A 114,428-nucleotide genomic window follows, 5' to 3' on the forward strand; every position below is an offset into this window, starting at 1 on the left:
ATTTTGACGGCGTAAGGGTACAGCGCCTTGCCGGCGTCGGTTAAGAGGATGCGGCCCCGCCTGGACTCGAAGAGGGCGATGCCCAGCTCTTCCTCTAAGCTTTTCATATGAAAGGTGACGGTCGGCTGTTTCATATCCAGCTCTTTGGCTACGTCAGTTACCTTCTTGTATTTTTCAATATAAACAAGGATTTGCAATTTTAACAAATTCAACGATGATTCCCCCTCGGTCACGTCCGGTTCCTCTTCATTATAGAATTAATCTATGGACTCATAAAGATTATATTCTGATATTTATCTTTCTTTTTACAAAACGCATCATTTTACAAAATGATAGAGAACTACAATGAACTTGTCGGTAAACTTCATAGAGTTACACGGCAAACCAAAATGGGGGGAAACATTAGATTATGAAATTCAAAAAACCGTTACTTATGTTTTGTACGTTGGTCCTGGTTCTTATGCTGGCTGCCTGCGGCAGCAAAAACGCGTCGGATAGCGGCAGCACTACGGGTTCGGGAACCGCAACTGAAGATAAACCGGCTGCAGAGGAAACGCTCAGCGGATCCGTTCTGGCTGTAGGCTCCACAGCACTCCAACCGCTCGTAGAGCAAGTCGCACAAAAGTTCATGGGTGAATCCCAATACTCTAAAATCCAAGTTCAAGTGCAAGGCGGCGGCAGCGGCACCGGCCTGACTCAAGTTTCCGGCGGCCAAGCCAACATCGGCAACTCCGACGTATTTGCTGAAGAAAAGCTGGATGCAGACAAAGCCAAAGAACTCGTTGACCATCAAGTCGCCGTTGTAGCCATGGCGGCTGTAACGAATCCTGACGCAGGCGTAGACAGCCTGACGAAGCAGCAGCTGGTTGATATTTTCACAGGTAAAGTGACGAACTGGAAAGACGTTGGCGGCAAGGATGAAAAGATCGTTATCGTCAACCGTCCTGCAAGCTCCGGTACCCGCGCAACGTTTGAAAAATATGCACTCGGAACGAAGACGGAAGACCTGCAAGGTTCGATCCAAGAGGATTCTTCCGGTACGGTGAAAAAGATCATTTCCGAAACGCCAGGTGCCATCGGATACCTCGCTCTGTCCTACCTGGACGACAAAGTGAAAACTCTGAAATATGACGGTGTGGAAGCAACGGAAGAGAACGTAGCCTCCGGTAAATACCCAGTATGGGCTTACGAGCACATGTACACCAAAGGTGAGCCTGCTCCGGAAGTGAAGGCGTTCCTGGACTACATGACTTCGGATGCTGTGCAAAACGGCGACGTGGTCGAGCTCGGATACATTCCGGCTTCCAAAATGGAAGTGAAACGCGACAAGGACGGCAACATCACGAAATAACATCCTTGAGCTCTCATGAAACACTGAATATGTACGACAAGAGGCGGAGAGACCAACTTCTGCCTCTATTTTCACTTTAGAAAGAAGGACAACGATGAAAGCTATAGATGAAAGGCCTGTAGGCATCGCTGACAACCCCCGTCCCGGACGGTTTAAAAAACATCATATGGAAGATTTTGCGGGACGCAGCTATACGACGATTTGCGCGATTCTGCTGATCGTCATTATTTTGTCCATCGTTTATTTTGTCGCCTCCAAAGGACTGGCGACTTTCTTCAAAGACGGCGTCAGCTTCAGCGAGTTTCTGTTCGGCTCCAAATGGGATCCGGACGGCAACCATGGCGAGCCGCAGTTCGGCGTCATGCCGTTTATTTTCGGCTCATTCGCGACGTCGATTCTGGCGGCGGTCATCGCCAGCCCGCTCAGCATTTGCGCATCGCTGTTCATGACGGAAATCGTACCGGGCTGGGGCAAAAAGCTGCTGCAGCCGGTCATTGAGCTGCTTGCCGGAATTCCGTCCGTCGTATACGGATTTGTCGGCCTGACGGTCATCGTTCCGGCCTTGCGCGACATGTTTCCCGGTCAGGGGATCGGGATCGCCGCGGGCTCGATCGTGCTGTCGGTCATGATCCTGCCGACGATTACAAGTATCGGTACCGACGCCTTGTCCTCGCTGCCGCGGGGCCTCAAGGAGTCTTCGTACGCACTCGGCGCAACGCGCTGGCAAACCATCTACAGAGTTATTCTGCCAACCGTGCTTCCTTCTATTCTGACCGGGGTGGTCCTCGGCATGGCCCGCGCCTTCGGGGAAGCGCTGGCGGTACAGATGGTCATCGGGAATGCGCCGCATATTCCGCGGTCGCTGTTCGAATCCGCCTCAACGCTGACCAGCGTCATTACGCTGGATATGGGCAACACCGTCATGGGCACCGCGCACAGTAACGCGCTGTGGAGCATGGCGCTCGCACTCATGTTCATGACCTTTATCTTCGTCGTTATCGTTCGCCTGCTCGAAAGGAGAAATCGGATTTGAAAGCTAAAGCCGCTGACAAAATTGCAACAGCCATTATTGTGGTGTTTTCCTTATTCATCGTGGCGGTTCTGCTCGGACTGCTCGGATTTATTCTTTACCGGGGCCTCAGCCACATCAGCTGGCACTTCCTGACTTCAGTGCCCCAAACGATCCGGGAGGGCGGCGGCATCGGTCCGCAGCTGTTTAACTCCTTGTTCCTGCTGGTACTGACGCTTATTATTACAATTCCGCTAGGCCTGGGTGCCGGCATCTATATGGCCGAGTACGCCAAGCCGGGTAAAATCACCGGAGCGATCCGCCTCGTCGTCGAGGTGCTGTCCTCGTTTCCGTCCATCGTCGTCGGCTTGTTCGGTCTGCTCTTGATCGTCAACACGTTCGGTTTTGGTTTTTCGCTCTTCTCAGGCGCGCTGGTGCTGACGATCTTTAATCTGCCGCTCATGGTCCGCATCACGGAGCAGGCGTTCCGCAGCGTACCGAAGGAGCAGAAGGAAGCGGGACTTGCGCTCGGATTATCGAAATGGAAAATCATCACGTCCGTGCTGTTTCCCGTCGCCCTGCCGAGCATCGTGACCGGCACGGTTCTGGCGGCAGGACGTGTATTCGGGGAAGCGGCGGCGCTCCTGTTTACCGCAGGGATGTCCACGCCGCGTCTTGATTTTACCAACTGGAACCCGCTGAGCCCGACGTCGCCGATCAATCCGTTCCGACCGGCGGAAACGCTGGCTGTGCATATCTGGAAAATCAACAGTGAGGGCATTGCGCCCGATGCCGCGGAAATTGCCGCCGGCGCTTCGGCGGTGCTCGTGATCCTCGTGCTTGTCTTCAACCTGTTTGCCCGCTGGTTCGGCAACCTGCTCTACAAGATCATGACGGCATCCAAACGAATGGGATAGGAGAAATGAGCATGCAACAATCATCGACTACATTCCGTACTGAAAACCTGAGCGTGTTTTACGGGGCGTACGAAGCCGTGAAGAACATCAGCCTGACCTTCCCGGACAAGAGCGTTACCGCGCTCATCGGCCCGTCGGGCTGCGGGAAATCGACGTTTCTGCGGTCCCTGAACCGAATGAACGACGAGATTTCCCAGGCCGTGATTAAGGGGAAGATCTGGATCGGCGGGGAGGACATCAACGATCCTTCCACCGACGTCATTCAGCTGCGGCAAAAAATCGGAATGGTATGGCAGAAGCCGAATCCATTTTATAAATCCATTTACGAAAATATCGCTTTTGGACCGAAGTACCATGGCGTGAAAAATAAAAAAGAGCTCGACCAGATCGTCGAGTCCAGCCTGCGCAAAGCGGCGCTGTGGGACGAAGTGAAGGACCGCCTGAAGCAGTCCGCCTTGTCGCTCTCGGGCGGCCAGCAGCAGCGCTTGTGCATTGCGCGCGCCTTGTCGGTTAACCCGGGGATTCTGCTCCTCGATGAGCCGGCGTCGGCCCTCGATCCGGTTTCGACCTCCAAGGTCGAGGAACTGATCGTCGAGCTCAAGAAAGAGCTGAGCATCGTCATCGTGACGCACAACATGCAGCAGGCCGCACGGATTTCCGATTATACGGCGTATTTCTACCTTGGCACGCTGATGGAGCATAACGATACCGAAGTTATTTTCACCAACCCGGCCAATGCCATGACCCAGGAGTATATCTCCGGACGGTTTGGATGAGCCGCCTTTTGTTTGCACAGCAAAAAGCCGTCTCCCCATCAAGAATGGGGGACGGCTTATTTAATTATATAAGTTATATTAAAGAATAGGATGAAAAGCAAGGGAGTAAAACGATTCCGAAGAAGCGAAGCGGTCGCATTTGGCTTTCGGATTTCTGCTTTAAGTAGGATCAATCAAGAAATCCGAAAACAAGAGCGATCGTAGGAACTTTTTACGTACTTGCCCCTATCATCGATTTCAATAGTTCAACTTATACAATAAAGAGGGCTCCCCGCAAAGGATTTGAATCCATGTTGGAGCAAAAACTCCACTTTGTTGGGAGGGTTAGCGGACGATCATCACCGGACAGTGCGCATGCTGGACGACGCTGTGGCTGACGCTGCCGATCAGCATTTCCGACACAAGGCCCATGCCCCGGCTGCCCATCACGATCAGGTCGGCCGACTCTTCCTTGGCCGTCTGGCAGATGACCTTGGCTGGATCGCCGGTTTTACTGACCGTGCGGAACGCGACTCCCGTGCGGCTTGCTTCTTCGGTGGCCGGGGCGAGGATTTTTTCGCCTTCCTGGCGGATGTGCTCCTCCAGATCTACGCCTACCGGCGGTTCATTAATAGAAACGGTCGGGTTGACGTGCAGGACCACGAGCTCGGGAGCGGTATTCAGGCTCTGCACAAGCGATACGGCGGAATCCAGCGCATGCCGGGCATGCTTGGATCCGTCGACGGGTACGAGAATACGTGAGTACATAGGTAAACCTCCTTAATGGCCTTCTGCCCGGTCAACATGGGCAAGCTTGCGGCGGGATACGAGCAGGGCGACGACGCCGAGGAAGACCATGACGGCACCAAAGTAGAACGGCGTCTCCGCATGGTACCACTCGGACAGCTTGCCGGCGAGCCATGGAGAAACGGCACCGCCGAGGAAGCGGACGAAGCTGTATGCCGCGGAAGCGACGGAACGCTCCACCGGAGCGGCCTGCATGACGGCCGTGGTGATCAGCGTGTTGTTGATGCCCAGGAAGATCCCGGCCACGATGACGCAGACAATAACGGTTTGTGGCGAGTGATTATACGTGCCGATGCCCATAATGAGCAGCACGATCGTAAACAGCGTAAGCACCGCTGCAATGGACGACACGACGCTGAAGCGCTTCTGCAGCTTCGGAGCGACGAATACCGACGTGAAGGCAAGCAGAATGCCCCACCCGAAGAAGACATAACCCAGGCCGTGCTCATCCAGGTCCATGACGTACGGCGAGTACGCCATCAGGGTGAAGAAGCCGAAGTTATACAGGAATGCTGTAATTCCAAGGATCAGCAGCGCCGGATAGGACAGCGCCTTGAACGGGTCGGCCAGCGTGCTGGCTTTTTTCGGCTTGGGCACGTTCGGAAGCATAAACGTAACGAAAATAAATCCGATGGCCATCAGCACGGCCACGCCGAAGAACGGTCCGCGCCAGGAGATGGAGCCCAGCTCGCCGCCCAGCAGCGGTCCGACGGAAATCCCGAGACCGAGCGCGGCTTCGTACAAAATGATCGCTCTGGCCGTCCCGGACGTGGACAGCCCGACGATCGCGGAGAGCGCAGTGGCGATGAAGAGGGCGTTGCCGAGTCCCCAGCCGCCGCGGAAACCGACGATGCCGCCGATGGAGTTCGACAGGCCGCCCAGCGCCGCGAAGATGACGATGAGCAGCATCCCGGTCAGCAGCGTCTTCTTGATGCCGATCCGGCTGGAAATGACGCCGGTAATCAGCATCGCTACGCCGGTTACCAGGTTGTAGCTCGTGAACAGGAGCGAAACCTGGCTCTTGGATGCGTGCAGCTGCTCGGCGATGGCCGGCAGAATCGGGTCAACCAGGCCGAGGCCCATAAAGGAGATGATACAGGCAAAAGCGATCGCCCATACCGCCTTCGGCTGGGACAACAGCCCTCCTTGGCGCTGTTCCAGCTCAAGGGGCTGCGAAGCATTGGTTTTCATAAGTAACATTACCTCCATTTTGATGAATCATGTATTTTCAAGTTTTCATGAATCTCCACAACAAAAAAACGTCTGTCGACGTACTTGCATAGACACGTGCAGCGGCTTCAGCTTCCCTGGGAATCGGTTTCCTCGTCGAATTTGCGGATGAAATCATCCAGCCGCGTCTGCGTCTGTTCCAGCTCCTGCTGCATAAGGCGCATTTTATCCACTTTGGTGCGCAGCATCTGAAGCTGTTCTTCCAGCATCTCGCTCATATGGGTCAATTGCGGCCTCCGATGAGCCCGGCTGGTCATGTCATGGTAGGTCTGGTGGTGCAGCTTGTAAGCGTCCGATACGGATAAGTACGAAACCAGCTCCTGCAGGCTGAATCCGAGAATTTCTTTGGCATTGACGATCTTCTTCAAGTACTCGATGTCCTCGCGGGTATAGAGGCGGGTGCCTCCTTCGCTCCGTTCAGGGGTCGGAAAAACGCCGATCTCTTCGTAGTAACGGATCGTTCGCTTCGTCAAGCCGCACTCTCGGGCGACATCGTCGATTTTATATTCATCCATTTCCTTCCTCCCTCAAAGATTCCCGGGTAACATTACCCATTGTAATCCTGACTAACGTTAACGTCAACGTTAAATTTATGAAACGGAAAATATATTTCTTGCGTCCTATTTATCGTGGAATGCGGTTGTCGGCTTAGTATGCCCGGCATCCTCTGTTTATGTGCGGAATACGGCCGTGATGGGGTGAAGGGCTTTTTTTATTGAACATTTCCTTATGTTTCACGGTCGAAAGGCATGGCTGTGCGTCGCGGAGTGCTCAGAGGGTGAGGGGGGAGAAGAGGGGCTGGTGCTTTATAGCGGGCATCTGGAACAGCGAAGGGAGAAGGGAGAGCTGGCCGTGTTGTGCGACGCCTGATTGTCTGTACACATAAAAAAGCTGTCCCATACCGCGTGGCGGTTAAGGGACAGCTTTCTAAATTAAGGCTGATAAGTTGGCTATTCGGCGGACGTTAAGCGCGAACGACGCGAACCTGGTCTGCTTCCAGCTCGACACGAATCTCCTTAACGTCTTCGTCGTCCAGCAGCAAATCGGTGATGCCGTCTTCCACATGCTGCGAAATAACGCGGCGGAGCGGACGGGCACCAAAGGCCGGATCGTAGCCCAGTTCGGCCAGCTTGCGTTTCGCTTCGCCGGTCACGTCGAGGGAGATGCCGCGCTCCGACAGGGTAGCCGATACTTCGCTGAGCATATTGTCGACGATCGTTACGAGGTCTTCTTCCTTCAGCGAAGCAAACGGTACGATGCCGTCGAAGCGGTTCAGGAATTCAGGCCGGAAATAGCTGCCGAGCGAATCAAGAATCGAGCGGGTCTGCTCGGATTTGGCGGTGAAACCAACCATGATTTTCTTATCGGCGGCCGTGCCGGCGTTAGAAGTCATAATGATCACCGTATCCTTGAAGCTTACCGTACGCCCTTGGCTGTCGGTCAGACGGCCGTCGTCCAGCACCTGCAGGAACATATGCTGCACGTCCGGATGCGCCTTCTCGATCTCGTCGAGCAGGATAATGCTGTACGGGTTGCGGCGTACGCGTTCCGTCAACTGGCCGGCTTCTTCATGGCCGACGTACCCTGGTGGCGAACCGATCAGCTTGGAGACGGAGTGCCGCTCCATGTATTCGCTCATGTCGAGGCGAATCATCGAATCGGTGCTGCCGAACAGTTCTTCGGCCAGCGCCTTGGACAATTCGGTCTTGCCGACACCGGTTGGACCGACGAACAGGAAGGACGCAATCGGCTTGGAGTCGCTGCGCAGTCCGGCGCGTCCGCGGCGAACGGCTTTGGCGACTTTGTCGACGGCTTCGCCCTGGCCGATGACGCGGCTTGCGAGGCGGGCGGCCAGATTTTTCATCTTGCCGCGCTCATCCGCCTGCAGCTTGCCGACCGGGATGCCGGTTTTACGCTCGATGATGTTCTGGATGTCCTCGACGGTTACTTCGAGGACCTCGCCGACAGCGGCATTGCCGTTCAGACGCTGCTGCAGGTCGGCTTCCTCGTCACGCAGCTTGGCGGCGAGCTCGTAGTTTTCATCGCAGGCGGCCGCGTCTTTCTCGATTGTGATCTGTTCCAGACGGGCACGGGTCTCGTCCGCACTGCCGACCGGAGCCCGCAGATTCAGCTTGGCGCCCGATTCGTCGAGCAGGTCGATCGCTTTATCGGGCAGGAAGCGGTCCTGGATATAGCGGCTGGACAGACGTACGCACGCCTCAAGCGTTTCGTCCGGATAGCGTACGCCGTGGAACTGCTCGTATTTCGGACGCAGCCCTTTCAAAATTTCGATCGTTTCCTCGGCGGTCGGCTCGTCGACGGTCACCGGCTGGAAGCGGCGCTCCAGCGCAGCGTCTTTCTCGATCTGACGGTATTCCTTAAGCGTCGTGGCGCCGATAACCTGCAGCTCGCCCCGTGCCAGCACCGGCTTCAGGATATTGCCGGCGTCCATGGAGCCCTCCGCAGAGCCCGCGCCGACCAGCAGATGGATCTCGTCGATGAACAGCAGGACATTTTTACGCTGCTCCAGCTCGGCGATCAGCTGCTTGACCTTTTCTTCGAATTGTCCGCGAATGCCGGTTCCCGCTACGAGGGAGGCGACGTCGAGTGAATAGACTTCCTTGCTCCGGAGCTTCGCCGGTACGCTGCCCTCCGTAATGCGCAGCGCCAGCCCTTCGGCGATGGCCGTCTTGCCGACGCCCGGTTCGCCGATCAGCACCGGATTGTTTTTGTTCCGGCGGTTCAAAATTTCGATGACGCGGTCGATCTCCTCGTCGCGGCCGATGACGTTGTCGATCTTGCCGCCGCGCGCCGCGTCGTTCAGATTGCGTCCGAGCTGATCCAGCAGACCGCCGCCGCGCCGTCCGCCCTCTTGAGCGGCTGCTCTCGGAGGCTGCTGCTCCGCGCCGGATACCGGCTGGCCGGATTGCATGAAGCCGCGGAACAAATCTTCCAGCGGAGAAGAATAGCTGCCGGAAGGACCAAAGCCGGCCGCAAACGGCACGCCGCCGTTTACTTTGGCATAGCAATCTTCGCAAAGAAACAATTTCTCGGATTTATGGTTGACAGTGAGGCTCAGACCTACGGTTGCCTGGTTATGATTACAATGTTGACAGCGCATGAAGGCATGCCCCTTTCATTAGTTAATGGAATAATCAATCTTTGGATACTTCATCTGGATGTCCTAATCAGGAAAACGGCTGCCCGCGCCTTACGGGAGCAGGCCGCCGGAATAAAGGGATAAAAGTCAGAACTTCCGTCAGGACAAAGACGGCTGCACCGAAAGTCAAACTCCTAAAGAGGTTGTTCAAGCAATACAAGTTTGATCTATTGCTCTGACTTTGACTTTCTTTGACCTTATTATACCTCACTTGGAACACATGTCAACAGGTTTTCAGTTATTTTTCGTAAGTATATAGAAAAAGGTTTGAGAGAATGAACGGTTCGGCGCTTTGGCTTGCTTGAGGCGAAAAAAGCGGCTGGAAGGCAGAAGAAAAACGTCTATCGATTACATTCGAAGAGTGTGGCACATTTAGCGGATACTTTTTTTGCGATATAACCGAGGCCCGGGTCTCCCGAAGCATGAAAAAAGCCCTGCCGTCCGGAATGTCTCCGTAACAGCAGGGCGTACCTTGTATGATCAATGCGGTGAATAAGCCAAAAGTGTCATGATTCCTCGTCCTGCAATATGCAGTCGGCAAACAAAATGAATTTCGGAATGCGGAAAAATTGTTCCGCCCGGTCCTGGAAGCTGGCTGACGGCAGCGTCCCTTGGTGCAGCCATTTCCGGAACGTTCCCGGATGGATGTCCATCCATTCGCTGACGTCGCTGACGGACAGGTCGTGAACCATGCACAGCCCCGTTAGTATTTTGTTGCTGACAGGCGACCGGGTCAGCGTCCGGCGCATGAAGCGCGAAGAGGATGGCTGACAGATGATCGGGCTTGTAGATGTGACGGTATGATTAAACAGAATGTGATGCGGATAGCCCAGGTATTGGCATACCTTGTCCAAATTCTTTTTTCCCGGGATCCGTCCTTCATATACCCAGGCGCTCACGCTCCGGGAAGAAACCGAAATGTCTTCAGCCAGCTGCGACAGCTTGATATCGTTGGCCATCAGGACAGCCAGCAGCACGCGGTTGCGGATTTGGCAGCGGGATGGCTTGCGAAAGCGTTTGACGCGGATTCCTTTTCCTAAGTATTTGCGATTGATCAGAGACCACGCCTGAATGGAATGCGGTTCTTGTTGTTTAGGCATATTTCCTCCGATGATTTTTCTTAAAATTCTACAATAGTTTCGGCTACGTTTTCAATAGTGCTATCGCCTGTTTCTGCAAGGTCCCGGTTTTCAGCCGAATGACCCGGGAATTTACGGTATCCCGTTGTCAAGTGAATAATAGGAACTATTTTTTCACTTCAACCCCAAAATGCTTCCAATTCAGTCATCAAACTGTTACCGAATTGAAATTGAACTCGCCAGCCGGGAAGGGTACAATGCAAGGGTGCTAGATTACTAGATTCGCGTATCTACGACATCTTAGCCAAATCCGAGAGAAAAAGGTTGGTAGATTATGTTGAAAAAGAAGTTGCACTACTCGAAATGGCTTTTATCATTCCTGCTTATTTTTGGCACCGTCCTTTCGGCAGAAGGAGGGCTGGCTACGGCCGCAGGCAGCACGGCGTCCTCTGTCAAGGCTTCTGTCTTTGTCGCTGTTAATGACAAACTGATCACTTACGACCAGCCCCAGCCGCTTATACATAACGGTACATTGTTTGTACCCGTCGCCTCTACGGTTTCCCAAATGAATGCGTCGGCGAAGTACGCCGCAGGCAAGCTGACCATTTCGCGCGGAAAGCAGGCACTTGTCCTGACGGTTCCCGGGAAGGACGCCATTCTGAGAAACGGAAGAACGCTCGTCTCCCTGCGGAAGCTGACCGACAAGTTCGGCTACCAAATTTCCTACAACGCTGCCCAGTCGCTGTACCGTGCGGTGAACAGTTCCGCCTCCTTGACGGACCATCAGCTGGCGCTGAAATACAGCACGTATATCAAGGAACATAAGAAGACGGCTGTCCAGAAGCCTTCCACGGGGAACGGTACGACGGCGCAGCAGGGCAGCAAAGTGATCTACATTACGTTCGACGACGGTCCGAATGCAGGTACGACCCGTCTGCTCGACGTGCTGGACCGCAATCAGGTGAAGGCGACCTTCTTTATGCTGGGAAATAACATCGCTTCCCATCCATCCGCGGTCCGCAGGATCGTGAAGGAAGGGCATGGGGCCGGCCTGCACGGCATGAGCCACCAGAAAAATACGTTCTACGCATCGCCTTCGTCCGCGCTTGGTGAGATGAACACGGATAACGACAAGCTGCACTCCGCCGCCGGCGTTTACACCAAAATGATCCGCCCGCCTTATGGAAGCAAGCCGTATTTTACTCAGAGCTACCGGGATTTGACGGCTTCGTACGGCTACCATCTGTGGGATTGGAACATCGATTCGGACGACTGGCGCTACAAGAGCAATCCGCAGACGATTTATAACAACGTGCTGAGAGATGTGAAGGCGATGAAGAAGAGAGGGGTTACCCCGATCGTGCTCTTCCATGACCAGACGGCGACCACGTCGATTCTGGACAAGCTGATCAAAGCGCTGAAAGCCGAAGGTTACACGTTCAAGCCGCTGACCAACAGCACGCCGCCGGTCAACTTCTGGAACGACAAACGGTAAGACCAATCGCCCTGCAAATCTATGAAATAGGCCCGTGATGGAAGATATCCGGCTGCGCAGATTCCTCTCTCCTTTCATACTCATATAAGAGATGGTAGGAAAGGAGGGGCTGTGAGATGAATTATCTGGCTGTTAACGGCATCAGTGCGGTCGCCGGCGGAATTCTTACCGTTGTATTGGGAGGATGGGATCAGCTGCTTACGGTGTTTCTGATCACCATACTCATCGACTATGCAACAGGGGTTCTGGCCTCCATCAAGGAAGGATCCGGCTTGGACAGCCAGGTTGGATTCTGGGGTCTTACCCGGAAAGCGCTGATGCTGCTCGTTATCGTCCTTGCGCACCAGATGGACGTGCTGATCGGCAGCGGGAGCGACGTCATCAAGACGGGGGCGATCTATTTTTACATGTCCAACGAACTCATATCGATTACCGAAAATTACGGACGGCTTGGCCTGCCCCTGCCGGATAAAATCCGCCAGCTCATCGCCGTTTTGCGAAATAAAGACAAAGGTGACGGTCCCGATCTGTGACGGTTCTTCATGTTTCCTTTCCCTGAGGGGGAGGATATGGTATATTTTTCTCAGTACACTTTTCGAATGGGACAAGGAGCATGATACCATGATTAAGCATATCGTCTTCTTTAAATTAAAGGACAGATCACCGGAAAGTATTGAACGCACCGCCGCGGTCCTCCGCAATATGGAGGGGAAGATTCCGCAGCTCGTGTCGATTGAGGTTGGACTCGACGTCATCCATTCGGAACGTTCTTTTGATATCGCGCTGGTGACGGAGCTTGCATCGCTGGAAGATTTGCAGGCTTACCAGGTTCATCCTGAGCACCAGATCGTGATCCGCCACATCAACGAAGTGAAAGACGTATCCGTGAGTGTGGACTACGAATTCTAAAGAATAGGAAGAATGGGACATGAGCGATTTAGAATATCCAATGGAGACCTTATTCCTGCTCATCGTATTTATTGCGGCCTTGTTTGTCATGTTATTCTGGCTGAAGCGCCGCGGAAAACGGGACAAGTAAATTTCCAACATCATGGAGGTAAGGCCGTGTATTACGTGAACCAGGAACAAATTCAGCGGCGTCTGGAAGCGATTCCGGACATCGTGGAAGCATTGAAGCAGGTTGCCGGGAATTGGGATGGCGGGATCGTGTCCGGTTTCGTTCAGGAACGGGCGCTGCATTTGGCCATCGAGGTTGTAACCGATGTCGGCAGCTACTTAATTGATGGATTTATTATGCGCGACGCAAGCAGCTACGAGGATATCGTAGAAATTACGCATGAGGAGCGCGTGTTTGACGATGAAGTGTTTGCCGTGCTGGCGGAGCTCGTCAGTCTCCGCAAACCGTTGGTGCAGGAATATTACGCATGGGACCGGAGAAGCCTGCACAAGCTGACGCCGGTTTTGCCGGACATTCTCGAACAGTTTTCCGTGCAGGTGCGTGATTATTTGAAGCAGGAGCTGGGTGCGTAATCCGGTTTTCCGCCGCAGCGGCATAGGTTGTTATTGGCCCGTCCATGGGAATGGACGGGTCTTTTTGTGTTTCGGCAGATTTTTTTAAAAAATAGCGCCCATTTTGTGTCAAGACAACCCCGCCCTGCTTATAATACACCATCAACTAGGCATTAGCCCGGCTGGGCGAAGGGAGTGAAACATCATGGCGGAATGGGGCTATATACTCATCGCTTGCGGATTTATCATGTTCGCTGTTGTGGCAATGATCCTTCTACATACGCTGAGGAGAGTACTGCTGCGGGCGGAATCCGTTCTGGGGAAGGCGGGAGCCGACATGACACAGCTGGCTGCAGAATCCAGGGAGCTGCTGACTCAGGCATCTTCAACACTGTCGCTTCTGCATGAGCGGGTGGAAGACATCGAACCGTTCAGTTCATCGCTGCGGCTGGCTGGCGAAACTTTAACCGGCACGCTGGAGCGGGTGGATTCGATTTCGAAGCTCGTCACCGATTCCGCCATGGAGCGCCTGGAGAAAGCCCACCGCGACAACGAGCTTCGGCTCGCGGAAGCGTTCCGGTGGCTGGATGTGGGGCTGTCGGTATGGCACTCCTGGAAGCAGGAGGCTTACCCGCCGGGAACGGTGCCATCAAGTGAAAAGGAGAGATGAGATATGAAGGAAAAGAATAAAAGCCTGCTGTGGGGCGCATTGGTCGGAAGTATTGTAGGGTCGGTAACCGCGCTGCTGCTTGCGCCGAAATCCGGGAAAGAACTGCGTCAGGATATTGCGGAGGGCGCACGCACGGTTGGCGGCAAAACCCAGGAATGGGCCGGCAAGGTGAAAGATACCGCAGGCAACGTCATCGCCGATATCCAGTCCTGGCGCAAGTCCAAGGCTGACGGGGAAGAAGCCGGTGAACTGGCCCAGATCTCCTCTTTCTCGGAAGAAACCGCTGGCGAGCCTGATGAGTTCGAAGATTTCGATTTGACCGACGCCGAAGCGAAGCGGGACTAATTTGGAAGCAGGTATGGATTCGGAAACGTAAAACGCAGGCCCACTCCTGGTGTCACCCGGGAGCAGGGCCTGTTTTTCCATATTTTCGGGTGCGATGCCGCGGTTGTCCGAAAAAACGAAATGGGTTAAGATATGAGGTACGTTTTGTTGACGGTTTTCATATGGTAGCTACAGAGAGAAGAAAACGAGAAGGAAGCGGTGTGTTCGTGCAGCAGGCAATCGCAATTTTAGACTCGGGTGTGGGCGGGCTCACCGTGGCCAAAGAGGTCATGAGACAGCTCCCACGGGAAAAAATCATATATTTTGGAGACACCGCCCGCACCCCTTACGGACCCCGTTCGTCCGATGAAGTGAGAAAATTTACGGAGCAGATCGTCGATTTTCTGATCCAATTCAGTCCCAAGACGATCGTGATCGCCTGCAATACGGCGACAGCTGCGGCACTGGACTATATTTCCGGGAAAGTGCCGATTCCGGTCATCGGGGTGATTCATCCCGGAGCCAGAGCCGCCATCAGCGCGACCAAAACCGGTCAGGTAGGTGTCATCGGGACCGTCGGCACGATTCGCAGCGGCGCCTATACCACCGCGCTGCAGCAGCTGTCGCCTTATGTCAAGGTGGTCAGCCAGGCTTGTCCGGATCTGGTTCCGCTCGTGGAGCAGGGCTTGTTCCGCTCGGAAGAAACGACGGCGATCGTGGAAAGGTCGCTCGCGGGAATCCGCCAATCCGACATCGATTGTCTGATTTTGGGATGCACGCATTATCCCTTTTTGAAGGATACAATCCAGGAAGTGATTGGCAGCAGCGTCAAGCTGATCAGCTCGGCGAACGAGACGGCCCGTGAAATCAGCACCATTCTGTATAATCAAGGGCAGCTCGCCAGCCGGGAGGAGAGCCCGGTCCATCAGTTTTTTTGCAGCGGCGACCCCGAAATGTTTAAACGGATCGCAAAGCTGTGGCTGGGGGAGCAAATCCGGCGGACGCCGGTCGTATGGCAGGTCTCCAAATTTGATGAATAAGGATTTTGGATGGTCTCAAATCCGTAAGCCGCCTTCAGGGTGACTTACGGATTTTTTGGATATCAGGAAGTCGCGGCATTCCTATCGTGTGACAACTCCGTTTAAATGAAGTCTGGCTTCCTTGAGGTTTGATAATTATTTTAGTTGAACTAAAGAATACGATGCCAGCATGGGAGTAAAATGATTCCGAAGAAGCGAAGCGGTCGTAAGAGCTTTCCAAAGGAAAGCTAACATCGGAAGCATATGCTTTGGCTTTCGGATTTCTACCTTATTGTAGGTTCAATAAAATCAAAAAATCCGAAAACAAGAGTGATCGTAGGAACATTTTACGTACATGCCCTTATCATCGATTCATGGGCCAAGCTCACTGGGGCATACAATGTTACGAATGGTGATGATGACTGCGGTCTAGTCCCGCGGAAAGGAACGATGCCATGCAGCAGTATACCGTGAAGAAAGGCGACACCCTGAGACGCATCGCCGCAAGCAAGGGGTTATCGGCGAGTCATATTATCAATGCCAACCCTTGGGCTTCCGACCAGCCCTATTTAATTCCTGGGCAGATTCTGTACCTTCCCTCTTCTCCACGTAGAAGGTATGAGGTTCAGGCCGGCGATAAGCTGGACCGCATCGCTGCGGCCTTTCAAACCCGGGAAGAGGCGATCATGGAGATGAATCCCGGCATCTCGCCGCATGTTCTTCCCGAAGGGCGCGTCCTGGTGCTTCCTCCGTCCGAACGGACGGGTATCGTCCAGCTTCTGGGAGAATACGGTTACCGTCAGATGAAGGATGATATCCGGCAGTTGGCGGCGTTCTATCCTAAGATCGAAACCGGATCGATTGGAGAGAGCGTGCTCGGAAAACCGCTTCCGTATGTAAAAATCGGGGAAGGCGGCAAACATATACATGTGAACGCTTCCATCCATGCAAACGAATGGATTACGACGCCGTCCGTCATGCGTTTCATCGAGGAATACGTCTGCAGTCTGCAATGCGGGCAGCGCTGGAACGGCTATGATCCCGAGCAGTGGTACCAGCAGTGCACGCTCTGGGTCGTACCGATGGTCAATCCGGACGGCGTGGAGCTGGTTCAGGAAGGGATTCATCCCGGCCATCCGTATTACAGGCAGCTGACGGAGTGGAACGGCTGCCGCCGCGACTTCCGGCATTGGAAGGCCAATATTCACGGCGTGGACCTGGGTGATCAGTTCCCGGCCCATTGGGAGGAAGAGGTGCAAAGGCGGGGCAAACGGTCTCCGTCCCCCCGGGATTACCCGGGTACCGCTCCGCTGACGGAGCCGGAAGCGGCGGCGCTGGCGGCCTTTACGCTGGAAACGTCGCCCGATGCGGCCGTATCTCTGCACAGCCAGGGGCAGGAGATTTACTGGAATTACCGCAACTATGAGCCTAAGGAGAGCCGGGAATGGTCCCGGCGCCTGGGCCAGGTCAGCGGCTATCGTCCCGTGAAGCTGGAAGGCAGCGACGCCGGCTATAAAGACTGGTTTATCCAGCATTTCCGCCGTCCCGGCTTTACTGTCGAGGTCGGGTTGGGCAAAAACCCGCTTCCGCTTGAGGATTACGATCAAATCAGCCTGGACGTCGGTTTGATTCTTGCTGAACTCATGTCATTGTGAAAAAAATATTGAAACATTTTCTGCAAGATTACGTATGATATGATTAAGGGAGCGGACGCTGTGTTAGGTTTAAGTAGAGACCGGCGATCGTTTCCTTTTTTCGCGCAAGAGCTCGTCCGGGTCCGGATGGATCCGTACTACACATATACATGAAGAGGAGGGAAAGGCATGAAATGGAGAAGACTGCTGTCGCTGCGGCGCTGGTCCCACATGTTCTCCCGGATTTGGCGCTACCTGATGTCACCTCAAGTGGCCATTATGGACAAGCTGCTGTTTCTCGTTCCGGTGGTGCTGTATTGGGTGCTGCCCGACGTTATGCCGTTTATCCCGATTGACGATATAGGAGTCACGATGCTGATGACGGGATGGTTTGTCTCCCGGATGGATAAAAAATACCCTGGTCTGCTGGACAACGGTACGATTCATCCGCCCAAGGGTCCGGTGCGCTGAGGCTTCTTGCCATCCTATATCCGATACTGTACAATCAATAGTTACAAATAGAATGAACTCAAGAAATTTATGTTGAAGAGCTTGGATAAGCTGTTACAACAGGGGTTCAATTCGGAACTTGAGTTCAATCTATACCGTATGTAAAACTGACCTTACCTATAGGAGATGTAGCCGATGAAATGCAAAATTACCCGCAATGCGGCCAAGGTGCTTAAAAAAGAACTCGAGAAGGAAGAAAACCGCGATCTGAAGCTTCGTGTGCTCGTGACCCACGCTCATGGCGACCATGCGCACTACGGCCTGGATATGGACAAGCCCAAGGATTCGGATGAAATCGTCAGCACCGATAAGGAAATTGATGTGCTTCTGGACAAGAATGAGCCGCTTCTCGACGGCGTCAAAATCGACTATTTGTATTTTCCGCAGGAAGGCTTTGTGATCACCAATCCATCCCAAGGCAATCACGGCGATCACTAAGGCGCTCTATTTCGAACCTGAGTGCAGGGATTTGCTGGAAAATGGTGGATTCCCGGATTGCTGCATAGTTCCGCTCCTTCCATACCATTCTAAGGACGGGTAGGAACTTTGTAGTGAAGGGAGAGCAACTGTTTATGACAACACGTTACGATTCCAGTCTGCAATCACAAAATTCGGTATCCCAGGCTCAAAACGCGGTGGAGAAGCTCCACAACGCGGTTTCCTCGGCTCTGTCCCATCCGACCGGGCAAATGATCGAGCAGGCGCACAACCGTCTGGCTCATACGGAACAAGCCGTACGTCAAGCTGGCCTGGCGGAGAACCGTCAAGCTGTCGAATTGGCAGAAGAAATGCTGGCCGAGGAGAAGAGCCGTTTGGCGTCACTGACGTCCGAAGAAGGGAAATCGAATTCGTAGGTTCCTGTCTGAACCCGTGAAGCGCACCGCGCTTTGCGGGTTTTTTGCATGTCATCATTCGGCATTCGGGTCAAATCCATACAGCGGGAGTGCCGACTATATTGAAAGGGCTTTTTTGGGGACCGTCCCTGATTATGCTATAATGAGGATTGTCTTCTTTAGTCTCCTCATTATTTCATAAGGAAGGTTGTGAGAGTATGAAGCACATTACCGATTGCACCATCCTGAATAACGGAGTTACATTGCCATGGCTTGGACTGGGCACATTCAAAGCCCAAGGGGACGATGTGTATAAGGCGGTAAAGCTGGCACTGGAAATCGGCTACCGAAGCATCGACACCGCAAAAGTTTATGGCAACGAGGAAGAAGTGGGCCGCGCGATTGCCGAGAGCGGCATTCCGAGAGGCGAGCTTTTCGTCACGACCAAAGTGTGGAACGATGACCAGGGTTATGATTCCACACTCCGGGCCTTCGAAGGCAGCCAGAAGCGGCTTGGCCTCGAGGTCATCGATTTGTACCTGATTCATTGGCCTGGCAAAGACAAATTCAAAGATACGTGGAAAGCGATGGAGCGCCTATATGAGGAAGGACAAATCCGCGCCATCGGCGTCAGCAACTTCCACGTTCACCATCTAAAGGATCTGATGCAGGACAGCAGGACGGTTCCTGCCGTGAATCAGGTGGAGCTGCACCCGCGGCTGATCCAGCAGGATCTGCAGGATTTCTGCGGTGCACAGGGAATCCAGCTCGAAGCGTGGAGCCCGCTGATGCAGGGCAAGCTTACCGACGATTCTACCCTGGCGGGCATCGCCCAGAAATACGGCAAAACACCTGCCCAGGTTATCCTGCGCTGGAACCTCCAGAACAAAATCGTCACGATTCCGAAGTCGGTTACACCTTCCCGGATACGCGAGAATGCGGACATCTTTGATTTCGAGCTGTCGTCCGACGAAATCAAGAAGATCGACAGCCTTAATCAGAACCGCCGCGTGGGCAGCGATCCGGACAAGCTTCTGTTCTAGCATTCTCTTCGATATAAGCAGCAAAAACCCGGACTCCTTAAGGAGTTCCGGGTTTTTCATTTTGATTGAGCTTAGGGATCAGGTCATACTGCAAGGTTTCATCGGAGGTGTACAGCTCCTTTTTCGCCCGGTCGTAGCCGGCACGGCAAGTGCTGACATCAACCGTTTTGCCGGACTCCAGACTATAGCAGCTGCCATCCTCGAACATGCCGCTTTGGGAGGGAATGTAAAACCGTTTACCGTCTGTATAAGCTCCGCTGCGCAGGACCACGAACCGGTCTTGGCCGTCAAACAGGTCATTTCCCATCATGTACTGGGACTTGGCGGAAATGCCCAGCAGGTGCAGGAGCGATGGCGCCATGTCCAGCTGTCCGGCGGGTTGGTCATACACCCCTGCGCCTTCCCCGTCCGGCAGATGCACGAGGAGCGGCACCTCGTTCATGATCTGCTCCATGTCCAAATCGGTCAGGCTTTTGCCCAGAAACTTCTCATAGACGGCTTTGTCCTTCACCGAATTGTCATGATCCCCGTAGATATACAGGATGGTATGATCCCAAAGGCCGTCCTGCTTCAGCCGTTCCACCAACTGACCGAGCGCTGCGTCCACATAGTGGATCGCCTGCAGGTAATCTCCGAAGACGGTTCCGTCGAACTCGCCGACATTCAGCTCCTGCACGTCGTCCGGCAGCGAGAACGGATGGTGGGAGGAGAGCGTAATCAGAAACGAGTAGAACGGCTGCGGAAGCTGCTCAATTTGATCCATGGACTGCTTGAAAAAGGATTTGTCCCCAAGCGACCAGCCGAGAGGCTCGTCGATTTCGTAATCCTTTTTGCTGAAAAACCGGTCGTAGCCCAAGGTTTCGTACATCGCATTCCGGTTCCAGAAGCTGCCGTCATAAGCATGGAACGCATTTGGCGTGTAGCCGTGCTCCTTCAGGATCGCAGGGAGCGAGTTGAACTGATGGTCAGCATAGCGGATGAATACCGAGCCGTACGGAACCGGATGCAGGGAAGTCTGGGACGAGAAATCCGCATCGGAGGTTCTGCCCTGGCCGGTTTGATGATAATAATGGCTGAAGTACATGCTTTCCTTCATGAGCCGATTGAAGTTCGGCGTGATTTCCTGTCCGCCGATCTGCTTGCCGATCATGAAATTCATGAACGCCTCGGTCTGGATGACCATGACGTTGCTGCCCTTGTACTTGCCGAACATGGCGTCGTTCTCCGAACGCGTTGTATCTTTATGATCAAACCATTCCTGCACATGGTCGACTTCGCCCGAAGCGAGCACGGGCTTTGGACCCAAATGCTCTTTACCGAAGCGGTATGCGTCGTATACATGAAAACCGAGCAGCCCGGTTACGTTATAAAGCGAAAGGTTCCACCAATTTCCGGTAAAAAGGCCGACAGCGTAGTAATCGATGTAGAACTTGAGCGGCGCAAACGTTACGACGCAGCCGATCACCAGGGCGGCGATCCCGGATGAGAAGCGGCGAGCGAATCCGGCCCTCCGTGATGGTGATTTGCCGACCGTAAAATTCAGTGCCCCCCGTGCCGGACTTCGCCATCCTGACGGCTTCCATATCGCGATGACGGCCAGCAGCAGCCAATCCGCGGCAAACCATAGATCGCTCCAATGAAGCAGTGTCATAATGCTGTCCCCGAGGGAGTCCACCTGACTTGCCTGCATCATCACCGTAAAGGTGACCAGATCCTGAAAATATCGGTAGTACACCAAGTCCGTGTACATCAGCGCCGTTAGCAATAGGTTAACGACGATAAGCGCGATCCGCTGTCCGCGCCGGGGAAGCCATAAGGTCCAGAACGATACGAGGATCAGGGATCCCAGGCCGATAAAAAAGTCCAGCGGGTTGAAATCGATTTTGCTGATATGAAGTTTAAAATGGAAAAGAAGCAGCTTATATATCATGAACAGCAAAAATAGGCTGTATGTGAAGTAACGGGAGCGGATGAACCGCCCGAAGCCGCCATTTGAAGCGTGACTGGACATGCTGTATGAGTAGTTCAAATTGGACAACCTCCTGCTATAGCGTTGTAAATAGGTCATGATAAGATATACCCCAAAACCATATAGGAGCTGTCCAAGTGGACAGCTCCTGACAAAGCGGCAGCGTTTGTTACGAACGGCGGGGCGGAAGAGGCCCCAGGAATTGATAATATTGGCATTCGATGCGGCCGTTGAACAGCTTCCGCCGCTTGTCGGCCTTCCGGCCGAAGTAATGCTCGAACTGTTTGGTCGGGCTTAAGGCAAAGAAGGACCACGTCGGCAGCTGATTGGCCGTATTCCCCAGCGTGCGGACAAGTTTCTCGACTTCGGTCTTCTCGCTGAGCCGCTCCCCGTACGGCGGATTGGTAATCAGGCAGCCGTATTCCCCTTGCGGATGGGCTTTGGAGGCAGGGAGCACCTGAAAATCGATCTCGCCAGCGAGGCCTGCGCTCTTGGCGGCTGCTTTGGCGACTTCGATCGCCTTCGGATCGATATCGCTGCCGGTCAGCTGGAGCGGCTGATCGTCCTGCACCGCATCGAACGCTTCCTCGCGCGCCTCGCTCCACAGCTCCTCGGGAATGGCCGGCCAGTGCTCCGAAGGGAAGGAACGGCGCAGACCCGGCGCAATGTTCCAGCCGAGGAGGGCCGCTTCGATCAGGATCGTGCCGGAGCCGCAGCAGGGATCATACAGCGGCCGCGACGGATTCCAGCGGCTTATCTGCAGCAAAGCGGCGGCCATTGTCTCCTTCAGCGGGGCTTCGGTAACCAGCTTGCGGTATCCCCGTTTGTGCAGGGCCGGCCCGGTCGTATCCAGCGTCAGCAGCGCCACGTCCTTGAGCAGATTGACTTCGATGACATAACGCGGACCGTTCTCCTGGAACCATTCGGTATGATAGCTCTGCTTCAGCTTCTCAACGATCGCTTTCTTGACGATGCCCTGACAAGCGGGCACGCTGCTGAGCTGGGAGTGGTGGGAGCGGCCTTCCACGGGAAACTCCCCGTTCGCCGGAATCCAATCCTGCCAGGGCAGCTCCTTGGTCCCTTCAAACAATTCGTCAAACGTCTTGGCAGGGAATTCCCCCATTTTGACGAGGATGCGGTCGGACGTCCGGAGCCACAGGTTGCAGCGGCAAATATCTTTGTAATCTCCGGTAAAATTGACCCTTCCGTTCTCGACTTGAACGTCGTTATAACCTAATTCCTTCAACTCGCGCGCGACGATGGCTTCAAGGCCCATCGGGGCGGTTGCAATCAACTGCAGCTCTGGCATGGTGCGTGTTCAACTCCATTATTCTTGTAGACTACCGTAAAAATTCATACAATGATGGTAGATCCTGCAGCAGCGTTCGGGTGCGGATCTTTGTTCATCCTCACATTATAGGATAATGTAAAGTCAATCACAAACATTTGTGTTCGTTACGTAAAAATTGCCGGGTTCGGTAGGAAAAAGGGGAAGTAGGAAAGTGAATCCAGAACAATATGCAGACCATTTTATCGAAAATGACGAGGTCCTGAATCGGGTCAAGCAGGTGACTGCCAAGAAAGGCATGCCCGAAATCGCCATCGCGCCGGGCTACGGACGGCTGCTGACGCTGCTGGTCAAGGCGACGGGAGCGGCCCGTGTCCTGGAGATCGGGGCGCTGGGCGGCTACAGCGGCATTTGTCTCGCCAGGGGGCTTGCGCCGGAAGGAACGCTTACGTCGCTGGAGCTGAAGCAGGAATTCGCGGACGTTGCGCGGGCCAATGTGACTGAAGCCGGGTTCGGCGGCCAGGTGGAATACCGGGTCGGACCGGCGCTGGACAGCCTGGCACAGCTGAAGGCGGAGGGGCGGAGGTTTGACTTCTTCTTTATCGATGCAGATAAGGAGAACTATCCGAATTACCTGGAGTACGCGATCGAACTGGCCAATCCGGGCGCACTGATTGCGGGCGACAACACCTTTCTGCGGGGGCGGACCCTCAACCCCGACAAAAACGGGCCTTCGGTGCATGCGATCCGCCGCTTCAACGAAGCGATGGCGACCGACGACCGTTTGATCGGAACCATTCTCCCTGCTTATGACGGGCTGGCGGTGGCCATGGTCAAGTAAAACAGCAAACGAAAGCCCGATCCGGATGCAGCGCGGATCGGGCTTTTTTTGATTGAAACGAATATGATGAGTGCAATGATTTCCTGAATGACAGCTTATTCGATTTCCGTGACCCCATAGGTCGTGAACCACGACTTGACCGTTTCAAAGTCGCTGCTGAAGGACAGGCAGAGCATCAGCAGGATGCGGGCCTGCTGCGGACTCAAGTTGTCCCCGGAAATGATGCCCTTTCCGCCGCCGTAGACGCTGCCGGAACCGGTCCGGGTCGTAGTGACGAAGACCACACCCTGCTCAACCGCCTTGCTGCGCGCCTTGCTCATCGCGGATGAAATGCCTCCGGCTCCGGTGCCTGCGGTAACGATGCCTTTGGCTCCGGCAGCGGTAAACCCTTCGATGGCTTCACCGCCCGCGTCTTGATAGGAATAGGCGATTTCGGTTTTTGCCAGATCGGACTTTTTGATTTTGGCGAGGTCGAAGACCGGCTTGCCTTTGCCCGGCCCAAGCAGTGCCCGCTCCGGAGCCCGGTAGATGCGGATCGTCGTTTCATCGATATATCCGACGGCCCCGAGCATCGGCGTCTCGAAAGTGTCGACGCGGTAATCGTTCGTTTTCGTGACCCCGCGGGCGAGGTTGATCGTGTCATTCAGCATGAGGACGGTGCCGAACGAGGCGGTCCGGCCGCTTGCCGACAGCTTGATGGCGTTATAGAGGTTCGCTTTGGCGTCGGAGCCGACGACCGTCCACGGCCGCATGGATCCCGTAATGACGACCGGCTTATCGCTTTGCACGGTCAGATCCAGGAAGTAGGCGATTTCCTCCATCGTGTCGGTGCCGGAAGTGACGACGACGCCGTCGTAGGATTTGAGCGCTTCGTCCACGGCTTTGGACAGGTCGTACAGATCGGCCATCGAATAGGCGGAAGAGCCCGAGTTGCCGAATTGGAGCGTTTCGACGTCGGCGATTTTTTGCTTGTCCGGGAGCTCGCTCACCATTTGCGCGATAGGAATGCTGCCCGCCTTGTAATTTTGGAAGCTGGTCTGGTCGACGGACTGCCCGGCGATGGTGCCGCCTGTGGCGATCACCAGCACGTTAGGCAGCTTGGAGGCCTTGTCGGCATCGGTCACCGGCGGGATGGCCGTGTTGCGAACCGGGGTGGTTGTGCCGGTTGTCGTTGTGGTTGCAGGTGAGGTTGCTGCTGCAGGGGTGGTAACTGCTGCTGTCATTCCATTGGCTGCTGCCGCGTCGGCGAATACGCTGCCTGCAGGTGCGGCGAAGAGGGACAGTGCCGTCAGCGCAGATGCATGAATCAGGGACCACTTGCCGAATTTTCTTTTCTCCATTAATCGATCAGCTCCTCATGTGCATGTAATGGTTATGTAATAAAATCTAAGATGATCATATACGGTGTTAGGTTATATGACAAATGAAAAGGATTGGCGTGTAAGCGTTTATTATCGAAGAAAATGGCAGATAATAACCCTTTTTGTTGGTGATTTGATACAATTCACAAAATAATCGGAGTTTGATTTACGTTGTGAAATGGAGTGGGAACAGTCCTGTGATATTATTTTATGTAAGAATATATTACATAACTTGAAATTGGGACTATAGTTAGGGGAAAGGAAATATATAAGAAGGAGTTTGTCATTTATCATGGGAGGTTACTTTCCGGATTGGGCCTTCAGAACATTTTTCGATGGGGGCTTGTTCCTTGCGGTCATACGGCAAGAAAAAAGACGGCCGCAGGGTCACTTGTGTGACTCTGCGGCCGTCCCTTTCCCGCCAACGGCGGCAGTTCAGCGGTACTGCGGCGTGTTGCTGCGCTTGTACAGCTTCAGCCGCACCCAGACCATATTCAGCAGCAGCAGGCTGCCGGAAATGATGAACAGCCCTTCGATGCCGATAAATCCCGACAGGAATCCGCCGACGAGCGCGCCCAGCATATTGCCGAGTGCGAGCGTGCTTGTGTTAAAGCCGAATGCACGGCTTTCCATGCCTCCAGGCGTGTAAGAGCGGATGAGGGCATTGACGCTGGGCAGCAGGCCGCCCATAAAGATGCCCATCAGGAAGCGGACGACGATCAGCTGCCATACACTCTGCACGAACGCCTGCGGGATCAGGCACAGTCCTGCGCCGATCAGAGCGTAGGTCAGAATGCGGTGGGCGCCGACCTTGTCGCTGAAGCGCCCAAGGATCGGGGAGGTGATCATATTGGACAATCCCGTCACGGCGCTGACCACGCCTGCCCAGAAGGCGATGTCAACCGAGGAGCGGTGCAGCTTCTCCACGTACAGCGGCAGGAGCGACATGGGGCTCATCATCGCAAACTGCAGCAGAAACGTTACCGCGAACAGCGCGGGAAGCTGCGGAATACGGGCCAGCTCCTTGAAGCCTTCAAGCACCGACACCTGGGGCGCATGAGCGGCTTTTTCCCGGTTGAAGTTTTCCTTGACCAGGAACAGCGCCAGCAGGGAAGCGGCGAAGATGAGCATGCCGATAATGTAAAAGATCGGGCGGAAGCCGATCAGGTCGGCCAAGCCGCCGCCGATCAGCGGTCCGAGGATCGTTCCGGCCACCGAGCCCGACTGCATGATCCCCATTGCAAACCCCATCCGTTCCTTCGGGGTCGTGCTCGATACGAGCGAGATGGATGCCGGGTTGAAGCCGGAGATCGTGCCGTTCAGCAGGCGCAGCAGCAGCAGCTCCCACGGATTCCGGGCAAAACCCATCAGCACGATGACGATGGCCATCCCGAAGCCGGAACGCAGCAGCATGATTTTCCGGCCGTACCGGTCCGACAGCTTGCCCCATAATGGCTGAAAAATAAATGAGGTCATGAAGTTGGCCGCAAAAATAAAGCCCGCCCAGAGGCCGATTTCATGCTCGCCCTGCACCCCCAGATCTTTAGCCAGATAGAGGGACAGGAACGGTGTGATCATCGTCATCCCGGAGTTGACCAGAAATTGGCCGAACCAAAGCACAATGAGGTTGACCTTCCACGGTTTCAATGTGCTTTCACTTCCTTTCTAAGTTGACTGAAATGAATGATTGAAAAAACACAGTTTTACCAGTATAGCACAATTTCTAAATGTCTTATGTTAAAGATGTCATACGATTGTCATCAGATGTCAGGGTGCGGCGGTTGTTACTTACTTTTAAAAAGGGCATAATAGAAAGCAGAGAATTTTATAGATATGGAGGCCTGTTCGTGACCTATAACGATACGTTGATCCGCGCCAGCTACAAGCAGGAAGTGAGCCATGTTCCTGTTTGGTATATGAGACAGGCGGGTCGCTATGATCCGGAATACCGCAAGATTAAAGAGAAATATTCGCTCCTGGAAATTTGCCGTCAGCCCGAGCTCGCTGCCGAAATAACGATGATGCCCGTGCGCAAGCTCGGCGTGGACGCGGCCATTCTGTATTCGGATATCATGAATCCGGTCGCATCGTTGGGAGTCGATTTTGATATCGTGAAAAATGTCGGGCCTGTGATCGACAATCCGATCCGGACCGCGGCCGACGTAGAGCGCCTGCGTCCGATCGACGTAGACAAGGATCTCAGCCACATCATAGAGACGATCCGCATCCTGGACAAAGAGCTGGACGTTCCGCTGATTACATTTGCCGGAGCTCCGTTTACGATTGCCAGCTATCTGATCGAAGGGCGTCCTTCGAAAAGCTATATTCTCACCAAGACGATGATGTACAGCCAGCCCGAGGTTTGGCATCAGCTGATGAACAAACTGGGCGACATGGTCATAACCTATGTGCGTGCGCATATCAAGAACGGCGGCAAGGCGTTCCAGCTGTTTGACAGCTGGGTGGGGGCGCTGGCGCCGCAAGATTTCGAGAAATTCGTACTACCTACCATTACCCGTATCTTTGCCGAACTTTCAGATTTACATGTACCGAAAATCTATTTCCCTGGCGTCAGCTCAGGCGAGCTGCTGCCGACGCTGCAGGAGCTGCAGACGAACGTGATCGGGCTCGACTGGAGAGTATCGATTGCCGAGGGACGGAAGCGGACCGGCGGGAAATTCGCCGTTCAGGGCAACCTGGACCCTTATGTGCTGACCGCGCCGATGGACGTCATCAAGCGGTACGCCAAAGAGATTATCGATCAAGGCGTTCAGGAGCCAGGGTATATTTTCAACCTGGGCCACGGCTTGTTCCCCGAAGCTTCGCTGGATAAGCTGAAGGAATTGACGGAATATATTCATGAATATTCGGCAACCCTTCTCCGCTAGGAGACCGTTTCTTCATGGAAGAACCGATATATAAAGAAGAGGTGAGCGTTTCGTGAAAAATAAAGTAGGCGTACTGGTGATGTCCTATGGCACACCGGAGAGCATGGAAGGCATTGAGGCGTATTACACGCATATCCGCAGAGGGCATGCCCCTTCGCCGGAGCAGCTCAAAGAGCTGGCCGACCGTTATGAGGCGATCGTGGGCGGCGTATTCCCGCTTCGTGAGAACACGAACCGGCAGGTGGCGAGCCTGCAGGAGGCCCTGAACCGGGACAGCCGCCACCCCGAGGTGGAATTCGTCTGCTATCAAGGCTTGAAGCATGCTTCCCCGTTCATCGAGGACGGCGTGGAGGCGATGGCCAAAGACGGTATCAGCAAAGCGGTCGGGATCGTACTGGCGCCGCACTACTCGACTATGAGCGTCGGAAGCTATATGAAGCGAGCCAAAGCGAAAGCTGACGAGGTCGGGGTTGAGATGACCTTTGTGCAGAGCTACCATATGCATCCGCAGCTGATCGAGGCTTTTACCCGCCGTTTGAACGAAAAGCTGGCTTTGTTCGAGGAAGCCGGTGCGGACCGCAGCAAAGTGCGCGTCCTCTTCAGTGCGCACAGCCTGCCTGAGAAAATTTTGGAGCTGGGTGATCCGTATCCGGAGCAGCTTTTGGAAACATCCCGCGCGGTGGCGGAAAAGGCCGATGTCACTTCCTGGCAGTTTGCCTGGCAGAGTGCGGGCCGTACCGCCGAGCCATGGCTCGGACCGGACATTCTGGACACGCTCCGCAACTTGAGCAAAGAAGAAGTCGAGGACGTGCTGGTTGCTCCGATCGGTTTCGTGTCCGACCATCTCGAAGTGCTGTACGATCTGGACATCGAAGCCCAGCAGGTAGCGAAGGAGCTGGATCTGCGCCTGATGCGCATCGATTCTCTGAACAGCGATCCGCTCTACATGCAGACGCTGTCCGACGCGGTGATCGGGCAGTGGGAAATGGCCCAGGCGGAGTAAAACTCTCGAATACGACTGCATCTCTATATACGAAGACGAACCCCCGTGTCACGGACCGGGGGTTCTATTTGTTCCCGGGAACCTGATATAATGGAGTGGGCTTTCAGGGGAGGGCCGCAGTATTTTAGAAAAAATCGTAATGAGGGGTGAATCATGTACCCGCCAAGATCACAGAAACACCAGGCTGGAAAAAAAGCCAGGCGAAAAAGGCAGGGGCGGAAGTGGGGATACGTGAATCTCTGCCTGCTTGCCGTCATTGCACTACTTATTGGATATTATTTGTTGACGCAAAAGGCGCATACGGGCGGCTCTGCGCAGGAGTCCCACAAGCCTGCACAGCAGACCGCAGAGCAGCCGCCTGCTGACCCGAAAGGAACGGTGCCGGGAAGCGGAGAAGTAGCGGGAGATTCCGGCCAGGAGACATCCTCGGAACAAGCGGCTGAGGAAGCTGTGGACCCGCCTCCACCGGATCAAGCGGGAACTCCGCCGGATCAGAAGACTGTGGGCAAGACTGTGGGCGTGCAGCAGGACCAGCCTGCTGGAAGCGGGAAGGAGCAGGCCGCGCAAGAAGGAAAGCAGGAGACGGGAAAGGATCCCGATTCCGGCAAAGCCGAGCCGAAGCAGGATCAAATCCCGGAGAAAATAGCATCCGGGGGGACGTCGGATACGCCATCCGGCCAAACGATTCGCATTCATTTTGTGGGCGACATGATTTTTTCGGGCAAAGTGGAAACGCTGCTTGAAAGCAAGGGCTATTCATACCCCTTTACATATTTGGGGGATCTGTTCAAGAAGGACGACCTGACGCTGGGAAATCTGGAGACACCGGTCACCACCCGCGGCGTCGGGGCCAAAAACAAAACGTTTGTATTTAAATCATCCCCTAAGGCGCTCGATGCGCTGCGAGCCGCAGGCATGGACGCCGTCACGCTCGCCAACAACCACATCCTCGACCAGGGGGAAGAAGGGCTGCTGGATACGATCACTCACCTGGGTGCCAGCGGCATTAAGTATGTCGGTGCAGGGAAGAACGCAGCCCGTGCCTACGCGCCGGAATACTTCTCTATCAAAGGCATGAAGGTGGCGCTGGTCGGTGCCAGCCGCGTGTACCCGGAATCAAGCTGGGCCGCGGGTACCAATAAACCCGGTGTGGCCAGTGCTTACGGGCAGGCTCCCGAGGTGCTGAAATCCATTGCCGAAGCCCGCAACAACGCCGATCTGGTCATCGTCATGGCGCACTGGGGTGTCGAGCGGCAGAGCACGCCGGATGCCAACCAGAAGGCGCTGGCCCACGCCTTTATTGATGCGGGAGCCGATCTGATCATCGGAGCGCATCCGCATGTGCTGCAGGGGCTGGAGCAGTACAAGGGCAAATGGATTGCTTACAGTACGGGCAACTTCATTTTCACCAAATCGACCGTTCCGGCGACCTGGAAAACCGCGGTATTTGAGGCGTCATGCGGTCCGAAGAGCGGATGCGGCATGAAGCTGATCCCGTACAAGACGGAGCTGGGACAGCCGGTTCCGATGAACGCCGAAGAAGGGAAGAAGCTGCTACAGGAAGTGCAGCAGCTGTCCATTGGGGGCGTTCGAGTATCCGGCGACGGAACCGTAACGTCCGGCTCGGCACGTTGACCATAACTTAGGAGAGTGAGGGAGAGGGAATGAACAACCTGTGTGTGGCCCATCGGGGATTTTCCGGCAAGGCGCCGGAAAACACGATGGCGGCTTTTCGGATGGCGATGGCGGAGCCTTACGTCCAGTGGATGGAAATCGACACGCAGCTGACCGCCGACGGCATTCCCGTCGTCATTCACGATTTCAGCCTGGACCGGACGACCAGCGGGAGCGGCAAGGTCAAGGCCCATACGTGGCAGCAGCTGCAGCGGCTGGACGCCGGGAGCTGGAAAGGGCGCGCTTTTCAAGGAGAGCGCATTCCCTCGCTGGACGAAGTGCTGCGCCTAAGCTGCGGCAGGGTCCGTTTGAACATCGAGCTGAAAACATCCGGCAATATGTACCCGGGACTGGAGCAGGCGGTGCTCGAACGTGTATCGCGCTATCACATGGAGCAGGACGTAGTGATCACTTCGTTTGATACCGGTGCGCTGCAGCGGGTCAAGGAGATCAACCCGGCGTTCAAGACGGGGCTGATTCTCGACGGCAGACCGAAGGATCTGCCATCGCGCCTCAAAGCGCTGCAGTGCTCGTTCCTGTCGATCGGTCACCCTAATCTCGATACGGGCCTCGCGTCGCTGCTGATCTCCGAAGGCATTACGGTCATGGCCTGGACGATCGATGACGCCAGAGGCATGAAAAGGATCGCGGCAATGTCGCCCGAAATATTGATCTGTACCAACCGGCCGGACGTTTGGCGGAATACCTTTCCCGGCTGAACCCTGCCGGAAACGGCAATGTTCGAACTCGGCAACCATTGTCGCCTTGCTCGATGCAACACCCAATCCATCTTAGCAAAGGATGATCGAGATGATTCGCAACGTATACTGTGTTGGCCGAAATTACAAACTGCATGCCGCCGAGCTCGGCAACGAGGTTCCGACCGAGCCGATGATCTTTATGAAGCCGTCTCATGCAGTCGTTCCGCTTGAGGATGCTGTTCTCTCCCTCCCGAAGGATCAGGGGGAGGTTCATTACGAAGGCGAAATCGTCATTCGCATCGCGCGTGATTATGAGCCTGGAGCCGTGGTGGATGATCTGGTGGACCAAATGGCGCTTGGCATCGATTTTACGCTGAGGGACGTGCAGTCGGTGATCAAGAAGAAGGGCCACCCGTGGACAGCGGCCAAAGGGTTTAAAAATTCCGCTCCCATTACGGGCTTCATTCCTTTTCCGGGAACCGGCAGCGTGACGGAGAAGGATTTTACCGTCTTGAAAAATAATGAGGAAGTGCAGCGCGGCAATGCGCGGGATATGATTTTCTCCCTCCAGGAAATCGTGGATTATATCGGCGCGCGTTACGGACTGGGCGAAGGCGACGTGATTTTTACCGGTACGCCGGCTGGCGTCGGCCCGGCATCCGAAGGCGATACGTTCGCTCTAGGCTGGGGCGAAGAGCAGCTTGGAAGCTGCCGCATCGGCTAAACCGCCATGATGTGGATCATCGGGGCGCTGTGCGCGCTCGTTGTTGCCGGGGCTGCGTACTGGAAGCGGTCGCTCACCATATCCGGAGCGATCTGCGCCTTTGTTATGGGAACGATTTATTTCGGAGCGGGGAATCTGCTGTGGTTCGGCACCCTGCTCGTCTTTTTTGTCAGCTCCTCGGCGCTGTCGAAGGTGAAGGCAAGCCGGAAGGCTGAGCTGGAAAAATCCTACGCCAAAACGGGCAACCGGGACGCTGGACAAGTGCTGGCCAACGGGGGCGCCGGCATGCTGCTGTGCGTGCTGAATGCCTTCTGGCCGCACGAGGGCTGGGTGTTCGCCTTCATCGGCGTCATGGCGGCCGTAACAGCCGATACCTGGGCTACGGAGCTCGGCAGCCTCAGCCGCAAGCCGCCCCGTTCGGTCCTGAACGGGCGCGTGCTCCCTCCCGGCACGTCGGGAGGGGTGTCGCTGCTCGGCAGCACCGCCGCCGCGGGAGGAGGAGCGCTGATCGGCCTCTTCGCCTGGCTGTTTGAACGGCTGTCCGGGCCGGTCACCCATTCGCTGGCATTGGACTTGGTGCTTGGCATAGTCGGCGGACTGACCGGAGCTTTCGCCGATTCCATCCTCGGCGCATCCGTGCAGATTATGTACCAGTGCCCGGTGTGCGGCAAAGAGGTCGAGGTCATGACGCACTGCGGAAGCCCGACCCGCCGTATGGGTGGATGGCGGTTCATGAACAACGACGCTGTCAATATCGTTTCTTCCTTCATCGGAGGGGGAGCGGCCCTCGCGGCCGCACTGTTGCTTTTCCCATGATTTTCGGGAGTTTAAGGGCTTAAAGCGCTTAAGGCAGCCCCGCTCCCCGTTTATCCCGCGTCTGGGGAAAACGCAGTTCGCCCTGGACAACCCGCTCTCAACATCTGACAGAAGCACAGCATACATGCCGCCCAGCCTTTGGGCGGTTTTTGTGTTAATATAAAGGAAGCAGAAAATCGCTGGATGAGTAGGGGAAATAGCTATGAACATAATGACAGTTGAACATATCTCCAAAAGCTACGGAGAGAAGGTATTGTTTGAGGACGCGTCCTTCGGGATGGCGGATCAGGATAAAATCGGGATTATCGGCGTCAACGGCACCGGCAAATCCACCTTTTTGCGGGTCATCGCCGGACTTGAGCCTCCGGACGAAGGCCAGATTTCCATCGGCAACAGCGTTCGGGTCCGCTATCTGGCGCAAAATCCCGATTTTGACCCGGGCATGACGGTGCTTCAGCAGGTGTTCCAGGGCCAGGACCCGCAGATGAGGATCGTCCGTGACTATACGGAGACGATGGAACGGGTCGAGCTGAATCCTTCGGACGAATCGCTGCAGCAGAAGCTTCTTAAGCTAAATCAGGAAATGGACGCCCTCCAGGCGTGGCAGCTAGAGAGCGAAGCCAAGACCATCCTGTCCAAGCTGGGCATTTCAAGCTTTGATGCCCTGATGGGGACGCTGTCCGGCGGTCAGCGGAAGCGTGTCGCGCTGGCGTCCGCCTTGATCCAGCCGTGCGAGCTGCTCATTCTGGACGAGCCGACCAACCATATTGACAACGACTCGGTCGCTTGGCTGGAGCAGTACCTCCAGAAGCGCCGCGGCGCGCTGCTGATGATTACGCACGACCGGTACTTCCTGGACCGTGTGGCGAATGTCATGCTGGAGCTGGACCAGGGCAGGCTGTACCGCTATGAGGCCAATTACTCGGCCTTTCTGGAGCTGAAGGCCCAGCGGGAAGAGCGGGAGGCGGCTTCCGAACAGAAACGCCAGAACCTGCTGCGGACGGAGCTGGCCTGGATCCGGCGCGGGGCTAAAGCGAGATCGACGAAGCAGAAGGCGCGCATCGAACGCTTTGAGGCGCTGAAGGATCAGAAGGGGCCGCAGCGAGCCGGGAATGTGGACATGGCTGCGCTATCGACCCGGCTCGGCCGGAAAATTCTCGAGATCGAGCATTTGGCCAAAAAGGCCGGTGACCGGACGCTGATCCGCGATCTGAGCTATATTGCCGTTCCGGGCGACCGCGTCGGCATCGTCGGCCCGAACGGAAGCGGCAAATCGACGCTGCTGAACCTGATTGCCGGGCAGCTGGAGCCCGATGAGGGCGAAATCGTGGTCGGACCGACGGTCAAGCTGGGATACTTTACCCAGGAGCATCAGGAGATGGACGGCAATATGCGGGTGATCGAGTACATCAAGGAAGGAGCGGAAGTGATCCGGACCGATGACGGCAGCCAGATCACCGCTTCCCAAATGCTCGAACGCTTTTTGTTCCCGCCGGCTATGCAGTGGACGCCGATCTCCAAGCTGTCCGGCGGAGAGAAGCGCCGCCTGTATTTGCTGCGGGTGCTGATGTCGGCCCCGAACGTCCTTCTGCTCGACGAGCCGACGAACGATCTCGACATTCAAACGCTGTCCGTGCTGGAAGATTATTTGGACGATTTTTCGGGCGTAGTCTTCGTGGTGTCCCATGACCGCTTCTTTCTTGACCGCACCGTAGAGAAGATTATGGCTTTCGAAGGCGAAGGGGCAATTCGCGTCCATGTGGGGGCTTACACGGAATATGCGGAATGGATGAGCAAGAATGCGCCGTCTGCCGCAGGCGGCTCCCCTGCGGACGGTCTGAAGAAGGCAGGCGCCTCCCAGGAGGCGGCCCAATCTTCAGCTCAGGCGAAAGAAGCGCCGCGGGAGAAGCTGAAATTCAGCTATAAAGAGCAGCGCGAATACGAGCAGATCGACGGCCTGATCGAAGCTTGCGAGCAGAAGCTGGAGGGTATACAGAAGGATATGGAAGCCGCGTTCAGCGATTCGGCGAGACTGCAGGAGCTGCTGCAGGCACAGCAGGAAGCCGAGCAGGAGCTGGAGCATTTGATGGACCGCTGGACGTATCTGAACGAGCTGGCGGAGAAAATTGAACAGAGCAAGGCTTAGATTGAAGCGGCTCAAGGAGCTGAAGGTTAGCACATTAGGGCGTTCCCATAAAAGTTTTATGGGAACGCCCTTTTTCTGCGTATTTTCAGCAAGCGGCATTTTCAGGGCAAAGAACGGATTGACATCCTGGATTACATGTGTAATATTGGATACATGCGATGATTACAAATGTGATCACAAGAGAGGAGAATATACCGGTGAAACCACTTCCCGTCATTTCCGAGGCCGAATGGGAGGTCATGAAAGTGCTGTGGGCCAGCTCTCCGCTGACGGCTGGTGAGGTCATTGACGTTCTGGCCGGCCGCATGGACTGGAGCCCGAAGACGGTCAGAACGCTGCTGAACCGTCTCGTCGCGAAGGAAGCCGCTTCATTCGATCCGGACAGCCGCCCATACCGATACTTTCCGCTTGTCTCGGAGGAAGAATGCCAGCGGGCGGAGACGAAAAGCTTTTTGCAGCGCATTTACAGCGGATCCTTCAAGCCGTTGCTCGTGAATTTTCTCAAAGAGGAGAAGCTGTCGCAGGAGGAGATCGCCGAGCTGCGCAAACTGCTGGATGAGACGAGCAGACCGGAAGGGAGGGGATAAGCATGACGGGAAACCTGAACCCCCTGCTGAACGATTTGTTTGACTGGATGATCCATGCGACGCTGCTGGCCGGTATGATGGTGGTCCTCATTTTGCTGATGAAGCGGGTGTTCGGCAGATGGCTGAAGCCCGAGTGGCATTACGCCTTGTGGCTGCTGTTAATTCTCCGATTGATCATCCCGGCCGGGCCTGAAAGTTCATTCAGCATGGGGAACCTTTTTTCCATGGCAGGGCAGGGAAACGCCTTGTTCGGGCAGCAAGCGCCGGAACCCCCTTCTTCCGGCCAAGAGCAGCCACCAATGAAGGTGAGGGAGGAGGCCGATTTATTCCCTGGCGAACTTGCGGGGGGCCATGAATCCGGAACTTCAGCTCTGGAGCAAAAGGATAGCGGGTTATCTGTCCGTTCGATCCTGATGACAGTCTGGCTGACAGGGGCGGCGCTCCTGCTGATCCGGCTTGCCATCGCGAATACCCGTTATACACGCCTGCTCGGCAGACATTCCCAAGCGGCAGACCCGGGAATGGTTCAAATGCTTGAAGAGGCTAAAGCCAGCATGGGCGTGAGGCGAAGCATCGGGCTGAAGATATCGCCCGCCGTTTCCTCGCCCACGCTGTTTGGGGTGCTGCGTCCGCGGATGATCATGCCGCCGGGCATTGCGGAGCTTGACGAGGCGCAGCAAAAGCATATTTTTTTGCACGAATTGGCGCATGCGAAAAGATGGGATATTTTGCTGAATTGGGTTGCGCAGATCCTCCTCGCCTTTCATTGGTATAATCCGCTGCTGTGGTACGGGTTCTACCGGATGCGGGAGGATCAGGAGCTGTCCGCCGATGCGCTGGCATTGAGACGGATGGATCCGAACCAAATCGCCCAGTATGGGCATACGATTCTGACGCTTTTGGAACAATACCGGACGGATGCCTATGTTCCGGGAACCGCAAGACTATCTGCTTCACGCAGGCAGCTGAGAAGGAGGATACTCATGATTAAAACGTTTAAACCGGCTTCTATCCGCTGGACGGTGATCGGTTTGGTGCTTGTGCTTGCCTTGGGCGGATGTGCCCTGACCGACGGAAAATCCACACAGGATCAGGCGTCTCCGCCGGCTGGAAGCACCAATACGGATTCGGGCACGACCCCCTCGGATGACGGGAACGGATCGAATGGGCAGACCCAAAACGGGGAGGGACAGAACGAGCCTGGCGGCCAGACGGATTCCGGATCTGACAATGCCGGCAAGGGCGCAGGCACAGGCTCCACTACCGGTGACAGCACCGGTTCTGCGGGTGGCGGCTCAGGCACATCCGGGACCGGCAGTGCAACAAGCGGACACCAGCAGCAGATCAAGGATATCGCCACTTTAGCCAAGAAAGGCAGAGTAAAGGGTGCTGACTTTGTATCCGGCAAAACAACAATTGAGGACGTGCATGCCGCCTGGGGTGAGCCGGACCGGCCATGGCAGCCGACCGACCGTTACGCCTATGATTCCTACTCGCCGGGAGCGGGACGGGGCAGCTACGCTTTTGGGATCGGGCAGGGCGAAGTGGTGTACGACATCCGTTATTTCGGATCGGGTACGGATGAGAGCACCGATCTAAGCAAAATCAGTTTCCAGGAAATCGAGAATACCTTAGGCAAACCAAGCTCGGTCAAGACAAGCGGATCGGATGATGTGCTTACCTATAAAGAGGGCGATTACGAGCTGAAATTCGTCGGGCCGCATGCCACCAAGCGCTTGGATCACATTTCGGTCTATTCGCCGAAAGCGGCCCGCTCCACCATGGGCGGCGATGCGACTGCGCAATCCGGCGCAAGCGAAAACGCCGCTTCGGTACGGGCCGGGGCGCAGGCCCCTCGTGAGACGGCACCAATCTCCAAGCAAGCAGGGGCCAATGCTCAAGTTGCTGCTGTCCCGGCTGAGAGAGCAGGAAACGCTTCGGCGCCCACCGAGCAGGCAGCACCCGGCAATAGTCCGGTCGCGGAATCCGGCCCCGTGCAGGCAGTCGTACCTTCCGGCGGAGGACGCTGATACAGGCGTCAGCCTGGCGTGCGGATCGAGATTTCGCATTAGTTAACGAAATCAATGTATAAACGCTGCTGATATCGTGATACAGCACCATACAGAAACAAACCGGCTGTCCGAGATGGACAGCCGGTTTGGCTTTGACGGGCGTGAGCCCGGCATATGGCTTATGAAATTGGTTGGGGCGTTACCCGCGGATATAAGCTGCAAGCAGCTTGACCGTATTCAGCACCGCCTGCTTATGAGTGCGCTCCATTGCGTGGGAAGCGTGAACGCCCGGCCCGATCAGCGCAGCGCGAATGTTATTCCCGCCGGACAGGGCGGCGGAAGCGTCCGAGCCGTAGTGTGGATACACGTCCACGGCGTAAGGGATGCCTTCGGCTTTGGCCAGCTCGATGAGCCGGCTTGTCATCTCATAGTCGTACGGACCGGAAGAATCCTTCGCACAGATCGAGACGTCGGTCTCCTTGCAGCTGAGGTCGTCGCCGATGCAGCCCATGTCCACGGCGATCATCTCATCGATGTCCGAAGGAATATAGGCGGTGCCATGTCCAACTTCTTCATAGTTGGAGATCAGCAGCTTGACATTGGTGGACGGTCTCCAGTTTTCCCGTTTCATCGACTCCAGCAGGCCGAACAGCGCCGCGACGCTGGCTTTGTCATCGATATGACGGGACTTAATATAACCGCTGTCCGTAATCGTCGCTCTCGCATCGAAGGAGACAAAGTCGCCGACCCCGATGCCCAGCTTCAGCACGTCTTCCTTGGATTCCACCAGCTCGTCGATGCGGACCTCCATATGGTCCTCCTGGCGTTTGAAATCGCGTGCGTCGCTGTAGACATGCACCGACGGATGGGTGCTGAGAATCGTGCCGGTATAGGTTTTGCCGCTGCGCGTATGGATGACGCAGTATTCGTTCTCGATACTGTGCATCATGAAGCCGCCGACGGACGTCAGCCGCAGCGTGCCTGAAGGCTTGACCGCTCTGACCATCGCCCCGAGGGTATCCACGTGGGCGCTCAGTGCGACCGTGCGGGAAGGATTCTCGCCCTGCACCTCCAGAATCGCTCCGCCTTTATGATTCCGGGTCAGCGGAATGCCCAGGCTAGCAGCTTCCTCCTCGATGAATTTCATAATCTGTCCCGTAAATCCTGTAGGGCTCGGTGTATCGAGCAGCTTTTTCAAAAAGGTTAAAACGTATTGTTCATTGGGTTGTATCGACATGTTCACGGTTCTCCTCCGTTAGAATTGCATTCCTCATTTACGACGGCTTCAAGCCGCCGGCGTCTTCGTCAGAGCCCGCCTTGTTCGCGGCAGGATCCGGGAAGGTATACCCCGTTTCGGCCTGGACCTGAGCCAGTTGGGCCGACAGATGTTTGACTGTTTTCTGAAGTTTGTACTGCCTGAAAATTCCGTAGGATCCGACGATGATCCCGCCGATTAGCGTACATCCGAGAATGAGCAGAATCAGCGGAATGTTCACCTCGGCAAACATAAAGTTGACCTTCACGGGATCGACGTTGATCACGGCAAAAATCGCGGTGAGCAGCGCAAACAGAAGCCCGAATATGAGTGACCACTGCATTTTCACTTTTGAAAACACCCTCTCCGGCAGACAGTAGAAAAATCCCCCGCCCCCGCGGGCAAGGGATTTTCATAAGCCTGGCCGTTCAACTTATTTTGTCAGCTGTTCCATTTGCTCGATGACGCTCTCGAAGACGCTCATCGCTTCGCGGACCGGCTGCGGTGAAGACATGTCGACCCCGGCCTTTTTCAGAATATTGATCGAGAAGTCGCTGCCTCCGCTCTTCAGGAAGCCGAGGTAACGGTCGACGGCCGGCTGGCCTTCTTCCAGAATCTGCTTCGAGAAGCTGGTCGCCGCCGAGAAGCCGGTGGCGTATTTGTACACATAGAAGCTGGTGTAGAAATGGGGGATGCGAGCCCATTCCATCTCGATATCCTTGTCGACGACCATGTCCTTGCCGTGGTATTTCACGTTCAGGTCGTAGTAGATCTCCGACAGCGCCTGAGGCGTCAATGCTTCACCCTGCTCCGCACGTTCGTGAACGAGTTTCTCGAACTCGGCGAACATCGTTTGACGGAATACCGTTGTCCGGAACTGGTCTGCATAATAAGTCAGAAGGTACATTTTTTCCTTCGGATCGGTCGATTTCTTGAGCAGGTAATCCATCAGCAGCGCTTCGTTAGTCGTGGAGGCCACTTCCGCTAAGAAGATCGTATACTGCGCGTCACGGTATTTCAGCGCGTTGTCCGAATAATAGGAATGCAGCGCATGACCCATCTCGTGCGCCAAGGTGAACATGCTATTCAGGTTTTCCTTGTGGTTCAGCAGCACATAAGGGTGCGTGCCGTAGGCGCCCCAGCTGTAAGCGCCAGTGCGCTTGTTCTCATTTTCATAAACGTCGATCCATCCGTTGTCAAAGCCTTCCTGCAGGGAAGCCAGATAGTCCTTGCCGAGCGGCTTCAAGCCTTCGGATACGGTCTTTTTCGCCTCTTCATACGTAATGTCCATTTTGTACTCGTCGACGAGAGGGGCAAACAGATCGTACATATGCAGCTCATCCACGCCCAGCAGCTTCTTGCGCAGGTTCATGTAGCGGTGAAGCAGAGGCAGGCTTTCATGGATGGTGTCGATCAGGTTGGTATACACGTCCTTCGGAATATTGTCGCCGTAGAGGGACATTTCCAGCACGGAAGGGTACTTGCGCACATTGGCGTAGAACATGTTCTTGTTGACGTTGGCGCTCAGCGTGGACGCGATCGTGTTCTTTTGCTTGGCGTACGTTTCGTAGACCGCTTTGAACGCCCGCTCGCGGACTTCGCGGTTCGGGTTCTCCAGGAACTGAATATAGCTGCCGTGAGTCAGCTCAACTTCCTTGCCGTTCTCGTCCTTGATCTTCGGAAATTTCAGATCGGCGTTGTTCAGCATGCCGTAGATCGTCTGCGGTGCCTGGGACAGGTTGCCGACCTGGGCCAGCAGCGCTTCTTCCGCTTTGGACAGGACATGCGCTTTCTCGCGCTTCATTTCGGTCAGCGTAAATTTGTATTCGGCAAGCTGTGGATCGGCAATAAATTCGTCCAGCTTGCTGTCCGGCAGCGACAAAATTTCCGGCGTGATGAAGGAGAGGGCTTCGCCCACCTGTACGCTCATTTTTTTGGCTTTGGCCGACAGGGCCTGGTATGTAGGGTTGGCTGTATCTTCGTCGTGATGCAGGTGAGCGTACACGTATAAACGTTCCGTCTTCAGCGAGATTTCATCCTCCAGGGCGAAGCAGTCCTTCACCGCTGCCGCATTATCCAGTTTGCCTTGGAAATCGGCGGCCTTTTTCACTTCCTGCTGAAGCTCGGCATACGTTTCGTCCCAAGCTTGCTGGCTGGCGAACAGGTCCTCAATCTTCCATTTGTGCTCGGCGGGTACTTCTGAACGTTTCGGTAATTGTTCCATCGGAATCCTCCTTGACTGTTGGGTTAATATGAATCGGGCTCCGTGTGAAGAAGCCGCAGGAGGAACAAATAGGACCGAGAGCATGCTGATGGCGACGGCAAGCTTCAGGGTCTTCGAGTATTTCACGAAAGGGGGCCTCCTCTGACGGTCTGTCTTGAAGAAATATACCCCTTAGTATGACCTTACCCGAAAAAGATTATTTATCCTCCATTAGGGCTGGAACCCATGGTAAGCAAATTGTATACAATAAGGAAAAAGGCAACCAGGATCATGATGAGGGCGAAGATGGCCATACCGCGCTTCAGCTTCGGCGGGATCGTATCCTTCCTCATGATCAAGACTGCGCCTAAACAGAAGGCCAAAATAACAAAGACCAGGACGCTGCCGTATTCCATCCTGAATTATACCTCTTTAAACGCATTCATGATTTGACGCCATTCATCCTCGTTGCCCTGGTAATCTTCCTTCGGAAAGCGGTTGTTCACCCACTGCATCATGGCCGGACGGCTCATAAAGGTGTGGGTCTCTTCGCCCCATTGATCGGAAATTTCCCGCAGGACGATGTAGCGGCCCTGGACCTCGACAGTCATCATGTTCCATTTGTCTTTTTTGTATATTTCATGTTTTTTGATCATGTCGCATTCTCCGTTTGGTCTTTTGGTAAAATGATACCGCAGAGGCTTGTGTAAAAGCAAATAAGAAAAACGTCATCCATGCATAATTCATTAAAGACAGGCAGCAATTAGCGGTAGTTTTTCTTGCGATAACGGGATGGTTCAGCCTGGATGAGATTTACAAATGCCATTCCTTAAAAAGAAGCTTCGGACGAAAAAGAGCGATTGCATTGTCAAAGTTCATGAAGTATAATGTACTTATTCGCCACAGATGGCGGTATTTTTAGGAGGTTGTTCATTTGAAAGGTACAGTTAAATGGTTTAACGCAGAAAAAGGCTATGGCTTTATCCAAGTTGAAGGCGGCGAGGACGTATTCGTACATTTCTCCGCAATCCAAGGAGACGGCTTCAAAACTTTGGACGAAGGTCAAGAAGTTGAATTCGAAATTACTGAAGGCAACCGTGGCCCTCAAGCTGCTAACGTAATCAAATTATAAGATTGACTCCGGTAACGGATTTCTTATAAGTTTTGGTTAACAATTGCTTATTACGCACAGTTCTCATGCGGGGACTGTGCCTTTTTGTTATCATATATTTTTCTGAAATAAGAAGAGCCCGTTTTCTTCCGTTCTCCGCGGTTAGAAAATGGGCTTTTTTTGAAGGTTTACATCTTGCGGCTGTCCATTGAAGCGCCCGGAACCTTGGTATTTCCGAGCAGGTGTCTCGCCAAAAAACCGGCGCAGGCGACCAGAGCCAGCCCTGCGGCGATGAAATAGAAGGTTGTGCGCCCGGTCTGCTCATACAGCACGCCGCCGAACGTTCCGCTGACGAGCCCGGCTGCGCTCGACCATACGATCGTAAACAGCGCAAGTCCCGTCGCCCGGAATTCATCCGGAATGATTCGGGTGATGTATCGGACCGCCGTCACATAGTAGATGCCGAAGGTTACGCTGTGTAAAGTCTGGACCGCGATGACCGTTCCGGGGTGATCGGCGATCGACATCAAGAAAAAGCGCAGAGCGAACATCAGCGCGGCAAGGGCGAGGAGCGGCAGCTCCTTGAAACGCTCTCCGAAGCGGCTGAGCAGGAAGAAGACCGGAATTTCGCTGAGGGCTGCCGCGAGCAGGGACCAGCCGATCAGCCCCTCGCTAGCGCCCATGCTTTTGAGCGTCAGGGTCAGGAACGCTTCATTCATCCGGTAGGGGAGGGCGAGACAGAATACGCCTGCGAAAAACCACAGCACTTCTTTTTGCCGAAGCACGTTCCACAAGCCCCTCCATTCCATCTTCTGACCGTTCGTTTTGACGCCGTCCCTGAGCCTTGTGGCGAGCAGGAGGCAGGCCCCAGCAATGATGATGGCCAGAAGCAGCGTTCGGGAAATGCCGAAGTTGCCAAGAACATAGCCGATGGACAGGGCGAAGAAGGCATAGCCGATCGAACCGAAGACCCGGATGACGATAAAGTTTTTCCCGTGCCTCTGGGCGGTTTGGATCGACATCGTATCCGACAGCGGAAATACCGGATAGTAGAAAAAGTAGAAGACCGTAATCAACGCGAATACCGCATAAAAGGAAGAAGTGGCCGACAGGAGTAGCCCCATACCCAGCTGTCCGGCAAACAGCAGAAGCATCATCTTTTTGGTCGTCCGGTAGCGGTCGCTGGCCATGCTCCAAAACATGTTGGAGAAGATGGAGATGAAGGGCCCGACGGCGTACAGATAGCCGACCTGTGAGCTGCTGAAGCCCAAGTGGCTGAAGTAAAGCTGGAAGTAGGAGGCGACCAGGACGCTGGTCCCATAGATGGTAAAGGTGAATGCCCTTTGCCAATTGACGTCTGGCGTCGATTGTTCTAGTTTCATGATCCAATACCCCGATGTTTTTGTGATTTTTGTGCAAAAAGTCACCATGCAGCACGATGCCGCCCGCTATACTATAGATGAGCATATGCTGCTGCGGTGAATCTTTCAGCTTACCTTTTCGAGGAGATCTGGGCACACTCCTTTAATTGGACACATATTGTTGTAAAAAAAGGGAGGATTCATGCACGGTTTATTTGTGCAAATTCCAGGACCATATTATAATAAAAGACATTAGGATCGATACAAGTAGACAACAATGTGGAGGCACCGTCTTGAATGAAAATAGGCAAACTCGATATCAAGTTCCCCGGAATCCTGTCAGTTTAATGAGCCGGGTGTACAAGCATATATTGCCGGAAGTGCGAAAAGAACTGGACGGATGGCGGAGGAAGGCAGGGAACATCCCTGATCCCGAGCTGAGAAAGCAAGCCTTGGCGAGTATAGAGACGAAGCAATTTCACTGTGAAGGCGGGGGCGTCTACGCCGCCGTTCCGCTGCCGGAGCGGCTTATACTTACCAAGCTCATCGTGACCTATCAGACGATCAGCGACTATCTGGATAACCTGTGTGACCGCAGCACATCCATGGAAGCCGAAGATTTCCGCCTGCTTCATCAATCGATGCTGGATGCGATCGACCCGGCGGCTGAACCTGTCAATTACTATGCACTTCGTCAGGAGCAAAATGACGGAGGTTATTTACATGGGTTGGTGACAACCTGCCAAAGCTGCATACGCCAGCTGCCCGGCTACGCTGCCGCGATGCCCTTTATCCGGGATTTAGCGGGCCTGTATACCGACCTGCAGGTTTACAAGCACATCAAACCGGAGTTAAGAGAACCGGCGCTGCTTGCGTGGTGGGAGCTTCATCGTGAACGGACTCCCCAGCTTCAATGGAACGAGTTCGCCGCGGCAACCGGTTCGACCTTGGGCGTGTTCATGCTCTTTCTGGCCGCAAGCGACCGCCATTTGAGCAGCACTGCCGCCGCCTCCATTCATGCGTCATATTTTCCACATGTTTGCTGTCTGCATATTATGCTGGATTACCTGATTGATCAGGAAGAGGATCGGCTTGGCGGAGACCTCAATTTTTGCAATTACTATGAGAGCCCCGAAGTCATGCTGGACCGGATTGCCTTTATTGTGGAATCGGCCCGGAAGGATGTTGCAGCCATCCCGGTGCCCCCGTTCCATCGGATGATCATTGAGGGGCTGCTGGCAATCTATTTATCCGATCCCAAAGTCAGCGAGCAGCAGGAAGTTCGCTCCGTATCCAAACGTTTGATGAAGGGAAGCCCGCTTACCCGCTTATTCTTCTTCTTCAACAGCCGGTGGATCCGCAAGCATTTGTACGAGTGATAAGAGGAGGAAATAACATGGCAGTCAAAAAAATCGCAATATTAACCAGTGGCGGAGATTCGCAAGGGATGAACGCAGCCGTACGCGCCGTCGTACGCAGCGGCTTGTATCACGGACTTGAGGTTTACGGCATTCAACGCGGGTATCACGGTCTGCTGAACGACGACATCTTTTCGATGGATCTGCGCAGCGTGGGCGATATTATCCAGCGCGGCGGCACCATTCTCCAATCGGCACGCTGTAAGGAATTTATGACGCCGGAAGGCCAGCAGAAGGGTGCGGAAATTCTCCGCAAGCACGGAATCGACGGCCTTGTCGTCATCGGCGGCGATGGCTCATACCAGGGTGCCAATAAACTCAGCAAGCTCGGCATCAATACGATGGCGCTGCCCGGAACGATCGATAACGATATCGCGTTTACAGATTACACCATTGGATTCGATACCGCCGTCAGCATCGTCGTTGATGCGGTGAACAAGCTGCGCGACACCATGTCCTCGCACGAGCGGTCCTCGATTGTGGAAGTCATGGGAAGACACTGCGGAGATATCGCTTTGCATGCGGGCCTCGCTTCGGGTGCGGAGACGATCCTCGTGCCGGAAATGCCGCATGACATGGATGAAATTACGGAGCGGATGAAGCAGAACTTTGCTCATGGCAAACGGCACAGTATCGTACTCGTGGCTGAAGGTGTGGGAAGCGGGGAAGAGGTTGCCAAAGCCCTGACCGACCGCTGCCCTACTCTGGAACCGCGGGTAACGGTGCTTGGACATATCCAGCGGGGCGGAACGCCGACTCCAGCGGACCGGAATCTGGCGAGCCGTCTGGGCGATTTTGCGGTGCGCATGCTGATCGCGGGTGAATCCGACAAGGCCTGCGGCATCATTAAAGGCGAGCTCGTGCTGACGGACATCGATAAGGTCGTCAACACGAAGAAGGAATTTAACCGGGAGCTGTATGAGCTCGCTTCACGGCTTTCGCAATAAACATAACGGTAACACAGACAAGGCGCTGCGGGTTTTAACCCTGCAGCGCCTTTTGTAGTGAGCCGAAAGTGGGGAGCGGTATGCTGGTTCCGCTTGCGCAGCCAAGTCTCAGTAACTGCTCGGGGGAACACGGGCGGTTACACTCGGCTTAGGGCCGCGAACCGCCGCTGGACCTTAACGAGCCGTCCGAGCAGAAGTGCCGCGCCGACCGCGAGTCCCGTAATTAGGCCGTCCCAATAGCCGTAGGCCTGAAGCGGGGTGAACTCGGCCAGAAGGTAGCCCACGGGCAGTCCGATGACCCAATACGAAATAAACGTAATGATGAATGCCGGATTGACGTCTTTATATCCGCGCAGTACGCCCTGAACGGGGGTGGCTACGGCATCGGAGATTTGGAAGAAAATCGCATAGATCAGAAAATGTTGAATCAGTACGATCACATGGCTCTCCTCTGAGTAAAATCCGGCCACATAACGTCCGGCTACGAGCAGAACGACGGCGGTAACCAGCGAAAGGCCCACCGCGGTGGAAATCCCGAGCCTGCTGTATTGTCTGGCGTCCCGCAGCCGGCCCGCCCCGTTTTCGTAGCCAACCAGAATGGTGAGCGCCATACTGATGCTGAGCGGAATCATATAGAGCGTGGACGCAAAATTCATCGCCGCCTGATGGGCCGCGATCGTCACCGTGTCGAAGCGGCTCATCAGCAGGGTAACGCCGGAGAATACTCCGGTTTCAAAAAAGATGGAGAAGCCGATCGGCACCCCGATTTTCAGCAGCTCCTTCCACACAGAAAGCGATACACCGTACAGCCTCCGGAAAATGCCGTAATCGGTGAACGGATGGAGCCGGTGGATGAACAGGATCGCGATCAGGAACACGCACCAATAAGTGATGGCGGATGAGATTCCCGCGCCTGCGCCTCCCAAGCGGGGAAACCCCCAGTTGCCGAAGATCAGCAGGTAATTGCAGCCGACGTTAATCGGCAGCGAGATCAGCGTGATCAGCATGGAAATCCGGGTCTGTCCCAGGGCATCGATATAGCTTCGCAGCACGGTATAACCGAACATCGGGACGATGCCGATGGACAGGTAGCTCAAAAAGCGGAAAGCGATGTCCCGCACATTCCCTTCCAGGTTCATCCCGTCCAAAATAACGGGAAGCAGCAGCGAGCCGATTCCAAGGATCACAAGGGCCAGCAATATGGCGAGATACAGGCCCTGCACGACGTGATACGCTACTTTATTACGGCTGCCGCCGCCGACCAGATGCGACACGATCGGGGTCATGCCCATCAGGATACCGCTCAGACCGGTCTGGAGCGGGATCCACAGGCTTGTGCCGATCGCTACACCGGCGAGATCGGTCGAGCTGGCCCGGCCGGACATGTTGGTATCGAAAAACGTAATCGCGGACAGCGCGATTTGCGTGACCAGAATCGGCAGCAGGATGACGAGAAACTGTATCGTTTTTTGCTTGAGCGACATTGTTGTTTTCATAATAAAATGAGCCTCACAGATATCTTGAATTCTGACATAAAGGTGACAAGACTATTATTGTAAACCATGGCACACCGGTTTGAACAGGGGCATCTCCAAATAAATAAAGCCCGGCGAAAGCCGCCGGGATAAGGAAGTGCGTATATAATCATGCCGTTTGATCTAGGGCGGTACCTCTTATTTGTAGGCTACGCCTTGGGAATACCGGTTCGAAGCGTTCCACAGCAAGTATTCGTCCACGCCGGCGTCTTTTAAGGCGCGAATCTGATCCTCTACCTGCTGCTTGCCGTACTTCTCGTAATGGCCGCTGCCGAGCCAGCTTGCGGTAAAATCCTGAATCCACGGTCGGATGATGGGCTTGCGGTCTTTGAGCGGATCCAGCTTTTTGTGCGTATCGGCCATGGAGCCCTTGATCGTCTTGTAAGGCTCCTTGTCCGGATCCTGGGCACCGAACCAGCCCGTCGTGTAATGGCTCGGATACACCATCGGACTGATGACGTCCACGTTTTCGGAGATTTTGCCGAAATCCTGACCGATCCCTTCGGCCGCCGGAACGGACGCCGCATAGCCGAATATGTCCACCGACACGCGAATGCCGAGAGGGGCCAGCTGCTTGCGGGCATACTGGACGAACTCTGCGACCGTATCCACGCGGGATTTACCGTTCTTGACGTATTTCAGCGTATCGGCCCGCTTCTCGAATCCTTCCGGGAACCGTACATAATCGAACTGAATTTCTTTAAAGCCAAGCTTGGCCGCTTCCTTGGCAATCGCGATGTTGTAATCCCATACCTCCTTGCTGTACGGGTTGACGAAGCTGTCGCCTTTGCCGTTCTCCCAGAGGGTTCCGTCCGGATTTTTGAACGACAGATCCGGCCGCTTCTTGGCAAGGACCGTATCTTTGAATACGACCACCCGGGCGATAGGGTACACCTTGTGCTTGTTCAGGCGCTGCATCAGCTGGTTGATGTCAGGAATGAACGGCTGCGGTTTGCCCATCTGCTTCAACGTGGCATTGTCCGTCTTATAGGTTATGTATCCTGCATCGTCTTTGATGTCGACCACCATGGCGTTCAAATCGGTTTTGTCGATGAGATCCAGCAGCTGATTCATGCGTGAACCGCCGGCGCTGTATGCGGTAACGTAAATCCCTTTGACTTTGGGGGCGGTGACCTGCGGATCTACCTTGACGGGCGGGTGGTCTGCGCTGACCGGAACGTCTTGTTGGGATGCGATCATTGCGGAATGAACGGTTGCCTGAAACAATTGGCTTAACGGATGATTGCTGTCCTGCTGCGGATGACCGGCACTGCTGCCGAGCAACAGCAGCAGCGCCCAAATAATATTCATAATACTCTCTCCCCTTGATTGGCTTTACATGTCAATTATATCGGAACGACCTCCTGTTTGGTGCAACAGCTTTGTAATCATTTGGCGAAGGCTGTGCGGCTTGAAATCTGGGCGCCTTTCCTTTTCTTAAACGAATCAGCTTGGAATCAAACGGTCTCCCTCTCCGTAGGGTTGCCACCGGGATGCTTAAATACTTGCGGGAAAAGCGACTTCCAACATTTTGACAAAATTGCAGTTCCCGTGCCCGTTGGCCGCTTCAGGCCAAATAAAAATGCCACCCGCGCTGCCGCTGAAAGCGGCCATTCGCGAATGGCATGTTATTCAAGCACTTGCTACTTGCTATAAATCAGTGAAGCAGCGCGGAGCTTTGATGTTCACAGATGCTGTACTGGATGATCTCCATGGCATCTTCTTGTTCCAGAATGCTAAGTCCGTCCCGCAGCACAATGAGGGAATTCAGTTCATTTTGCTTCAAGAATGGCATCATATCCGGGAACCATTTCATGACGATTTGGGACAACTTTACCGTTTCCATTTCCATTTCCACAAAAATCACCCTTTCCTCCTTCGAATCTTCACAGTCAGATGATCCAACGCAAGGCGAATCGGAAAAGCGTTTTGGTGCTTTGGGAAATTCGGATATATCCTAATCTCATGGAACTATTGTAGGAAGCGCGCACTATTAATATACCACATTTGGTGTTTTTTTTACACAGCGCATACAAAAATCAGCTTCTGCGGAAGGAACCCATGACCCCGACGGTCTCGACAATGTTGACGAACGCCTTGGGGTCGGTCTGCTTGATGATGCGCTTCAGCTCGGCCAATTCGTACCGTGTGGTAACGGTCATCAGCATATCCTTTTCCACATTGGAAAAAGCGCCCTGCGTCTTGATCTTGGTTACGCCACGCGGCCGCTCCAGCAGCTGCCCGAGAAGGGCATCCGTCTCGTTTGTGATGATGTACACGGTGACCTTGAAATGGCTGATGTGGATCATGTCCACGACCTTGCCCGTGACGAAGATGGAAACGATGGAGGCGAGCGCCAGGTTCCAATTGTCCTGTAAGTAACCGGCTGCGAGGATGACGACCCCGTTCATGGCCACCAGTATGTTTCCGATCGGGAAGTCGCGGTAACGCGTAACGATGGACCCGATAATATCGAACCCGCCGGAGGAGCCGCCGGCCCGGAAAGAGATGCCTGCCCCGATCCCGACGAGGACGCCGCCGAATACTGCAGCCAGCAGCGTATCGGATACGAGGGACGTTTCGGGGACTACCGCGATCAGCCAAGTCGTGGCGACGACCGATAGAATGCTCAGAATAATGAAACGTTTGCCGAGCTGGAACCAGCCGGCGACAAGCATCGGTATGTTAAACACGAAATAAAGAACGCTGAGACTGATCGGTGTAAAATAATTCACGAGCATGGACAGGCCCGACACGCCCCCGCTCAGCAAATGAAGCGGAACGAGGAATAAATTGAACCCGCAGGCAATAAAAGCCGCACCAAGGACCACAACCACATACTTCCAAATATTTTTGAGCTCCAAGCTCATCACCTCATTATGTAATTTTCTGCAAGACGAGTGAAAGTTGTTTCAGCTTGACTGGTGTTTGTAATTTGGTTTGTGATATAATGTATTAGATGTTCTTGAGTACGGTTGTACAATAGTATTATTTTGCATTGTTTCAGGAGAATAATTACCGTTTACTAAATTCTGTAGGCTGTTTTGTTTGCCCGGATAAACGCTATAGAGAATCGAAGCCATGAAAAATTTGATCGAAGTTTGGCTACCCTATATAATGTTTACCGCTACTTAAGAATACAGACAAGATTGTGGTATGTCCACTTTATAGAAGGAGTATGAAAAATTTGAAAAATTTCGCAGAATTAGGCCTCGAACCAAAGGTATTGCAGGCCATTACGGAGCTTGGATTTGAGGAAGCGACACCGATTCAGGCACAATCCATTCCGATCGCAATGAGCGGACGGGACATGATTGGCCAAGCACAGACGGGTACAGGCAAAACCGCTGCCTTTGGTATTCCGCTGATTAATAAAATTTCCAAAGATACGGATAAAATCGTCGCCCTCATTATGACACCTACCCGGGAGCTTGCGATCCAGGTCGCAGAGGAAATCGGAAAATTGACCCGTTTCAAGGGAATTGGCTCGCTGCCGATTTACGGCGGTCAAGACATCGGACGCCAGATCCGTGCGCTGAAGAAGAAGCCTCAAATTATTATCGGTACACCAGGCCGTTTGCTTGACCACATTAACCGCAAAACGATCCGCCTGGACGACGTCGAAACCGTCATTTTGGACGAAGCCGACGAAATGCTGGATATGGGCTTCATGGAGGACATCCAAACGATCCTGAAGCTGGTACCGGAAGAACGCCAAACGATGCTGTTCTCCGCGACCATGCCGCCGAACATTCAGAAGCTGGCTCAGCAATTTTTGAAAAATCCGGAGCATGTTTCCGTTATTCCGAAACAAGTCAGCGCACCGCTGATCGACCAGGCTTATATCGAAGTGCCGGAACGCCAGAAGTTCGAAGCGCTCAGCCGCTTGATCGATATGGAATCTCCGGAGCTTGCCATCGTTTTCGGGCGCACGAAGCGCCGCGTCGACGAGCTGGCTGAAGCCCTGCAGAAGCGCGGATATTCCGCTGACGGCCTGCACGGGGACCTGTCCCAGAACCAGCGCGACACCGTGATGCGCAAATTCCGTGACGGAAGCATCGACGTGCTGGTAGCTACGGACGTTGCGGCCCGCGGCCTGGACGTATCCGGCGTTACCCACGTCGTGAACTTTGACCTTCCTCAGGATCCGGAAAGCTACGTGCACCGGATCGGACGTACCGGCCGTGCCGGGAAAGAAGGTACCGCGTGGACCTTCGTTACTCCGCGCGAAATGGATCACCTGCACCTGATCGAACGCGTAACCCGCCACCGTATTCCGCGCAAGCCGCTCCCTACGCTGGCCGAAGCCATCGAAGGCAAACAGCGCGTGACGGCAGAAAGATTGCTCGAAACCGTGGAGAAGGGCGAATTGAACGAATACAAAGGACTAGCCATCCAACTGCTGGAGCAGTACGACTCCGTGCAGTTGCTGTCTGCGGCATTGAAGATGCTGACAGGCGAGAAGAAGGATTCGGATATCCAGCTGACGCCGGAAGACCCGATCCGCGTCAAGCGCCGTCACAGCGGCAAACCGGACCTGCGCAGCGGACGCAAACCGTCCGGCGGCTACCGCGGCGGCAGCAGCGGAAGCCGCAGTGGCGGAGGGTACAACCGTGACCGCGGCGACGGACGCGGTGGCTATAGCAAGAGCTACAGCGGACGCGGGGATTCCTACCGCGGCGACCGCAAACCGCGGACCAGCAGCAGCGAGGGACGCCGTACTACGAAACGCGAAGACTCTTTCGAGAAGTAAGAACATAACAAAGAGGCGAAGTGCCGCGTGCACTTCGCCTCTTTTTTCATATCATCAAATTACCAGATAAATGCGCGAGTGATGATGACGAGCAGGATGAACAGCACCAGAATGGCGCCTGTGGAACCCCAAAGGCCATGACCGTAACCATAACCATAACCAACTCCGCCTACAGCGTGAGACATTGAACATAACCTCCTTCAAAAAGTTGAACTCTTTTGGTTTACGGTGTATCTTATGACGGTTTTCGCCCGCATGTATAGACCAACACCCAGATGCCGGAAATTAGGCTCTGGCAATGTATGTCCCTAATGCGGTATTATTAAGGTACAGGCATGTTAGTGGAGGAGGAGACTTTTACTTGGAATTCAAAGGTGCAATGGGTGGAATTTACAAAATTACAGAGTGGATTACCCGGATAGCTTACAGCAATATCTTGTGGATGCTGTGTTCGATCCCATTCTTCTTTTTTCTGGTGACGAAGCTGCTGGTAACGGGGGCTAACGAGTCGCTGCAGATGAACTGGGCCATGGGAATCGTGGCACCGTTTACATTGTTCCCTGCAACGGCGGCGCTGTTTGCAGTGGTACGTAAATGGGTGATGGGCGATACCGATATTAAAATTTTCAGCACCTATTTCAGAGCGTACAAGGAAAACTACAAACAAAGTATGGTCGGCGGTATTTTCTACGTGCTGCTGCTGGTTATTATGATGGTGGATTATACGGTCTATATGACCCAGTTTCGCAATATGCAGCTGATCGGGATTGTGATGCTGATCCTGCTGATCGTTCTGTTCCTGTCGATGTTCAACTTTTTTTCGATGATCGTTCATTACCATATGTCCATCGGACAGATTTTGAAGAACGCGGTTCTGATTACGATCATCCGGCCTTTCCGGGTGCTTGCTACCGTGCTCGGGAGTGCGGTCGTCCTGTTTATCGGGTCCAAGTATCCAGCGCTGATCTTCTTCTTTGGCGGAAGCGTCATCGCATTGTGGGCGTTTTTCAACTTCTACGGCACCTACATGAAGATGCAGGAGCAAGCGGAGCGGCTCAAACAGAAGGAAGAAGAGGCACAGCAGGAAGCCGCTGACGCAGATGATTCCGTAAGTTTGCAGGGCGATCCGGACAAGAGAGATGAATGGTACGAGGAAAGCGTTTCAAATGGCGATGAGCCGGGTAAAAGAAACTAAGCCAGCAAGCGATATTTTCTTCTAAATTTTTACCATTTCGTTTACATGCTGACGATTTCGGTCTATAATAAGACTACATCCTGCGATGTTCGCCACGGTTAATCGTTGTTTTGAACCAATGATAATGTCTGAGGGAGATCTATATGAAGCGCAGCTGAAACGCCCTGTCTATATGACATGGGGACTTCAAAACCGCTGATGCGATCACCCACCTGCTAGAGCAGGTTCAGAAGACAATTTAACCGGACGGCATAGGCGGGTTTTTATTTTGTCGATGAACCCATTGCGACCATTATGGTGCAGAATAGAGAACATCCCAGCCGGTTCTATTTCCGGATTGGGGTGTTTTTTTGTTGAATCTCCGGCATCATTCCGTACTTACTCTTTTGTTCTGACCGTAACAATGATAAACTGTTAAGTATTGATGATGTTTACTATAAAGGAGGAAAGGTCTTGTCGCTAAAGAGAGTTCTAGTGGGGGTCATTCGCAGTCAAGAAGGAACAAGCGACCGCGCGAAGGATCCTAAAATGAAAACGCGCTATTACAATTTATCGAAAGACAAGGCATGGGAGGAAATCTCCTCGACACTTAAAAAAATTCCTGGCTACAAAGTGCTGCACGAGGTGTCTTCCGTCGGGGAGATCACGCTGGAGAAGAGAACCTCGCTTGGCCGTACCGTGGATATTACCATTTCGGTGCTATCTGTTGGTCCAGTCCGCACCGCTGTAGATATGTATTCCGCCTCCCGGGGCTCGCTGGGGGATCTGGGGTATAATTACCGGATTATTTTAAACTTGTTCGGCATATTGGATAAGAAACTGGCTAAATACAAAATAACACAATGAGTAAGGAAAAAGCGGGAGAAAGATCAGCTCTTTCTCCCGCTTTTTATGGGAACATGGCGGCTTAAGCCGAATTACAGCAGTTCTTTAACGGCTGCTACGGCATTTTCGTAGTTCGGATGCTCGGCCATTTCCTTCAGGTACTCGACATATGTAATCTTGTCGTTTTTGTCCACGACGAAAATGGAGCGCATGTCCAGACGGAATTCCTTGATATGAACCCCGTATGCGTCGCCGAACGACATCTCCTTGTGGTCGGAAAGGGTCACGACACGGTCGATTCCGGCAGCGGCACACCAGCGTTCCTGGGCGAATGGAAGGTCGGCGCTGATGGTCAGCACGATCACGTCGTCGCCAAGGCCGGCGGCTTCTTCGTTGAAACGGCGCGTTTGGGCGTCACATACTCCCGTATCAAGAGAAGGAACGACACTAATTAATTTGATTTTACCGGCATAATCCTTAAGAGTAGCCTCTTCAAGCAGATTTTTGCTGACCTTGAAATCTGGAGCGGCGTCGCCCACATGAAGTTCCGGGCCAATGAGGGTAATCGGATTGCCTTTGAATGTAGCTGCATTGGTACGTTCTTGTGCCATATGAAATCTCCTTCCTGGTTATCAAAAATTGGTGATTCGTGACAAAGTCCATTATAATCTTTTTAAAAAGGCATTGTCCAATTTCGTTGCGGTTTACTCGGTTATAGAAGGAAGGATAACATGTTATTTGTACGTTATGAGAATCTGAAAAGTTATTTGAAGTACTACCCGATCACGACGCTGCTCTTTGTCATCAACCTGGTGATGTTTCTCATTATGGCCTTTAACGGGGGCTCCACCAACAATGAAACGCTGATCCGGTTTGGAGCACTGACGAACATCGATCAATATAATGAGTGGTGGAGATATGTCAGCTCCATGTTTTTGCATGCGGGTTTTTCCCATTTGCTGTTTAACAGCTTCGCGCTGCTCGTGTTTGCCCCGCCTCTGGAGAGGCTGCTTGGTCCTTGGCGATACGCGCTGCTGTACTTGTTAAGCGGTATTCTGGGTAATTTGATGACAGTGGCTCATTACAACCGTACCGGAGAGATCCTGATCTCCATAGGCGCTTCAGGAGCGATTTACGGCATTTACGGCGCCTATCTGTATATCGCCTTGCTTCAACGGCAGTGGATGGACGACGCCTCCCGGAAAACCGTGTACGGCATATTGATCGTGGGCGTCGTCGTAACCTGGATTTCGCAATCCAACATTAACTGGGTGGCCCATATGGGCGGATTGATCGGCGGTTTCTTTATTTATGGACTGATGGCGAGGGTGCTGAGAAGGCGCCGCTAGCCAAGCTCGGATGAACAGGTATCGTATAAGCAGAATGGAGCGAAAGTAGTGGAATTAAGACAGTTGCAATACTTTTTGAAGGTAGCACAGAAGGAGCATGTCACGCAGGCTGCAGAGGAGCTGCATGTCGCCCAGTCAGCGGTGAGCCGGCAGATTCATCAGCTGGAGGAGGAACTCGGAGTCCACTTATTCATGCAGAAAGGTAGAAACCTGCAGTTAACCCCCGTAGGGCAGCTGTTCTGCAAACGGGTGGAGGGCATCCTGAAGGATTTGGATAAGGCGGTCATGGAGGTTCATGAATTTCTGGATCCGGAGCAGGGAGAAATTCGTATCGGATTTCCGCACAGCCTGGGGATTCATTTGATCCCTTCCGTGGTGGCCGAATTTAAACGCCGGTATCCGAACGTGAAATTCCGTTTCAAGCAGGGGATGTTCCCGTCCTTGATCCGTGATGTAATCTCGGCGGAAGTCGATTTGGCCTTCATTTCACCTTTCCCGGAAAAGCATGAACATGTGGAAGGCGAAGTGATCCTGACCGAAGAGCTGTATGCGATTCTGCCGCCAAACCACCCGTTGGCCGAGAAGGAGAGCATCAAGCTCGTCGAACTGAAGGATGAGAAGTTCGTTCTCTTCAGCAAAGGCTATTCTTTGCGGCCGATTGTCTGGCATGCTTGCCTCGAGGCGGGATTTACGCCGAAGATCGCCTTCGAAGGTGAGGAGACGGACACGATCCGCGGACTGGTGGCGGCTGGCATGGGTGTCAGTATCCTGCCGGAGCTGGCCTTGTTCCAGACCAATCCGCTGCAGCCGGCACGCGTTAAAATTTCGGAGCCGAAAGTCACCCGCACGATCGGGCTGATTCATCGTTCGGACGATAAGCTTCCTCTGGTGGCCCAGTCTTTCCGCACCTTTCTGCTTAAATATTTCGGCTTACACCAGAACAATAAAAATACCCCGGTCGGTTAACGACACGGGGTATTTTTATATTGAAGTCGGATATCTACATACCTGTTTGTATTAGTCACGGTTGTTGCTGTTCGTGAAGATCAAAATGTACCGGAGCAGTTCGAGCAGGGAAACCAGCGCCGCTGCAACATAGGTCAGGGCTGCGGAATTCAGCACCTTGGCCACGCCGCGTTCTTCTTCGTTCGTGATGTATCCTTCCGAAACCATAATCTCGCGGGCCCGGTTACTTGCGTTAAATTCGACCGGCAGCGTGATCAGCTGGAAAGCAACCGCAACGGAGAAGAAGATAATGCCGAGTCCGATCAGTCCAAGCCATTGGAAAAGGAAACCGGCAATCAGAAGGATCGGAGCAAGTCCAGATGCAAAGTTGACGATCGGGAAAATCCGGTGGCGCAGTACCAGCATCGGATAATGCTCCTTGTGCTGAATAGCGTGGCCGATTTCGTGACAAGCAACGGAAATCGCCGAGATGGAGCTCTCGTAATACACCGGTTCCGACAGGCGGACGACGCGGTTAATCGGGTCGTAGTGGTCGGAGAGGGCTCCGCGTACCGGTTCGATCGGCACATCGTGCAGCCCGTGGGTATCCAGCATGTGCCGGGCCGCGTCATATCCGGTCATGCCGCTGTTCGCCTGAACCGTGGACCACTTCTTGAAGGTACCCTGAACTCGAAACTGTGCCCAGAGCGAAAACAGAAATGCAATAATGATAAGTATATACATTCCGTCGAAATACATTTCCATACCTCCTGCTTTATTTTGCGGGAAACTAGAGGGTTGGGCCGTGCTGTTCAAGGAAGAGGCGAATGGCCTCGATGCACGCCGCACCTTGCGGGAGGAGATTCAGCAGCACCAGCCGCGCATGGCTTGGCTTCATTTGCTTAATCAGCGGTTCGAGCTCCTTCACTTCGCGCTGCAGCTGCTGCATATGAAGCTCGAGGTGAGACAGCTTGTCGGACACCTGCTTCTCTTCCGGAACCGAATCCCACTTCTCAAGCATCTCTTTAATCTCATCCAAACTATATTTCTCTTGTTTCAATTCATTAATACGTTTAAGCCGGACCAAGGTTTCATGGCTGTACAAACGGTAATTCTTAAGCGTGCGCTTCTCTGGAAAAATCAATCCCAGCTTGGTGTAATAATCAATTGTACGCTCGCTGACACCACCAGCCTTAGCTAATTCACCGATCCGATACAGTATCATATCCCCATCCTATATCACCTCGCAGGAAATTAAACGAATGCTCGTTTCCATATTATATTACTTAAATTATGATACATGAATCCGAACCGTACAGTCAAACGTCATGCTTTTCCTATAAAGCTGACATTGTAAGTTAATATTACATCAGAAACATTTTTTCAGTATTTTCAAAAAATATCTTGTCAATTTCAGGACTATCGGCTTATAATGTCATTAAGAATTTCACTTTGTGTTAGAAATATTGACATTGGGGGAATGGGGTACATGAAAAGGAAATGGTTAGGAATCATGTTATTAATGCTTACATTGTTGACGTTTCCCGTAACGGTTTTTGCAGCCGATGACGGGGCGACCAACGTTCAACTACAGGCTGGGTTGAACACCTTCTTCGTATTTATGGCTGCTATGCTCGTGTTTTTTATGCAGGCGGGTTTCGCGCTTTTGGAAGCCGGTACGGTACGGATGAAGAACGCGGGTCATATCGCAGGGAAGACCGTACTGACACTCGGAATTGCCATCGTCGTTTTCTGGGCAGTCGGTTTTGGCCTTGGGTTCGGCAATGGGAACAGTTTATTCGGAACGACGGGATTTTTCCTGACCGGCGATTCCATGGCAGCGTCCTTTGATTCCTTATCCGCATCGGATGCGTCGCTGACGGTTAAGTTTTTGTTCCAGCTGTCCTTTGCGGCCGTATCGCTGGCCATTGCCTGCGGCGGTATGGCGGAACGCGCAAAATTAAGCGTATATATCGTATTTGGAACCATTTTTATGATCGTGATTTATCCGGTTGTTGCCCACTGGGTATGGGGCGGAGGCTGGTTGGGCCAATTGGGTATGCAGGACTACGCAGGATCGACCGTCGTGCATCTGACAGGTGCGACCGCAGCCCTGGTCATCACTTACATGCTGAAGCCGCGCCTTGGCAAATACAACAAGGACGGCAAGCCTAACAGCATTCCGGGTCATAATCAGGTATTATCGGTACTTGGCGTGTTTATTCTGTGGATCGGTTGGTTCGGTTTTAACCCCGGCAGTGCGCTGACACCACTGATGGACGGATTTTTCGGATATGTGGCCTTGACCACCAACCTGGCTGTAGCTGCCGGTGCTGTTGCCGCCCTGCTGATTTCCTGGGCAATATTCGGCAAAGCCGATATCCCTAGCATGCTGAACGGCGTTTTGGCCGCTCTCGTTGCTATCACCGGTTCTTGTGCATTCGTAGATGCGTGGGCAGCGATCGTGATCGGTGCGGTTGCTGGTATCATTACCTTCTTCACGGCTCAATGGTTTGAGAGAGCGGGACTTGACGATCCGATTTACGCTTTTTCCGTACACGGTATTGCCGGGATTTGGGGGGCCGTTTCCACAGGGTTGTTTGCAACGCCGAAGCTTGTTGAGATTACTGGCGTCGGAAAACCCGGACTGTTCTATGGCGGTGGATTCTCGCAGCTGGGCGTTCAAGTGCTGGGTGTCCTCGGGGCGTTCGTATTCGTTCTCGTGATCTCCTTTATCGTCATCGCTATTATGAAAGCAACGATGGGAATTCGCGTTACCGAAGAAGAAGAAATGATGGGTCTGGACATCAGCGAACACGGCACTTACGGCTATCCGGAGCAAATGAGACTGCTCGTTGATTCCGAGATCAGACCATCGGCGTCTTCCGCATCGGCTCCTAAGCCATCTGCGGGAACCAACGAGTCCTTTACCTAAGTCTAAAGAAATATGAATGAATATAATTCACCATGGAGGGGGTGAACCGTATGGAACCGCTGAAGTCGGAATCATGTGATCTGGACCTCGGTACGATCGCTTATGCGAACTCGCGTGAAGAGCTTCGGAGCAGGCGGCTGGACTGTCAGGAACAGCTTCAGGAAATGTTCGCTGACATGCCGATCGGGGCCTGGTCTGCACTCGTCAATGAAATGCATGATTTGATCGCGGCCAGAGCCGTCGACATTTGCGAGCGGGAACTGGAGGAGGCCGGTTACGGCCTGCCTCCCGTCTCCTACGCCTTCGTCGTATTCGGCAGTGCGGGCCGTAGGGAGTCGACGCTGTGGAGCGATCAGGATAACGGCCTTATTATCAGCGACGAGCCGGATGCATATAAGGAAGCTTACTTTCAAATCTTCGGTCAACGGCTGTCGGACCTGTTTGAATATTTGGGCTATGAAAAATGCAAGGGGAAAGTCATGTGCTCCGAGCCGCTGTGGCGCAAAACGCTGGAGGGTTGGAAAACGCAGCTCTCCCGCTGGCGCAATGACTTCAGCTGGGAACCGGTTCGCTACCTGATTATCGCTACAGATATGCGCTATATTTCTGGTGATCGCACACTTTCTGAGTCGTGGAAGGCTTTTTTCGGAAAATGTCTCGATGAGACGCCGGAGCTGGCGATCGCGATTCTGCGGAATACGGTCAGACATAAAGCAACGCTAAATCTGCTCGGCCAGGTCGTTACCGAACGGTTTGGAGAACATGCCGGAGATTTTGACGTGAAATACGGGGTGTACATCCCGATCGTCAACAGCGTCCGATATATGGCCCTCCAGCAGGGAGTCAAGGAATCATCCACGCTGAAACGGCTGGAGAGGCTGATGGTGCTGGACGGGGGCAACATGCTGCTGGAGAATGTGCAACGCGCCTTTCTTACCGCCTTGATGCTGAGGTCGACCGCCCCCCACCGCGAAGAAAGGGGCATCTTCATGAGCAGCGGCTACATTCCGCAGAAGGAGCTCAAGAAAAGGCCGCTGATGTATGAGCTTCGCGAAAGCCTGACCGTCGTCAGGCGGACTCACCGGGCGCTGCAGCGTCAGCTTCGTTTCGCGGAGAGGAGAAGACCATGAAGACGCCGGAGCGGGGGAACAGCGGGTTCTGGAGCCTGCTTCGGCAGGGAGGCATGCCCTCGGCGATTGCTTCAGTGATGGGAGGATCCTCCGCACAGCAGATGGCGTTTATCCGCTCGCTGATGAGAGAACAACGGCGGCCGGAGGTTCTGCATACTCCGCTCAGCGAGCTGGAAACCGTCGTGTTTGATCTGGAGACGACGGGATTCAACGTTCAGCAGGGCGATGAAATTTTGTCGATCGGGGCGCTTCGGGTCAAAGGCGGCGAAATCAAAGAGGATGAGTCGTTCTACAGCCTCGTTCAATGCAAACGCCCGGTGCCGTCCCACATTACCGGATTGACGGGGATTACGCAGGCGATGATCAACGAAGCGCCGCCGCTGATGGACGGTCTGCACGGTTTCATGAATTTCGTTGGGGGAAGGGTGCTGGTCGCCCATGCGAGCGCCCATGACAAATCCTTTTTGAATGCGGCACTGTGGAAAACCTCGAAGGTGAACCTCAGCCACCGGGTGATCGATACGATGATGATTGCCCGCTGGCTGGAGCCGCAGCGCGCGAGCTTTGCGCTGGACGACCTGCTGATGGCGAAAAATATTCCGATCGAGGGAAGGCATCACGCTTTGGAGGATGCCAAGATGACCGCAAAGCTGTGGGTTATGTATCTGCGGGACATATCGCGCAGGAGACAGGTAGAGACGCTGGGCGACCTGTACGCCTATTTAAGCCATGCGTAACCGGGCCGGGCGGAGATGAAAATCGCCTGCCGCTGAACGTTCAATGAAGTAAGCCTGAGTCACGACAGAAGATCCCGATTCGTCGGGGGAACTGATCAAATAGATACGGAGCAAATCTCCGAAAAGCGGGAGCTGACGCAAATCCTCCTCGGACGGAACCGGAACGGTGTGTGGATGCGTGTGAAAGATTCCGAGCAGTCCCGAAGGGTTAAGACACTGCTGCACCCACTCATGGGGATCCAGGGTGAAGCGGTGCGGCGGGTCAGGCGCTACGTTGCGGATCGGGATCAACGTCTCGATTCGCATGCCGCCCGCTGCAGCATTACCCCGCAGTACACCGCAGGCTTCATAAGGCCGATGAAGAAATAGCTGCTCCGCCAATCCGTGGGCGCAAGCAGCATCCAGCCATATTTCTTCGTCGTGTACGTGAAGCTCTGTCAACCGTATTCTCCCCTCTCACTTTGGCCTCTGCATTTGGCAGGGGCTCTTTTTTTTTGTGCATTCATATCATGTCAAGTGTAGCGGGATGCCTGTACAATCGCAAGGGACGAGATCGGCAGATTGCACTGTGGGCCAAGCCAAATAGGGCGGTGGGAAAAATTTTGCAGTTCATTTGTAAGTTCCCGTGAAAAGAGGGTAAAATATAAGGGATACCACTTTAAGTGCGTGTTCAAAAAGGTCGGTTTTCAGCACCGAGAAGATTGGATGAAGCAAGGGACTGAGGAGCAGAGCGTACGTAGTGGGTACGTGAGCACCGGAAGGCCCGGCTGAATTCAAGATTCGATGCCGAATCAGCTTCCCGATTTACTTCGTGATCAAAAGCGGACTTTTTGAACAACCTCTTTATGAAAAAGGGGCGACATCTATGAAACGTAATTTGTACATTCTGCTCGCCTTTTTGGTGCTGGCGGGTGTTGTAGTTTACCAAAGTGCAGGCGACAAAATCCAGGCTGCCTTTCAGCAGGAGAAGCCGATGCCGACCGAAACGAAGCCGCAAGCGGGATATCTGGCACCGGCCTTCACGGCCACGGGGCTCGACGGGAAGGAATACCGTGTCGGCGGGGCGCAGGACAAGGCTATTCTGGTGAATTTCTGGGCTTCCTGGTGCGATCCGTGCCAGCAGGAAGCGCCCGAGCTGCATGCCTTGGCGGAAAAATACAAGGATGACCTGAATATTTACGGCATCAATGTGACCAAATATGACAACAAGAAAAACGCCAAAAGCTTCGTCGAGAAATACGACGTGAACTTTCCGGTCATGCTGGATCTGAAAGGAACGATCTACGACCAGTACAAAGGAGCCGTGTTCCCGACGAACGTGCTGATCGACAAAAACGGTGTCGTGCAGGATGTGATCCTGGGCATTCTGCCGTCCAAGGATCTGGAGAAGAAGATCAAGCATCTGATCGAGTCCTAGTTAAGGGTGAATGGAAGACCTTCCGGGTAGACTGCCGGAGGTCTTCTTTTTTTGTGTTGATTTAAAAAATAAAAGACCGTCCAGGATGGCTCCCGGACGGTCTGCTTCAGTTAAGCTGATATGAATGGTTTAGTGATTGACCAGCCCTTGCGACGGTGAAGCCGCTTCAGGTTCCGATGTCTGAAGGATCTGTCCCAGCAGGGCGTAGCGCATACTGTCGACCAGCGCCTCCCAGCTCGCCTCGATGACGTTCTCGGACACACCGACGGTGTTCCAGGACTGGTTGATGTTGCGGGATTCGATCAGTACGCGAACCTTGGCCGCGGTTGCATCCTTCTCATCGAGCACGCGGACCTTATAGTCGGACAGATGCATTTCCTTGATCGCCGGGAAGTACTGCACAAGCGCCTTCCGCAGCGCATTGTCAAGCGCATTGACCGGACCGTTGCCCTCAGCCGCAGTATAGACGTTGTTGCCAGCGACGTTCAGTTTGACGAACGCCTCGGAAACGACGGCTCTGCCGGCGGTTTTCTCTACCAGCATTTTGAAGGATTCAAATGTGAACAGCTCCTTCATTTCGCCGCCGGCTTCGCGCAGGAGCAGCTCCAGGGACGCGTCGGCCGCTTCGAACTGATAGCCCTGGTGCTCGAGATCCTTGATCTTCTCGATCACTTTGCGCGAATGCTCGCTCGTGGAATCGAAGTCCAGACCCATATCCTGCGCCTTGGACACGATATTGCTCTGGCCGGCCAGCTCCGACACCAGCACGCGCTGCTTGTTGCCGACGAGCTCCGGCACGATATGCTCGTACGTGCGCGAGTCGCGAAGGATGGCGGAGACGTGGATTCCGCCTTTGTGGGCGAATGCCGCGTTGCCGACATACGGCTGGTTCACCGGCATGTTGACGTTGGCGATTTCGCTGACGAAGCGGGCGGTGTTGGTCAGCTGCTTCAAGCGATCTTCGCCGATGCACTCGTAACCGAGCTTGAGCTCCAGGTTCGGAATGATAGAGCAGAGATTCGCGTTGCCGCAGCGTTCGCCGTAGCCGTTGATCGTTCCCTGAACCTGGCGGGCGCCGGCTTCCACCGCGCTGAGCGTGTTGGCCACGGCGAGCTCGCAGTCATTATGCGTATGGATACCGAATTGGGCCTGAGGGATAAGCGAAGTCAGGCTGGTAACGATCCCGTGAATTTCATGCGGGAGGGTTCCGCCGTTCGTGTCGCACATCACCAGCCAATCGGCGCCTGCTTCCTTGGCTTTCTTCAGCACGGAAACGGCATAGTCCGCATTGTTCTTATAGCCGTCGAAGAAGTGCTCGGCGTCAAAAATGACCTCAAGCCCCTGCTGCTTCAAAAAGGCGATCGAGTCGTAAATCATGGCCAGGTTCTCATCCAGCGTGGTCTGCAGCGCTGTATGGACATGGAAGTCCCAAGATTTGCCGACGAGCGTGGCGGCCTGAACACCGGATTCCAGAATGCGCTTTAAGTTTCCGTCCTGCTCAGCTTTGCTGTCTTTACGGCGCGTGCTGCCGAAAGCGGTGATTTTGGCGCTCAGGCCCAGCTGCTGAACCCTTTTAAAAAACTCGATGTCCTTACTGTTGCTTCCCGGAATGCCACCTTCAATATATTGTACGCCAAGCTCATCGAGCTTCTTGGCAATCTTCAGTTTATCGTCGGCGGACAAGCTGACACCTTCGCCTTGGGTGCCGTCCCGCAGGGTCGTATCGAAGATGGAAATGGACTTAGACATGGGAGTCCTCCTTTGGAAGTCTTGGAATGATCACTACGTCATTTGTATAATTCATTATTATATCATTTTTACGCGGGAATGTAACAAAGAATTCCTCGTGCAAGTAGGTTCCCAGGGTTCTTGACCTCGTTTCTGGCGAGGGGTATGCTGGATTTATGAATTTGGTAAGGGTGAGTAAGATGGACAAGCCAAGCGTTGATGCCTATTATCCGCAGAATGGAAGGGTCATTCTGCATGTCGATATGAACGCGTTTTATTGCTCCGTCCATGAGGCGGAGGAGCCGGAGAAATACCGGGGCATGCCCACCGCGGTTGCAGGAAGCATGGAGCTGCGAAAGGGGATTATCGTCACCTGTTCCTATGCTGCGCGGAAACGGGGCATTTCGACAGGCATGCTGGTCACCCGGGCGCTGAAGCTGTGCCCGGAGCTGATCGTCATCAAGCCTGATTTTGATTTATACCGCAAATACTCCAAGGCGTTTATGAATATCGCCTATTCCTATACGCCGCTGATGCAGGCGACTTCGATTGACGAATGCTATCTCGATATTACCGGATCGAAGCAGTTCGGGACACCCCAGCACATCGCCGAGGAAATCCAGCGGCGGATCTATGAGGAGCTCGGGCTGCCGTGCTCTATCGGGATCGCCCCGAACAAGCTGCTTGCCAAGATGGGCTCCGATATGAAAAAGCCGAACGGCATTTCGGTTCTTCGCATCCGCGATGTGCCGAACGTGCTGTGGAACAAGCCTTGCGGAGAGCTGTTCGGAATCGGCGGCAAAACGGCGGAGAAGCTGCGCAAAATCGGCATCCATACGATCGGCCAGCTGGCGCGTACGGACGAAGAAGCGCTGATCCGCGTGTTCGGGGTCGTTGGGGCCTGGATGAAGCAGGCGGCGAACGGTATTGACCATTCGCCGGTGGTGGAGGATCGGGAGCAGAGCAAATCGGTCGGGCATACGACGACGCTGCCTCACGATATCAGCGCCAAGGAAGATGTGAACCGGGTGCTGCTCAATCTAAGCGATCAGGTAGCGCGGCGCTTAAGAAGGAAGGAACTGGTCGCAGGCGGGGTGCAGATCACGATCCGGACGCCGGACATGAAGACGATCACGCGTGCCCGCGTGCTGCCTGCCCCTACCGAAAATGCCGAGGACATCTACGAGGCGGCGCGCAAGCTGTATGCGGAGCATTGGAGCTGGGACAAGCCGGTCAGGCTGCTCGGCGTGACGCTGCAGCACTTGGTGCCGAAGGAGGAGTCGGCGATCCAGCTTGATCTGTTCAGCTATGAGAAGCAGCCGAAGAAGGAGTCCCTGACCAAGATCATGGACGAGCTGCGGAACAAGTTCGGGGAGAACGCCGTCGTTACCGCGGGGATGCTCGGTGACGATCCGTCGGCGCTGCTGCGCAACCACCGGGTGCGGGGAACGTCGCTGCAGATGGATTTTGCCGATAAGCGCGACGAGGATCTTCCGTAGACGGTTAGGGCGAAAGTCACGAAACGAAAATATGTGATTTTTGTCATTGAAGAGTCGGCGAAATTTGCGTTACCATATAAATATGGTTTTGCTGCTATGGTGGAGAACATTTCGTTTTTTTTTTGGATAGATCATTTATATAGATAAATAGAAAGGTAGAGGAGAGCCATGGCCAAATTTACTTGGGTTGAGAAAGATACCTGCATCGCGTGCGGCGCCTGCGGCGCAACCGCTCCGGATATTTACGATTACGACGACGAGGGGCTGGCCGAAGTCGTGTACGGCGGCGACAACAACAAAGGCAACACCGAAATTCCTGAAGAGATGTACGATGACCTGCAGGATGCCGTTGACGGCTGCCCGACGGATTCCATTAAGATCGCGGACTGCCCTTTTCATAAAGAAGGCTGAAGCAACGCTTCATGCTTACGCCTATGTCTGAAAGCATCCCCCGGCCGAATAGGCCTCGAGGGGGATGTTTTTTTGTTTTCCGCGTGCCGATATAAATAGAAAGAACATTTGCGCATGGAGGTTACCGTTGAAGAATTCGCTCTATCTCAAAAAATACGTTCAGATGCATCCGGACAATAAAATGGGATGGTATTTGCTGGGGAAGGAATATGAAAAAAGCGGGCAGCAGGGGAAAGCCAACTACTGCTTTAACCAGTCGGGCGGAATTTATGAAGCCTTTGAAACGAGCCGGGTGCCATCGGATATTTGGCTGGAATACGAACAGAAGCTGCTGAAGCAGGCCGAGGACGCGGAGCGGAAGCGGCGGCGGATCCGCCGGGCGGCGGTTGCCTTGATGATTCTCATACTGGTGCTGATTCCTTCGGTGGAGTCGCCGCAGCGGCAGAGCCTTGCCGAAGAATCGGCGAACCCCAGGGAAGAAGTGCAGGCGGCTGCAGCAGCAGATGATATGCCGGAGAAAAAGGATACGGGTAAAGGCGAGGGGGCTGCGGCAGAAGACGGACAGCCTGCATCTGGCACGGTGTTTACCGCACTGGGCGAGGACGATGGGGACGGCAAGGCGCACCTGCTAGCGGATGAAATGTCAATCGCGCAGGAATCCAGGAACCGCTTGGCGGTCCTGACCATGAAACGGCAGGGAAAATGGCTGCTGTGGTCGCGCGATCTGCCAGTCTCTTATACGATGCTTTCCGGCGGGAAAGGAAAGATGACCTATCAGTCCTATAACGCCAAAGATTGCGCATGCAAACCGCAGGATCAGGAAGCATTGCAGTCCGCTGCCGCGAAATGGACCCTGGAGCAGGAAGAGCTGGCTTTGCTGTACAGCGCCATGGCCGCCTACCGGGAAAAGAACGGAGCCCTGCCGAAGTCCGTGAACGATCTGACGCGGCCGTTTCCGGAAAATTGGGTTTCGGGGCGGACGCCGCGTATGCAGGAGGCGTTTGCCCCGATGGCCGAATGGATGCAATCCGGCGGAAGTTCCTCTAAGGGACAAGAAGGCGGGGGCGGTGAAACGGCATCCGATGCCAATACGCCGCCGTCTCCGTTTGCTTCGACATGGGGACAGAAGCCCTTTTTGCAGGAGCGGCTCGAAATTATCGTCGATAAAGCGGCACACCGTCTGGCCGTAGTCAGCGGGGATAAGCTCATCCGCAGTTATCAGGTTGGACTGGGGGGAGAGCGTACGCCGGAGGGAAAATACAAAATTTCGATCAAGGTGATGAATCCGAACGGCCGGGATGACGGCGAATTTGGAAGCAGGGGCATGCAGCTGTCAGACACCAATTACGCGATTCACGGCACGGACGAACCGGACAGCGTGGGCAAGGACGAATCCAAGGGCTGCATCCGCATGAGCAGGGCGGACATCGAGGAGCTTTTTGATCTCGTACCGTTAGGCACCCCTGTACTCATAAGCAAGGGGGTTCTGCCTGATCTGCCGCTCGTGCCGAAGGAAAGATTCCTTACGAAGCCGAAGCAGGATCAGACGAACCCCCATCAGACGTATCACTGGCTGTGAACCGCAGCCTTGGCTGAAAGGCTTGTCCCAAACAAATGCACTAGATTATAGAATTTAAAAATATCAGCGGGGCTGAACATTCTATAATCGCAAGAAAAACTTCCGTTAAACGCGGTCAGTCTTCTTTGCGTATACGATATACGTTTTTTTACACGTTGAAAATAATCAGAACCGAAATGAGCAGAATGAGCAAAAGCAGGCCGATCCCGACCCAAAGCAACGCCCTCCGGTTGACTTCGTCCTTCTTCTGCTGAAGCGTCGGCGGTTTGCGCTTGGTTGCCATGACGTTCTACCTTCTTTCCTAATCAGATTCAATCTTACCCTCATTGTAATGGCTTTCAATGTAAAATACCAGCAGGGGAAGGGCTTAGAGCCAGCCGGTTCGATCAGGCAAAAAACTTTATTTTTATACCGATTAAGGATAAACTGAAGGATAGAGACAACAATGTGCATGGAGAGGAAGATTGGCTGGTGCTGTACCGAAATTTGGCAAAACCGATATTTTTTAAAATCGATCCGGAGAAAGCTCACCATTTGGTCATCGGCGGACTTCATTCCGCGGGCGCGTTTCCGGGAGGAACGGGCCTACTGCGAAGCATGTACGGCGTGAACGAGACGGCAGACCTCGCAGTGGATCTGTTCGGCATACATTTTCCGACACCGGTTGGACTTGCAGCAGGATTGGACAAGAATGCGGCAGCGGTCGACGGTTTTTCTTCCATCGGCTTTGGTTTTATGGAGGTTGGCACGGTGACGCCGAAGGGACAGCCGGGCAACGAGCAGCCCCGCCTGTTTCGCCTTCCACCCGATGAGGCGCTTGTGAACCGGATGGGATTCAACAACGAGGGGGCGGAGGCCATGGCCAAGCGGCTGGCGGCTATCAAGAACCGCCGGATCCCGGTCGCCGTGAATATCGGCAAAAATAAAGTAACTCCGAACGAGGAAGCCTATAAGGATTATCAGGAATGCCTGCGTACCCTGTATCCGTACGGGGATTTTTTTGTGGTTAACATCAGCTCGCCGAACACGCCGGATTTGCGCAATCTGCAGTACGGCAGCGAACTTTCGACTTTGGTCCGGCATATTATGGAAGAGATGCGGGCACAAGCCACCAAGCACGGGGAGTCCAAGCATATTCTGGTGAAAATTGCGCCTGATGTGAGCGACAGCGAGCTGGAAGAAATGGTCGATGCGCTGGCTCCGAGCGGGGTCTCCGGCATTATCGCCACGAACACCACGATCGGGCGGGAAGGGCTGAGCCATCCGAACGCCAGGGAAACCGGGGGACTAAGCGGCAAACCGCTGCGTATCCGTTCCACGGAGGTCGTATCCCGGGTATACCGTCAGACGGGCGGCAAGCTGCCGATTATCGGTTCCGGCGGCATTTTTACAGCTGAAGATGCTTATGAGAAGATCAGGGCGGGTGCAAGCCTGGTGGAAATTTATACTGCCCTTATATATGAAGGACCCGAAATCAACCGGAAAATCAACGCCGGGCTGAGAGAGCTTTTGCGTCGTGACGGCTTTGCCCATATCTCCGAGGCTGTGGGGGCAGACCATCACTGAGGGAGACAGACAGGAGGCATGTGAATGGACGGCAGAGATTGGGGATTGTTTCTACTACCGTATGAACAAACCGTTGAGGAACTGAAAGTCAAATTCAAGACGATGCGTGCGGAACTGAAGAAGAGAGAGGAATATGCCCCGATCGAGTTCGTGACCGGACGCGTCAAGAAAATATCGAGCATTCTGGACAAGGCGAAGCGGCTTAACGTTCCAATGGACCAATTGGAGCAAGGGATCGAGGATATCGCCGGCATCCGGATCATGTGCCAGTTCGTCGAGGATATCCGCCGCGTGGCCGAATATATCCGCAAGCGGAAGGATCTGACGGTGCTGTATGAAAAGGATTATATTACGAATTATAAAGAAAGCGGCTACCGCAGTTTTCATATGATCGTCGAGTACCCGGTTCAGACGGCGCTTGGTCAAAAACCGGTACTGGCGGAGATCCAAATCCGCACGCTGGCGATGAATTTCTGGGCGACGATCGAGCATTCGCTCAGCTATAAGTACCGGGAGAGTCTTCCGGAGAACATCCGTAAGCGGCTGCAGACCGCGGCCGAAGCGGCATCCGTGCTGGATAACGAAATGTCGAGCATCCGTGAGGATATCCTTGAGGCGCAGAAGCAGTTTGAGGACGATTCCAACGTGACCTCTACGGTGCTGGCGATGATCCATCAGCTCTACTACTATCATTTGGTGAACGAGGCGATGGCGTTCCAGGAACGGTTCAATCAAATCTGGTCCCAGACCGAGCCAGGCAAGCCCCATGACATGGAGAGCATGAGACAGCTCCTTGACGAGGTACGGGAACTGATCGCGGCCTATAAGAAAAATTCTATCGACGTATTCTCACAGGAGACAGACCGAGATTAGCGGAAATTTTTCTTGCGATCATGGGATGTTTCAGTATCCATGAAATCTTACAGCCATGATCTAAAGAAAAACGATCCTTCCGATGAGGCATAACATTCGGATTCAGCCCGCTGCCGATCATGTGCAGCGGGTTGTTTGTATGGACGAGGGCTGATACAATGGGGTCCGGCCAACGATTTTACATTAAAGACAGGATGATGAAGCACATGGCACTTAAGCTGCCGGCTGCCTTTCAGGAACGGATGCGTTCCTTGCTGAAAGAGGAGTATACCGATTTTATGGATTCGTATGACCGTGTGCCGCGCAGCGGCATCCGGGTCAATACGCTGAAAATTTCCACAGAAGACCTGCTGTCCATCGCCCCGTGGGATTTGCGGCCGATCCCCTGGTGTGGGACAGGCTTCTATACCGAAGCGGGTGAACGGCCCGGCAGGCATCCGTATTACCATGCGGGCCTTTATTATATCCAGGAGCCAAGCGCAATGGCTCCGGTGCAGCTGCTGGACGTAACGCCGGGAGAGGCCGTACTGGACCTGTGCGCCGCCCCTGGAGGCAAATCGACGCAAATCGCGGCCAAGCTGCGGGGGACAGGCATGCTGGTCTCCAATGATTTGAATGCCGACCGGACCAAGGCGCTGGCCAAAAATATCGAGCTGTACGGCGTCCGCAACGCGGTCGTGCTGAATGAGCATCCCGACCGGATCGCGGAGAAGTTCCCGGCCTTTTTCGATAAAATTCTGATCGATGCCCCTTGCTCGGGCGAGGGGATGTTCCGCAAAGACGAAGCGATGATTAAGGAATGGGACGGGGATTCGCCGCTGAAGTATGCGGACATGCAGCGCGGCATTCTTAGAGCAGCCGCCACCATGCTCAGACCCGGTGGACGGATCGTGTATTCGACCTGCACGTTTTCTCCGGAAGAAAACGAGGGAATGATTGCGGAATTCGTGGCCGCCCATCCAAAATTTCACGTGTTTCCGGTAGGAGGGAACGGTTCTTTTGCCGCAGGGGAAACGGATTGGCTGAAGGAACAAGGCTGCGGATTCGGACATATTCCGGATCAGGTTTGGGAGCAGGTTCGGGGAACGGCCCGGCTGTGGCCGCACCGGATTGAAGGCGAAGGGCATTTCCTGGCCGTCTTGCAGCATGAGGCGGACCCCGAGTCTGCCGCCGAAGCGGAACGGGCCAGAGACGCGCTGCTGAGCAGGACGGCTCCGGCGGAGTCCGCTGACCGGCCTAAGGGCAAGGAACGGCCGACGCGAAACGCCAAGCCCATGAAAGGAAAACCGCCGAAAAAAGGTGCGGGGAACCAGGGCGAAGCCGCACCAACGGCCGCGTATGAAGCTTTCATTCGCGAGCATCTCCTTGGCTTCGTGCCGGGGGGCCATACGGTCGTCTACGGCTCCCATATTTATCAATCGCCGCTGCCGCCAAGCCTTCTCGACGGGCTGAAGGTCGTCCGCCCGGGCTGGTACATGGGCGATGCCAAGAACGGCCGCTTCGTTCCGGCCCATCCGCTGGCGACGGCGCTGCATCCCGGCGAGTTCATCCGGGTCATCCGGCTCGACTCCGGGAGCGGCGAAGCCGTGCGTTATTTGAAGGGCGAAACGCTGAGCATTCCCGGGGACCGCGTGGAATGCGGAGGCGAAGCTTCGCCCAAGGGCTACGCCCTGGTCTGCATCGACGGCTATTCAGCCGGATGGGGTAAGTGGCAGGAGGGCATGCTGAAGAACGAATATCCGGCAGGCTGGAGGTGGACATCCGCATGAGCAAGCAGGGCAGAACGACACTGCGGTTGGACAAGGTGTTAACGCATATGGGATATGGCTCCCGGAGCGATATCAAGAAGAAAATCAAACAGGCGGGGGTTACCGTCAACGGAGTCCGGGCCAAGGACAGCGGCATGCATGTCGATCCGTATAAGGATGACATCCGGATTGACGGGGAACAGGTGCAATACAAGGAATTTATCTATCTAATGCTGCACAAGCCGCCGGGCGTCGTATCGGCGACCGAGGATACACGGGACCGGACCGTGCTGGATCTGCTGGAACCGGAGCATTTGGCATTCGAGCCGTTTCCGGTCGGGCGGCTGGATAAGGACACGGAAGGCCTGCTGCTGCTCACCAACGACGGCAAGCTGGCGCATGAGCTGCTGTCACCCAAGCGGCATGTTCCCAAAACATACGAGGCCGTCGTATCCGGCGACGTGACGGAAGCCGATGTACAGCAGTTCGCCTCCGGGGTCACGCTGGACGACGGTTATGTTACGCTGCCCGGCGAGCTCACCATTTTGCGCAAAGAGCAGCAGGGGGACGAGGTCATATCCCACATCTCCCTTGTGATCCATGAGGGGAAATTTCACCAGGTCAAGCGGATGTTCCAAGCTGTCGGAAAAAAGGTCACCTACCTCAAGCGCGTGCAGATGGGGGCTCTGAAGCTGGACGAAGGCCTGCGCATCGGGACTTACCGTGAGCTAAAGGAGGATGAGCTGCTGCAGCTCGGGAAGGATGAAACATCCCGATAACATTGGCATACTACAATAGATCAAAGACCGGCTCGCTTTAAAACAGATACAGATAGAGATATTACGGCAAAGGATGGATGGAGCATGAAATACAAACTGATTGCATTGGATGTCGACGGCACACTGCTTAATGATGAGCATGAAGTAACCGAACAGACGCAGAGGACGATTCAGGAGGCCGCGCGTCAAGGCGCTGAAATTGTGCTGTGCACCGGGAGAGGACCGCAAAATTCCATTCCGTTTATGGAACAGATGGGGCTCTCCGGCTACGTTATCAGCCATAACGGGGCAGCGACGGTGAAGGTGGACACTCGGGAAGTGGTTCACCAATACGCGATGGACGCCAAGGCGATCGTGCCTTACCTGGATTACTTCCGGAAGGAAGGCGTGCATTTTGACGTTAATACGGCGTTTCAGATGTTTGTCGACGACGTTGAGGGACTGGCTGTGGAAGTACGCAGCATGTATGAAAACTATCTGATGCTGCCGTCGGTTCTGCCGCCGCTGCATGACCTGAGTGATCCGATCGTCAAGGTCACCGCGTTTGGGCAGCCGGACACGATGGACCGGGTCCATCAGGACATCGCGGCGTGGACGCCGGAATTTAACATCCTGCGGAGCGGCGAATACTTCGTCGATCTGATGCATCCGGAAGCGTCCAAAGGGAACGCCCTCAAGCAGCTCGCTGAGCGGCGCGGCTACCGGCAGGAGGAGATTCTGGCGATCGGCAACTATTATAACGACATTACGATGCTCACCTACGCCGGCCTTGGCGTGGCGATGGATAACTCACCGCTGGAGGTTAAGGCCGCAGCTAATGAGGTGACGGCTTCGAACAATGAGGACGGCGTGCACGCGGCGCTGCTGAAATATTGTTTGTCATAAAAAATAAAAAGAGCCTTCCTACACGCTTCAGCTTGGTACACGCTGGCGTAGGAAGGCTCTTTGCTGTTGAGGGCTGGTTGCGAGGCGGCTAGTGCTGCCGCAGGCCTTTGGGCAGGTGGTTCTTGAGCTGCCCGCCGCTGGCCTTGCCCCAGCCGAGCGGCAGGCCGTCCACGGCCGCGAGCACCCAGCCCTTCAGGGAGGCATCGACCTGAAGGGTCTCGCCCCGCAGGTAGGCGGAGACCTGCGGGGCCTCCGCGGCCAGCGTGATGCGCTTGGCCGCCTGCTGCGGGGAGAGAGCTATGGCGAGCGCATGCGCCGGCTCGATCCGGTTTTTCTTGAGGTGGGCCAGGTGGAGGCCCGCCCGCGGCACTTTCAGGCCCTGGAGCTGCTGTTCCTGCAGCAGCTCCCCGCCTGGAAGCAGGTACAGCGATTCGCCGAACAGAATCGGTGTACCCGCCGGCAGCGCGAAGTCCGGCAGCTCCTCATCCGCCCAGTCCTGGAACGCCTTTAGCGCAGACAGGGCGTCCTGGAGGCCGGCTCCCGGCTTGCCGCTTCCGGTGCGGCCTTTTCTTCGCGGCCGCTGCCGTTCGCTTGGCGAGGCCTCCAGGGTGTGCCCGCTGTCGCTGAGTTCTCCCTGTTTCTGGAGGAGGGCGACAAAATGCCCTTCCCCCGCCTCGCGATGCGGCCACAACCGCTTCATGGCGATGATTTCCATATCGGCATAATGAGCCGTAAAGCGCTCCATCATGTCTTCATTTTCGCTGCGGTTAAACGTGCAGGTTGAATAAGCCATACTACCGCCGGGTTTCAGCATGGCGTATGCCTCCTGCAAAATATCCCACTGCCGGGCGGCGCACAGCTCGACCAGCTGCGGCGTCCATTCCGCGATCGCCCCGGAGTCCTTGCGGAACATGCCTTCGCCCGAGCACGGGGCGTCCAGCATGATCCGGTCAAAAGCCTGCGGGAAACGGCGCGACAGCTCGTCCGGCGCCGCGCTTGTAACTACAGCGTTAGTAACACCCATACGCTCGATGTTCTCGGCCAAAATTTTCGCCCGTTCCGGGTGGATTTCGTTCGAGATGAGCAGCCCTTCGCCCTTCATTTTCGAGGCGATATGGGTGCTCTTGCCGCCTGGCGCCGCGGCCAAGTCCAGGATCGTCTCGCCGGGCTGCGGATCGAGCAGCTCCACAGCCGACATGGCCGACGGTTCCTGGATGTAATATAAACCGGCCGTGTGGTACGGATGCTTGCCAGGCCGGACGTTCTCCCCGTAATAATAGCCGGTGCTGCACCAAGGAACCGGGGTCAAGCCAAACTCCCGGATGACGGCCTCCTTCAGCTGCGGCACGCCCGCAATTTTTAGGCCGTTGAATCTGAGCCCATGCGTTCTCGGCCGCTCGTAGCTGTCAAGAAATGCTTCGATATCGCTTCCCAGCAGGGGTTCCATCTGTCTGACAAAAGCTGCGGGGAGTTCCTGTTTACCCATTCGTTACATACTCCTTTATTCAACATCATCATGGATGCGGTTTCTATGTATTCGTGCTTTCCGCCGAAGGGGAGGTCCCGACGGCTTCCGGCGGATTTGAAGACCGGTATGCGGTCACTTTATTTTTGCCTGTCGTCTTCGAGCGGTACATTGCCTGATCCGCCTGCGAAATGAGCGTACCGGCGTTCGTGCCTGCACGAAGGACGCTGTATCCAACGCTTAGGGTCACGATCGTTTCGGCTTCGACCCGGGCCCGGATTTGCTCGGCGATCCGGCTGACTTTGGCCCTTTTGTCTACAATGAGGGCTACCAATTCTTCGCCCCCGTACCGCCCGGCAAGGCCTGCTTCGTCGACTTCCTCCTCGATGATGGCGGCCACCTGCTTCAGCACCTGATCCGCTCTGGCATGGCCTTCGGTATCGTTCAGCTTCTTGAAGTTGTCGATGTCGCAGAAGATCAGCGAGACCTTCAGCCCCTGATCCACGTAACGGTTCAGCTGCCTCGTAAAGAAGCGGCGGTTGTATAAATTGGTCAAGCCGTCGGTAATGGATGAGCGGTAGATCGACTGCATTTGCTCCACGATCCGCGTAAACAAAATAAAAAAGAGGAGCGTGTAAAACAAGAGCGGCAGCCAGATCCAGATCGCCGGAATCCAAGTCTCTTCCAGGGGGATGAAGTTGTTCAGCAGATGGACCGAAATGTAGACGAAATAGACGACCAATCCGGCGGTATATTTCTTGCGCTGGCCGACCCGAGGTGCCATGCCGAATAGCCCTATCATTACGGTGCCCAATTGGCACAGGTCTATATAACCCGCCTGCCAGCTTCCGGTCCCTTCCAGAAAACCAGGAGACAGGAGCGGGACGACATACAGGAGCGCCATGACGATCAGGAGCGCCCGCAGCCTGCGGTTCATCCGGTGGTACAACTGGTACACGGCGAAGTTCAGGAAGAGGAAGGAGAAGGCCTGAAGCCAATCGGCTCCTTCCGGGTAACTCCCTTGCCTAGGCGATCCGGAGAAGGCAAAATGGATGTTCACCCCTTCGTATGCCATAATGAACAGAAAGGCCGCCACCATGTAGAGATAGGCTTTTTTGCGCTGCCTGCTGTACATCGTGAGACAAATCAGCAGCATGATGAGTATGATATATAAACCTGATGCGGCGGCAATCCCCGGTACAATGGGGGATAAGAATGAAGAGTAGGGCATGGATCGTTCTCCTGCTCTCTTGAATATTCTTTGGATCAGCGGTTTTACTTTACTGAAACATATGTTCTAATATATCATAATTTACAAGATGCCGAAAAGCTAAGAGACCTACAGAAAGGGGTGGTTTTCCCATTATGAGATTGTTACAGGCCCTCTTTTTCCCACCCGAGCAGCCGGGCGGAGTATCCTCCATGATTCCGTATATGCAGGAGCGATTCCAATCATCAAGATGGGATATGGAGCTGTTCTGGCTTCCTAAACGGATCCGCAACAAGGGGCATGAGGAGGTCGTGTTTGACACCTTCGATTGGACCGAGTTCAAGGACTCCCCTGTCGTTCAAAAATATATTCAGACGTACAAGGATTACTTGTGGTGGACGCGTCTGCGGATCCAGAAGCCGTATGACCTGATCCACGCGCACCATCCCATCGCCGGGCTGGCCGCCAAGCAGGTTTTTCCCGATACGCCGTTAATTCAGACCATTCACTCCAGTTATGAACGGGAATTAATATTGAACGGACGCATTAAGAGCGGGGGGCCGGAGCACCGTTTTCTCGTATCGCTGTACCGCGAACTGGAGCAGAAGAGCCAGCGCATGCTGACGGTTTCCCGTTCGTTCGCCGGCTATTTATCGGACTATGTGGACTATCCGGATAAGATTGGGGTCATTCCAAACGGTTTTGACGAAAAGCGGTTCAAGCCGGTTCCCCATGAGAACGAGGTGCCCCAGCTGATTACGGTCTGCCGCCTGGTACCGGCCAAAGGGCTGGATATTTTGCTGAAGGCCTGCGCCGAGCTTAAGAAAAAGGGTCATGACTACGTGCTGCACATCATCGGAGACGGACCATTCCGCACGGAGCTGGAGAGCCTTGCCAAAGAGCTTGGCATCTATAACGAAACTATTTTCTATGGATACACGCTGCATCCGGAAGAGTTTATGCCGTTTTTTGATATTTTCGTGCTCCCTTCCAGAGCGGAAGCCTTTGGTTCGGTCTTTGCGGAAGCGGCGCTCAGCTGCCTGGCCCTGGTAGGAACCGACGTAGGCGGAATTCCGGAGCAGATCGAAGACGGAGTGAACGGCCTGCTGGTGCCGCCGGAGGACCCGATCGCGCTCTGTGAAGCGCTTGAGAAGGTCATCACCGACCCGATGTACCGCTACGATCTCGCCCGGACGGCCTGGGATAAGGCAAAGAGCCAATATTCCCTGACGCATGCGGTGAATGAACTGAAGAAAATTTATTTATCTTATCAAAAGGTGTAGCGTGCTGGCCATTCAACTCAAAGAGGCAGGTGCTGAGAAATTCAGCTCCCGCCTTTTTTCTATTTCATGCCTCTGTCATTTGGATTTGAACATCAGCTTCAGCACCAATATCAGGCTCAGCGCGCCGAAAATCGGGTACAGCACGGACAGGAGGGAGCTGAATCCGATCTGGCTCAGCAGGAAACAGATAAACATGACGCAGGCGATCAGAAGCTTTGGCGGCAAAGGAATGTGCTGCTGCAGCTGAAGGGTGACCCCGTAAATATCGGCGACGAAGGTACTGAAGATCTCCAGAAAGATCAGCATCACATAAATCAGCTGGATGGCGGTGCCCAGGTTGCTGGCGATGCTGCCCATCGGGATTTCGTACTGCCGGATGCCTGGCATGTGGGCGGACATGGCAACATGCGCGGCCAGCAGCATAAACCCGACGCCGACGCCCCCCAGAATGCCCCCCAATTTAACCACCCTATGGCTTTCCGTCTTGCTTCCAAGGGGGACCAGCACCGCTTGGGCCATGACGAGATTGAAGGATGTATACAGCAGCGGAGAGGTCCACACCGCCGCATAATGATGGTCGGTCGTAATCCGCAGGAAGCTGTCTGCCCCCGGCATGCGGATCGTATTGAATATAATGGCCAAAGACAGCGTCAGCATCAAGGGGACGACAATGCTGTTCATCTGCACGATGGCGTTCATTCCCCTGGTGAGCAAGACATAGGATCCGACCAGAGTGATGATCAGGCCTGTCTGATAATGAAGGTTTAAATGCTCGACGAAAACGGAGCCGGCTCCCGCCAACATGACGCTGTTTACGCAGACGAGCACGAACATCATCACGATGCTGATCACTCCCCCGGCCCGGTCCCCGAACAAATGCTTGTTGAAATCCTCATAGGATCTGGCCGATATCCGCCGTGAAATGATCATAATCTTGGTCCCAAGCCAAATAAACAGGGCGGTGGACAGCAGAATCGTCAGCGTCGCCCATTTGCCGTATTGGGTAAAAAACTGCAGGATCTCCTGTCCGGTCGCAAAGCCTGCACCCACAATGGTTCCGATATATGTAAAAGCAATTTGAAGCACCCTGATCCCGTTCTTCATCGTTCTCCTCCCTGCTCCAGGCAGTCCGGTTTGTGTCCTGCCTGTACTACAGGTTATGATGATTAAAGGTAGGACATGACTGGAACCTGTCCATGTCTCATGAAGGCAGTCCTTAAGGCGTTTCCCGTGAGCGACTGCGTTCGAATGGACGAATAGACACACCGATAGGAAAGAGAGGCTTGTTATGGCAGGGATTACCTTTTACATTGCCCATTACGGGTATGCCGCCATGTACTTTTTGCTGGCCCTGGGCATTCTGGGTATTCCGGTGCCTGACGAAACGCTGATTGTTGCTTTCGGGGGGATGGCCGCGAGGGGTGAGTTCAACTTTGCCGGCGCGCTGGCCGTCACTTTTCTGGGAAGCATGACCGGGATGCTGATCAGCTATTCTCTTGGACGCCTGGTCGGGGAACCCCTGCTTCACCGGTATGGAAAATGGGTAAGAATGACTCCGGAGCGGCTGGCTGGGGCGGAGAAGTGGTTCAGGCGTTATGGATCGTTAAGCATTATCGTCGGCTACTTCGTGCCGGGACTCCGGCATTTATCTTCGTATATCGCGGGGACGACGAAACTTCCTGCCAGGGCTTATGTGGTGTATGCGGGAGCAGGTGCAGCCTTGTGGTGCACCACATTTATGCTGATCGGACATGCCGTTGGATATCATTGGAACGAAATTGCCGGGAGGATGACGCACACCACGATCCGGATCGGGCTGCTTGCGGCCCTTCTTGCACTCGGAGCAGCCATTGGTTTGCTTTGGTGGAAGAAACGCTGACATTTGAAGTTATGTATGGAGTTTCCCCTTGAAGTGGGAGCCCAAGATATGTTACTTTTACGTCAAAGGAACGGCGTAGGGGGCTATTGAAATGGATAAGTTAAAAGAACGAATTTTACAAGAAGGCGTCATCGTTTCGGATCAGGTGCTGAACTTGGACGGTCTGCTTAATCACCAGGTGGATCCGCAACTGACGATGGAGATGGGAAAAGAGTTTGCATCCCGGTTTGCCGAAGCCGGTGTGACCCGGGTCGTTACCGTGGAATCGTCCGGGATTGCGGTGGCCTTTGCGACGGCTTACGAGCTTGGCGTGCCGCTGGTGTTCGCCCGCCGCAAGAAGACGCTGCTGGCCGATCCGGACGCTCTTTGCGAACGGGTTCCTTCGTTTACCAAAGGGATCGTGACGGATATTATGCTGTCGCGTCATTATATCAGCGAACAGGATAAAGTGCTCTTTATCGATGACATCATTGCAAACGGAGATGCTGCGCGGGGGCTTATCAAAATTATCGAACGCTCCGGCGCGGAATTGGTTGGCCTTGGTGTCGTCATAGAGAAGTGCTTTCAGGCAGGGGCCCGGACCATCCGGGAGCAGGGCATAAGTATTGAACCGCTCGTCCGTATCCAGTCGCTCGAAGGCGGCGTCATCACTTTTGCCGATTAAGCCCGGGATGAAAGCCCGTTTCGCCGCATTTTCCGCGGATAAATCGAAACAATTTCTTTCAACCGGCCGTCTTTTGGCTTATAATATGTATTAGATGATCATGAGGGGAGGCAGCACAATGGGGAAAGAACCGGTAACCGAACAGTATTTCATTGATAAATTGGCCAAAGCAAAGGATCACTTTGAAAGAGCGCTTGATTGCAAGCATACCGAATTCGATGACCTCTATCCCTATATTATAGAGCATCCTCAGTTTTTTTGGTATAAACGTTACGTGGCCTGGTCAGAACTGCTGACCATCGTGGGCATGTGTGATGAGCTAGACTTCTCCTGGAAGGAATTGTTTACCCCTCATCAAGTTGAATATCTGGAAAAACGAGTGATGTCGTCAACGGTGCTCGATTATTGGTACGAGAAGAACGACAGTAAAGAACACGCACAACGTTAATTGCTGAGCGTCACCGAGAGGTTCAGCTGATTAATATACACACCTTTATACCAACACATTCAGGATCAGCGGCCGATTGGCTGCTGGTCCTTTCTTATAATATCAGAAAAGTATAAACGCCAGAGCATTGCTTCCTGATATTGCAAGAAAAATTACCTTTAAACGCGGTCTGTCTTCTTTGAAGGTACGTCGATAGACGTTTTTCTTAATAATGCCGGATGACTTTAACGAAAAATGCCATTGAACCCGCTCAGTCTTGTGTATAATAAAGGTCGGTACACACCGATTTCATTGTAAGATATGCAGGAAAAGCATATACTTATCCATGTTCATTACATGAAGAGATTGCTTCAGAAGCAAAGGAGGATTGGAGATGATCAGCGATGAGGAATTGGATGCGTACCGCCAATCCGGAGAGCAGGTCCGGGTGGTTCGTGACGGCATCGAAAGCAATGATGTAACCGGGATTGTTGTGGCTTGGGACGGCAGCCAGGTGCTGATCCGCCGCCGCAACCGCAAAGTGGTCAAGCTGGACCGAAACTACTTGTTCCAGCCTGCGAGCGCTCCGCGTCAAAGCCCTCTGGAATAATAGCAGAGCCGTCTGGTTCGGTTCCCCTTGGTTCATATCGGGGACTCCAGGCGGCTCTTATGGTTTGGAGCCCTCCTGAAAATAGGGAGCAGCGGGGTGGTCCATAGGGTGAGTAAAAGAAGAGACGGGTAGGAGAGAACGGTCTTCGGGAGAGAAAGGATCCAGCCCGAGATAAACTCTCATCCGGACGAGCATCTCGTTACGAAAAGCCGGCCAGAGGATATTCATTTCGTCGGTATAGCCTCTGCAGGAATATTCCGCCCTGACCCCGGTATCATCTTGTAAGATTCGAAGGATCCGGATCTTGCGTCTTTTCATTTCCCGCTTGATTTCAGCGAGCAGTGTGCCGGCCTGCCGGTCACCGTTCACAATCAGTTCCGAATACAACTGAGGCGTCTTGAATACGCCGCTCTCCTCCATAATCCGAATGTCCCGTTCGAAAACTTTATGAATAAAAATCAGGAGCAGATAACTCTTAATCAGCGATGCCTCTTCCGACGTCATGCCGGGTGCTGCCATACATATCACCACCTGTACGAACTTATGTTCTTATTTTACCCGCAAATGCTTGGATTATTCAATAGATAGGAACTGGAAATTGTTCAGAATGAAAAGGAGGTTAAACTTTTTTTGAAAAAGTGTTGACTATACCTGTCCAGCATGGTATGATCTATCTTGTCGCCGCGAAAGATTGAATCTTTCAAAGAGTGACCGACCGATTTGCGGTCGTGGCGGAATTGGCAGACGCGCACGGTTCAGGTACTTGTGCGAAAGTCGGTTGTAATTCCCCGAAACCCTTGTTGTTATGCGGTTTTATCGGTATTACTGTTTCAAGTTCTCTCCTGTAGTTCTCTCCTTTATCCGAGGTACAGGTTGAGGCAAAATGTGCGGTCATGGCGGAATTGGCAGACGCGCTGGCTTCAGGTGCCAGTGGTAGCAATACCGTGGAGGTTCGAGTCCTCTTGACCGCACCACCCTAAGAATGAACCAGCTCTTGAATCGGTCCTTGTGACGGTTCAGGAGCTTTTTGTTTGATTGGGATTTGTAAGGTGTTGCTCATAACTTGAGCCGATGAAACCTTAGAGCTGTAATCCAGATGAGCATAAATGTTAGCCGTCGTGGAATAGTGACTATGCCCCAACCACTCTTGAATTTCTTTCAGGCTGACCCCGTTTGCAAGCAGCAAACTCGCACAACTGTGGCGAAGATCATGGAAACGAATATGCTTTAGCTCATGCTTCTGGAGAACAATCGGGAAATGTTGTGTGATATATCCCGGTTTGATTCGGTCTCCCAGTTTGTTCACGTAGATGTATTCTTCATATTTGTAGCAATAGGAGTCTTTGAACAAGGCACGATTTTGTTGTTGTTCTTCCCACAGTCGTTTCAAAAGTTCAAAAAAGGCAGGTACGAGCGGCAGAGTACGATAACTCGATTTATTCTTTGCACGATCCTTCTCCACAATGATCTGTTTCCCTTTATACGATATGGAAGTGACGGTGTGACGAATCGAAATGGTCTGATGCTGAAAATTGATAGCGCTCCACTTCAATCCGACAATTTCGCTCCGTCTGAGGCCATAGAACGCGGCCAAATATACTGCCAGTTCAACAGGATCGTCCTTCACCGCTTCGAATAGCTGATTAAGCTCGTCGTTCGTGTAGTAGCTTCCCACAAACTGTTGCTTCTTAGGCCGCTCAACCTTATCTGCCGGATTGGAGGGAATCATGTCCATTCGAAAGGCATGTTGCAACGCCTGACGAATATTCGCATGATACTTCTGAGCAGTGTGGGCAGTGATCTTGTACTTGTTCAGGACAAACAGATAGAAGTCTTGCAAATGCTTCGCTTGAAGTTCTTCCAGCAAAATCCCCTTTTCTTTGAAATAAGGAGCAATTTTGCCCTCCACATTAAAACAATAAGCCGCATGAGTCGTCACTTCAACCTGATACTTCATCATGTCAAGCCATTCCAACATGAAATCTGCGAACAGAATGCCGGCTGGACTTTCTTCATCAGGTGTTGTTTCTTCCTCAACTGGTGGCGCTGCTTCCTCTTCAACGGATTCAGAAGGAATTTCAAAGTTCTTTCGTGCTTCTTGTAGCATACCTTCTGCTCTCTTCTTATTGCCCTTTGTGGGCAATCCTGTTGCAATCCACTTGGTTTTACGTTTACCTGCTTCATCTTTGTAGTTCAGAACAATATAGTAATTGCCTTTCTTTTCTTGTAGGTGGCCTGCTACCATTTTGTATCCCTCCCAGGATAGCAGCCCTGGCTTCCTACCATCGACACTTTCATTATAACAACGGAATCAAAAATGATTCAAAGCTGTAATGTGTCATGATCGCGTGGTTTGCCAAGGGCCATGATTTCCCGTAAATAATCGATGATGCTCAGCTTCGGGATTTTATAGAAGCGACCGATGCGAAAATGGGCAATGCGTCCTGATTGGAGTAATTTGCGGCCTGTTTTGGTACTGATACCGCCTAACATGGTACACATTTGTTCGACCGTTACGACATTGGGCATGTCCTGAAATAGAAGCTGATAAGGGTCAGTTTCAACAATGGGTTGATTTTCATCATCCGACATAGGCGATCTCCTTATTAAACGGGATTCGATTTAACCGGCAATCGGTGGTGAGCCGTTCTCATAGGCTCTTTGCTTCCTCTAGGATCGCAGCAGGCCACCTCCATTGCACTCAGCTGTGTTTAGGCGGAAGTATCATTCTCCCTCCATGCGTGTCATCGCCTTGAATGGGACTACCATTCATAAACGTATAAGACTGGAATCGTTCGCATTTTGCTGGACATTCGTTTCCGAATAGTAAAAGAGTCGTGGCTCAGTCTGAATCTTGGCTTTCCTTTCAGGTCATATAGGGATAGAACCGAATAATTCGTATGTAGTTGTCAAGGTACATAGAGGTTCTGAATATCCCTCTACTATCCGTTTCATTTATTAAGCAAAATCGGACCGATTTTGAAAAAAATAGTGATGAACAGGAGGGACTAATGAAATAAAAATAAAGCAGCTCTGGATATACCGGAGCTGCTTTAAGATATACAAACCAAGCGCTGAAAAGTAAACGAAAAACGAGATATACGTACCTGTTTTTTTCGAGATATACGAAGCTGATGATGAAAGTGTAGCTTGTCGCAATTCATCAGTCGAATGTATATGAAATGTCGGTTGAATGCTCAATTGAACAGTTTCCATATGGCTTGAGAATCATGTCGAGACTGACCAGAATGCCTACATTGAGGGCGGCTCTTTTTGTCGAAGTAGATGTGAAAGAAGGAATAATCCCGAGTTTTGCCGAATATTAGAATCTGTAAATTGGGATATTATTGAAGGTTTATCGTGAGAAGGGCTTACAGTAAGAGGATTCTATTGGTTAATCACGAACCACTGATAGGGAGTTGACGGGAGTCATGCCAATCATAAATAAACATCCATCTGAATACCATCCATTTTCCATATCACTCACATGTTCTAATGAAAACGCTACTAACGGTGTTCCTCATAGATGTTTAATAGAAAATGGACACCATGATGTTTTTCTTGACCACATGACAGTAGCATTACAAAATCATCACATTAGTCCTGAGGCTCTGGAACGCCGTAGAGATTTAATTGAGTCTTTACGGATAATTGGTGCGCCAATGCCTCTGTCTCCACATCCACGGAATCTTTCAACCCAGAAAGGAAATTTTGCTGAAGTTTTTCTGGCAGAGTATTTATGTGAGACGACTGAGGCTGAACTCCCTATTTATAGATTAAGATACAATCCAAATGTAGAGCAATCAATGAAAGGCGACGATGTTTTGCTTTTTGATTTGGATTCTGATCCGGTGCGTATTATTGTTGGAGAATCAAAGTTCAGAGGAGTTCCAGATAAGCAAGCAGTAGTAGATATAGTTGACGGGCTTGTACGTTCAAACAAAGCAGGGTTACCTATTTCATTAATGTTTGTTGCTGAGCGTTTGTTTGAAGCTGGTAATTCTGAGTTGGCAAAGAAGGTTCAGAATTGCGCTATATTATTTGTAACAAATCAACTGCAAATAGATTATGTTGGTCTACTTATGAGCAATCACAATACGAGAAGAATTGTAAATACCCATGCCTCGAGTGAGCTCCATAATTTATTAATGATATCGCTAAATTTTGAATCACCAGAGACGATTGTGCAACAAGCATTTGCACGATTGGAGAGTAATATATGAGCATACCTACAGATTATGCAATATCTTTGCTTCGTAGTTTAGAACAAAGCAGAATAGAAAACCTCGTAACTCAAGCTGATGCACGACGAATTTTACAAGAAGTTAGAGAACGCCCTGAAAATTTCCCTAATTTTGATTCTGCACTTACAGAAAAAGCAACACATATTGCGTATAGTTTGATTTCTTGTGGTTGTTCATTGGTAGAAAATGAAGATGCAGAAACTGATGAAGGGTTAGTAGTGCTAGAAAAGGCCGGAAAGATATTGTCAGATGCATTTAAATTTAATTCTGACGAAATTGAGACGAAAAACTATAATCTTTTGATTGCCGGGATGTCGCTATATGCAACTAAGCAATATTCACGTGCATTTATTGTCCTTAATGATATCGATGTTGATTTTACAGTAGGACAAATAATCATTAGTTTTATAAAAAAAGACTTTGAAATTATGCTGCAAATTGTAAGTGATGTTTTATTCACGCAAGTGCCCGAAAAATTATATCTTCGTGATTTTGATGAATGGGTAATATCGCATGAAATTGCACGCTGTTTTTTAATCGTTACTGATTTCATTCACACGGGCAATCAAGAGAACTTTACACAAATAAAAGATATTTTAGAAAAGTTATTGAACCTTTCTTCCGAAAGCGGTTTGACGCTATACTGGCTTGTTATTCGGCTGTTAAGAATTATCTTTTCTACTTTTCAAAGTTCATCTCTATGGTCTATCTTGCCGCCGTTTCTCCCAAAAAAGTATATAACTGAAAAATATATCCGTTTACTCAGCGGGTTTAGATCTCCTGTTACAGAAATATGGCCATCTCAGACAGCGGCATTGCCCCTTGCAATTGGTGGTAATAGTGGTGCTGTTATTAATCTGCGTACAAGCGGTGGGAAAACAAGAATAGCAGAGATCGCTATCCTCAAAACCTTATCTACTCATGTATTATCAAAAGTTTTGTATCTTGCACCATTTCGCTCCCTGGCTTTTGAAATTGAGCAAAGTTTAAGTAGAACATTCGGACCACTAAGCATTACTGTTTCACAGTTATACGGTGGTTCAACTGCCAATGTTACAGACTTTGAACTGATCAATGAATCACAAGTTATTATTGCCACACCTGAAAAGGCAAAAGCCCTTATTCGTTGTGGATCAGGACTTGAAGAAGAAATCAAGTTAATTGTTGTTGACGAAGGACACTTGTTAGGTGCAGAAGAAAGATATATTAAAAATGAAATGTTCCTTACGCATATCAAGGAGTTTGCTTCAAGAAATCAAATAAGAATGTTACTTTTATCAGCTGTATTGCCAAATGCAGATGATCTGGCTCAATGGATTACAGGCGACGCGGATTTGGTAGCAAGGTCAGATTGGAAGCCCGCTTTGGAGCGGTTGGGCTTATTACTTTGGGATGGCAAGCGCGTTAGGTTGGAGTGGAAAAGTGAAGGCGAACCGTTTAACCCTAATTTCATCCAAAAAGGTCCTTTGGGATTTGGACGTAGAAGGAATCATTTCCCAAATAATAAGAATGAGGCTGTAGCTGCGACCGCAGTTCGATTAGCTCAAAACGGAACAGTCATGATATATTCCGCAAGAGCCAATTCAATTAATGGGTTGGCTAATAGTGTGCTTATAGCAATGGGAGAGCATCCAGAAGATTATCAATGGGATGATTCTCTATGGAATGTTTTTCAAAGTGTCTGTAGTGAAGAACTGGGCAATGACGATATCGTTTTTACATCCGCAAGAAAAGGGGTCATATGTCATAGTAATCGACTGCCCACACTTGTTCGCATAGCTATTGAAAGGCTCATGCGTTCTAAACCTCCACGAATAATCATTGCCTCCTCTACACTCGGTCAAGGAGTTAATGTTGGTATTTCGACTGTGATTGTGTCAACTCCATATTATAGTGACGAAGCAATCAGCAATAGAGATTTTTGGAATATTTGTGGAAGAGCAGGACGTGCTTTTTCTGATGTTGAAGGAAAAATACTTTATGCAATTGATACAACAAGAGCGCAGTGGCAAGTTAATAATGATAGACGCCTTGCCCGAAATTATTTTGATAATCGTCAAATGGAGGAAGTGCGAAGTGGATTACTCGCTGCTTTAAAGGCTATTTGCAGGAACGCAAATCGTACCGGAACCGATTTCACATTACTTGTTGAAACAATAGCAAATGATTTTATTGATGTTAATATTCGTGATGACTTTTCTAAGTGGTTAAATCGAATTTTTGACTTTATAGATGATGAGCTTCTCGCAATGCATGAAGATTTTAGTACAGATGATGCCGATATAAACTGGATTGATGATGTCTTTAGAAATTCGCTGGCACTTATTCAAGCAGAAAGCGAGAACGAAGAATCTTACTTAGCCCTTTTACAAGCACGTACCACTGCTCTATTGCGCAGAATACCAAATAGGACGGATAGAAAAAAGTTAATTTCTTCGGGCGTTCCGCTGTCAGTGTCTAAAGCTATGTTAGAGGATATTGATTTTTTTAGAAATCTTGCTATGACATTCATTCAATCTTCTGTTGGCGAAAATGATGATATTGAGTTGGTAGATAATATTATTCGTGAACTAGAAATTTGGAGCATTCAAAAAGCACATAATTTAATGAACTTCGTACCAGAACAAGCGGGTTTAGATAAAATACGCCGCGCTTGGATAAGTGGAGATGCGCTCGCTACAATAATGACGTTTGAACAAGATGCGGCTGAAATTTCAAAAGACTACTATGGCTTTACGTTGCCATGGATTATACACGCTGTTTCTCAATTATTTGATCATGAAACAGAAGAGAACGTGGTTCAGTTATATACTTCACTTGCTATGTTTGTTGAATTAGGCCTTCCTAACAATTTAGCCGCGAACATATATTTAGCAGGTGTGCGTTCGAGAAGCGCAGCTTTAGAGATGTCCACTTTTGAAGTTTTCAAAAACAAGAATATTTCAGAAATAAAGCAAATACTATTGAACTTTTCAACATCGGATCACGCCCTTTCGGACAGTTCAAAGGTATGGATTGAGTTGCTTTCGGAATCTACAAAATCACAAACACCTAAAAAAATATCTTTCCCTCATTTTACATGGAAGAGACACAATCTTCCTGATAAACTATACCTTAGAGAAGTCAATGGGGAGTGTTTTCTTACTTCAAGTGATGGTTATTTTTATGAAAAAGTTGAATCTACAGATGATTTACCTTTTTTAAAGGTAGCCAATATTACTGGATTGTGCTTTATATTTGAAAATGGAGAGTGGATATTACAATCATATAATCCACGTATAGTAATAAATTAATATTTAGATGCAGTTACCCGATAAGTTGCGGCAGCACCAAGCTCAATTAAGAGTTTGGTGCTGCCGTTTTTTTATTCACAAATTTTTCGAGAGAAGGGTCCGATTTGACCTCAAAAATGAAACGGATGGTAGAGGGACGCATCCTCGACCGTTCTTTGACAATAACATAATCTCTCATCCGGTACGTTCCCCGCATGCCTGAAAGGGAAAGCCATTTTGCAGATACGCCACGACCATCCTGGAGAGTAATGGATAAAAGTAGAAGGCGGTTGATCGCAAACAGGATCAACTGCCTCTGCACTAAACATTATTTTCTTGCTCCAACAAAATCATAATCGCTCATATCAAGTCTGCTTCTATTCTGGCTTATTTCCGGCGTTCGGATCTGCAACAAAGTTAGTTTTATACTCTGTATATTTTAATTCCGGAACCATATCGGTAGAGGCGTGATACAGATCATGACAATGGAACATCTAATTCCTTCATTGTTTGCTTCGAATTCGACAACGTATTCTTCATCCGACTTCAAGTTCAACGAATCCTTGATGATTGGAGATCCTACAGTTAGTTTTATATTCTGTATATTTTAATTCCGGAACCATATCGGTAGAGGCGTGATACAGATCATGACAATGGAACATCTAATTCCTTCATTGTTTGCTTCGAATTCGATAACGTATTCTTCATCCGGCTTCAAGTTCAACGAATCCTTGATGATTGGAGATCCTACAAGAGGTTTTCCCGTTCTTGCTTAGTACTTGAATCAAGTGACCGTACAGGTGCATCGGATGGTCGTCAGTTTTTCGAGTTCTTCATGAAATATGGTAAAATAAATGAATCGGCAATAAAGATGCAAAACTTAGTGGAGATGTTATTCGAATTTTTATCTCAAAAGAAGACAGATTCCCCACATGAATTTGTACCGATAGCTGATTTCGGACATCCCTTTTTTATAGAACAAGGAATAAATGCTTTACACCAATTCCTTTATTGTTTCCCGTCCACCACAGACGCTACTTTCGACTTCGCCCGCAATCCGGAGCTTGTGGCGATACATATCAAGGCAAGCGTAGCATACAGTATTCCGCCCCACACGATTTCCCCCGTATCGGAGATAGCAATCAGCCAGCCTCCTACGGCCGTACCGATTGTGACACCAAGATTTGAGAAGGATACGAAAAGACTGTTTGCAAACTCCGGTGCTTCGGACGCTTCCGATGTCAGCCAGATTTGACTGACGATAAGCCCACTTGTATGCACGGCTCCCCACAGTACAACAATGCCGATAAGCCACATGAGCGACGCCCCTGCATTGTAAAGGAGGATGTAGCACACCACCAAAGCGATCGGATAAAGCAGCGTCGTTCTCGTTAGATACTTGCCGAGCAACTTTCCAGCATACCAGTTGCCCGCCATACCGCTGGCACCAAAGACGACCAATAACATACTCACCATGTTCCCGCTCATGTTTAAATGCTGTCCCATATATTCGGCAAAGTAGCTGTACACGGCAAACATAGCGGCGAGAATAAAACAGGCTGCTGCAATATTAAGCCACAGCATTGGCTTTCGCAATACATTAAGTTGCGCTCCGATTGATGTCGGCTTCCGGTCGTTCGTTTCGGTAGGAACCCTTAAGTAAATCCCCAGACCAGCAGCCCCGCTCACAACTGCCGAGAATATAAACGCAGCCTCTAACGAAAACTGCTCCGCAACGTAAGACGTCATCGGGATACCAAGTACCATGCCGAAACTGACCCCTAAAAATACTTTCGCGCTGGCCTGTGCGACCCGCTCTTTATCTGACAATATAGCAGCCAATACGAAAGCGATAGAGAAATAAACCGGATGAAACAGCGCAGGAACGATCCGAAATACCAGGAGAAGCGGAAAGATCGGCGCAAAAGCCGAAGCGAGGTTGGAGACGGCAAAAAGCGCGAGAATTCCGACCAGCACCCTTTTCCTGTTCCATCCGGACATCAGAAGCGTCATCCATGGGCCAAACAGGGCTATAATAAATGCAAAAGAGCTGACAAGCATGCCCGCTTGTGAAGCCGTCACGCCATACTTCTCGATAATCGCTGGCAGTAGGCCGACTACACCAAGTTCAGTATTAATGATGCCAAAAATGCCAAGTGCAATAAAAAATAACGAACCGCTACGTTTCATTGTTTATTCCTCCATAAATACATTTATCTGTATATCTATTTTTTTAGATGTTAAATGTAAATGAACAGGCAGCCTCACGATGGCGACTGCCTGCCTTACATTTCATTCTTAATAAAATCGGCTAGCTGCATAAACGTTTCATCGTTTCGCCGGTAGTACGTCCATTGTCCGTAACGCCGGGATTCGAGCAGCCCGGCTTTCTTCATCAGCAGCAAATAGTTGGAAACGACGGATTGGGCCAGTCCTGTTTTTTCCTGTATGCTTCCTACGCATATCCCTCCTTTGAAATCGGAATCCGGCGGCAAATACAATTGAGGCCCAAAATTTGCATCCGGTTTTTTTAGCCACTCCAAAATTTGCACACGAGTTTCATTAGACAATGCTTTAAATATCAACAATGTATCCATGCATATTATTATATCTGCATTTCTAGATATGTCAATTTTCACTTCTAAACATGTTTACATCGATTTTCATCCGATACCGGGTTTATCGATTGGATAATTTTATATTCTTCGATTTCATTAGCGATGGCATCCATTTGCTTTTCCAAGGCGGTAAGATGCTCTCGATAATGAAGTAACATGCTGATGTACATTTCAAGGCTAATTAGATGGCTTTGGAACGGTGCCTTACGGAAGGGATTCCGTGTGGCTGCGGCCAGTAAGGTTTCGGCCTTATCCGTTGCGCACTTTTCAGAGCGGCGCAAAGATGCAATTTTCTCCGATATCTTCGGTTTACCGGCTTTCCGAACGGCATCAGAGGTCGGGAACTCCAACAAGGTTTTCAACGACACCGCAGAATGAAGATCCCCGAAAACACCCTTGTATTCAGGAAAATACATGATACAATATGGCTTGGAACTGCGGCTTTATTTGAATATATAGACCCGTGATTGCGTCATGCTGTCTTGTTAAGTTTCGGAGGTTCAGCAGTTGAACGCCTCTTGTTTTGTAGTGTTCAAAGTTTTCTTTGTAGTGCAACTCACAGAGGGGCGTAGGCGTCTACCGTAACGGTCTTGACCTTGCGGAGGGTAGAAGACTCCTTAGCCTGGTAAGACAGGATCGGATTTACCACAACAAACAGGAAATGATGTTCCTCCAAGAATCGAGTGACGGGGAGGTGGTAGTGCCCCGTTGACTCTAGGATCACCATCGGCTGTTGGTTGCTTTCTTCCTCAATGAGCTTTAAGAACGAGTGAAGGCCTCCAATCCTTCTTGAGTATGATGGATAGTAAAGCTTTTGCCGTAAGGACGGCCCTTGTCCAAGAAAGCTTGGCCCTACTTCCTCCATTTGCAATATCCAAACCGATAACAGGGTTCATTTGATCGTATCACCTTCATTGAATGAATTAACCGGTAGCCCCTAGTCCCGATTGTAGTGTCATAGCTTCGCTTGTTATTCGAGATCGATGTCTCAACCAGCCTCAAACATGTTTCTACAAGTAGGGGGTCAACAGTTTAGCACACGGGGTCTAAGCCCCACGGGCAGAGACGTTCTACCCCGGCTACCCGTACTAAACCCCTTAAGCATAAAAGAGGTCAACCAGTAAAAACTGGCTGACCTCATAATTCGAGCGGACAGTTTCATGAAGTGCAGGTTTTTTCTTTAACCAAATGGTGAGATAATGAACTGAGGAAGTAAAAAATACTTCATACAGGGAGTGATTTCATATGAATTGCTGTACGGCATCTAATAATACAAAAGTTGCAAAAACGGAATGCCCTTCCTGCGTTGAAAAGGGCAAGACCGTCCAACTCATAACGATAAAGTCCCTGCATAAAGCGTCGGCATTAGAACTCACTGAACCCGAGAATTCTTACGTTTTTTGCTCTAACGCTGCTTGCTCTATCGTTTATTTCAGCGGGAACCATTCACAAACGTTTTTGGTGCGGACGAGTTGGGTTCCTAAAGTATTTGGATAAAATGATAGAAGTGCGTGAGACCATCGACTGCGGTCATGGTTAAAATAGCCATCGATATAGCAAAAGAAAGAGTGAGGTTCGCGGTCATTTTTCCACGAGCGCTCGCTCTTTTTGCTACGCTATTATCCAATTGAACAGTTTGCAGGTACAATTTGGGCATACGCGAGGCCGGAAGTGGTATTTTTTCATCCTTTCAAACCCCGTCTGCCAATTCGACAAGTCTCTGGATGCCTTCTCTCAATAGCTGTTCATTCAGATAGGAATAGCTGAGGCGTATCCATGATTTGTACTCCTTGAGCGGATCGCAAATCGCTCCGGGCACAAAGGTGATTGATTGCTTGATGCATGTACTGAGTAAACGTTCAATCTCCACCGTATCCGGAAGCTTCACCCATAAGTTGAAACCGCCTGCAGGGGAGTTCCACTGCCAGTCGGTAGCGGACAATTCCTGTTCTACGATATCCTTGCGGACCGCAAGCGCAATGCGAAGCTTCTCCATATGCTGCTGCAGCCGCTCGGAGAAAAAATAATGCAAAAAAATTTTCTGATTCACCAAAGGCGTCCCGCTGTCCGACAACAATTTGGCTTTTATCAGGTAGTTCATGATGGAAGGGCGGCAAGCAACGATGGCGATGCCGAGGCCGGGAGCGATATATTTGCTGAAGCTGCGAAGATAAATGACCCATCCTGCCGTATCGTAAGCAAAAAGAGGCAGTGGCGGCTCTTCGCCAAAATAAATGTCGCGGTAAGGATCGTCCTCTAATAGCAGACATTGATACCGCTCGGCAAGCTCAACGAGCCTTTTCCTTTGTTCGGCGGGTACGATATAGCCTGTTGGACTTTGAAAGGTGGGATTCAGATAAAACAGCCGCGGCTTGTAGGCTTGCATCAGCTTCTCTACCTGCTCCAGATCGTAGCCGTACGGGTAGATCTCAACCGGAACGATAGCTGCGCCTTGCCTTCTGAAAATATCAATCGCCGTGCTGTAGGTAGGACGCTCCAACATAACGGCATCTCTCGGCTTGACCAGTGCTCTGGCAACCAAATCCATGGCCTCCTGCGATCCGCAAGTGATCAACAATTCGTCTGCAGACAAGTGAAACCTATGGCAATCGGTAAAGTAACGGCACAACGCATCCCGCAGTTCCTGGTCTCCTTGCGCGGTAAAGTAGGTGCCGAGCATTTTGGGATATAAATCGAACACTTGCTTCACATACTCCGAAAAATAAAGATTGGGGAGCAGGTTCGGGTCGAGCAGCGATCTCGACAGTACATATTCGGCTTGCACCTGATGGATTTCAGAAAGATGGCTTTCATGTACGTAAGCGGAAATGATCGGATTATTCAGCGAATCTACAGGAAGACTGCTGTCCGGTCTCACATAATAGCCGGATTTGTCCTTCGCTTCGACGATCCGATTCTCCTTCAGTAGCTGATAAGCTTTAAAGACCGTCAGTCGATGCACATTGAATTCCATCGCCAGCGAGCGGATGGATGGAAGCTTCTCACGCGGCTTCCATTCTCCTCGACGGATCCGATCCAGAATATAGTCATAGATTTGTTCAAACAGTTTGCCTGCACATCCGCTTGAAAGAACTGTTTTTTTCATATGTTTTGCCCCCCAAATACCATTAACCCTTAAATACGCACTTGCACATGTGTTTCTATTATATAGGAACTCCTGTCTTCTGTTCTAGTCTTCTCGATCTGTTCTATTCATATTCGTTTATGATGGAAAAAAGGAGGTTCTGATCAAGTCCGCCGGAAAATCCGCGTAGCACAAGAAAGAAGGTTTTGAGTATGAACAGAAACACATTACTAACGGGTATCACCTATTGTTTGATTCCTGTGTTGGCGTGGGGAGGTATGTTTCCCGTCATGCAAGTTGCTTTGAAGGTTCTCGATCCGTTCTATTTCACAACGATTCGCTACATATGTGCTGGCCTCATTCTTCTGGGAATGCTGATCGTTTTCGAAGGGAAGAACGTTCTCCGATTGGAAGGGAAATCGTGGAAGTTGTTGATTTTTGGCGCTGCAGGGTTTTCGGGCTTCGGTTTTCTTACCTTTGTCGGACAACAGCTCAGCGGACCGTCAGGCGCAATCATTGCCTCCGTTATCATGGCGTTAATGCCATTAATGACGACGTGCGTAAATTGGGCTATGAATAAAAGCAAACCCAAGCTGTCTACTTTTATTTCAATTTTCATTGCGCTTTCAGGCGCACTGCTAGTCATAACAAATGGAGATCCTTCCCTAATCGTTCAAACAAAGGAGCATATTGGCGCCAGTCTGCTGATTATGCTCGGTGCTCTATGCTGGGTCGTCTATACGATGGGTGGCAGTCAATTTGCAGGCTGGTCGCCGCTTCGCTACACCGCATTGACAACGTGCTTCGGATCCTTGATGAATATTTTAATCGTGCTGTCGGCAACGGTTTTCGGAGCCTTGACGATGCCAAGCGCGGAGAGGATCGGAAGCGCAGGGTCGGAACTGCTGTATATGATCTTGATCGCAGGTGTACTTGCCGTGTTCACATGGAACGTCGGCAATAAAATTTTGAAGCCGGAGAACGGCATGCTATTTATGAACAACGTCCCTGTTACGACAGTCACGATCAGTGCCCTCCAGGGCGTTGAAGTCGGAAGGTTGCAGTTTGCAGGGACCTTCATCGTGATCATCGCGCTGGTGATGAATAATTTGATTCAGAGACATAGGAAAGAAGCAGGTGAATATGCAAAATGACCATTCTTGAGCATTATCGGAAAGTGCTGAACGGAGAATTGGAGCAGTCTCCCGTTGAGCGCCTTATGGGACTGAAGCTAATTAACGTAGAAGATGGCGAGGCCACGTATGAAATGCAGGCTTCGGAACAACACGCGAATCCGCAAGGCACATGCAACGGCGGCATCATTGGCATTCTTGCCGACATGGCCATGGGAATTGCCTACGGATCTACGTTGCAAAAAGACGAAACCTTCACCACGATCGAGATGAAAGTAAACTTTTTTAGACCTGTTTGGAACGCCAAAATAAAAGCTCATGCTACGCTGTATAAGCGGGGACAAACAATTGGGTTCATCCAATGCAATATTACTGACGAGAACGGTAAACTCATCGCTCATGCCTCAAGCACTTGTATGACATTAAGGGGCGATAAAGCACAAGGCAGGTAGACCCGCAGGACATACCCATGAAACGAACGGCGATGGCTTCAATGACTTGCTGTTTATTTGATGTCAGGACCGATGCTATGGGCGACGATGTAATGGAATACTAACAATTAAACGGCAGGTTAACAAGAGGAGGAAACATAGCATGCATGAAACAGTGCTCACGATCACTTCGATGCAGACGCTCGAAGAAGCTCTGGCCTTCAAAACACTTAACGAGGAATGGATCGCCCTAATCTTCACCATCGAAGAGGCGGACCGGGTCATCCTCGATAACCCGGTGGAGAACATCATGAACAGAGGAGGAGACGTACTCATCGCACGCGATGGCGATTCGATCGTCGGATGCGTTGCACTCGTGCCGACTGGGGCTGGCGTGTTCGAGCTCTCGAAGATGAGCGTTACACCCGAGTTGCGGGGGCGTGGATACGGACGGAAGATCATTCATGCCGCCATAAACCACGCACGTGGGCTTGGCGCAACATCGCTGTTTTTAGGCAGCAGCACCAAGCTACCAAACGCCGTTCATCTTTATGAATCGGTTGGATTCAAGCACGTTCCTGTCGAGCAGATCAGGCCCATGCCCTATGTAAGAGCGGATGTGTTTATGGAAATGGAACTAGTGAATACGAAGACAATATTATCGACGTAAACGTTCTGGTTTTAACGGGAGAATATAGCACAATAAAAGCAGCGGCAGTCTAAGACAATATTTTTCAAGTCGACGGTGTATTATCCCGGTTTTCTTTGTTCTTTTTGACGAGATGAGGATTAACCAGAACGGCTTCAAAGCCCTTATCGACAAGCCAGCGTGCTAGGCTAAACCAGTAGTGACCAGGAGGTTCCATGCCGACGATAACGTTGCTAAGTCTGTAGGTTTGAGCAAGTCTTCAATCCAACGTTTGAACAGCTTAAATCCTTCACGATAGGCTTCGGCGTACTATACATACTCTGCCTCGGGAACGACTAACACGATAACCGTCTCAAGCTCGGATGAACCGATTATTACCAAGCATCGATTGAGCCTGATCGCCAGGTATCAAATCGCGACTGTACCGGGATTGGATAAAATGATCGTTATCGTAGCCGATGAGAAGTCGCTGGCTGCGGACGACATCAAACGCTGGAACGATACCGGCAAAAGTAATGAGATTCTCTTTTTGTACAGTAGTGCGCCAGATCGATTCGCAATGGACCCCGCGATCGAGGATTTGGCCAAGCAAGAGGACGTCGTACGGAAAAATTTGCGGTGAAACGCTTGGAGAACCGCGCAACCGACCATCTCAAACTCGAAGGCAATCCTTTCTCCTACGAAGCCTTTAGCACACCGCTTTTGATCGGCGCAATGTCGCTGATGATCGTTTTCTTTATCGACTACGTCTTATGCGTAAGAGGAAAGTATCCATACCAGAGTAAAAGTTGTAATTATAAATTAGGATCGTTTAAGTAAAAGCCCCGCTTATATGGACCTTAATTTATTGAGGTAGTAAATCATCACTGTAAGTTAGATCGTAGTTGACTCTTGCTGCCTCGACATGTAAATAATTTTCTCTTCCCCATTGCCGTAGCTCTCTCATCGGCTGGAGTAAAGCCAAAGAGTCTAATAGTTAGAGGAAACTCTATAGTTAAATGTCAAGCCGGATATGAACGGTCCATTTTCACTGTCGAAGAGAAAAATAGGCTGAAGCAATTCAATAGGGTCATTCCGTAGGAAACGCGCTGGATGTATTGTTCGTTCGACGCACTACGGATTGAGACAAATAGTTACTCACGGCACTGTTCGGACTTCATTTAGCATTGTGTAGTGCAACTGATTTCGGTAACTAATAGCTCAGACGGTTTGGCTTTGTGGAAAAGATGGTGCGCAATTGATCCGGATCGAACCTCCCACTCACAATATGAATTCAAGTTTAACTCGTAGTTGCCCTTGCACCTGATTGAAACAAATGATTCTACTCCAGCAAAGCGACAACGGTTGCCGCGGCGTTGTCCGCAAATGTTCGATCGGGACGGGATTTCATTAACACGGTGAGTCCAATCATTGAAACGACCAGTGTCTGGGCGAGCGCTTTGGCATTCACATGTTTTCCCAGTTCGCCGGAACGTATCCCCCGTTCAATGGTTTCCTGAAAAATCGCCGCCAAATACATCTGGTGCTCTCTGGTCAGTACTTCAAATTTGGCATCATGCGGCGCCAGCTCGACCATGACATTCAGACAAAAACATCCCCGGTTTGGCACTTCCTCGTACGCTTCCGCCACAATGCCCATAAAGAAAGAGCGCAACGCTTCTTTAACGGATGGTACGCTCTGCAGCCGTGTGCGCACATAAGAAGCGTGAAATTGATTGTATTTGCGAAGCGCGGCTTCAAAAAGCTCTTTCTTATCTCCGAACGCGGCGTAGAGACTAGGCCGTTGAATTCCCATTTTTGCCGTCAAATCGCTTAATGAAGTCGCTTCGTAGCCTTTCTCCCAAAACAGTTCCATCGCGGCATGTAGTGCTTGCTCTTCATTAAACTCCCTAGGGCGAACCATAAGCTATCCTCTTCCTTTGTATATCGTTCAGTATATTAAAATCATATCTTACGGTGAAGAAGTAGTCAAATTTTTTCAATTTATCCTTGACAAATAACGAATATCTAATGTATATTTCTTTTTATCCAGTTACATACCGATCGGTATAATATACTTTTCAGTATGTAACTAGATATGGTTAACCCCAAGCAATCTAACCAGAAAGGTGTGGGGAGATTTGAAAAGCTTTCATGACATAGCGGAGGGAGGTGCTGCAGAAAACTGGAGTACCGGGCCACCTTCCTCGAGTACACCCGATGCTCGCACTTCCGCGTCCCATTCATCGCTGTCGCGTGCACTTTCGTTGTTGTTTGCTGTCGCTTGCGGGCTTGCTGTAGCGAACGTTTATTATGCACAGCCACTGCTTGACGCGATGGCAGTCGAGTTCGGCATCCGTGAGTCGACTGTCGGGGGTGTTGTCACCATCACCCAGATCGGGTATGCACTTGGCCTTCTGCTGTTGGTGCCGCTTGGCGATTTACTGAACCGCCGACGGTTGATCGTCGCTCAGTCAGCGTTCTCCGTTGCGATGCTCGCCGCTGTCGGTTTCGCCCCAAACAGCACGCTGCTCTTTATCAGCAGCGCTTTGGTTGGGTTACTCGCGGTGGTCACGCAGGTGCTGGTTGCATTCTCGGCCGTATTGTCAGCACCGTCCGAACGCGGCCGTGTGGTTGGGACGGTGACGAGTGGCATTGTTATCGGTATTTTGCTGGCGCGGACCATCGCGGGGTTCATGGCCGATCTCGCGGGCTGGAGGGCGATTTATTTCGTCTCGGCGGCATTGACGCTGCTTATCACCGTTATGTTGTTTCGTGTGCTACCGCCACACGACAAGGTGAAGGAAACGATCGCTTATCCGCAATTATTGCGCTCGGTTTTCCTGTTGTTCGTGGAGGAGCCGATTTTGCGCATACGCGCTTTAATCGCCTTTCTGATCTTTACCTCGACTTCGGTCTTGTGGACGCCGATGGTGTTTCCACTCAGCCAACCGCCTTTTTCACTCTCCCATACGGAGATTGGTCTGTTTGGTCTAGCTGGCGCCGCTGGAGCGTTGGGTGCGGCCCGGGCAGGGCAGTTGGCGGATCGCGGCTTGAGCCAGAAAGTTACCGGCATCGGACTGCTCATCATGTCGCTATCTTGGCTACCAATGGGATATACTATTCATTCCCTGTGGGCTTTGGTTGCTGGCGTAATCGTCTTTGATCTTGGGTTACAGGCTGTACATGTCACGAATCAAAGCATGATTTACCGTGTGCGACCCGAGGCTCATAGCCGGCTTACGGCCGGATATATGATTTTCTATTCTCTCGGCAGCGCTGTTGGTTCGTTCATCTCGACGTTCGTTTATGCGTGGGCTGGTTGGACTGGTGTATGCCTATTAGGCTCAGCCATTAGCTTCCTGGCACTATTATTCTGGGCGTTTACCCGTCATTTGACGCCAACCGCTTAGACATCTAACGGCGAACGAGCACTTACCACTGACCACATCATGCTGCTCGTCAATTATGACCGAAGGAAGAGTTTTTATTGTTTCGAACAGCCAGATTTTCCGATTCAATTCTAAGGGGGAACATTTCTCATGACGTATCCTTATTACCTCAACCGCAATCCGCTTGCGGATTGCGACGGTACCTACCCATTCACACCACATTTCACCGACGCTCCCGGGTTTGCCATGCACTATGTTGACGAAGGGCCGCACGGAGGTGAGACCGTGCTTTGTCTTCATGGCGAGCCGACCTGGGGCTATCTGTTTCGGCACCTCATCCCGGTCCTGAGCCCGGACAGTCGTGTCATTGTCCCTGATCATATGGGGTTCGGCAAAAGTGCGACTCCTCAGGATCGTAGCTACTGGCTGCAAGATCATATCGACAATCTCGAACGGTTCGTGCTTGCGCTAGACCTGCGGGATATTACGTTGATTATGCACGATTTTGGCGGGCCAGTGGGGATGGGACTCGCCGCCCGACATCCGGATCGCATCCGCAGGCTGATCTCGACCAATGGGCCGACACCATTCGGCCAGTCCAGCCTCGGAGGCAGGTTGACCGCCAATGTTGGCGTCTCGCCCTGGTTCCAATGGGTTGTTCAGGCGGAGAAGGATGGGAGTCTCGAGGCCGTGTTGGGCCAACTCGGTTTTAATATTCTCAGCACGCTCAAACTGAACGGTTTTGAGAACAATACCCTGATTACCGACACCTGGCTGGCAGCTTACGGCTCACACTTTGCCGATCCGTCGGATTGTCTCGGTGCGATCGGCTGGGCAAAAGGGTATGCTACAGGCGCGCACCAGTTTGAAGTACCTAATACCGAAGCCATCCGAATGATTCGCACGAAGCCGGCAATGGCCATTTGGGGAGAGTCTGATCGCACGCTGCATGCTGAACATTTTCTGCCGCTGTTCACGGAGTTGTTCCCCGATGCTCCCGTTCATCGGCTTGCAGGCGTGGGTCATTATTGTCTGGAAGATGCACCGAATGAAATTGGACGTCTCGTTGCAGACTTCATCCGCCGAAACTGAAACTCGGACTCGAAGGAACCAAATCTCCAAGGAGGATTCCCATGACTTATTATCGTACGACAGAGATGGACGGCCTGAACATTTTCTATCGCGAAGCCTGAGATCGCGACCGGGCGGCTTTCCGATCAAGTTCACATTAGAATGGAAACATATTTTCGCGAACAACACCAGCCAAACCGGATTGAGTGGGGGAAGAACGACGTCATTTTCCCTGCATCCGGCGCGTACCCTTACCAGAAAGATTTGAAGAACGTCGATTTCAATCTGCTTGATGCCGGACATCTTGCACTGGAAGATCATGCAGATTATGTCGCTACCCACATCCGGGCTTTTGTCGGCTTTTAATGACCTGTCGGCCCTAGAGCCAGTTGTACCAGCTGCACATTGATGTGCGGCTCTTTTTCTGTTCGGAAGTCCGCTCAGTCGAATTGGACAAGATAACGGCGGTGGAACTGTTCTAAATTTTCTTTTTTCGCCGTCAGCTTGACTCTCCCCTTAACGGGAAAGTTATACTTCGGAAGAAGTGAGCAGAAGCGCAATATTTGATATTGAGGGGTGCATTTATGTTCAAAATCAGCGATTTTTCGAAGATAAGCCAAGTGTCTGTCAAGACGCTTCGGTACTACGACCAGCTGAATTTGCTCAAGCCGGCCCATACCGATCCTTACTCTGGATACCGATACTACACTGCCGATCAGTTATTTCAGCTTCACCGCATTTTGGCCTACAAAGAACTGGGGTTCTCGTTGGAGCAAATTCGCCGGATGATCGACGAGCAAATTCCGCTTGAGCAAATCAGAGGGATGTTCCGGATCAAGCAGCACGAGATTCAGTCCATTGTGGACAAAGAGCAGGTCAAGTTGGTTCGCATACAAGAACGGCTAGACGCCATCGAGCATGAGGGAAAACAGGGGGGGACGCATGATGTCGTGCTGAAAGAAGTGGAACCGCAATTGGTGGTGTCTTATCGGCAAAGAACTTGTTTTCGGCAAATTCCGGAGATGTTTCGGCAGCTGGACGATTATTTGGGCAATGCCGGTCGAACGTCCTTATCGCAGATCATTTTGTGGCATGGCTCTGAGGAAAGCGATGAAGATATGGACATTGAAGCAGCTCGGCTGCTATCCGACAAAATGCCAAGCCGGCCGCCCTTTGCAGTCCAACGGTTGCCGGGCATTCCGCTAATGGCCACGCTGATCCATCATTGCCGGACGACGAGCCGCTGCACTGCAAGCACGGAACTGGCGCTGTGGATTGAGCGAAATGGTTATCGAATGATCGAAAACGAGCCGCGGCGAGAAATTTGCATCCCTCATGAACAGACAGGCGATCCTGAAGCTTATGTCGCGGAGGTGCAGATTGCCGTCGAGAGAGCTTAGTTTAGGCGTAGGAGGGGGAGAGAGGGTGGGAGTGTTGACAAGACACCAAAAGTTATTGACGTTGAATTTGTTTCTATTAACCTTTGTGCTGGGGACGAGCGAATTTGTTATTGTTGGGCTGCTTACAGAAGTAGCGGCTGAATTGCAACTCGCCATATCAACGGTTGGGGCGCTTGTATCGGCGTTTGCCTTGTCGTTTGCCATCGGCACCCCGTTCTTGACGGCTTTGTTCAGCCGGTTTGCCAAATATCCGCTCATGCTGACGTTGATCTCCATCTTTATTGCCGGCAATATCGCAACCGCCCTGTCTGAGTCGTATGCACTTCTGCTTGTTTCCCGAATCATCACAGCTGTCATAACCGGCGTCTTGATCGCGCTCGCGATGGCGGTTGCCAGCGAAACGATGCCTGCCGAAAAGCGGGGGGCGGTTATTGCCATTGTTTTTGCAGGATTTACCGTTGCCAGTGTTATCGGAGTGCCAATCGGCATTTCTATCGGGCAATGGGGTGGCTGGCAGATGGCGTTTGGATTCACCGCCTTGTTGGGCGTTATTTCCTTGATTCTCAGCTCGGCGACCATTCCTAAGGGGCTGAAAGGGACGCGGAGTTCCTTGAAAAATCAGATCGGCCTGCTCGCCCATCCACGTATTGTGATCGCATTTTTCATTCCGGCCTTCAGCATTGCCGCGACTTATACTGTATACGCATATTTGACGCCTTTGCTGCAAGAGGTGCTCGGGGTTCCAGAAAGGTATATCAGCTTAGTGTTTCTGCTTTATGGAGTCGTGTCCATCTTCAGTACGTTAATTGGCGGAAAATTGGCCGCACGGGATGGGATCAGTAAGCTTCGGTATGTGTTCCTGATTCAGGCCGTCATTCTCGCGTCACTGTATGTTTCCGCGAGTTCGCTGGTCGGGGGATTGGTCAGCATCTCCTTTATTGCCCTGGTCCTCTATGCGATGAATTCCACGATGCAATTATATTTCATCGATTTGGCCGACCGACATTTTCCGGCTGCTCGGGATTTGGCCTCGTCGCTTACACCCGTATCCGTCAATGTCGGCATTGCGGTCGGATCGGCGCTAGGAGGATGGGTGACAACGAACATGAAGCTGATCGATGTATCCTGGTCCGGAGGTATCGTGGCAGTCGCCGCATCCTTGCTGGCTGTAGTCAGCTATCGTCTCGACCGGCAAAGCCAGGAGGGTCAGAAAGTTTTCGTGAATTAAACGTCTCCAGGGCGGGACTCAGCTGTCAGTCCGAATGCCTGCCCGTAACGGCACTCAGCCCACTATCGCAGGACTTTTGCGTATTATCTAAGAGCAGCTGCACGCTGCTTTTCTATTATCTCAATTATGTACCAATTGGTATTTAATATGACTGATCAATACGGAGGAATATTATGTCTAAGGTTGCTTTGAATCAAGCCGAACCGTCAAAAGCCAGCGTTCGTAGTTGGCTAGCGATCCTTGTTCTCGGAATTGCTATGTTTACTGTTGTTTCCACCGAATTCGCTCCGATCGGACTGCTATCGTCTATCGCTTCCGATCTTGGGCGCAGTCCCGCAACAGTAGGACTCATCGTGACGGCATATGCACTGATTGGCGCAGGCAGCGCGTTGCTCTCCGCCGTACTGCCGAACCAGTTCCCGCGCAAGCCGCTACTTATCGGGCTGATGCTGGTGCTGGCAGCCGCGAACGGACTTGCTATGATCGCCCATTCGTTCCCGATTCTGATGCTGGCGCGGGTTATCGGGGCGTTGTCGCATGGCGTTTTCTGGGCAATGGTGGCCGCGCTTGCGACACAGATGGCTCCTCCGAACCGGACGGGCCTTGCGACTTCAATAGTTTTCGGCGGCATGTCGATTGCGAACGTGCTGGGTGTTCCGCTGCTCAACCTGATCGGACAGACATGGGGCTGGCGTTTGGCATTTGGTACCCTCGCCGCGGCCTGCATACTCACGGCTCTGTTAATGGTCATTGTACTGCCGCAAATAAAGACCTCAGGATCAGTCGGATTCACCACCTTGGCCTGTGTCCTGCGTAGCGGTAAGTTGTGGCGTGTCTATGCAGTGGCGATCTTCACGGTAGCTGCGCATTTTGGCGCGTTCACCTACATCGAGCCGTATCTGAGAAACGTCCCTGGCATTGCTCCCGCAATGATCGCCGCTCTGCTCTTTGGCTTCGGGGTCGCCGGATTGCTCGGAAATGTGCTTACCGGGGCGCTGATCGACCGCTTCATGAAGACGGTCATCGCCGTATCACTACTGCTTATGTGCATATCGCTCATTGGTCTGGGCACGTTCGGGTTCAGCTCCGGGGTATGGCCAGTACTGGCTCTGCTCGTTGTTTGGGGCACGGCAGTCTCGATACTTTTTATTGGTATCCAGACATGGGTATTGCGAACAGGTGGGGAGGCGGCGATACCGGCGTCAGCCGTGTATACGACCGTGTTCAACTCATCTTCCGGCGTGGGAGCCGTACTCGGTGCATTCGTCCTGAACAATGCCGGTTTGTCCGCCGTTATGACCTCCGCCGGTCTGGCTATCGTCATAGCTTTTGCTATTGTCGTTTTGGGTCGTGGGGTGAGGAAGACATCATAACGCTGAGCTCGAGTTAAAACTGCACAGAAAGTCGAGATACAGCGAAGTCAATCTTACTAATTATGCTGGACATGTTTACGATTTCATCGCCCGCCGGGTTATCCTCTCGAAATAAGCCATGTTGAAACACAGACACAGCTCGGAGGGGGCAGTGTCTGTTTGTGTTTTTACAATGGAAAGGAGGTTGTTGTTTATGAATGGATTGGAAAATTATTCAGAAGAGATAAGAGAACTGATTCTTAGAGAGAACCAGAACATTAAGGTATTAATAGCTGACAGTGACCGCGGTTGGCAACAACGTCTTGCTATGTTAATCAATTCTGAGCCGGATATGAAAGTATCAGGAGTTGTTTCTACAAAAGAAACAGCGATTCAAGCAAGTATTCAATTACAGGTAGATGTAATGGTTTTGGATATCATGTTAAACTCAACTCAGCAAGAAGGATTAGACACCATAACAGAAATTCTCCATAAAAAGGAGTTACCAATTATTGTTCTGTCATCTCTGGATGATCGGGAAATTATCATGGATGTAGTTTTAGCAGGAACGATAAATTTCATTAGAAAGTGTAACTATCTAGACATAATAAGTGCTGTCAAAGAAGCATTTCATGGGGAATCATCCCTTCATGCGGATGCTGCAAAAATCCTTCGTAATGAGATTAGACATATAAAACACAAAGAATTGCTTTGTATGCTAACCCGAACTGAACAAGATATTCTGAAATTTATAGGTTGGGGGTATAGTCAACCGATCATCAGAGAACTGCTTGGTGTTTCATCGAATACGATGAAATCGCATGTGCGGAATATTATCCGCAAATTCGACACGCGAACAATTCGGGAAGCTGCTCAAAGGGCAAAACGAAGGGGGTTTTACGGCATTTAAATAAGATTCGAGCAACTTCGACAATGAAATAAGCAAGGGGTGTGCGAAATGGATTGCTGGGTTGCTCCGGCATTGTCTATTGAAGGGTAGCATTATCCCGAACTACGAGCAACGAGGACTCAGGGAATTGATTCGCTACCCCCGTAGTCTCATAGAAGAGCGAGCTCGAGAAGTCAGCCGCATTCAAAAGGTGCTTGAAGGCGAAAACATAAAGCTTTCCTCAGTTGCCAGCAATGTGCTCGGGAAATCAGGACGTGCAATGATTGAAGCGATGATCGCTGGCGAAACCGACCCTGAAGCTTTATCTGATCTGGAAAAACGAAAGCTGAAAAGCAAAAAATGTTTCCTTATAATAAAGTTTAAAATGGTCGCAAGAAATGCAGTAAACCCGGCCTACGATGCAGGCCGGGTCAGAAATAAAGTTGTTTAAAATCATTGCGCTAACGTATCCGTTAGCGCAATGAACTAGCTTTTATATGATACGATTCAACGCGGCAGAGGCATCCGCAACGAGGTACAACAAAAGAAAGCCACGAGCATATGCCATTACTTCTTTATTTCTTTGGTTTATTAATAAACGGCGGGATTTGTTACCGAACCATTTATTTTAATTCTTCATAAAACGTTCTATTGCCTCTTTTTGATTACTCAGCGAGTATCCATGAAAATTCAACATATCTTTATTTGAGGTTTTGGTGTTAACTTGAGTGGGGAGCGGATAGCAGGGGGTGCGGCGGTGAGCCGGTAGCCGAGCACGCTACTTCGCTTGATGATACAGGAATGCGGCATCTGTGCCTCCGCCAAGCCCAACCGCGATCCGGATGTTCAAATGCGCCATTCCTTCCAAATACTTTGAGCTGCTTAGCGCGCCGGCATCCAGCGGGGCGAATCCGATCTCCTCGGCGAGTCGCATTACAATCTTCTTCGCTTCCGCTTCATCGCCAGCAACGAAAGCCGTTGCCTGGCTGCCGTTCCGTATGATTCGATCTGGCGACATAATATCGGCAAACGTCGTGTTGAAAGCTTTGATCACTCTGGATTGTGGAAGCCGTTTCGCCGTTTCTTCGCCGGCGGACGTACGCTCGCCTAGATCGAGCGGAGACCAGTCGGAATGAAGCGGGTTCATGCAGTCAATGACGATTTTTTGAGCCAATGTACTTTCCAATTGAGGCAACACCTCGACAGAAGCAATGTAAGGAATTGCTAAAATCACGACATCGCCTTGCGCGGCAGCTTCTTCGATGGTGACGTATTGAATGCCCGAATGTTCGGATGCAGAAGGCGTGGAACGCGCACCGACGATTACCTGATGGTTGGCGTCATTGAATAATACAGCCAGTTTGCGGCCTACACTACCGTTGCCAAGAATACTGAGTTTCATTTTATTCTTTTCTCCTTTTTTTGCATATTAGTTGACCGGTCGTCTATAAATGAATAAACAGAAAGGTATAGCTTCAAATTCGCTTATACCTTGGCTTGCAACATTTGATCGAATACCGTCGTGATGAACAACTGCAATGGCGCTACGCTTTGCTCGGCGCGCATTCTGACGAGGGCGCCTTCCCAACTGTTGAGGATAAAAGCTGCCAACATTTCAACGTGGAACGGTGCGGGAATTTGTCTCACCTCGCTTGCTTCCTGCAATACGGCCCGCAAATCTTGCTCCCAATCCTGGAATCCTGCAACGACGGGTGCCCTAAGCACCTCGCTATGATCGCACATTTCCAAGCTCAAGTTGCCGAACAGACAACCTTCCTTGTACCGGGCATCTGCAAAATATTGGATATACGTCTCGAAGTAACGCCGCAACCGTATAAGCGGAGGAATGTCCCGATCCGCCAGCAATTGTGTCCGTTCGGAGGTTGCCGTCGACGCATAGCGTTCAATCACTTCCTTGGCGAACGTTTCCTTGCTATCGAAGTAATAATAGAAGGACCCTTTGGGCACTTCTGCTTCGGTCACGACATCTTTAATCGAAGAAGCGCCGTAGCCTCCTTTCTGAATCAACTCAAGACCGACTTGCAACAGCTTTTCCCGCGCATCATGCAGCTGGGAAGGTTTAGAATTCATGTTGTTCATTTGTTTATAATAGACCGGTCGTCTACAAAAAGTCAAGAGAGGATTAAAAAAAGGCAATGTGCTCACTCCACATTAGAGGACCGGACAGCGATCCTCACTGAGGCGGTACGGGGATGGGCTGCGCCGCTTCGATTAGGCTCGGTCGGGAAGGTGCCAATGGCGTAATAGGGACGCGACGTGCGAAAGAACTCCAAGTAGCGGCTGATGTAATTATTCTCTGGGAGGTAAGGTGCTCGCCGTTCCTACCGACGTTTCCTATCCTTGTCAGGTCGAAGCGCTTGTCGGCTAGACGTTGGACACATAGTCTTAAATTATGCTGCCCGTTAGTTGAGAAACGGCAGCCGATCGTTCTGACCGGCTGCCGTCATGATGTATTGAGTTAATGTAATCCGTTACTTCAACAAGCTAAGAAGCGAAGCTACCGCGGAGGCGAACTTCTCCTAAAGAGGATTGAATAAATGTCCACGCTGTAAAAATTTTCATTTTTCTCTCTTTCGGTAGTCATCGGTTAGTACACCTTCAAACCCCCAATTCTCCTCTTCGATCTCCTGTATAACGATATGAATATGTTCTGGCTTTTTACCAAGAACAATTACAAGTGTTTCCGTAAATTGCTTAACTATCTGCGCCTTTTGCTCACGATTCACGCCCTTGGTTACCTGTAAGTTGATATATGGCATGTTTACTCCCCTTTGCTATATCGCATTAATCATCAACAGACCTATCCGACAATCAACTAACGGTCGCAATAGGTAAGCATTTGAAGTGATCTCCAGCTTTTCCCCTGCTTCAACCGGACGTGCCAGTTTCCCAGCATCCGGCGTTCCATCTAAATGAATGTACTAAATCATAAGTTCCACGTTACCCCAAGAAAGAAAAAGTCAGATCGGTTCCAACCGCATTTATTGCGGTACTGGTTGATCAACTGAACCATAGGCTCGGTGAAGCCGTTTTGGATCTGAGCACGTCAATCGTCTCGTTGAGTGTCGAATGAATTAATCTGTGAACCTCTTTATGGAGGATGCGCAGATTGCTGAATTTATCGCTGCCTCCGAGATGAAGGGGTACGTAGTGGTGGCAGTGAACGTCTTTCGCAAAAAGATGAACACCTGTAATTTCGCATTTCCCCATCTTCATGCTGTAGCGGCTCATTCGATTATCCCTATATTCGACACTTCGGTTCGGAAGGTCTGATTCCATCAGCTTTACGAGTTCCCGTTGGATATCCGGTCGCAACTTTCTATGTATCTGTTCTCTTCCTTCCGCCGTAAAAGGGGTAAGGTTTTGACTGAAGCACATGGTGTTACTTGTTTTTACATCTGCGATTGGATACGGGTACACATTAGCCAATTTGAACGTCCTGCAACCACGGCCGTAAAATTTCTTGTAGGTCGGTGGAGGATTCTCAGGATGCTCGTACTTTCCGACTTGTTTTAGACGATTGAACATGAAGGCACGCAATTCATAAGCAAGGCGTGAGAACTCGAGGTTGACATGTGTCGCCCATTTGAAGTAGTTATGGATCCCTAACACAAAACTATTGAACAGTAGCGCGTTTTGGGCGGTTGGAGAGGCCTTTAGCTTTTGGATGCGAGCTTTGGCTTCTTCCTTGATCTTCCGCCTGTTTTTGGCTTTGATGCCGGTATGTGCTACCCGTTTGTTGCCCTTTTTGTTCGCCCGGATCGTGAAACCCAGAAACTCGGATTCTCGTTTGCGCAGGTTCACGATTTGAGATTTCTCCGGCGATAAGTCCAGTTTTAAACGGTCCTTCAAGAATAATCTGACGGCATGATACCACTTTTGGGCGGTTTTCCAGTCCCGGCAAAGTACTTTGAAGTCGTCCGCGTAGCGGACGATGTACCCCTCTTTAAGAGTGGAGCGCTTCTTTGCGTACAGCTCGCCTGATCGTGTTTCGTAGGACTGATTCATGGGAAACAGCTCCCATTGCCCAGCTACCCATTGATCCAGTTCATTCAAAACGATGTTTGATAGAAGCGGCGATAACAGACCACCTTGAGGTACGCCTTTTGAAGGTATGCCTTCTCCGTCAATTTCGGCTTTTAACATTTTAGAGATGCACGTTAGGACCTTCACGGATTTATTCGAAAGGGCGGCAACTCTGTTGCTGCCTTTTTAGGTGTTCTGCGGAGCGATATTTTCGGGATAGACTGCCGCTGTTTATTGAGCTAACGTTCTCCGTTAGAGCTTAACTTTTTAACTCCAAGTGAAGTAGAGGAAATGGTTGACCTGAGTTGTCTAGTTCCGATCGTCCAACCCGTACAAATCCAAGCCTTTTGTAAAATGCGTACGCTCCATCATTTTGCTCATTAACATCAACTTGAAGATTCCTTCCTTTTATTTTTATAGCGTGATTAATTAATCTGCTGCCTATACCTTTTCCGTGGTATTTTGGGTCAACGAACAACATCTCTATTTTGGTTCCGTCAAGCCCGATAAACCCTGTAAGTTCTGCATTTTCGTTAACTTCCGCCCAAATCTCTACTTCTTTTAGAGCTCCATTTTTAACCATGTCATGATAAAACTGAATATCCTTTTCCGTCAGAAATGTATGGGTATGAACAACAGCCTTATACCAAATATCCACTAATCTATCATGATATTTTTCTTGATAAGCTACAATTCCGTATGACATTATTCATCCTCCGTTAAGTTCGTGTGATTTCCTTATGCTTACAATTAGGCTGTATTATAGCATATCCATTAGCCATCATGCAGCGTAAAAACCAGCGTAGTGAGAAAAGTGATTTGCACTGCTTACATCTCAAAATTGTACGAGAATAGGAATTTATATATTACCTTTCAATAAAGGATTTAATTCATATGAACATCGCTACCATCCCTTTGCTTTATCTCCACGAAGGATCATGCAAGTACTTGTTGCATAGGCCACAAGACTTTGGTTCTCGTTAAAACACTACAATCAATGAATCCGACGGTTTTTGAAAGATTTAGAATATCCATATGAATTGCATTTTATGATGCAAACTCCTTCTTTGTCTTCGCGTGACTGGTCAAAATACCGCTGAATATAAAAGATAACAACGAACTGGCAAAACATATAGCCGCAAACATGCCTATGGCTGAAAAACCGTTAAACGTCGCGTAAATCAGGCCTGCGATCCAAGAACCGAGCGTTGTCGCAGCGTACATGATTGAATTTGCCAAGCTGGAGATCGTGCCGCGGATGGTCGGATTTAATGAATTCAGCATTCCCAATATTAGCGGAAAAGCAATCCCCATGTTAACGAATATGAAAAAGTAAACACTTTCGAAAGCCGCAACCGATGGCAAGTGAGGCAAAACAATAAAACATGCGATAGAGACAAGAAAGCCCACAACCAGCGTATTGAAACGGTTTAATGTTTTGATCACATAGGCACCGCCAAAGCTCCCGACTATATTCCCGAGACCAAGAAAAAACATCACGTACCCCGCTTGATCAATTGAAAGGTAAAAGCGATCCGTTACCCATTTTCCAATAAAAGAAAAGGCAGCAAAGAATCCGCATTGAAATAAGAAATGAGCGAGGAAAGCCGTTCTCGCCATTCGGCTATTCAATAGTGGGATGTATCTACTGAAAATCGGAGTCTTGGTTTTTTGGCCTTGATTCGGTTTCATTTCGGGCAAAGCATAGAAGATGAATACCGCCACCAATAATGCACATGCACCGATTGTAAAAAAAGGATAATACCAATGGGTTGAGGCTAGCAGACTTCCAATAGGGATGCCGAACGCTTGGGATGCAGCCAAGCCTGCCATGACGATTCCTGATACTTTAGCGATTTTTGGCGTTGGAAACAGAGCAGGGATTGAGGCCCAGACTTGAGGCGCCGTAAATGCTGCGCTGACTCCGGCTAAAAAACGGAATAAGAACATCGACCAAAAACCTGTGGCAAAGCCGCATAACATGGTTGAAACCGAGAAGCAGACCATGCCGGAGAGCATTACTTTTTTTCGATCCCATCCATCGGAAAGCGGTCCAGCAATCAGTGCAAAAATGGCATAACCTAATGCATAGGCCCCCACCATCCAACCGGAATATTCGGTCGGGATATGAAACAAGTTCTGAAGAGTGGGGATGAGCGGAGAAATCAAAAACGTATCCGTACCGATAACAAACATGATGAGGAAAAATAAAGCAGTTAATTTGATCATTCTATTCACCCTTTGTAGTTAGTTCTATAGTTCAAATAATATTGAACTAATGAAAAAAAAAAAGGATCTCCTTCTACAACGTATCCAGAAATCCAGGCAAGCAAACATGAAAAGTCTCTACATCAATACTCATATACTTCGTTTGAGCTTCCTTTCGTACCTTGATCAATTTCGCCTCCCTTAAAGTACGTAAATGATACGAAGTATTCGATTTCGATGTATCGCGAATGTGCATTACTTCTCCGCAATTCATCTCCTTCTTGTTGGCGTACAGAGTTCGAATGATATCCAGTCTTGTTTCATCAGCTAATGCCTTAAATATTTTGACCCTTTGTTCATCATTAATCATTATTTGAGTAGTCATAAAACTATTGTACTAATATTTCGCTACAAGTCAACTCTTGCTTGTGGCCGGTCGCTGGATCGATCGTTGGGGATTTCGGCGACCATTAATTGCGGGAACGGTATGTATGCTGGCGGCGTCGATCTTGCTAGCAACGCTGTTCGTAGGCGCCGTATTGCCGGTAATGGCTGTCGTGCTCATGTTGGTCGGGGTCAGCTACGGGATGAACAACGTCGCTTTACAAACTGCGATGATCCGTTCGACGCCGCTGGAGACGACCGGAACGGCATCCGGTTTATTTCAGGCTTCGCGCTATATGGGATCGATTTTGTCCTCCGTAGCGCTGGGGCTTGTATTTGGCCATGATATTACGGCCGGCCGTTTTCGGGTGCTGGCTTGCTTGCTCATTGCGGTGAGCGCAGCGAGCCTTCTACTCAGTTTCAAGCAACGGGAAACAGTCGAAACGAAAGTTGCTTAGGGGAGCTTTAACGGAGGATCAGACGCGACGCCAGGCAGCTTGCGGCCTTCATGATGTCCAGACTGAACCGGAAAAGGGAACTGATCGGAATTCCTGCGCTTTTTGCCGTCTCCAACCTTGCTTCGGCTTTTGCGCCGACCTTTCCGATTCACCTGGTATTTCGAATCGTTTCTGCGCTGTTTCATCCGGTTAATTTCTCTATCGCTTTTGCATTGGCTGATGTATTGTCGGATAAAGAGCGGGTTGCACAGGCAAGCGCGAAAGTATTTCTTGGGGTCAGTCTGGGCATGGTACTAGGTATCCCGATGACATCGTACGTTGCGGATCAGTTTTCACTTGAGGCTGCGTTTATTTTCTCGCCAGTTGTGAACGGGAGCGCTCGTCTGGGAATCGCCTTAATGGTTCCTACCGTAGCAGACGACCGGAAGCCGGCCTCAATCGGAGCGCAGCTCAGGGTATTGCCAGTCCTGTGGCTTAATATCGCAACAGTCTGCTTTATTTTTGCCGTGATGTTTGCCGTATACAGCTACTTTGCCGAATATCATGGGACAGAATTTGAACATGAACGGGAAGATTGTGAGCACGTACAGCCCTAGTGCAACACAGCCGCATCCATCGTCTGCCATCGCTGCTTCCTCTGAGTCGGTCGACATGATTTCATACGGCGAGACGGAATACGCCCCGTTTGGAAACTTCAGAGGATACTTGGACTTTCTGATTTCCTCTTCTTGCGACGATGAGAGCAAAGCCAGGTTCGCTCGTTGGCGAAGTGTCATAAGCGAAGCAGAAGCCGTCTGTCAGAGCGGAATCGGCGAATATATCAATGTCGCAATGGTAATATGGCTGGTTGAAATAACATACTCTGATTATTTTAAAAACTGGGACAAGATGGCCGACTTGTTCAACGCTTTTGTAAACCACTTCAAAGGTCTGGTTCAAAGGGATCGGAATGGTGTTGGTTGCAATATCGAAAGCTATAAGGAATGGTTATAAGGCCTCGCAATTCTTAGCCGCTGCGGGGCTTTGATTGATGATGCTGTCTACAGCATTGCGTTTGAACTGATCGTTTCGAATCTCGGATTGAAAGCAAAGTTCGTTTCTGAAAGATGCAGACGTCTTAATTATGACTCATCTTCCGCGCACTCATGAAAACGCTAAGTTGAATTTAGATGAGTCATTATTCGATGGGAGCAACGCCGGTTTGGGTGCGGCTCATCAAGTCTATTGGAATAAATTTCAATTCATATCCTGGTCCTCCGGAACAACTAAGCAAATAGCAACAACAGCAATTAGGTCGCCACGGTATAATACAAGTGAAATGATTAATTCTATTTAATATGCTCCGCTAAAATTTGTCGATGGTAGTGGAGCAGGGCTGATTTATCTGTCGTTCTCTCCGAGTTCTCTCAAACGTCCGATTTGAATCACTTTTTGATGATTTCCTGAGACGCCTTATGGCACTAAAAAGAGGCGATGTAAAACACCGAAACCCTTGATAATATAAGGCTTTTCGCGGTTTCTTGGTTCCCCTAAAGGGACATTTTTTCCGC

The 114,428-nt window shown here is 51.8% G+C and carries 113 protein-coding genes, 1 tRNA gene, 1 other RNA gene and 5 pseudogenes (1 of these 120 running past the window's edge); 71 read left to right on the top strand and 49 right to left on the bottom strand.

Annotation, left to right across the window (positions count from 1 at the left end; all coding sequences use genetic code 11):
* Positions 1–212, bottom strand: partial view of a LysR family transcriptional regulator gene (locus GCU45_RS24750; protein ID WP_167527215.1) — the beginning only. Its footprint begins 697 nt before the window's first position; the window shows 212 of its 909 coding nt (coding positions 1–212); it begins with the start codon at positions 210–212; its stop codon lies beyond the left edge, outside the window.
* A 197-nt stretch (positions 213–409) separates the two neighbouring features.
* Here GCU45_RS24750 and GCU45_RS24755 point away from each other — a divergent pair, with 197 nt between their 5' ends.
* From GCU45_RS24755 to pstB, 4 genes are all read left to right on the top strand, one after another.
* Positions 410–1,351, top strand: a complete 942-nt coding sequence (locus GCU45_RS24755; protein WP_089546018.1) for a phosphate ABC transporter substrate-binding protein PstS family protein — start codon at positions 410–412, stop codon at positions 1,349–1,351.
* Between the two features lie 166 nt (positions 1,352–1,517).
* Positions 1,518–2,384, top strand: coding sequence for a phosphate ABC transporter permease subunit PstC (gene pstC / locus GCU45_RS24760; protein WP_260869391.1), 867 nt, complete (start codon positions 1,518–1,520; stop codon positions 2,382–2,384).
* A complete protein-coding gene (pstA, locus tag GCU45_RS24765; protein ID WP_145135746.1) occupies positions 2,381–3,277 on the top strand; it encodes a phosphate ABC transporter permease PstA in 897 nt (298 codons plus the stop codon). Before pstC ends, pstA begins: the two co-directional genes overlap by 4 nt.
* Before the next feature lie 5 nt (positions 3,278–3,282).
* Positions 3,283–4,053 (top strand): phosphate ABC transporter ATP-binding protein PstB, encoded by a 771-nt coding sequence (gene pstB / locus GCU45_RS24770; protein WP_208837069.1) that lies wholly within the window; start codon positions 3,283–3,285, stop codon positions 4,051–4,053.
* A 324-nt stretch (positions 4,054–4,377) separates the two neighbouring features.
* Here pstB and GCU45_RS24775 read toward each other — a convergent pair whose 3' ends face one another.
* The 5 genes from GCU45_RS24775 to GCU45_RS24795 all read right to left on the bottom strand — a co-directional run bounded on the left by GCU45_RS24775 (position 4,378) and on the right by GCU45_RS24795 (position 10,329).
* On the bottom strand, positions 4,378–4,800 hold the full coding sequence (locus GCU45_RS24775) for a universal stress protein (protein ID WP_152401272.1): 423 nt from the start codon (positions 4,798–4,800) through the stop codon (positions 4,378–4,380).
* 12 nt (positions 4,801–4,812) lie between these two features.
* Complete coding sequence (locus tag GCU45_RS24780) at positions 4,813–6,030, bottom strand: MFS transporter (RefSeq protein WP_152401274.1); 1,218 nt, start codon at positions 6,028–6,030, stop codon at positions 4,813–4,815.
* Between the two features lie 107 nt (positions 6,031–6,137).
* Positions 6,138–6,584: a MerR family transcriptional regulator gene (locus tag GCU45_RS24785; protein WP_152401276.1), complete on the bottom strand. Its 447-nt coding sequence runs from the start codon at positions 6,582–6,584 to the stop codon at positions 6,138–6,140.
* 449 nt (positions 6,585–7,033) lie between these two features.
* Entirely contained in the window at positions 7,034–9,190 is a 2,157-nt protein-coding gene (locus GCU45_RS24790; RefSeq protein ID WP_152401278.1) for an ATP-dependent Clp protease ATP-binding subunit, read from the bottom strand.
* A 545-nt stretch (positions 9,191–9,735) separates the two neighbouring features.
* Entirely contained in the window at positions 9,736–10,329 is a 594-nt protein-coding gene (locus GCU45_RS24795) for a helix-turn-helix domain-containing protein (RefSeq protein WP_076170275.1), read from the bottom strand.
* Positions 10,330–10,642: 313 nt separating this feature from the next.
* Between GCU45_RS24795 and GCU45_RS24800 the strand changes: the two genes are divergently transcribed.
* The 12 genes from GCU45_RS24800 (at position 10,643) to GCU45_RS24855 (ending at position 19,306) form a co-directional block, all read left to right on the top strand.
* Positions 10,643–11,803: a polysaccharide deacetylase family protein gene (locus GCU45_RS24800; protein ID WP_152401280.1), complete on the top strand. Its 1,161-nt coding sequence runs from the start codon at positions 10,643–10,645 to the stop codon at positions 11,801–11,803.
* A 116-nt stretch (positions 11,804–11,919) separates the two neighbouring features.
* Positions 11,920–12,336 (top strand): phage holin family protein, encoded by a 417-nt coding sequence (locus GCU45_RS24805; RefSeq protein ID WP_152401282.1) that lies wholly within the window; start codon positions 11,920–11,922, stop codon positions 12,334–12,336.
* An 88-nt stretch (positions 12,337–12,424) separates the two neighbouring features.
* The gene (locus tag GCU45_RS24810) at positions 12,425–12,712 is read left to right on the top strand and encodes a Dabb family protein (RefSeq protein WP_076170272.1); all 288 of its coding nucleotides are present in this window, start codon (positions 12,425–12,427) and stop codon (positions 12,710–12,712) included.
* Positions 12,713–12,868: 156 nt separating this feature from the next.
* A complete protein-coding gene (locus tag GCU45_RS24815; protein WP_076170271.1) occupies positions 12,869–13,294 on the top strand; it encodes a DUF86 domain-containing protein in 426 nt (141 codons plus the stop codon).
* A 184-nt stretch (positions 13,295–13,478) separates the two neighbouring features.
* Entirely contained in the window at positions 13,479–13,943 is a 465-nt protein-coding gene (locus tag GCU45_RS24820; protein WP_076170270.1) for a hypothetical protein, read from the top strand.
* A gap of 3 nt (positions 13,944–13,946) precedes the next feature.
* A complete protein-coding gene (locus GCU45_RS24825) occupies positions 13,947–14,288 on the top strand; it encodes a YtxH domain-containing protein (protein ID WP_145135734.1) in 342 nt (113 codons plus the stop codon).
* 206 nt (positions 14,289–14,494) lie between these two features.
* Entirely contained in the window at positions 14,495–15,307 is an 813-nt protein-coding gene (racE, locus tag GCU45_RS24830; RefSeq protein ID WP_076170743.1) for a glutamate racemase, read from the top strand.
* A gap of 434 nt (positions 15,308–15,741) precedes the next feature.
* Positions 15,742–16,941, top strand: coding sequence for a M14 family metallopeptidase (locus GCU45_RS24835; protein WP_152401284.1), 1,200 nt, complete (start codon positions 15,742–15,744; stop codon positions 16,939–16,941).
* Positions 16,942–17,109: 168 nt separating this feature from the next.
* The gene (locus GCU45_RS24840; protein ID WP_152401286.1) at positions 17,110–17,391 is read left to right on the top strand and encodes a hypothetical protein; all 282 of its coding nucleotides are present in this window, start codon (positions 17,110–17,112) and stop codon (positions 17,389–17,391) included.
* A gap of 174 nt (positions 17,392–17,565) precedes the next feature.
* Positions 17,566–17,868 carry an iron-sulfur cluster assembly accessory protein gene (locus GCU45_RS24845; protein ID WP_076170266.1) on the top strand — a complete coding sequence of 101 codons (303 nt, stop codon included), beginning with the start codon at positions 17,566–17,568 and terminating at the stop codon, positions 17,866–17,868.
* 134 nt (positions 17,869–18,002) lie between these two features.
* Positions 18,003–18,284 carry a hypothetical protein gene (locus GCU45_RS24850; RefSeq protein WP_076170265.1) on the top strand — a complete coding sequence of 94 codons (282 nt, stop codon included), beginning with the start codon at positions 18,003–18,005 and terminating at the stop codon, positions 18,282–18,284.
* 197 nt (positions 18,285–18,481) lie between these two features.
* Complete coding sequence (locus GCU45_RS24855) at positions 18,482–19,306, top strand: aldo/keto reductase (protein ID WP_152401288.1); 825 nt, start codon at positions 18,482–18,484, stop codon at positions 19,304–19,306.
* A gap of 37 nt (positions 19,307–19,343) precedes the next feature.
* Here the strand turns inward: GCU45_RS24855 and GCU45_RS24860 are convergent, their stop codons facing one another.
* Positions 19,344–21,317 (bottom strand): LTA synthase family protein, encoded by a 1,974-nt coding sequence (locus tag GCU45_RS24860; RefSeq protein ID WP_152403306.1) that lies wholly within the window; start codon positions 21,315–21,317, stop codon positions 19,344–19,346.
* A gap of 127 nt (positions 21,318–21,444) precedes the next feature.
* Positions 21,445–22,584, bottom strand: a complete 1,140-nt coding sequence (locus GCU45_RS24865; RefSeq protein WP_152401290.1) for a THUMP domain-containing class I SAM-dependent RNA methyltransferase — start codon at positions 22,582–22,584, stop codon at positions 21,445–21,447.
* A gap of 193 nt (positions 22,585–22,777) precedes the next feature.
* Between GCU45_RS24865 and GCU45_RS24870 the strand changes: the two genes are divergently transcribed.
* Entirely contained in the window at positions 22,778–23,404 is a 627-nt protein-coding gene (locus GCU45_RS24870; RefSeq protein WP_152401292.1) for an O-methyltransferase, read from the top strand.
* A 95-nt stretch (positions 23,405–23,499) separates the two neighbouring features.
* Here GCU45_RS24870 and GCU45_RS24875 read toward each other — a convergent pair whose 3' ends face one another.
* Together GCU45_RS24875 and GCU45_RS24880 are read right to left on the bottom strand one after the other, a co-directional pair.
* Positions 23,500–24,744, bottom strand: a complete 1,245-nt coding sequence (locus GCU45_RS24875) for an asparaginase (RefSeq protein WP_152401294.1) — start codon at positions 24,742–24,744, stop codon at positions 23,500–23,502.
* A 456-nt stretch (positions 24,745–25,200) separates the two neighbouring features.
* Positions 25,201–26,412, bottom strand: coding sequence for an MFS transporter (locus GCU45_RS24880; RefSeq protein ID WP_105441588.1), 1,212 nt, complete (start codon positions 26,410–26,412; stop codon positions 25,201–25,203).
* 200 nt (positions 26,413–26,612) lie between these two features.
* Between GCU45_RS24880 and hemE the strand changes: the two genes are divergently transcribed.
* The 9 genes from hemE (at position 26,613) to GCU45_RS24925 (ending at position 37,334) form a co-directional block, all read left to right on the top strand.
* Positions 26,613–27,653, top strand: a complete 1,041-nt coding sequence (gene hemE / locus GCU45_RS24885) for a uroporphyrinogen decarboxylase (RefSeq protein WP_152401296.1) — start codon at positions 26,613–26,615, stop codon at positions 27,651–27,653.
* Between the two features lie 52 nt (positions 27,654–27,705).
* Positions 27,706–28,656 carry a ferrochelatase gene (gene hemH / locus GCU45_RS24890; RefSeq protein WP_152401298.1) on the top strand — a complete coding sequence of 317 codons (951 nt, stop codon included), beginning with the start codon at positions 27,706–27,708 and terminating at the stop codon, positions 28,654–28,656.
* A 153-nt stretch (positions 28,657–28,809) separates the two neighbouring features.
* Positions 28,810–30,291 carry a CapA family protein gene (locus GCU45_RS24895; protein WP_167527216.1) on the top strand — a complete coding sequence of 494 codons (1,482 nt, stop codon included), beginning with the start codon at positions 28,810–28,812 and terminating at the stop codon, positions 30,289–30,291.
* A gap of 29 nt (positions 30,292–30,320) precedes the next feature.
* Positions 30,321–31,049, top strand: coding sequence for a glycerophosphodiester phosphodiesterase (locus tag GCU45_RS24900; protein WP_152401301.1), 729 nt, complete (start codon positions 30,321–30,323; stop codon positions 31,047–31,049).
* 82 nt (positions 31,050–31,131) lie between these two features.
* On the top strand, positions 31,132–31,755 hold the full coding sequence (locus GCU45_RS24905; RefSeq protein WP_145135719.1) for a fumarylacetoacetate hydrolase family protein: 624 nt from the start codon (positions 31,132–31,134) through the stop codon (positions 31,753–31,755).
* A 6-nt stretch (positions 31,756–31,761) separates the two neighbouring features.
* Complete coding sequence (locus GCU45_RS24910; RefSeq protein WP_152401302.1) at positions 31,762–32,571, top strand: DUF92 domain-containing protein; 810 nt, start codon at positions 31,762–31,764, stop codon at positions 32,569–32,571.
* Between the two features lie 202 nt (positions 32,572–32,773).
* The gene (locus tag GCU45_RS24915; protein ID WP_152401304.1) at positions 32,774–34,717 is read left to right on the top strand and encodes an ABC-F family ATP-binding cassette domain-containing protein; all 1,944 of its coding nucleotides are present in this window, start codon (positions 32,774–32,776) and stop codon (positions 34,715–34,717) included.
* 158 nt (positions 34,718–34,875) lie between these two features.
* Positions 34,876–35,304, top strand: coding sequence for a BlaI/MecI/CopY family transcriptional regulator (locus tag GCU45_RS24920; protein WP_425281226.1), 429 nt, complete (start codon positions 34,876–34,878; stop codon positions 35,302–35,304).
* Positions 35,305–35,306: 2 nt separating this feature from the next.
* Complete coding sequence (locus GCU45_RS24925; RefSeq protein WP_152401306.1) at positions 35,307–37,334, top strand: M56 family metallopeptidase; 2,028 nt, start codon at positions 35,307–35,309, stop codon at positions 37,332–37,334.
* 181 nt (positions 37,335–37,515) lie between these two features.
* Here GCU45_RS24925 and GCU45_RS24930 read toward each other — a convergent pair whose 3' ends face one another.
* The 5 genes from GCU45_RS24930 to GCU45_RS24950 form a co-directional block, all read right to left on the bottom strand.
* On the bottom strand, positions 37,516–38,553 hold the full coding sequence (locus GCU45_RS24930; protein ID WP_152401308.1) for a M42 family metallopeptidase: 1,038 nt from the start codon (positions 38,551–38,553) through the stop codon (positions 37,516–37,518).
* 37 nt (positions 38,554–38,590) lie between these two features.
* Entirely contained in the window at positions 38,591–38,920 is a 330-nt protein-coding gene (locus GCU45_RS24935) for a LapA family protein (RefSeq protein ID WP_105441579.1), read from the bottom strand.
* An 84-nt stretch (positions 38,921–39,004) separates the two neighbouring features.
* Positions 39,005–40,795 (bottom strand): oligoendopeptidase F, encoded by a 1,791-nt coding sequence (pepF, locus tag GCU45_RS24940; protein WP_076170248.1) that lies wholly within the window; start codon positions 40,793–40,795, stop codon positions 39,005–39,007.
* Positions 40,796–40,995: 200 nt separating this feature from the next.
* Positions 40,996–41,190 (bottom strand): hypothetical protein, encoded by a 195-nt coding sequence (locus tag GCU45_RS24945; protein WP_076170247.1) that lies wholly within the window; start codon positions 41,188–41,190, stop codon positions 40,996–40,998.
* Between the two features lie 6 nt (positions 41,191–41,196).
* Positions 41,197–41,430, bottom strand: coding sequence for a hypothetical protein (locus GCU45_RS24950; protein ID WP_076170246.1), 234 nt, complete (start codon positions 41,428–41,430; stop codon positions 41,197–41,199).
* 278 nt (positions 41,431–41,708) lie between these two features.
* On the opposite strand from GCU45_RS24950, the gene GCU45_RS24955 reads away from it, so the two are divergent.
* Entirely contained in the window at positions 41,709–41,906 is a 198-nt protein-coding gene (locus GCU45_RS24955) for a cold shock domain-containing protein (protein WP_068694440.1), read from the top strand.
* A gap of 167 nt (positions 41,907–42,073) precedes the next feature.
* Here the strand turns inward: GCU45_RS24955 and GCU45_RS24960 are convergent, their stop codons facing one another.
* The gene (locus GCU45_RS24960) at positions 42,074–43,267 is read right to left on the bottom strand and encodes an MFS transporter (protein WP_152401310.1); all 1,194 of its coding nucleotides are present in this window, start codon (positions 43,265–43,267) and stop codon (positions 42,074–42,076) included.
* A 326-nt stretch (positions 43,268–43,593) separates the two neighbouring features.
* Here GCU45_RS24960 and GCU45_RS24965 point away from each other — a divergent pair, with 326 nt between their 5' ends.
* Together GCU45_RS24965 and pfkA are read left to right on the top strand one after the other, a co-directional pair.
* Positions 43,594–44,625 (top strand): tetraprenyl-beta-curcumene synthase family protein, encoded by a 1,032-nt coding sequence (locus tag GCU45_RS24965; RefSeq protein WP_152403308.1) that lies wholly within the window; start codon positions 43,594–43,596, stop codon positions 44,623–44,625.
* A gap of 17 nt (positions 44,626–44,642) precedes the next feature.
* Positions 44,643–45,611 (top strand): 6-phosphofructokinase, encoded by a 969-nt coding sequence (gene pfkA, locus GCU45_RS24970; protein WP_076170243.1) that lies wholly within the window; start codon positions 44,643–44,645, stop codon positions 45,609–45,611.
* A gap of 137 nt (positions 45,612–45,748) precedes the next feature.
* Here pfkA and GCU45_RS24975 read toward each other — a convergent pair whose 3' ends face one another.
* The 4 genes from GCU45_RS24975 to GCU45_RS24990 form a co-directional block, all read right to left on the bottom strand.
* Positions 45,749–47,107: an MATE family efflux transporter gene (locus GCU45_RS24975; protein ID WP_152401312.1), complete on the bottom strand. Its 1,359-nt coding sequence runs from the start codon at positions 47,105–47,107 to the stop codon at positions 45,749–45,751.
* A gap of 177 nt (positions 47,108–47,284) precedes the next feature.
* Positions 47,285–48,457 carry a putative glycoside hydrolase gene (locus GCU45_RS24980; RefSeq protein ID WP_145159803.1) on the bottom strand — a complete coding sequence of 391 codons (1,173 nt, stop codon included), beginning with the start codon at positions 48,455–48,457 and terminating at the stop codon, positions 47,285–47,287.
* Between the two features lie 346 nt (positions 48,458–48,803).
* The gene (locus tag GCU45_RS24985; protein ID WP_076170738.1) at positions 48,804–48,998 is read right to left on the bottom strand and encodes a hypothetical protein; all 195 of its coding nucleotides are present in this window, start codon (positions 48,996–48,998) and stop codon (positions 48,804–48,806) included.
* A 187-nt stretch (positions 48,999–49,185) separates the two neighbouring features.
* Positions 49,186–50,010 (bottom strand): YitT family protein, encoded by an 825-nt coding sequence (locus tag GCU45_RS24990; protein ID WP_425281227.1) that lies wholly within the window; start codon positions 50,008–50,010, stop codon positions 49,186–49,188.
* A gap of 323 nt (positions 50,011–50,333) precedes the next feature.
* Here GCU45_RS24990 and GCU45_RS24995 point away from each other — a divergent pair, with 323 nt between their 5' ends.
* Complete coding sequence (locus GCU45_RS24995) at positions 50,334–51,899, top strand: degradosome RNA helicase CshA (protein ID WP_152401316.1); 1,566 nt, start codon at positions 50,334–50,336, stop codon at positions 51,897–51,899.
* Between the two features lie 59 nt (positions 51,900–51,958).
* On the opposite strand, the gene GCU45_RS25000 is transcribed toward GCU45_RS24995, so the two are convergent.
* Positions 51,959–52,084, bottom strand: a complete 126-nt coding sequence (locus GCU45_RS25000; RefSeq protein ID WP_145947153.1) for a sporulation protein YjcZ — start codon at positions 52,082–52,084, stop codon at positions 51,959–51,961.
* A gap of 176 nt (positions 52,085–52,260) precedes the next feature.
* Between GCU45_RS25000 and GCU45_RS25005 the strand changes: the two genes are divergently transcribed.
* From GCU45_RS25005 to GCU45_RS25015, 3 genes are all read left to right on the top strand, one after another.
* Positions 52,261–53,094: a YesL family protein gene (locus GCU45_RS25005; protein ID WP_105441574.1), complete on the top strand. Its 834-nt coding sequence runs from the start codon at positions 52,261–52,263 to the stop codon at positions 53,092–53,094.
* A 74-nt stretch (positions 53,095–53,168) separates the two neighbouring features.
* A non-coding RNA gene (ssrS, locus tag GCU45_RS25010) (6S RNA) lies at positions 53,169–53,360 on the top strand.
* A 187-nt stretch (positions 53,361–53,547) separates the two neighbouring features.
* Positions 53,548–53,940, top strand: coding sequence for a DUF1499 domain-containing protein (locus tag GCU45_RS25015; protein ID WP_076170237.1), 393 nt, complete (start codon positions 53,548–53,550; stop codon positions 53,938–53,940).
* Between the two features lie 71 nt (positions 53,941–54,011).
* Here GCU45_RS25015 and tpx read toward each other — a convergent pair whose 3' ends face one another.
* The gene (gene tpx, locus GCU45_RS25020; protein ID WP_076170236.1) at positions 54,012–54,530 is read right to left on the bottom strand and encodes a thiol peroxidase; all 519 of its coding nucleotides are present in this window, start codon (positions 54,528–54,530) and stop codon (positions 54,012–54,014) included.
* A 120-nt stretch (positions 54,531–54,650) separates the two neighbouring features.
* Here tpx and GCU45_RS25025 point away from each other — a divergent pair, with 120 nt between their 5' ends.
* Positions 54,651–55,268 (top strand): rhomboid family intramembrane serine protease, encoded by a 618-nt coding sequence (locus GCU45_RS25025; RefSeq protein ID WP_105441572.1) that lies wholly within the window; start codon positions 54,651–54,653, stop codon positions 55,266–55,268.
* Positions 55,269–55,316: 48 nt separating this feature from the next.
* A complete protein-coding gene (locus tag GCU45_RS25030; protein WP_076170234.1) occupies positions 55,317–56,234 on the top strand; it encodes a glutamate biosynthesis transcriptional regulator GltC in 918 nt (305 codons plus the stop codon).
* A gap of 51 nt (positions 56,235–56,285) precedes the next feature.
* Here GCU45_RS25030 and GCU45_RS25035 read toward each other — a convergent pair whose 3' ends face one another.
* Both GCU45_RS25035 and GCU45_RS25040 read right to left on the bottom strand, forming a co-directional pair.
* On the bottom strand, positions 56,286–56,972 hold the full coding sequence (locus GCU45_RS25035) for a zinc metallopeptidase (RefSeq protein WP_076170233.1): 687 nt from the start codon (positions 56,970–56,972) through the stop codon (positions 56,286–56,288).
* Positions 56,973–57,003: 31 nt separating this feature from the next.
* Positions 57,004–57,438: a MerR family transcriptional regulator gene (locus GCU45_RS25040; RefSeq protein ID WP_076170232.1), complete on the bottom strand. Its 435-nt coding sequence runs from the start codon at positions 57,436–57,438 to the stop codon at positions 57,004–57,006.
* Positions 57,439–57,702: 264 nt separating this feature from the next.
* Between GCU45_RS25040 and GCU45_RS25045 the strand changes: the two genes are divergently transcribed.
* The 3 genes from GCU45_RS25045 to GCU45_RS25055 are packed head-to-tail and all read left to right on the top strand — an operon-like array spanning position 57,703 to position 61,015.
* A complete protein-coding gene (locus tag GCU45_RS25045; RefSeq protein ID WP_076170231.1) occupies positions 57,703–59,148 on the top strand; it encodes an ammonium transporter in 1,446 nt (481 codons plus the stop codon).
* Between the two features lie 50 nt (positions 59,149–59,198).
* On the top strand, positions 59,199–60,278 hold the full coding sequence (locus GCU45_RS25050) for a DUF294 nucleotidyltransferase-like domain-containing protein (RefSeq protein WP_105441570.1): 1,080 nt from the start codon (positions 59,199–59,201) through the stop codon (positions 60,276–60,278).
* Positions 60,275–61,015 (top strand): exonuclease domain-containing protein, encoded by a 741-nt coding sequence (locus GCU45_RS25055; protein ID WP_076170229.1) that lies wholly within the window; start codon positions 60,275–60,277, stop codon positions 61,013–61,015. Before GCU45_RS25050 ends, GCU45_RS25055 begins: the two co-directional genes overlap by 4 nt.
* Here the strand turns inward: GCU45_RS25055 and GCU45_RS25060 are convergent.
* Positions 61,001–61,456: a Mov34/MPN/PAD-1 family protein gene (locus tag GCU45_RS25060; RefSeq protein WP_167527217.1), complete on the bottom strand. Its 456-nt coding sequence runs from the start codon at positions 61,454–61,456 to the stop codon at positions 61,001–61,003. The genes GCU45_RS25055 and GCU45_RS25060 overlap by 15 nt on opposite strands.
* A gap of 424 nt (positions 61,457–61,880) precedes the next feature.
* Between GCU45_RS25060 and GCU45_RS25065 the strand changes: the two genes are divergently transcribed.
* Positions 61,881–62,432, top strand: coding sequence for a TlpA family protein disulfide reductase (locus tag GCU45_RS25065; protein ID WP_076170227.1), 552 nt, complete (start codon positions 61,881–61,883; stop codon positions 62,430–62,432).
* Between the two features lie 129 nt (positions 62,433–62,561).
* Here the strand turns inward: GCU45_RS25065 and cimA are convergent, their stop codons facing one another.
* Complete coding sequence (gene cimA, locus GCU45_RS25070) at positions 62,562–64,181, bottom strand: citramalate synthase (RefSeq protein WP_076170226.1); 1,620 nt, start codon at positions 64,179–64,181, stop codon at positions 62,562–62,564.
* Positions 64,182–64,336: 155 nt separating this feature from the next.
* Here cimA and GCU45_RS25075 point away from each other — a divergent pair, with 155 nt between their 5' ends.
* From GCU45_RS25075 to GCU45_RS25085, 3 genes are all read left to right on the top strand, one after another.
* Positions 64,337–65,659, top strand: coding sequence for a DNA polymerase IV (locus GCU45_RS25075; protein WP_244364241.1), 1,323 nt, complete (start codon positions 64,337–64,339; stop codon positions 65,657–65,659).
* Between the two features lie 168 nt (positions 65,660–65,827).
* Positions 65,828–66,070, top strand: coding sequence for a ferredoxin (locus GCU45_RS25080; RefSeq protein ID WP_152401321.1), 243 nt, complete (start codon positions 65,828–65,830; stop codon positions 66,068–66,070).
* 127 nt (positions 66,071–66,197) lie between these two features.
* A complete protein-coding gene (locus GCU45_RS25085) occupies positions 66,198–67,649 on the top strand; it encodes a L,D-transpeptidase (protein WP_152401323.1) in 1,452 nt (483 codons plus the stop codon).
* Between the two features lie 148 nt (positions 67,650–67,797).
* Here the strand turns inward: GCU45_RS25085 and GCU45_RS34435 are convergent, their stop codons facing one another.
* Complete coding sequence (locus tag GCU45_RS34435) at positions 67,798–67,932, bottom strand: hypothetical protein (RefSeq protein ID WP_258167940.1); 135 nt, start codon at positions 67,930–67,932, stop codon at positions 67,798–67,800.
* A 188-nt stretch (positions 67,933–68,120) separates the two neighbouring features.
* Between GCU45_RS34435 and GCU45_RS25090 the strand changes: the two genes are divergently transcribed.
* The 5 genes from GCU45_RS25090 to GCU45_RS25110 all read left to right on the top strand — a co-directional run bounded on the left by GCU45_RS25090 (position 68,121) and on the right by GCU45_RS25110 (position 73,500).
* Positions 68,121–69,215 (top strand): quinone-dependent dihydroorotate dehydrogenase, encoded by a 1,095-nt coding sequence (locus tag GCU45_RS25090; protein WP_152401325.1) that lies wholly within the window; start codon positions 68,121–68,123, stop codon positions 69,213–69,215.
* 24 nt (positions 69,216–69,239) lie between these two features.
* A complete protein-coding gene (locus GCU45_RS25095; RefSeq protein ID WP_116232467.1) occupies positions 69,240–70,088 on the top strand; it encodes a GTP diphosphokinase in 849 nt (282 codons plus the stop codon).
* Positions 70,089–70,294: 206 nt separating this feature from the next.
* Complete coding sequence (locus GCU45_RS25100; protein WP_152401327.1) at positions 70,295–71,857, top strand: RsmB/NOP family class I SAM-dependent RNA methyltransferase; 1,563 nt, start codon at positions 70,295–70,297, stop codon at positions 71,855–71,857.
* Complete coding sequence (locus GCU45_RS25105; RefSeq protein WP_152401329.1) at positions 71,854–72,615, top strand: pseudouridine synthase; 762 nt, start codon at positions 71,854–71,856, stop codon at positions 72,613–72,615. The genes GCU45_RS25100 and GCU45_RS25105 overlap by 4 nt, the downstream gene beginning before the upstream one ends.
* An 84-nt stretch (positions 72,616–72,699) precedes the next feature.
* Positions 72,700–73,500: a Cof-type HAD-IIB family hydrolase gene (locus GCU45_RS25110; protein WP_089546071.1), complete on the top strand. Its 801-nt coding sequence runs from the start codon at positions 72,700–72,702 to the stop codon at positions 73,498–73,500.
* Positions 73,501–73,588: 88 nt separating this feature from the next.
* Here the strand turns inward: GCU45_RS25110 and GCU45_RS25115 are convergent, their stop codons facing one another.
* Both GCU45_RS25115 and GCU45_RS25120 read right to left on the bottom strand, forming a co-directional pair.
* The gene (locus tag GCU45_RS25115; RefSeq protein WP_152401331.1) at positions 73,589–74,986 is read right to left on the bottom strand and encodes an RsmB/NOP family class I SAM-dependent RNA methyltransferase; all 1,398 of its coding nucleotides are present in this window, start codon (positions 74,984–74,986) and stop codon (positions 73,589–73,591) included.
* Between the two features lie 43 nt (positions 74,987–75,029).
* On the bottom strand, positions 75,030–76,196 hold the full coding sequence (locus GCU45_RS25120; RefSeq protein ID WP_152401333.1) for a GGDEF domain-containing protein: 1,167 nt from the start codon (positions 76,194–76,196) through the stop codon (positions 75,030–75,032).
* A 134-nt stretch (positions 76,197–76,330) separates the two neighbouring features.
* On the opposite strand from GCU45_RS25120, the gene GCU45_RS25125 reads away from it, so the two are divergent.
* On the top strand, positions 76,331–77,458 hold the full coding sequence (locus tag GCU45_RS25125; RefSeq protein WP_116232472.1) for a glycosyltransferase family 4 protein: 1,128 nt from the start codon (positions 76,331–76,333) through the stop codon (positions 77,456–77,458).
* A gap of 75 nt (positions 77,459–77,533) precedes the next feature.
* Here the strand turns inward: GCU45_RS25125 and GCU45_RS25130 are convergent, their stop codons facing one another.
* Positions 77,534–78,562: a YkvI family membrane protein gene (locus GCU45_RS25130; protein WP_152401335.1), complete on the bottom strand. Its 1,029-nt coding sequence runs from the start codon at positions 78,560–78,562 to the stop codon at positions 77,534–77,536.
* A 184-nt stretch (positions 78,563–78,746) separates the two neighbouring features.
* On the opposite strand from GCU45_RS25130, the gene GCU45_RS25135 reads away from it, so the two are divergent.
* The 4 genes from GCU45_RS25135 to GCU45_RS25150 all read left to right on the top strand — a co-directional run bounded on the left by GCU45_RS25135 (position 78,747) and on the right by GCU45_RS25150 (position 81,038).
* Complete coding sequence (locus tag GCU45_RS25135; protein WP_152401337.1) at positions 78,747–79,337, top strand: DedA family protein; 591 nt, start codon at positions 78,747–78,749, stop codon at positions 79,335–79,337.
* 91 nt (positions 79,338–79,428) lie between these two features.
* Complete coding sequence (locus GCU45_RS25140) at positions 79,429–80,001, top strand: xanthine phosphoribosyltransferase (protein ID WP_076170214.1); 573 nt, start codon at positions 79,429–79,431, stop codon at positions 79,999–80,001.
* Between the two features lie 118 nt (positions 80,002–80,119).
* Positions 80,120–80,449, top strand: a complete 330-nt coding sequence (locus GCU45_RS25145) for a hypothetical protein (protein ID WP_076170213.1) — start codon at positions 80,120–80,122, stop codon at positions 80,447–80,449.
* A gap of 373 nt (positions 80,450–80,822) precedes the next feature.
* Positions 80,823–81,038: a hypothetical protein gene (locus tag GCU45_RS25150; protein WP_076170212.1), complete on the top strand. Its 216-nt coding sequence runs from the start codon at positions 80,823–80,825 to the stop codon at positions 81,036–81,038.
* A gap of 57 nt (positions 81,039–81,095) precedes the next feature.
* On the opposite strand, the gene GCU45_RS25155 is transcribed toward GCU45_RS25150, so the two are convergent.
* Positions 81,096–81,557: a YhjD family protein gene (locus tag GCU45_RS25155; RefSeq protein WP_244364243.1), complete on the bottom strand. Its 462-nt coding sequence runs from the start codon at positions 81,555–81,557 to the stop codon at positions 81,096–81,098.
* A gap of 368 nt (positions 81,558–81,925) precedes the next feature.
* Here GCU45_RS25155 and GCU45_RS25160 point away from each other — a divergent pair.
* Positions 81,926–82,012, top strand: a tRNA-Leu gene (locus tag GCU45_RS25160).
* Between the two features lie 2 nt (positions 82,013–82,014).
* Here the strand turns inward: GCU45_RS25160 and GCU45_RS25165 are convergent.
* The gene (locus GCU45_RS25165; RefSeq protein ID WP_152401339.1) at positions 82,015–83,283 is read right to left on the bottom strand and encodes a tyrosine-type recombinase/integrase; all 1,269 of its coding nucleotides are present in this window, start codon (positions 83,281–83,283) and stop codon (positions 82,015–82,017) included.
* A 77-nt stretch (positions 83,284–83,360) separates the two neighbouring features.
* Positions 83,361–83,630, bottom strand: coding sequence for a helix-turn-helix domain-containing protein (locus GCU45_RS25170; protein ID WP_152401340.1), 270 nt, complete (start codon positions 83,628–83,630; stop codon positions 83,361–83,363).
* Between the two features lie 839 nt (positions 83,631–84,469).
* Between GCU45_RS25170 and GCU45_RS25175 the strand changes: the two genes are divergently transcribed.
* Both GCU45_RS25175 and GCU45_RS25180 read left to right on the top strand, forming a co-directional pair.
* Positions 84,470–85,261 (top strand): Hachiman antiphage defense system protein HamA, encoded by a 792-nt coding sequence (locus GCU45_RS25175; protein WP_152401342.1) that lies wholly within the window; start codon positions 84,470–84,472, stop codon positions 85,259–85,261.
* On the top strand, positions 85,258–88,575 hold the full coding sequence (locus GCU45_RS25180) for a DEAD/DEAH box helicase (protein WP_152401344.1): 3,318 nt from the start codon (positions 85,258–85,260) through the stop codon (positions 88,573–88,575). Before GCU45_RS25175 ends, GCU45_RS25180 begins: the two co-directional genes overlap by 4 nt.
* A 356-nt stretch (positions 88,576–88,931) precedes the next feature.
* Here the strand turns inward: GCU45_RS25180 and GCU45_RS34290 are convergent.
* The 6 genes and pseudogenes from GCU45_RS34290 to GCU45_RS34485 form a co-directional block, all read right to left on the bottom strand.
* Positions 88,932–89,134, bottom strand: a pseudogene (locus tag GCU45_RS34290) (multicopper oxidase domain-containing protein); the annotation flags it as partial.
* Positions 89,091–89,378, bottom strand: a pseudogene (locus GCU45_RS34295) (multicopper oxidase domain-containing protein); the annotation flags it as partial. The pseudogenes GCU45_RS34295 and GCU45_RS34290, both read right to left, overlap by 44 nt.
* A gap of 184 nt (positions 89,379–89,562) precedes the next feature.
* Complete coding sequence (locus tag GCU45_RS25190; protein ID WP_152401346.1) at positions 89,563–90,744, bottom strand: MFS transporter; 1,182 nt, start codon at positions 90,742–90,744, stop codon at positions 89,563–89,565.
* 95 nt (positions 90,745–90,839) lie between these two features.
* Positions 90,840–91,151, bottom strand: coding sequence for an ArsR/SmtB family transcription factor (locus GCU45_RS25195; RefSeq protein WP_152401348.1), 312 nt, complete (start codon positions 91,149–91,151; stop codon positions 90,840–90,842).
* Between the two features lie 44 nt (positions 91,152–91,195).
* Positions 91,196–91,588: a hypothetical protein gene (locus GCU45_RS25200; protein ID WP_152401350.1), complete on the bottom strand. Its 393-nt coding sequence runs from the start codon at positions 91,586–91,588 to the stop codon at positions 91,196–91,198.
* A gap of 140 nt (positions 91,589–91,728) precedes the next feature.
* Positions 91,729–92,037 (bottom strand): IS110 family transposase, encoded by a 309-nt coding sequence (locus tag GCU45_RS34485; protein WP_152401352.1) that lies wholly within the window; start codon positions 92,035–92,037, stop codon positions 91,729–91,731.
* 380 nt (positions 92,038–92,417) lie between these two features.
* Between GCU45_RS34485 and GCU45_RS34580 the strand changes: the two genes are divergently transcribed.
* Positions 92,418–92,669 (top strand): hypothetical protein, encoded by a 252-nt coding sequence (locus tag GCU45_RS34580; RefSeq protein ID WP_167527218.1) that lies wholly within the window; start codon positions 92,418–92,420, stop codon positions 92,667–92,669.
* Positions 92,670–92,862: 193 nt separating this feature from the next.
* On the opposite strand, the gene GCU45_RS25210 is transcribed toward GCU45_RS34580, so the two are convergent.
* On the bottom strand, positions 92,863–94,278 hold the full coding sequence (locus tag GCU45_RS25210) for an aminotransferase-like domain-containing protein (RefSeq protein WP_152401354.1): 1,416 nt from the start codon (positions 94,276–94,278) through the stop codon (positions 92,863–92,865).
* Between the two features lie 191 nt (positions 94,279–94,469).
* Here GCU45_RS25210 and GCU45_RS25215 point away from each other — a divergent pair, with 191 nt between their 5' ends.
* The 3 genes from GCU45_RS25215 to GCU45_RS25225 all read left to right on the top strand — a co-directional run bounded on the left by GCU45_RS25215 (position 94,470) and on the right by GCU45_RS25225 (position 96,491).
* Positions 94,470–95,411, top strand: a complete 942-nt coding sequence (locus GCU45_RS25215) for a DMT family transporter (protein WP_152401356.1) — start codon at positions 94,470–94,472, stop codon at positions 95,409–95,411.
* Positions 95,408–95,842, top strand: coding sequence for a PaaI family thioesterase (locus tag GCU45_RS25220; RefSeq protein WP_152401358.1), 435 nt, complete (start codon positions 95,408–95,410; stop codon positions 95,840–95,842). The genes GCU45_RS25215 and GCU45_RS25220 overlap by 4 nt, the downstream gene beginning before the upstream one ends.
* Before the next feature lie 142 nt (positions 95,843–95,984).
* Positions 95,985–96,491, top strand: a complete 507-nt coding sequence (locus tag GCU45_RS25225) for a GNAT family N-acetyltransferase (RefSeq protein ID WP_152401360.1) — start codon at positions 95,985–95,987, stop codon at positions 96,489–96,491.
* Positions 96,492–96,561: 70 nt separating this feature from the next.
* Here GCU45_RS25225 and GCU45_RS34585 read toward each other — a convergent pair.
* Positions 96,562–96,761, bottom strand: a pseudogene (locus GCU45_RS34585) (IS110 family transposase); the annotation flags it as partial.
* Between the two features lie 7 nt (positions 96,762–96,768).
* On the opposite strand from GCU45_RS34585, the pseudogene GCU45_RS34590 reads away from it, so the two are divergent.
* Positions 96,769–97,289 (top strand): annotated as a pseudogene (locus GCU45_RS34590) (hypothetical protein); the annotation flags it as partial.
* 502 nt (positions 97,290–97,791) lie between these two features.
* Here GCU45_RS34590 and GCU45_RS25245 read toward each other — a convergent pair.
* Positions 97,792–98,373, bottom strand: coding sequence for a TetR/AcrR family transcriptional regulator (locus tag GCU45_RS25245; RefSeq protein ID WP_152401364.1), 582 nt, complete (start codon positions 98,371–98,373; stop codon positions 97,792–97,794).
* Positions 98,374–98,590: 217 nt separating this feature from the next.
* Between GCU45_RS25245 and GCU45_RS25250 the strand changes: the two genes are divergently transcribed.
* The 8 genes and pseudogenes from GCU45_RS25250 to GCU45_RS25285 form a co-directional block, all read left to right on the top strand.
* Positions 98,591–99,862 (top strand): MFS transporter, encoded by a 1,272-nt coding sequence (locus GCU45_RS25250; protein ID WP_152401366.1) that lies wholly within the window; start codon positions 98,591–98,593, stop codon positions 99,860–99,862.
* Between the two features lie 129 nt (positions 99,863–99,991).
* Positions 99,992–100,933, top strand: coding sequence for an alpha/beta fold hydrolase (locus tag GCU45_RS25255; protein ID WP_152401368.1), 942 nt, complete (start codon positions 99,992–99,994; stop codon positions 100,931–100,933).
* 141 nt (positions 100,934–101,074) lie between these two features.
* Complete coding sequence (locus tag GCU45_RS25260) at positions 101,075–101,278, top strand: alpha/beta fold hydrolase (RefSeq protein WP_152401370.1); 204 nt, start codon at positions 101,075–101,077, stop codon at positions 101,276–101,278.
* A gap of 218 nt (positions 101,279–101,496) precedes the next feature.
* Positions 101,497–102,312 carry a MerR family transcriptional regulator gene (locus GCU45_RS25265; RefSeq protein ID WP_152401371.1) on the top strand — a complete coding sequence of 272 codons (816 nt, stop codon included), beginning with the start codon at positions 101,497–101,499 and terminating at the stop codon, positions 102,310–102,312.
* 34 nt (positions 102,313–102,346) lie between these two features.
* Positions 102,347–103,540: an MFS transporter gene (locus GCU45_RS25270; RefSeq protein ID WP_152403311.1), complete on the top strand. Its 1,194-nt coding sequence runs from the start codon at positions 102,347–102,349 to the stop codon at positions 103,538–103,540.
* Positions 103,541–103,713: 173 nt separating this feature from the next.
* The gene (locus GCU45_RS25275) at positions 103,714–104,913 is read left to right on the top strand and encodes an MFS transporter (RefSeq protein WP_152401373.1); all 1,200 of its coding nucleotides are present in this window, start codon (positions 103,714–103,716) and stop codon (positions 104,911–104,913) included.
* Positions 104,914–105,106: 193 nt separating this feature from the next.
* Positions 105,107–105,802 (top strand): response regulator transcription factor, encoded by a 696-nt coding sequence (locus GCU45_RS25280; protein ID WP_167527219.1) that lies wholly within the window; start codon positions 105,107–105,109, stop codon positions 105,800–105,802.
* A 43-nt stretch (positions 105,803–105,845) separates the two neighbouring features.
* A pseudogene (locus GCU45_RS25285) lies at positions 105,846–106,142 on the top strand (IS110 family transposase); the annotation flags it as partial.
* A 417-nt stretch (positions 106,143–106,559) separates the two neighbouring features.
* Here GCU45_RS25285 and GCU45_RS25290 read toward each other — a convergent pair.
* The 7 genes from GCU45_RS25290 to GCU45_RS25325 form a co-directional block, all read right to left on the bottom strand.
* Positions 106,560–107,183, bottom strand: coding sequence for an NADPH-dependent F420 reductase (locus GCU45_RS25290; protein WP_152401377.1), 624 nt, complete (start codon positions 107,181–107,183; stop codon positions 106,560–106,562).
* Between the two features lie 83 nt (positions 107,184–107,266).
* Entirely contained in the window at positions 107,267–107,938 is a 672-nt protein-coding gene (locus GCU45_RS25295; RefSeq protein WP_152401379.1) for a TetR/AcrR family transcriptional regulator, read from the bottom strand.
* A gap of 422 nt (positions 107,939–108,360) precedes the next feature.
* Entirely contained in the window at positions 108,361–108,561 is a 201-nt protein-coding gene (locus tag GCU45_RS25300; protein ID WP_152401380.1) for a tautomerase family protein, read from the bottom strand.
* Positions 108,562–108,802: 241 nt separating this feature from the next.
* Positions 108,803–109,948, bottom strand: coding sequence for a reverse transcriptase domain-containing protein (locus GCU45_RS25305; protein WP_167527220.1), 1,146 nt, complete (start codon positions 109,946–109,948; stop codon positions 108,803–108,805).
* Positions 109,949–110,087: 139 nt separating this feature from the next.
* Positions 110,088–110,534: an acetyltransferase gene (locus GCU45_RS25310; protein WP_152401382.1), complete on the bottom strand. Its 447-nt coding sequence runs from the start codon at positions 110,532–110,534 to the stop codon at positions 110,088–110,090.
* 341 nt (positions 110,535–110,875) lie between these two features.
* Entirely contained in the window at positions 110,876–112,057 is a 1,182-nt protein-coding gene (locus GCU45_RS25320) for an MFS transporter (protein ID WP_152401384.1), read from the bottom strand.
* Positions 112,058–112,130: 73 nt separating this feature from the next.
* Positions 112,131–112,421: an ArsR/SmtB family transcription factor gene (locus GCU45_RS25325; RefSeq protein WP_152401387.1), complete on the bottom strand. Its 291-nt coding sequence runs from the start codon at positions 112,419–112,421 to the stop codon at positions 112,131–112,133.
* Positions 112,422–112,464: 43 nt separating this feature from the next.
* On the opposite strand from GCU45_RS25325, the gene GCU45_RS25330 reads away from it, so the two are divergent.
* Genes GCU45_RS25330 through GCU45_RS25340 form a run of 3 tightly spaced genes read left to right on the top strand, consistent with a single transcriptional unit; the run spans position 112,465 to position 113,871 of the window.
* Complete coding sequence (locus tag GCU45_RS25330; RefSeq protein WP_244364665.1) at positions 112,465–112,878, top strand: MFS transporter; 414 nt, start codon at positions 112,465–112,467, stop codon at positions 112,876–112,878.
* A 50-nt stretch (positions 112,879–112,928) separates the two neighbouring features.
* Entirely contained in the window at positions 112,929–113,474 is a 546-nt protein-coding gene (locus GCU45_RS25335) for an MFS transporter (RefSeq protein ID WP_152401391.1), read from the top strand.
* Positions 113,440–113,871 carry a hypothetical protein gene (locus tag GCU45_RS25340; protein ID WP_152401393.1) on the top strand — a complete coding sequence of 144 codons (432 nt, stop codon included), beginning with the start codon at positions 113,440–113,442 and terminating at the stop codon, positions 113,869–113,871. The genes GCU45_RS25335 and GCU45_RS25340 overlap by 35 nt, the downstream gene beginning before the upstream one ends.
* Positions 113,872–114,428 lie beyond the last annotated feature (557 nt).

It is taken from the genome of Paenibacillus cellulositrophicus (assembly GCF_009363095.1).
Taxonomy (GTDB): domain Bacteria; phylum Bacillota; class Bacilli; order Paenibacillales; family Paenibacillaceae; genus Paenibacillus_AQ; species Paenibacillus_AQ favisporus.

Bases quoted from the DNA above. Each gene is read 5' to 3' on its own strand.
- GCU45_RS24915 (WP_152401304.1), top strand. From the start codon at position 32,774: ATGAACATAATGACAGTTGAACATATCTCCAAAAGCTACGGAGAGAAG.
- GCU45_RS24965 (WP_152403308.1), top strand. From the start codon at position 43,594: ATGAGCCGGGTGTACAAGCATATATTGCCGGAAGTGCGAAAAGAACTG.
- GCU45_RS24795 (WP_076170275.1), bottom strand. From the start codon at position 10,329: ATGCCTAAACAACAAGAACCGCATTCCATTCAGGCGTGGTCTCTGATC.
- GCU45_RS25045 (WP_076170231.1), top strand. From the start codon at position 57,703: ATGAAAAGGAAATGGTTAGGAATCATGTTATTAATGCTTACATTGTTG.
- GCU45_RS25280 (WP_167527219.1), top strand. From the start codon at position 105,107: ATGAATGGATTGGAAAATTATTCAGAAGAGATAAGAGAACTGATTCTT.
- GCU45_RS24805 (WP_152401282.1), top strand. From the start codon at position 11,920: ATGAATTATCTGGCTGTTAACGGCATCAGTGCGGTCGCCGGCGGAATT.
- GCU45_RS25195 (WP_152401348.1), bottom strand. From the start codon at position 91,151: ATGGATACATTGTTGATATTTAAAGCATTGTCTAATGAAACTCGTGTG.
- GCU45_RS25065 (WP_076170227.1), top strand. From the start codon at position 61,881: ATGAAACGTAATTTGTACATTCTGCTCGCCTTTTTGGTGCTGGCGGGT.
- GCU45_RS25260 (WP_152401370.1), top strand. From the start codon at position 101,075: ATGGAAACATATTTTCGCGAACAACACCAGCCAAACCGGATTGAGTGG.
- cimA (WP_076170226.1), bottom strand. From the start codon at position 64,181: ATGTCTAAGTCCATTTCCATCTTCGATACGACCCTGCGGGACGGCACC.
- GCU45_RS25220 (WP_152401358.1), top strand. From the start codon at position 95,408: ATGACCATTCTTGAGCATTATCGGAAAGTGCTGAACGGAGAATTGGAG.
- GCU45_RS25110 (WP_089546071.1), top strand. From the start codon at position 72,700: ATGAAATACAAACTGATTGCATTGGATGTCGACGGCACACTGCTTAAT.
- GCU45_RS25335 (WP_152401391.1), top strand. From the start codon at position 112,929: ATGATGTCCAGACTGAACCGGAAAAGGGAACTGATCGGAATTCCTGCG.
- GCU45_RS25165 (WP_152401339.1), bottom strand. From the start codon at position 83,283: ATGGTAGCAGGCCACCTACAAGAAAAGAAAGGCAATTACTATATTGTT.
- GCU45_RS24920 (WP_425281226.1), top strand. From the start codon at position 34,876: ATGATTACAAATGTGATCACAAGAGAGGAGAATATACCGGTGAAACCA.
- GCU45_RS24825 (WP_145135734.1), top strand. From the start codon at position 13,947: ATGAAGGAAAAGAATAAAAGCCTGCTGTGGGGCGCATTGGTCGGAAGT.
- tpx (WP_076170236.1), bottom strand. From the start codon at position 54,530: ATGGCACAAGAACGTACCAATGCAGCTACATTCAAAGGCAATCCGATT.
- GCU45_RS25095 (WP_116232467.1), top strand. From the start codon at position 69,240: ATGGACGGCAGAGATTGGGGATTGTTTCTACTACCGTATGAACAAACC.
- GCU45_RS34435 (WP_258167940.1), bottom strand. From the start codon at position 67,932: ATGGCAACCAAGCGCAAACCGCCGACGCTTCAGCAGAAGAAGGACGAA.
- GCU45_RS25135 (WP_152401337.1), top strand. From the start codon at position 78,747: ATGGCAGGGATTACCTTTTACATTGCCCATTACGGGTATGCCGCCATG.
- GCU45_RS24850 (WP_076170265.1), top strand. From the start codon at position 18,003: ATGACAACACGTTACGATTCCAGTCTGCAATCACAAAATTCGGTATCC.
- GCU45_RS25145 (WP_076170213.1), top strand. From the start codon at position 80,120: ATGGGGAAAGAACCGGTAACCGAACAGTATTTCATTGATAAATTGGCC.
- GCU45_RS25100 (WP_152401327.1), top strand. From the start codon at position 70,295: ATGGCACTTAAGCTGCCGGCTGCCTTTCAGGAACGGATGCGTTCCTTG.
- GCU45_RS25105 (WP_152401329.1), top strand. From the start codon at position 71,854: ATGAGCAAGCAGGGCAGAACGACACTGCGGTTGGACAAGGTGTTAACG.
- GCU45_RS25245 (WP_152401364.1), bottom strand. From the start codon at position 98,373: ATGGTTCGCCCTAGGGAGTTTAATGAAGAGCAAGCACTACATGCCGCG.
- GCU45_RS24775 (WP_152401272.1), bottom strand. From the start codon at position 4,800: ATGTACTCACGTATTCTCGTACCCGTCGACGGATCCAAGCATGCCCGG.
- GCU45_RS25115 (WP_152401331.1), bottom strand. From the start codon at position 74,986: ATGGGTAAACAGGAACTCCCCGCAGCTTTTGTCAGACAGATGGAACCC.
- GCU45_RS24945 (WP_076170247.1), bottom strand. From the start codon at position 41,190: ATGGAATACGGCAGCGTCCTGGTCTTTGTTATTTTGGCCTTCTGTTTA.
- GCU45_RS25225 (WP_152401360.1), top strand. From the start codon at position 95,985: ATGCATGAAACAGTGCTCACGATCACTTCGATGCAGACGCTCGAAGAA.
- GCU45_RS25300 (WP_152401380.1), bottom strand. From the start codon at position 108,561: ATGCCATATATCAACTTACAGGTAACCAAGGGCGTGAATCGTGAGCAA.
- GCU45_RS24930 (WP_152401308.1), bottom strand. From the start codon at position 38,553: ATGTCGATACAACCCAATGAACAATACGTTTTAACCTTTTTGAAAAAG.
- pstB (WP_208837069.1), top strand. From the start codon at position 3,283: ATGAGCATGCAACAATCATCGACTACATTCCGTACTGAAAACCTGAGC.
- GCU45_RS25200 (WP_152401350.1), bottom strand. From the start codon at position 91,588: ATGTATTTTCCTGAATACAAGGGTGTTTTCGGGGATCTTCATTCTGCG.
- GCU45_RS25055 (WP_076170229.1), top strand. From the start codon at position 60,275: ATGAAGACGCCGGAGCGGGGGAACAGCGGGTTCTGGAGCCTGCTTCGG.
- GCU45_RS25130 (WP_152401335.1), bottom strand. From the start codon at position 78,562: ATGAAGAACGGGATCAGGGTGCTTCAAATTGCTTTTACATATATCGGA.
- GCU45_RS24905 (WP_145135719.1), top strand. From the start codon at position 31,132: ATGATCGAGATGATTCGCAACGTATACTGTGTTGGCCGAAATTACAAA.
- pfkA (WP_076170243.1), top strand. From the start codon at position 44,643: ATGGCAGTCAAAAAAATCGCAATATTAACCAGTGGCGGAGATTCGCAA.
- GCU45_RS24925 (WP_152401306.1), top strand. From the start codon at position 35,307: ATGACGGGAAACCTGAACCCCCTGCTGAACGATTTGTTTGACTGGATG.
- GCU45_RS25305 (WP_167527220.1), bottom strand. From the start codon at position 109,948: ATGTTAAAAGCCGAAATTGACGGAGAAGGCATACCTTCAAAAGGCGTA.
- GCU45_RS25190 (WP_152401346.1), bottom strand. From the start codon at position 90,744: ATGAAACGTAGCGGTTCGTTATTTTTTATTGCACTTGGCATTTTTGGC.
- GCU45_RS25050 (WP_105441570.1), top strand. From the start codon at position 59,199: ATGGAACCGCTGAAGTCGGAATCATGTGATCTGGACCTCGGTACGATC.
- GCU45_RS25265 (WP_152401371.1), top strand. From the start codon at position 101,497: ATGTTCAAAATCAGCGATTTTTCGAAGATAAGCCAAGTGTCTGTCAAG.
- GCU45_RS24980 (WP_145159803.1), bottom strand. From the start codon at position 48,457: ATGAATATTATTTGGGCGCTGCTGCTGTTGCTCGGCAGCAGTGCCGGT.
- GCU45_RS24785 (WP_152401276.1), bottom strand. From the start codon at position 6,584: ATGGATGAATATAAAATCGACGATGTCGCCCGAGAGTGCGGCTTGACG.
- GCU45_RS25275 (WP_152401373.1), top strand. From the start codon at position 103,714: ATGTCTAAGGTTGCTTTGAATCAAGCCGAACCGTCAAAAGCCAGCGTT.
- GCU45_RS24910 (WP_152401302.1), top strand. From the start codon at position 31,762: ATGATGTGGATCATCGGGGCGCTGTGCGCGCTCGTTGTTGCCGGGGCT.
- GCU45_RS24790 (WP_152401278.1), bottom strand. From the start codon at position 9,190: ATGCGCTGTCAACATTGTAATCATAACCAGGCAACCGTAGGTCTGAGC.
- GCU45_RS24960 (WP_152401310.1), bottom strand. From the start codon at position 43,267: ATGAAACTAGAACAATCGACGCCAGACGTCAATTGGCAAAGGGCATTC.
- GCU45_RS24985 (WP_076170738.1), bottom strand. From the start codon at position 48,998: ATGGAAATGGAAACGGTAAAGTTGTCCCAAATCGTCATGAAATGGTTC.
- GCU45_RS25170 (WP_152401340.1), bottom strand. From the start codon at position 83,630: ATGTCGGATGATGAAAATCAACCCATTGTTGAAACTGACCCTTATCAG.
- GCU45_RS25325 (WP_152401387.1), bottom strand. From the start codon at position 112,421: ATGACTACTCAAATAATGATTAATGATGAACAAAGGGTCAAAATATTT.
- GCU45_RS25075 (WP_244364241.1), top strand. From the start codon at position 64,337: ATGAATTTGGTAAGGGTGAGTAAGATGGACAAGCCAAGCGTTGATGCC.
- GCU45_RS24755 (WP_089546018.1), top strand. From the start codon at position 410: ATGAAATTCAAAAAACCGTTACTTATGTTTTGTACGTTGGTCCTGGTT.
- GCU45_RS24835 (WP_152401284.1), top strand. From the start codon at position 15,742: ATGCAGCAGTATACCGTGAAGAAAGGCGACACCCTGAGACGCATCGCC.
- GCU45_RS25340 (WP_152401393.1), top strand. From the start codon at position 113,440: ATGAACGGGAAGATTGTGAGCACGTACAGCCCTAGTGCAACACAGCCG.
- GCU45_RS25155 (WP_244364243.1), bottom strand. From the start codon at position 81,557: ATGGCAGCACCCGGCATGACGTCGGAAGAGGCATCGCTGATTAAGAGT.
- GCU45_RS25180 (WP_152401344.1), top strand. From the start codon at position 85,258: ATGAGCATACCTACAGATTATGCAATATCTTTGCTTCGTAGTTTAGAA.
- GCU45_RS25255 (WP_152401368.1), top strand. From the start codon at position 99,992: ATGACGTATCCTTATTACCTCAACCGCAATCCGCTTGCGGATTGCGAC.
- GCU45_RS24895 (WP_167527216.1), top strand. From the start codon at position 28,810: ATGTACCCGCCAAGATCACAGAAACACCAGGCTGGAAAAAAAGCCAGG.
- GCU45_RS25150 (WP_076170212.1), top strand. From the start codon at position 80,823: ATGATCAGCGATGAGGAATTGGATGCGTACCGCCAATCCGGAGAGCAG.
- pstC (WP_260869391.1), top strand. From the start codon at position 1,518: ATGGAAGATTTTGCGGGACGCAGCTATACGACGATTTGCGCGATTCTG.
- GCU45_RS25175 (WP_152401342.1), top strand. From the start codon at position 84,470: ATGCCAATCATAAATAAACATCCATCTGAATACCATCCATTTTCCATA.
- GCU45_RS34580 (WP_167527218.1), top strand. From the start codon at position 92,418: ATGAATTGCTGTACGGCATCTAATAATACAAAAGTTGCAAAAACGGAA.
- GCU45_RS25040 (WP_076170232.1), bottom strand. From the start codon at position 57,438: ATGATACTGTATCGGATCGGTGAATTAGCTAAGGCTGGTGGTGTCAGC.
- GCU45_RS24800 (WP_152401280.1), top strand. From the start codon at position 10,643: ATGTTGAAAAAGAAGTTGCACTACTCGAAATGGCTTTTATCATTCCTG.
- GCU45_RS24860 (WP_152403306.1), bottom strand. From the start codon at position 21,317: ATGTCCAGTCACGCTTCAAATGGCGGCTTCGGGCGGTTCATCCGCTCC.
- GCU45_RS25290 (WP_152401377.1), bottom strand. From the start codon at position 107,183: ATGAAACTCAGTATTCTTGGCAACGGTAGTGTAGGCCGCAAACTGGCT.
- GCU45_RS25310 (WP_152401382.1), bottom strand. From the start codon at position 110,534: ATGTCATACGGAATTGTAGCTTATCAAGAAAAATATCATGATAGATTA.
- GCU45_RS24865 (WP_152401290.1), bottom strand. From the start codon at position 22,584: ATGCCAGAGCTGCAGTTGATTGCAACCGCCCCGATGGGCCTTGAAGCC.
- GCU45_RS24975 (WP_152401312.1), bottom strand. From the start codon at position 47,107: ATGAAAACAACAATGTCGCTCAAGCAAAAAACGATACAGTTTCTCGTC.
- GCU45_RS25120 (WP_152401333.1), bottom strand. From the start codon at position 76,196: ATGCCCTACTCTTCATTCTTATCCCCCATTGTACCGGGGATTGCCGCC.
- GCU45_RS25080 (WP_152401321.1), top strand. From the start codon at position 65,828: ATGGCCAAATTTACTTGGGTTGAGAAAGATACCTGCATCGCGTGCGGC.
- GCU45_RS24840 (WP_152401286.1), top strand. From the start codon at position 17,110: ATGAAATGGAGAAGACTGCTGTCGCTGCGGCGCTGGTCCCACATGTTC.
- GCU45_RS25140 (WP_076170214.1), top strand. From the start codon at position 79,429: ATGGATAAGTTAAAAGAACGAATTTTACAAGAAGGCGTCATCGTTTCG.
- GCU45_RS24875 (WP_152401294.1), bottom strand. From the start codon at position 24,744: ATGGAGAAAAGAAAATTCGGCAAGTGGTCCCTGATTCATGCATCTGCG.
- pepF (WP_076170248.1), bottom strand. From the start codon at position 40,795: ATGGAACAATTACCGAAACGTTCAGAAGTACCCGCCGAGCACAAATGG.
- GCU45_RS25215 (WP_152401356.1), top strand. From the start codon at position 94,470: ATGAACAGAAACACATTACTAACGGGTATCACCTATTGTTTGATTCCT.
- GCU45_RS24820 (WP_076170270.1), top strand. From the start codon at position 13,479: ATGGCGGAATGGGGCTATATACTCATCGCTTGCGGATTTATCATGTTC.
- GCU45_RS24900 (WP_152401301.1), top strand. From the start codon at position 30,321: ATGAACAACCTGTGTGTGGCCCATCGGGGATTTTCCGGCAAGGCGCCG.
- GCU45_RS25000 (WP_145947153.1), bottom strand. From the start codon at position 52,084: ATGTCTCACGCTGTAGGCGGAGTTGGTTATGGTTATGGTTACGGTCAT.
- GCU45_RS24810 (WP_076170272.1), top strand. From the start codon at position 12,425: ATGATTAAGCATATCGTCTTCTTTAAATTAAAGGACAGATCACCGGAA.
- GCU45_RS34485 (WP_152401352.1), bottom strand. From the start codon at position 92,037: ATGGAGGAAGTAGGGCCAAGCTTTCTTGGACAAGGGCCGTCCTTACGG.
- GCU45_RS24780 (WP_152401274.1), bottom strand. From the start codon at position 6,030: ATGAAAACCAATGCTTCGCAGCCCCTTGAGCTGGAACAGCGCCAAGGA.
- GCU45_RS25320 (WP_152401384.1), bottom strand. From the start codon at position 112,057: ATGATCAAATTAACTGCTTTATTTTTCCTCATCATGTTTGTTATCGGT.
- GCU45_RS25035 (WP_076170233.1), bottom strand. From the start codon at position 56,972: ATGTATTTCGACGGAATGTATATACTTATCATTATTGCATTTCTGTTT.
- GCU45_RS25210 (WP_152401354.1), bottom strand. From the start codon at position 94,278: ATGAAAAAAACAGTTCTTTCAAGCGGATGTGCAGGCAAACTGTTTGAA.
- GCU45_RS24950 (WP_076170246.1), bottom strand. From the start codon at position 41,430: ATGATCAAAAAACATGAAATATACAAAAAAGACAAATGGAACATGATG.
- GCU45_RS25125 (WP_116232472.1), top strand. From the start codon at position 76,331: ATGAGATTGTTACAGGCCCTCTTTTTCCCACCCGAGCAGCCGGGCGGA.
- GCU45_RS24855 (WP_152401288.1), top strand. From the start codon at position 18,482: ATGAAGCACATTACCGATTGCACCATCCTGAATAACGGAGTTACATTG.
- GCU45_RS25025 (WP_105441572.1), top strand. From the start codon at position 54,651: ATGTTATTTGTACGTTATGAGAATCTGAAAAGTTATTTGAAGTACTAC.
- GCU45_RS24845 (WP_076170266.1), top strand. From the start codon at position 17,566: ATGAAATGCAAAATTACCCGCAATGCGGCCAAGGTGCTTAAAAAAGAA.